111 protein-coding genes and 1 pseudogene (2 of these 112 only partly in view) are annotated in these 111,090 nt (G+C 70.6%); 66 read left to right on the forward strand and 46 right to left on the reverse strand.

All coding sequences use genetic code 11. The features are described from left to right. The 9 genes from HBH26_RS10075 to HBH26_RS10115 form a co-directional block, all read right to left on the reverse strand. Positions 1 to 2,556, reverse strand: the 5' portion of a protein-coding gene (locus HBH26_RS10075; protein WP_168134465.1) for a M1 family metallopeptidase. Its footprint begins 93 nt before the window's first position; only the first 2,556 of its 2,649 coding nucleotides appear in the window; it begins with the start codon at positions 2,554 to 2,556; its stop codon lies beyond the left edge, outside the window. A gap of 30 nt (positions 2,557 to 2,586) precedes the next feature. Next, positions 2,587 to 3,699: an acyl-CoA dehydrogenase family protein gene (locus HBH26_RS10080; RefSeq protein ID WP_168134466.1), complete on the reverse strand. Its 1,113-nt coding sequence runs from the start codon at positions 3,697 to 3,699 to the stop codon at positions 2,587 to 2,589. 46 nt (positions 3,700 to 3,745) lie between these two features. After that, the gene (locus HBH26_RS10085) at positions 3,746 to 4,471 is read right to left on the reverse strand and encodes a lysophospholipid acyltransferase family protein (RefSeq protein ID WP_168134467.1); all 726 of its coding nucleotides are present in this window, start codon (positions 4,469 to 4,471) and stop codon (positions 3,746 to 3,748) included. Positions 4,472 to 4,565: 94 nt separating this feature from the next. Beyond that, positions 4,566 to 4,988 (reverse strand): Fur family transcriptional regulator, encoded by a 423-nt coding sequence (locus HBH26_RS10090; protein WP_168134468.1) that lies wholly within the window; start codon positions 4,986 to 4,988, stop codon positions 4,566 to 4,568. Positions 4,989 to 5,049: 61 nt separating this feature from the next. Next, positions 5,050 to 5,526, reverse strand: coding sequence for a ribosomal protein S18-alanine N-acetyltransferase (gene rimI, locus HBH26_RS10095; RefSeq protein ID WP_168134469.1), 477 nt, complete (start codon positions 5,524 to 5,526; stop codon positions 5,050 to 5,052). Further along, positions 5,523 to 6,146: a tRNA (adenosine(37)-N6)-threonylcarbamoyltransferase complex dimerization subunit type 1 TsaB gene (tsaB, locus tag HBH26_RS10100; protein ID WP_168134470.1), complete on the reverse strand. Its 624-nt coding sequence runs from the start codon at positions 6,144 to 6,146 to the stop codon at positions 5,523 to 5,525. The genes rimI and tsaB overlap by 4 nt, the downstream gene beginning before the upstream one ends. Before the next feature lie 140 nt (positions 6,147 to 6,286). After that, positions 6,287 to 6,880, reverse strand: a complete 594-nt coding sequence (locus tag HBH26_RS10105) for a malonic semialdehyde reductase (RefSeq protein ID WP_168134471.1) — start codon at positions 6,878 to 6,880, stop codon at positions 6,287 to 6,289. Positions 6,881 to 6,907: 27 nt separating this feature from the next. Further along, positions 6,908 to 7,480 (reverse strand): NifU family protein, encoded by a 573-nt coding sequence (locus HBH26_RS10110; RefSeq protein WP_168134472.1) that lies wholly within the window; start codon positions 7,478 to 7,480, stop codon positions 6,908 to 6,910. Between the two features lie 76 nt (positions 7,481 to 7,556). Beyond that, the gene (locus HBH26_RS10115; RefSeq protein WP_239024701.1) at positions 7,557 to 8,390 is read right to left on the reverse strand and encodes an aspartyl/asparaginyl beta-hydroxylase domain-containing protein; all 834 of its coding nucleotides are present in this window, start codon (positions 8,388 to 8,390) and stop codon (positions 7,557 to 7,559) included. A gap of 153 nt (positions 8,391 to 8,543) precedes the next feature. Between HBH26_RS10115 and HBH26_RS10120 the strand changes: the two genes are divergently transcribed. Continuing rightward, complete coding sequence (locus HBH26_RS10120) at positions 8,544 to 11,465, forward strand: M16 family metallopeptidase (RefSeq protein ID WP_168134473.1); 2,922 nt, start codon at positions 8,544 to 8,546, stop codon at positions 11,463 to 11,465. Between the two features lie 258 nt (positions 11,466 to 11,723). Here the strand turns inward: HBH26_RS10120 and HBH26_RS10125 are convergent. The 4 genes and pseudogenes from HBH26_RS10125 to HBH26_RS10140 all read right to left on the reverse strand — a co-directional run bounded on the left by HBH26_RS10125 (position 11,724) and on the right by HBH26_RS10140 (position 16,617). Then, positions 11,724 to 12,023: pseudogene (locus HBH26_RS10125) on the reverse strand (GIY-YIG nuclease family protein). Next, a complete protein-coding gene (locus tag HBH26_RS10130; protein ID WP_168134474.1) occupies positions 12,016 to 13,797 on the reverse strand; it encodes an AMP-dependent synthetase/ligase in 1,782 nt (593 codons plus the stop codon). Before HBH26_RS10130 ends, HBH26_RS10125 begins: the two are co-directional and overlap by 8 nt. A gap of 28 nt (positions 13,798 to 13,825) precedes the next feature. After that, positions 13,826 to 15,505 (reverse strand): gamma-glutamyltransferase, encoded by a 1,680-nt coding sequence (gene ggt, locus HBH26_RS10135; protein WP_168134475.1) that lies wholly within the window; start codon positions 15,503 to 15,505, stop codon positions 13,826 to 13,828. 80 nt (positions 15,506 to 15,585) lie between these two features. Continuing rightward, positions 15,586 to 16,617 carry a quinone-dependent dihydroorotate dehydrogenase gene (locus tag HBH26_RS10140; protein ID WP_168134476.1) on the reverse strand — a complete coding sequence of 344 codons (1,032 nt, stop codon included), beginning with the start codon at positions 16,615 to 16,617 and terminating at the stop codon, positions 15,586 to 15,588. A 237-nt stretch (positions 16,618 to 16,854) separates the two neighbouring features. Between HBH26_RS10140 and HBH26_RS10145 the strand changes: the two genes are divergently transcribed. From HBH26_RS10145 to HBH26_RS10195, 11 genes are all read left to right on the forward strand, one after another. Continuing rightward, entirely contained in the window at positions 16,855 to 17,712 is an 858-nt protein-coding gene (locus tag HBH26_RS10145; RefSeq protein WP_168134477.1) for a helix-turn-helix domain-containing protein, read from the forward strand. Positions 17,713 to 17,798: 86 nt separating this feature from the next. Beyond that, positions 17,799 to 18,278, forward strand: coding sequence for an SUF system Fe-S cluster assembly regulator (locus HBH26_RS10150; protein WP_168134478.1), 480 nt, complete (start codon positions 17,799 to 17,801; stop codon positions 18,276 to 18,278). A gap of 1 nt (position 18,279) precedes the next feature. Beyond that, complete coding sequence (gene sufB / locus HBH26_RS10155; protein WP_168134479.1) at positions 18,280 to 19,743, forward strand: Fe-S cluster assembly protein SufB; 1,464 nt, start codon at positions 18,280 to 18,282, stop codon at positions 19,741 to 19,743. Between the two features lie 52 nt (positions 19,744 to 19,795). After that, positions 19,796 to 20,551 carry a Fe-S cluster assembly ATPase SufC gene (sufC, locus tag HBH26_RS10160; protein WP_168134480.1) on the forward strand — a complete coding sequence of 252 codons (756 nt, stop codon included), beginning with the start codon at positions 19,796 to 19,798 and terminating at the stop codon, positions 20,549 to 20,551. A gap of 160 nt (positions 20,552 to 20,711) precedes the next feature. After that, positions 20,712 to 21,890, forward strand: a complete 1,179-nt coding sequence (locus HBH26_RS10165; RefSeq protein WP_168134481.1) for a SufD family Fe-S cluster assembly protein — start codon at positions 20,712 to 20,714, stop codon at positions 21,888 to 21,890. A 6-nt stretch (positions 21,891 to 21,896) separates the two neighbouring features. Further along, positions 21,897 to 23,165 carry a cysteine desulfurase gene (locus HBH26_RS10170; protein ID WP_168134482.1) on the forward strand — a complete coding sequence of 423 codons (1,269 nt, stop codon included), beginning with the start codon at positions 21,897 to 21,899 and terminating at the stop codon, positions 23,163 to 23,165. Beyond that, on the forward strand, positions 23,162 to 23,626 hold the full coding sequence (locus tag HBH26_RS10175; RefSeq protein ID WP_168134483.1) for an SUF system Fe-S cluster assembly protein: 465 nt from the start codon (positions 23,162 to 23,164) through the stop codon (positions 23,624 to 23,626). Before HBH26_RS10170 ends, HBH26_RS10175 begins: the two co-directional genes overlap by 4 nt. Before the next feature lie 132 nt (positions 23,627 to 23,758). Continuing rightward, on the forward strand, positions 23,759 to 24,112 hold the full coding sequence (locus tag HBH26_RS10180; protein ID WP_168134484.1) for a HesB/IscA family protein: 354 nt from the start codon (positions 23,759 to 23,761) through the stop codon (positions 24,110 to 24,112). Between the two features lie 190 nt (positions 24,113 to 24,302). Beyond that, a complete protein-coding gene (locus HBH26_RS10185) occupies positions 24,303 to 25,811 on the forward strand; it encodes a WS/DGAT/MGAT family O-acyltransferase (RefSeq protein WP_168134485.1) in 1,509 nt (502 codons plus the stop codon). Beyond that, positions 25,808 to 26,224, forward strand: a complete 417-nt coding sequence (locus tag HBH26_RS10190) for a phasin family protein (protein WP_168134486.1) — start codon at positions 25,808 to 25,810, stop codon at positions 26,222 to 26,224. The genes HBH26_RS10185 and HBH26_RS10190 overlap by 4 nt, the downstream gene beginning before the upstream one ends. Next, positions 26,221 to 26,508 (forward strand): hypothetical protein, encoded by a 288-nt coding sequence (locus HBH26_RS10195; protein ID WP_168134487.1) that lies wholly within the window; start codon positions 26,221 to 26,223, stop codon positions 26,506 to 26,508. Before HBH26_RS10190 ends, HBH26_RS10195 begins: the two co-directional genes overlap by 4 nt. Before the next feature lie 80 nt (positions 26,509 to 26,588). Here the strand turns inward: HBH26_RS10195 and HBH26_RS10200 are convergent, their stop codons facing one another. Beyond that, on the reverse strand, positions 26,589 to 27,065 hold the full coding sequence (locus HBH26_RS10200; RefSeq protein ID WP_168134488.1) for an RNA pyrophosphohydrolase: 477 nt from the start codon (positions 27,063 to 27,065) through the stop codon (positions 26,589 to 26,591). A 31-nt stretch (positions 27,066 to 27,096) separates the two neighbouring features. Further along, a complete protein-coding gene (locus HBH26_RS10205; RefSeq protein ID WP_168134489.1) occupies positions 27,097 to 28,071 on the reverse strand; it encodes an alpha/beta hydrolase in 975 nt (324 codons plus the stop codon). A 49-nt stretch (positions 28,072 to 28,120) separates the two neighbouring features. On the opposite strand from HBH26_RS10205, the gene HBH26_RS10210 reads away from it, so the two are divergent. Then, positions 28,121 to 29,008, forward strand: coding sequence for an arginase family protein (locus tag HBH26_RS10210; RefSeq protein ID WP_168134490.1), 888 nt, complete (start codon positions 28,121 to 28,123; stop codon positions 29,006 to 29,008). A gap of 84 nt (positions 29,009 to 29,092) precedes the next feature. Here HBH26_RS10210 and HBH26_RS10215 read toward each other — a convergent pair whose 3' ends face one another. Then, positions 29,093 to 29,863: an SDR family oxidoreductase gene (locus tag HBH26_RS10215; RefSeq protein WP_168134491.1), complete on the reverse strand. Its 771-nt coding sequence runs from the start codon at positions 29,861 to 29,863 to the stop codon at positions 29,093 to 29,095. Positions 29,864 to 29,984: 121 nt separating this feature from the next. Here HBH26_RS10215 and HBH26_RS10220 point away from each other — a divergent pair, with 121 nt between their 5' ends. The 5 genes from HBH26_RS10220 to HBH26_RS10240 all read left to right on the forward strand — a co-directional run bounded on the left by HBH26_RS10220 (position 29,985) and on the right by HBH26_RS10240 (position 36,200). After that, positions 29,985 to 32,033 (forward strand): 2-oxoacid:acceptor oxidoreductase subunit alpha, encoded by a 2,049-nt coding sequence (locus tag HBH26_RS10220; protein ID WP_168134492.1) that lies wholly within the window; start codon positions 29,985 to 29,987, stop codon positions 32,031 to 32,033. Between the two features lie 74 nt (positions 32,034 to 32,107). After that, positions 32,108 to 33,127, forward strand: a complete 1,020-nt coding sequence (locus HBH26_RS10225) for a 2-oxoacid:ferredoxin oxidoreductase subunit beta (RefSeq protein WP_168134493.1) — start codon at positions 32,108 to 32,110, stop codon at positions 33,125 to 33,127. Positions 33,128 to 33,176: 49 nt separating this feature from the next. Further along, positions 33,177 to 33,572, forward strand: a complete 396-nt coding sequence (locus tag HBH26_RS10230; RefSeq protein ID WP_168134494.1) for a GxxExxY protein — start codon at positions 33,177 to 33,179, stop codon at positions 33,570 to 33,572. 89 nt (positions 33,573 to 33,661) lie between these two features. Further along, a complete protein-coding gene (locus HBH26_RS10235) occupies positions 33,662 to 34,996 on the forward strand; it encodes a cryptochrome/photolyase family protein (RefSeq protein WP_168134495.1) in 1,335 nt (444 codons plus the stop codon). Positions 34,997 to 35,006: 10 nt separating this feature from the next. Next, on the forward strand, positions 35,007 to 36,200 hold the full coding sequence (locus HBH26_RS10240; RefSeq protein WP_168134496.1) for an SAM-dependent methyltransferase: 1,194 nt from the start codon (positions 35,007 to 35,009) through the stop codon (positions 36,198 to 36,200). On the opposite strand, the gene HBH26_RS10245 is transcribed toward HBH26_RS10240, so the two are convergent. From HBH26_RS10245 to purM, 3 genes are read right to left on the reverse strand one after another with little or no spacing between them, the layout of a single operon-like run. After that, positions 36,197 to 36,556: an MmcQ/YjbR family DNA-binding protein gene (locus tag HBH26_RS10245; RefSeq protein WP_168134497.1), complete on the reverse strand. Its 360-nt coding sequence runs from the start codon at positions 36,554 to 36,556 to the stop codon at positions 36,197 to 36,199. The two genes, HBH26_RS10240 and HBH26_RS10245, sit on opposite strands and share 4 nt — an antisense overlap. Further along, positions 36,553 to 37,110 carry a phosphoribosylglycinamide formyltransferase gene (gene purN, locus HBH26_RS10250; RefSeq protein WP_168134498.1) on the reverse strand — a complete coding sequence of 186 codons (558 nt, stop codon included), beginning with the start codon at positions 37,108 to 37,110 and terminating at the stop codon, positions 36,553 to 36,555. The genes HBH26_RS10245 and purN overlap by 4 nt, the downstream gene beginning before the upstream one ends. Next, positions 37,107 to 38,210 carry a phosphoribosylformylglycinamidine cyclo-ligase gene (gene purM / locus HBH26_RS10255; RefSeq protein ID WP_168134499.1) on the reverse strand — a complete coding sequence of 368 codons (1,104 nt, stop codon included), beginning with the start codon at positions 38,208 to 38,210 and terminating at the stop codon, positions 37,107 to 37,109. Before purM ends, purN begins: the two co-directional genes overlap by 4 nt. A 65-nt stretch (positions 38,211 to 38,275) precedes the next feature. Here purM and HBH26_RS10260 point away from each other — a divergent pair, with 65 nt between their 5' ends. From HBH26_RS10260 to HBH26_RS10275, 4 genes are read left to right on the forward strand one after another with little or no spacing between them, the layout of a single operon-like run. Further along, positions 38,276 to 39,496 carry a heavy-metal-associated domain-containing protein gene (locus tag HBH26_RS10260; protein WP_168134500.1) on the forward strand — a complete coding sequence of 407 codons (1,221 nt, stop codon included), beginning with the start codon at positions 38,276 to 38,278 and terminating at the stop codon, positions 39,494 to 39,496. 10 nt (positions 39,497 to 39,506) lie between these two features. Next, entirely contained in the window at positions 39,507 to 40,139 is a 633-nt protein-coding gene (locus HBH26_RS10265) for an HdaA/DnaA family protein (protein WP_168134501.1), read from the forward strand. Further along, positions 40,123 to 42,303, forward strand: a complete 2,181-nt coding sequence (locus HBH26_RS10270) for an RNA degradosome polyphosphate kinase (protein ID WP_168134502.1) — start codon at positions 40,123 to 40,125, stop codon at positions 42,301 to 42,303. The genes HBH26_RS10265 and HBH26_RS10270 overlap by 17 nt, the downstream gene beginning before the upstream one ends. Positions 42,304 to 42,305: 2 nt before the next feature. After that, entirely contained in the window at positions 42,306 to 43,790 is a 1,485-nt protein-coding gene (locus HBH26_RS10275; protein WP_239024723.1) for a Ppx/GppA phosphatase family protein, read from the forward strand. A gap of 57 nt (positions 43,791 to 43,847) precedes the next feature. Here HBH26_RS10275 and HBH26_RS10280 read toward each other — a convergent pair whose 3' ends face one another. Together HBH26_RS10280 and rnd are read right to left on the reverse strand one after the other, a co-directional pair. Then, positions 43,848 to 44,156, reverse strand: coding sequence for an I78 family peptidase inhibitor (locus tag HBH26_RS10280; RefSeq protein WP_239024702.1), 309 nt, complete (start codon positions 44,154 to 44,156; stop codon positions 43,848 to 43,850). Further along, positions 44,153 to 45,325 carry a ribonuclease D gene (gene rnd, locus HBH26_RS10285; protein ID WP_168134503.1) on the reverse strand — a complete coding sequence of 391 codons (1,173 nt, stop codon included), beginning with the start codon at positions 45,323 to 45,325 and terminating at the stop codon, positions 44,153 to 44,155. The genes HBH26_RS10280 and rnd overlap by 4 nt, the downstream gene beginning before the upstream one ends. A 175-nt stretch (positions 45,326 to 45,500) precedes the next feature. Here rnd and aspS point away from each other — a divergent pair, with 175 nt between their 5' ends. Further along, positions 45,501 to 47,324 (forward strand): aspartate--tRNA ligase, encoded by a 1,824-nt coding sequence (gene aspS, locus HBH26_RS10290; RefSeq protein WP_168134504.1) that lies wholly within the window; start codon positions 45,501 to 45,503, stop codon positions 47,322 to 47,324. A 40-nt stretch (positions 47,325 to 47,364) separates the two neighbouring features. Continuing rightward, on the forward strand, positions 47,365 to 47,826 hold the full coding sequence (locus tag HBH26_RS10295; RefSeq protein ID WP_168134505.1) for a DUF892 family protein: 462 nt from the start codon (positions 47,365 to 47,367) through the stop codon (positions 47,824 to 47,826). Between the two features lie 73 nt (positions 47,827 to 47,899). On the opposite strand, the gene HBH26_RS10300 is transcribed toward HBH26_RS10295, so the two are convergent. Then, complete coding sequence (locus HBH26_RS10300; protein WP_168134506.1) at positions 47,900 to 49,255, reverse strand: protein adenylyltransferase SelO family protein; 1,356 nt, start codon at positions 49,253 to 49,255, stop codon at positions 47,900 to 47,902. A 37-nt stretch (positions 49,256 to 49,292) separates the two neighbouring features. On the opposite strand from HBH26_RS10300, the gene HBH26_RS10305 reads away from it, so the two are divergent. From HBH26_RS10305 to HBH26_RS10315, 3 genes are all read left to right on the forward strand, one after another. Further along, the gene (locus tag HBH26_RS10305; RefSeq protein WP_168134507.1) at positions 49,293 to 50,213 is read left to right on the forward strand and encodes an alpha/beta fold hydrolase; all 921 of its coding nucleotides are present in this window, start codon (positions 49,293 to 49,295) and stop codon (positions 50,211 to 50,213) included. Positions 50,214 to 50,315: 102 nt separating this feature from the next. Next, a complete protein-coding gene (locus HBH26_RS10310) occupies positions 50,316 to 51,029 on the forward strand; it encodes an SDR family oxidoreductase (protein WP_338057320.1) in 714 nt (237 codons plus the stop codon). Next, positions 51,029 to 52,159 carry a glycoside hydrolase family 130 protein gene (locus HBH26_RS10315; RefSeq protein ID WP_168134509.1) on the forward strand — a complete coding sequence of 377 codons (1,131 nt, stop codon included), beginning with the start codon at positions 51,029 to 51,031 and terminating at the stop codon, positions 52,157 to 52,159. Before HBH26_RS10310 ends, HBH26_RS10315 begins: the two co-directional genes overlap by 1 nt. A gap of 40 nt (positions 52,160 to 52,199) precedes the next feature. Here HBH26_RS10315 and HBH26_RS10320 read toward each other — a convergent pair whose 3' ends face one another. Then, a complete protein-coding gene (locus HBH26_RS10320; RefSeq protein ID WP_209308463.1) occupies positions 52,200 to 52,433 on the reverse strand; it encodes a hypothetical protein in 234 nt (77 codons plus the stop codon). A gap of 143 nt (positions 52,434 to 52,576) precedes the next feature. Here HBH26_RS10320 and HBH26_RS10325 point away from each other — a divergent pair, with 143 nt between their 5' ends. The 3 genes from HBH26_RS10325 (at position 52,577) to HBH26_RS10335 (ending at position 55,644) form a co-directional block, all read left to right on the forward strand. Then, positions 52,577 to 53,713, forward strand: coding sequence for a glycosyltransferase (locus tag HBH26_RS10325; protein WP_168134510.1), 1,137 nt, complete (start codon positions 52,577 to 52,579; stop codon positions 53,711 to 53,713). A gap of 76 nt (positions 53,714 to 53,789) precedes the next feature. Further along, a complete protein-coding gene (locus HBH26_RS10330) occupies positions 53,790 to 55,193 on the forward strand; it encodes a nitronate monooxygenase (RefSeq protein ID WP_168134511.1) in 1,404 nt (467 codons plus the stop codon). 73 nt (positions 55,194 to 55,266) lie between these two features. Continuing rightward, complete coding sequence (locus HBH26_RS10335; RefSeq protein ID WP_168134512.1) at positions 55,267 to 55,644, forward strand: hypothetical protein; 378 nt, start codon at positions 55,267 to 55,269, stop codon at positions 55,642 to 55,644. Between the two features lie 5 nt (positions 55,645 to 55,649). Here HBH26_RS10335 and HBH26_RS20420 read toward each other — a convergent pair whose 3' ends face one another. Then, positions 55,650 to 55,979, reverse strand: coding sequence for a hypothetical protein (locus tag HBH26_RS20420; RefSeq protein WP_209308464.1), 330 nt, complete (start codon positions 55,977 to 55,979; stop codon positions 55,650 to 55,652). Between HBH26_RS20420 and HBH26_RS10345 the strand changes: the two genes are divergently transcribed. Further along, entirely contained in the window at positions 55,951 to 56,451 is a 501-nt protein-coding gene (locus HBH26_RS10345; RefSeq protein ID WP_168134513.1) for a hypothetical protein, read from the forward strand. The two genes, HBH26_RS20420 and HBH26_RS10345, sit on opposite strands and share 29 nt — an antisense overlap. A 13-nt stretch (positions 56,452 to 56,464) precedes the next feature. Here the strand turns inward: HBH26_RS10345 and HBH26_RS10350 are convergent, their stop codons facing one another. Both HBH26_RS10350 and HBH26_RS10355 read right to left on the reverse strand, forming a co-directional pair. Then, positions 56,465 to 57,592, reverse strand: coding sequence for a M14 family metallopeptidase (locus tag HBH26_RS10350; RefSeq protein WP_168134514.1), 1,128 nt, complete (start codon positions 57,590 to 57,592; stop codon positions 56,465 to 56,467). Continuing rightward, on the reverse strand, positions 57,589 to 58,197 hold the full coding sequence (locus HBH26_RS10355) for a DUF4136 domain-containing protein (RefSeq protein ID WP_168134515.1): 609 nt from the start codon (positions 58,195 to 58,197) through the stop codon (positions 57,589 to 57,591). The genes HBH26_RS10350 and HBH26_RS10355 overlap by 4 nt, the downstream gene beginning before the upstream one ends. Before the next feature lie 140 nt (positions 58,198 to 58,337). Here HBH26_RS10355 and ykgO point away from each other — a divergent pair, with 140 nt between their 5' ends. The 3 genes from ykgO to HBH26_RS10370 all read left to right on the forward strand — a co-directional run bounded on the left by ykgO (position 58,338) and on the right by HBH26_RS10370 (position 59,524). After that, entirely contained in the window at positions 58,338 to 58,463 is a 126-nt protein-coding gene (ykgO, locus tag HBH26_RS10360; RefSeq protein WP_003046794.1) for a type B 50S ribosomal protein L36, read from the forward strand. A gap of 8 nt (positions 58,464 to 58,471) precedes the next feature. Continuing rightward, positions 58,472 to 59,092, forward strand: a complete 621-nt coding sequence (locus tag HBH26_RS10365; protein WP_168134516.1) for an HAD-IA family hydrolase — start codon at positions 58,472 to 58,474, stop codon at positions 59,090 to 59,092. A 69-nt stretch (positions 59,093 to 59,161) separates the two neighbouring features. After that, positions 59,162 to 59,524 carry a DUF4440 domain-containing protein gene (locus HBH26_RS10370; RefSeq protein ID WP_168134517.1) on the forward strand — a complete coding sequence of 121 codons (363 nt, stop codon included), beginning with the start codon at positions 59,162 to 59,164 and terminating at the stop codon, positions 59,522 to 59,524. Between the two features lie 192 nt (positions 59,525 to 59,716). Here HBH26_RS10370 and pyk read toward each other — a convergent pair whose 3' ends face one another. Next, the gene (gene pyk / locus HBH26_RS10375) at positions 59,717 to 61,189 is read right to left on the reverse strand and encodes a pyruvate kinase (protein WP_168134518.1); all 1,473 of its coding nucleotides are present in this window, start codon (positions 61,187 to 61,189) and stop codon (positions 59,717 to 59,719) included. Between the two features lie 70 nt (positions 61,190 to 61,259). Here pyk and HBH26_RS10380 point away from each other — a divergent pair, with 70 nt between their 5' ends. From HBH26_RS10380 to HBH26_RS10395, 4 genes are all read left to right on the forward strand, one after another. Beyond that, a complete protein-coding gene (locus HBH26_RS10380; RefSeq protein WP_168134629.1) occupies positions 61,260 to 61,553 on the forward strand; it encodes a DUF1244 domain-containing protein in 294 nt (97 codons plus the stop codon). Between the two features lie 110 nt (positions 61,554 to 61,663). Further along, complete coding sequence (locus HBH26_RS10385; RefSeq protein WP_168134519.1) at positions 61,664 to 62,974, forward strand: metal-dependent hydrolase family protein; 1,311 nt, start codon at positions 61,664 to 61,666, stop codon at positions 62,972 to 62,974. A 145-nt stretch (positions 62,975 to 63,119) separates the two neighbouring features. Beyond that, positions 63,120 to 63,362: a DUF2312 domain-containing protein gene (locus tag HBH26_RS10390; RefSeq protein ID WP_209308485.1), complete on the forward strand. Its 243-nt coding sequence runs from the start codon at positions 63,120 to 63,122 to the stop codon at positions 63,360 to 63,362. Between the two features lie 146 nt (positions 63,363 to 63,508). Then, positions 63,509 to 63,976 (forward strand): PilZ domain-containing protein, encoded by a 468-nt coding sequence (locus HBH26_RS10395; RefSeq protein ID WP_168134521.1) that lies wholly within the window; start codon positions 63,509 to 63,511, stop codon positions 63,974 to 63,976. A gap of 20 nt (positions 63,977 to 63,996) precedes the next feature. Here HBH26_RS10395 and HBH26_RS10400 read toward each other — a convergent pair whose 3' ends face one another. Further along, a complete protein-coding gene (locus HBH26_RS10400) occupies positions 63,997 to 65,451 on the reverse strand; it encodes an AAA family ATPase (RefSeq protein ID WP_168134522.1) in 1,455 nt (484 codons plus the stop codon). 118 nt (positions 65,452 to 65,569) lie between these two features. Between HBH26_RS10400 and HBH26_RS10405 the strand changes: the two genes are divergently transcribed. The 9 genes from HBH26_RS10405 (at position 65,570) to ruvB (ending at position 70,893) form a co-directional block, all read left to right on the forward strand. Further along, positions 65,570 to 66,109: a DUF1003 domain-containing protein gene (locus HBH26_RS10405; protein WP_168134523.1), complete on the forward strand. Its 540-nt coding sequence runs from the start codon at positions 65,570 to 65,572 to the stop codon at positions 66,107 to 66,109. Positions 66,110 to 66,200: 91 nt separating this feature from the next. Then, positions 66,201 to 66,944 carry a YebC/PmpR family DNA-binding transcriptional regulator gene (locus HBH26_RS10410; protein WP_168134524.1) on the forward strand — a complete coding sequence of 248 codons (744 nt, stop codon included), beginning with the start codon at positions 66,201 to 66,203 and terminating at the stop codon, positions 66,942 to 66,944. 52 nt (positions 66,945 to 66,996) lie between these two features. Beyond that, a complete protein-coding gene (locus HBH26_RS10415) occupies positions 66,997 to 67,392 on the forward strand; it encodes an endonuclease domain-containing protein (protein ID WP_168134525.1) in 396 nt (131 codons plus the stop codon). Continuing rightward, positions 67,389 to 67,895: a crossover junction endodeoxyribonuclease RuvC gene (gene ruvC / locus HBH26_RS10420; protein ID WP_168134526.1), complete on the forward strand. Its 507-nt coding sequence runs from the start codon at positions 67,389 to 67,391 to the stop codon at positions 67,893 to 67,895. The genes HBH26_RS10415 and ruvC overlap by 4 nt, the downstream gene beginning before the upstream one ends. Then, the gene (ruvA, locus tag HBH26_RS10425; protein ID WP_168134527.1) at positions 67,892 to 68,488 is read left to right on the forward strand and encodes a Holliday junction branch migration protein RuvA; all 597 of its coding nucleotides are present in this window, start codon (positions 67,892 to 67,894) and stop codon (positions 68,486 to 68,488) included. The genes ruvC and ruvA overlap by 4 nt, the downstream gene beginning before the upstream one ends. A gap of 72 nt (positions 68,489 to 68,560) precedes the next feature. Further along, on the forward strand, positions 68,561 to 69,310 hold the full coding sequence (locus HBH26_RS10430) for an AAA family ATPase (RefSeq protein WP_168134528.1): 750 nt from the start codon (positions 68,561 to 68,563) through the stop codon (positions 69,308 to 69,310). 17 nt (positions 69,311 to 69,327) lie between these two features. After that, positions 69,328 to 69,579 (forward strand): type II toxin-antitoxin system ParD family antitoxin, encoded by a 252-nt coding sequence (locus tag HBH26_RS10435; protein WP_168134529.1) that lies wholly within the window; start codon positions 69,328 to 69,330, stop codon positions 69,577 to 69,579. Then, positions 69,572 to 69,874 (forward strand): type II toxin-antitoxin system RelE/ParE family toxin, encoded by a 303-nt coding sequence (locus HBH26_RS10440; RefSeq protein ID WP_168134530.1) that lies wholly within the window; start codon positions 69,572 to 69,574, stop codon positions 69,872 to 69,874. The genes HBH26_RS10435 and HBH26_RS10440 overlap by 8 nt, the downstream gene beginning before the upstream one ends. Then, positions 69,871 to 70,893 (forward strand): Holliday junction branch migration DNA helicase RuvB, encoded by a 1,023-nt coding sequence (gene ruvB, locus HBH26_RS10445; protein WP_168134531.1) that lies wholly within the window; start codon positions 69,871 to 69,873, stop codon positions 70,891 to 70,893. Before HBH26_RS10440 ends, ruvB begins: the two co-directional genes overlap by 4 nt. Here ruvB and HBH26_RS10450 read toward each other — a convergent pair. Next, on the reverse strand, positions 70,890 to 71,342 hold the full coding sequence (locus tag HBH26_RS10450; RefSeq protein ID WP_168134532.1) for a TM2 domain-containing protein: 453 nt from the start codon (positions 71,340 to 71,342) through the stop codon (positions 70,890 to 70,892). The two genes, ruvB and HBH26_RS10450, sit on opposite strands and share 4 nt — an antisense overlap. A 121-nt stretch (positions 71,343 to 71,463) precedes the next feature. Between HBH26_RS10450 and HBH26_RS10455 the strand changes: the two genes are divergently transcribed. The 6 genes from HBH26_RS10455 (at position 71,464) to ftsH (ending at position 79,233) form a co-directional block, all read left to right on the forward strand. Next, positions 71,464 to 71,856: a hypothetical protein gene (locus HBH26_RS10455; protein ID WP_168134533.1), complete on the forward strand. Its 393-nt coding sequence runs from the start codon at positions 71,464 to 71,466 to the stop codon at positions 71,854 to 71,856. 67 nt (positions 71,857 to 71,923) lie between these two features. Next, on the forward strand, positions 71,924 to 74,194 hold the full coding sequence (gene ptsP / locus HBH26_RS10460) for a phosphoenolpyruvate--protein phosphotransferase (RefSeq protein ID WP_168134534.1): 2,271 nt from the start codon (positions 71,924 to 71,926) through the stop codon (positions 74,192 to 74,194). An 88-nt stretch (positions 74,195 to 74,282) separates the two neighbouring features. Continuing rightward, positions 74,283 to 75,152 carry a helix-turn-helix domain-containing protein gene (locus tag HBH26_RS10465; protein ID WP_168134535.1) on the forward strand — a complete coding sequence of 290 codons (870 nt, stop codon included), beginning with the start codon at positions 74,283 to 74,285 and terminating at the stop codon, positions 75,150 to 75,152. A gap of 65 nt (positions 75,153 to 75,217) precedes the next feature. Further along, positions 75,218 to 76,117 (forward strand): tetratricopeptide repeat protein, encoded by a 900-nt coding sequence (locus HBH26_RS10470; protein ID WP_168134536.1) that lies wholly within the window; start codon positions 75,218 to 75,220, stop codon positions 76,115 to 76,117. Positions 76,118 to 76,217: 100 nt separating this feature from the next. Beyond that, positions 76,218 to 77,189: a tRNA lysidine(34) synthetase TilS gene (gene tilS, locus HBH26_RS10475; protein WP_168134537.1), complete on the forward strand. Its 972-nt coding sequence runs from the start codon at positions 76,218 to 76,220 to the stop codon at positions 77,187 to 77,189. Between the two features lie 64 nt (positions 77,190 to 77,253). Next, positions 77,254 to 79,233 (forward strand): ATP-dependent zinc metalloprotease FtsH, encoded by a 1,980-nt coding sequence (gene ftsH, locus HBH26_RS10480; protein WP_168134538.1) that lies wholly within the window; start codon positions 77,254 to 77,256, stop codon positions 79,231 to 79,233. 52 nt (positions 79,234 to 79,285) lie between these two features. On the opposite strand, the gene HBH26_RS10485 is transcribed toward ftsH, so the two are convergent. The 7 genes from HBH26_RS10485 to HBH26_RS10515 form a co-directional block, all read right to left on the reverse strand. Next, positions 79,286 to 79,924 (reverse strand): glutathione S-transferase family protein, encoded by a 639-nt coding sequence (locus tag HBH26_RS10485; protein WP_338057322.1) that lies wholly within the window; start codon positions 79,922 to 79,924, stop codon positions 79,286 to 79,288. Then, positions 79,921 to 83,061 carry an acetyl-CoA carboxylase family protein gene (locus HBH26_RS10490; RefSeq protein ID WP_168134539.1) on the reverse strand — a complete coding sequence of 1,047 codons (3,141 nt, stop codon included), beginning with the start codon at positions 83,059 to 83,061 and terminating at the stop codon, positions 79,921 to 79,923. Before HBH26_RS10490 ends, HBH26_RS10485 begins: the two co-directional genes overlap by 4 nt. A 60-nt stretch (positions 83,062 to 83,121) precedes the next feature. Further along, a complete protein-coding gene (locus HBH26_RS10495) occupies positions 83,122 to 83,658 on the reverse strand; it encodes a (2Fe-2S)-binding protein (protein WP_168134540.1) in 537 nt (178 codons plus the stop codon). Positions 83,659 to 83,704: 46 nt separating this feature from the next. Then, complete coding sequence (locus HBH26_RS10500) at positions 83,705 to 84,835, reverse strand: CoA transferase (protein ID WP_168134541.1); 1,131 nt, start codon at positions 84,833 to 84,835, stop codon at positions 83,705 to 83,707. Positions 84,836 to 84,916: 81 nt separating this feature from the next. Then, the gene (locus tag HBH26_RS10505; RefSeq protein WP_168134542.1) at positions 84,917 to 85,264 is read right to left on the reverse strand and encodes a PilZ domain-containing protein; all 348 of its coding nucleotides are present in this window, start codon (positions 85,262 to 85,264) and stop codon (positions 84,917 to 84,919) included. 51 nt (positions 85,265 to 85,315) lie between these two features. Next, on the reverse strand, positions 85,316 to 85,657 hold the full coding sequence (locus tag HBH26_RS10510; protein WP_168134543.1) for a DUF6285 domain-containing protein: 342 nt from the start codon (positions 85,655 to 85,657) through the stop codon (positions 85,316 to 85,318). Then, on the reverse strand, positions 85,651 to 86,637 hold the full coding sequence (locus HBH26_RS10515; protein WP_168134544.1) for a phosphotransferase family protein: 987 nt from the start codon (positions 86,635 to 86,637) through the stop codon (positions 85,651 to 85,653). The genes HBH26_RS10510 and HBH26_RS10515 overlap by 7 nt, the downstream gene beginning before the upstream one ends. A gap of 69 nt (positions 86,638 to 86,706) precedes the next feature. Here HBH26_RS10515 and HBH26_RS10520 point away from each other — a divergent pair, with 69 nt between their 5' ends. The 9 genes from HBH26_RS10520 (at position 86,707) to HBH26_RS10560 (ending at position 96,618) form a co-directional block, all read left to right on the forward strand. Further along, positions 86,707 to 88,068, forward strand: a complete 1,362-nt coding sequence (locus tag HBH26_RS10520) for an acyl-CoA dehydrogenase family protein (protein ID WP_168134545.1) — start codon at positions 86,707 to 86,709, stop codon at positions 88,066 to 88,068. 62 nt (positions 88,069 to 88,130) lie between these two features. After that, positions 88,131 to 89,138 carry an NAD(P)H-dependent flavin oxidoreductase gene (locus HBH26_RS10525; protein WP_168134546.1) on the forward strand — a complete coding sequence of 336 codons (1,008 nt, stop codon included), beginning with the start codon at positions 88,131 to 88,133 and terminating at the stop codon, positions 89,136 to 89,138. A gap of 150 nt (positions 89,139 to 89,288) precedes the next feature. Continuing rightward, entirely contained in the window at positions 89,289 to 89,843 is a 555-nt protein-coding gene (locus tag HBH26_RS10530; protein WP_168134547.1) for a pyridoxamine 5'-phosphate oxidase family protein, read from the forward strand. Then, on the forward strand, positions 89,840 to 90,040 hold the full coding sequence (locus tag HBH26_RS10535) for a putative signal transducing protein (RefSeq protein ID WP_168134548.1): 201 nt from the start codon (positions 89,840 to 89,842) through the stop codon (positions 90,038 to 90,040). Before HBH26_RS10530 ends, HBH26_RS10535 begins: the two co-directional genes overlap by 4 nt. 132 nt (positions 90,041 to 90,172) lie before the next feature. After that, positions 90,173 to 90,511 carry a P-II family nitrogen regulator gene (locus HBH26_RS10540; RefSeq protein WP_168134549.1) on the forward strand — a complete coding sequence of 113 codons (339 nt, stop codon included), beginning with the start codon at positions 90,173 to 90,175 and terminating at the stop codon, positions 90,509 to 90,511. Positions 90,512 to 90,522: 11 nt separating this feature from the next. Then, positions 90,523 to 91,941, forward strand: coding sequence for an ammonium transporter (locus HBH26_RS10545; RefSeq protein ID WP_168134550.1), 1,419 nt, complete (start codon positions 90,523 to 90,525; stop codon positions 91,939 to 91,941). Positions 91,942 to 92,104: 163 nt separating this feature from the next. Further along, the gene (locus HBH26_RS10550; protein ID WP_168134551.1) at positions 92,105 to 93,499 is read left to right on the forward strand and encodes a M20/M25/M40 family metallo-hydrolase; all 1,395 of its coding nucleotides are present in this window, start codon (positions 92,105 to 92,107) and stop codon (positions 93,497 to 93,499) included. Further along, positions 93,486 to 94,202, forward strand: coding sequence for a uracil-DNA glycosylase (gene ung, locus HBH26_RS10555; RefSeq protein ID WP_239024703.1), 717 nt, complete (start codon positions 93,486 to 93,488; stop codon positions 94,200 to 94,202). The genes HBH26_RS10550 and ung overlap by 14 nt, the downstream gene beginning before the upstream one ends. A 298-nt stretch (positions 94,203 to 94,500) precedes the next feature. Further along, positions 94,501 to 96,618, forward strand: coding sequence for a histidine kinase dimerization/phosphoacceptor domain -containing protein (locus tag HBH26_RS10560; protein ID WP_168134552.1), 2,118 nt, complete (start codon positions 94,501 to 94,503; stop codon positions 96,616 to 96,618). A 9-nt stretch (positions 96,619 to 96,627) separates the two neighbouring features. Here the strand turns inward: HBH26_RS10560 and HBH26_RS10565 are convergent, their stop codons facing one another. The 4 genes from HBH26_RS10565 to HBH26_RS10580 all read right to left on the reverse strand — a co-directional run bounded on the left by HBH26_RS10565 (position 96,628) and on the right by HBH26_RS10580 (position 99,595). Next, on the reverse strand, positions 96,628 to 97,092 hold the full coding sequence (locus tag HBH26_RS10565; RefSeq protein ID WP_338057323.1) for a heme oxygenase-like domain-containing protein: 465 nt from the start codon (positions 97,090 to 97,092) through the stop codon (positions 96,628 to 96,630). Positions 97,093 to 97,156: 64 nt separating this feature from the next. Next, entirely contained in the window at positions 97,157 to 98,389 is a 1,233-nt protein-coding gene (locus tag HBH26_RS10570; protein ID WP_168134553.1) for an amidohydrolase, read from the reverse strand. Between the two features lie 82 nt (positions 98,390 to 98,471). Next, positions 98,472 to 99,059 (reverse strand): peptidylprolyl isomerase, encoded by a 588-nt coding sequence (locus HBH26_RS10575; RefSeq protein ID WP_168134554.1) that lies wholly within the window; start codon positions 99,057 to 99,059, stop codon positions 98,472 to 98,474. Continuing rightward, positions 99,059 to 99,595, reverse strand: coding sequence for a homogentisate 1,2-dioxygenase (locus tag HBH26_RS10580; RefSeq protein ID WP_239024704.1), 537 nt, complete (start codon positions 99,593 to 99,595; stop codon positions 99,059 to 99,061). Before HBH26_RS10580 ends, HBH26_RS10575 begins: the two co-directional genes overlap by 1 nt. Positions 99,596 to 99,700: 105 nt before the next feature. Here HBH26_RS10580 and HBH26_RS10585 point away from each other — a divergent pair, with 105 nt between their 5' ends. Further along, entirely contained in the window at positions 99,701 to 102,880 is a 3,180-nt protein-coding gene (locus tag HBH26_RS10585; protein ID WP_168134555.1) for a bifunctional cytochrome P450/NADPH--P450 reductase, read from the forward strand. Between the two features lie 112 nt (positions 102,881 to 102,992). Here the strand turns inward: HBH26_RS10585 and HBH26_RS10590 are convergent, their stop codons facing one another. The 3 genes from HBH26_RS10590 to HBH26_RS10600 are packed head-to-tail and all read right to left on the reverse strand — an operon-like array spanning position 102,993 to position 106,460. Further along, positions 102,993 to 104,228: a cell wall hydrolase gene (locus HBH26_RS10590; protein ID WP_168134556.1), complete on the reverse strand. Its 1,236-nt coding sequence runs from the start codon at positions 104,226 to 104,228 to the stop codon at positions 102,993 to 102,995. 31 nt (positions 104,229 to 104,259) lie between these two features. Next, positions 104,260 to 105,180, reverse strand: coding sequence for a cysteine synthase A (cysK, locus tag HBH26_RS10595; protein ID WP_168134557.1), 921 nt, complete (start codon positions 105,178 to 105,180; stop codon positions 104,260 to 104,262). Next, the gene (locus tag HBH26_RS10600) at positions 105,177 to 106,460 is read right to left on the reverse strand and encodes an MFS transporter (protein ID WP_168134558.1); all 1,284 of its coding nucleotides are present in this window, start codon (positions 106,458 to 106,460) and stop codon (positions 105,177 to 105,179) included. The genes cysK and HBH26_RS10600 overlap by 4 nt, the downstream gene beginning before the upstream one ends. A gap of 121 nt (positions 106,461 to 106,581) precedes the next feature. Here HBH26_RS10600 and HBH26_RS10605 point away from each other — a divergent pair, with 121 nt between their 5' ends. The 3 genes from HBH26_RS10605 (at position 106,582) to HBH26_RS10615 (ending at position 109,504) form a co-directional block, all read left to right on the forward strand. Then, on the forward strand, positions 106,582 to 106,893 hold the full coding sequence (locus HBH26_RS10605; protein WP_168134559.1) for a hypothetical protein: 312 nt from the start codon (positions 106,582 to 106,584) through the stop codon (positions 106,891 to 106,893). 120 nt (positions 106,894 to 107,013) lie between these two features. After that, complete coding sequence (gene pdhA / locus HBH26_RS10610) at positions 107,014 to 108,069, forward strand: pyruvate dehydrogenase (acetyl-transferring) E1 component subunit alpha (protein ID WP_168134560.1); 1,056 nt, start codon at positions 107,014 to 107,016, stop codon at positions 108,067 to 108,069. 1 nt (position 108,070) lies between these two features. Continuing rightward, entirely contained in the window at positions 108,071 to 109,504 is a 1,434-nt protein-coding gene (locus HBH26_RS10615) for a pyruvate dehydrogenase complex E1 component subunit beta (RefSeq protein ID WP_168134561.1), read from the forward strand. Between the two features lie 19 nt (positions 109,505 to 109,523). On the opposite strand, the gene HBH26_RS10620 is transcribed toward HBH26_RS10615, so the two are convergent. The 3 genes in view from HBH26_RS10620 to HBH26_RS10630 are tightly spaced (each overlapping or abutting the next) and all read right to left on the reverse strand, a layout consistent with a single transcriptional unit that may run on beyond the window. Then, positions 109,524 to 110,171: a TadE/TadG family type IV pilus assembly protein gene (locus HBH26_RS10620; RefSeq protein ID WP_168134562.1), complete on the reverse strand. Its 648-nt coding sequence runs from the start codon at positions 110,169 to 110,171 to the stop codon at positions 109,524 to 109,526. Continuing rightward, positions 110,168 to 110,776 (reverse strand): TadE/TadG family type IV pilus assembly protein, encoded by a 609-nt coding sequence (locus tag HBH26_RS10625; protein WP_168134563.1) that lies wholly within the window; start codon positions 110,774 to 110,776, stop codon positions 110,168 to 110,170. Before HBH26_RS10625 ends, HBH26_RS10620 begins: the two co-directional genes overlap by 4 nt. Further along, positions 110,773 to 111,090, reverse strand: partial view of a pilus assembly protein gene (locus HBH26_RS10630; RefSeq protein WP_168134564.1) — the final stretch only. It continues 1,701 nt past the right edge of the window; 318 of the gene's 2,019 nt are visible here — the last part of the coding sequence; its start codon lies beyond the right edge, outside the window; its stop codon occupies positions 110,773 to 110,775. Before HBH26_RS10630 ends, HBH26_RS10625 begins: the two co-directional genes overlap by 4 nt.

Raw genomic sequence — 111,090 nt, forward strand, 5'->3', positions numbered from 1 at the left:
GTTGGCGCCCAGCGTCTTGAGCCGCGGGCGGAACAGCGCGTCCACCTCCGCCGCCTTCCCCGCGTCGCAGTAGCTGGCGAACAGCAGCGGCAGGCGCGAGCGGCGGAACGAGGGGACGTCCGCCGTCATGCGATCCCAGTCGGTGCGGAACAGGTCGAACAGAATGTCGCGCCCCACCGGACGCGCCGCCAGCCCGTTCATCAGCTGCTGCCGCTCCAGCGTCTGCAAGCCGCCGCCGGCGTCCTGCGCGTAGCCGAGCGCACGGCGCACCTTCTCCGCCGTGTCCGCTGCCATCAGCCCGGCGAGCGCGTTGCTGCGGAACAAGGGGTCCTCGCTCTTCGCCAGCTGGGTCTTCAGCCGCTCCATGAACGCGGCATCGCGATCCTGCACCGCCACGGCGAAGGCGAGCGAGCGATAGGTCGGATCGAGCGCGTCGGCGTCGCCCGCCACCGCCCGCTCCGCCGCTTTGGCCAACGTGGCGCGCGTCCCCGCGTCGCGCGCGGTGGTCGCCATCAGCCCCGCGAACGCCCGGCGCGACTGCGCGCGATCCGTCTCCTCGCCTGCATAGGCGCCGCGCCGGGGGTCAAGCCCCAGCTGCGCCAGCCGCGGGGCGTAGAGCCCGCCGACCAGCCGCTCCACGCCCGCACCCGCCTCGGGCGACAGCGTGGTGACGGCCAGCGTGTCGAGCCACTCCGGCAGCTTCGTCGCCGCCTGCCGATCGGGATGCGCCGCCAGCGCGCGGGTGGCCTCGACCACCAGCGCGAAGGGCGCGTTGCCCGCGGCGAAATCGGCGTAGAGGCTGTCGGCGAACGCCAGCGCCTCGCGCGCCGGCAACCCGGCGCTCGCCGCGGTCAGCGCCGACCATTGCGCCGCGGGCAGGCTGTAGCGGTAATAGCCCGCGCCGCCCGCGTTGGGCACCGCCACGCCCGCACCGGACAGGCGCATGGTCGCGCCCGGCCCGCGCATCAGCGTGCATCGCGTGTCCGCGTCCTGCCGCACGCAGAAGGGCAGGGTCCAGCGCTGCGGCTTGCCCGCCGCGACCCCGATCGGCCGGTAGCGCGCCTGCGTCAACCGCCACCCGCCGCCGCTGCCCGGGCGCACCGTCACCACCGGAACGCCGGTCTGGTTGACGAAGCTCTGGAAGAGCGGGACGACGCCCGGGTCGCCCGATCCCTTCGCCATGGAGGCGAAGAAATCCTCCGCCGTCGCATTGCCGTAGGCGAAGCGCGTCAGGTGATGGCGAACCCCGTCGCGGAACTTGTCCTCGCCCAGGTAGCGCTCGACCATGGTCAGCACCTGGCCGCCCTTTTGATAGGTGATCGCGTCGAACGCGCTGGCGATCTGCGCATTGCGCTCGATCGGCTGGCGGATCGGGCGGCCGATGGAGCGGCTGTCCGTCTCCATCGCGTCCAGCGCCTCCGCCATCTGCGCCACGCCGGTGCCGAGCTTAGGATCCCAGATCTCGCCTACCCGGTTGCCCGCCCACTCGGCGAAGCTCTCGTTCAGCCACAGGTCGTTCCACCACATCGGCGTGACGAGGTCGCCGAACCATTGGTGCGCCATCTCGTGCGCGACGACCATGCCGAACGACCGCCGCTGCGACGCCGGCGCGTCGGGCGACAGCAGCAGCAGCGTGTCGCCGTAGGTGATGAGCCCGGCGTTCTCCATCGCGCCCTGCATCACCGGCCCGGCGATCTGGTCCAGCTTCTCGAAGGGATAGCGGCTGCCGAAATAATCCTCGTGCAGCGCCAGGATCTTCGGCCCTTCCGCCGCGGCGGTGGCGAGGCGCGCCTTCTGCCCCTTCGTCGCGATCACGCGATACGGAAGCGTCTTCGGCCGCACGGCGTTGCCGGGCGCGTCGTTCTCCACCACGTCGAAATCGCCGACCGCGATCGCGACGAGGTACGTCGGCAGCGGGCGGGACGCGGCGAACTCGTGCCGGACCGTGCCGTCCGCGGCAGGGGTCGTGCGCACCTCGGGCGTGTTCGCGAAGACCTTCAGCGACTTGCGCGTCGTCACGCCCAGCGTGAACGGCGTTTTGAAGCGCGGTTCGTCGAAGCCGGGGAACATCCGCCGCGCGTCGATCGGCTCCATCTGCGTCCAGGCGTACCAGTCGTCGCCGACCTTGGCGTGATACAGCCCCTCGCTGCCGGTCATGAAGGGCGCGGTGTACTCGAACGTCAGCGTGGTGCGCCCGGCGGGCAGCGCGCGCCCGAAGTCCAGTCGCGCGACGCCGCTGGGATCCACCTCGGCATAGGTGCCCGCCACCTCGGCGCCGTCCACCAGCGCGACCACGCGCGAGACGGTGAGGCCGAGGCCGTGCAGGAAGAACGATCGCTGCGCCTTCGCCAGCGTCACGTCGATCTCCGCCCGGCCCGAGAATGCCTTGGCGTCGGGAAGGACGGTCAGCTCCAGCCGATAGGCGGTCGGCCGCACCCCTTCGGGCAGGCGCCCCTGCGGTACCGCCGCCGCGGGTGTGGCGCGCGGCGCCTGCGCGGCCACCGGCACGCCGAACGCCATCGCCGCGGTCGCGGCGAGCCACCAATGCGTCTTCATCGTCTTACCCCTGTTCCTGTCGTGACGGTCTCACGCCGCCGCCAATGCCCCGTAACGTGCGAGATGATGATCCGCGCCGCCGAACTGCTGCTCGATCGCGGTCGCGCGCTTGAAATAGAGGCCGACCGGCAGTTCGTCCGTCATCCCCATCGCGCCGTGCAGCTGGACCGCATTCTGCGCGACGAAGCGCAGGCCGTCGGCCACCACCGCCTTCGCGGCGGAGACCGCGCGGGCGCGGATCGCGGCGTCGGCGTCGAGGTTCAGCGTGGCGAGATAGGCGGCGGACTGGATCTGCTCGGCCGCCATGTACATGTCGACCATGCGGTGCTGGAGCACCTGGAAGCTGGCGAGCGGCTGGCCGAACTGGCGCCGCTGCTTCGTCCACTCGACCGTGTCGGCCAGCATCCGCCGTGCGACTCCCGCCGCCTCGCCGCAGATCGCGGCGATCGCGGCATCGCCCGCCGCCTCCAGCCACGCCACCGCCGCGCCCTCTTGGCCGACCAGGGCCGCGGGGGCGGCGTCGAGGACGATATCGGCCGCGACGCTGCCGTCGATCAGGCGATAGTCGTGGCGCCTGACCGCGTCGGCACAGACGAGGAACATCGACACGCCGTCGCGGTCGCGCGCGGCGCCCGCCGTCCGCGCGCTGACGAGCAGCCGGTCGGCGTCGGGCGCGCCCAGCACCACGGCCTTCTCGCCGGTCACGCGCCAGCCGTCGCTCTCGCGAACCGCGCGGGCGGACACCGCGTGCCACGCGTGGCGCGATCCCGCCTCCAGCGCGGCGAGCGCGACCTGCACCGTCCCGTCGGCGATGCCGGGCAGCAGCGCGACGTCGCCCGCCTGGCGCAGCACGCCCGCCGACAGGACGACGTTCGAGAGATAGGGCGCGTCGGCCAGTGCCTCGCCCAGGGCCTCCATCACGATCATCGTCTCCACGGGCCCGCCGCCCAGTCCGCCGGCCTCCTCCGGCAGCGCGGCGCCGACCACGCCCAGCTCCGCCGCCAGCGCGCGCCACAGCGTCGCGTCGCCGGCCACCGTCCGCGTCCGCCGCTTCAGCCTTGCGTGCAGCGGATCGGCCTCCGCCAGGTAGCGGGTCAGCGTGTCGCGCAGCATCGCCTGCTCGTCGCTCAGCCGGAAATCCATCGCCCTCTCCCTCGCCGTGCGGACAGGGGTGCCACAGCCGGCGTGGCTACGCCAGCGAGCCGTCGCGCGCGATCGCCTCCCGCGCGGTCGCGGCGATCGCCTTGCGCTCCATTCCCGCGGGATCGAACGGTGGCAGGAACGACAGGTGCGCGACGAAGGTGCCGCGCCGCCGCAGCACGCGCAACGCGTGTCGCTGCCCCGGCTCGTCGCCCACCCATGCGAGGTCCCGCGTCGCCGCGCCATAGTCGATCCGCACCGGCTGCACGCGCATTCCCCCCGGCGAAGGGTCGAGCGCCGCGAGCAGCGACGCCTTGAACGGCAGCAGCGTCGCCCCGTCACCGGTCGTGCCCTCGGGAAAGATCGCGACGCTGCGTGCCGCTTTCAGGGCGGTGCGCAGCTCCGCCACCTGCGCCGCCACGCCCATCCGCTCGCCGCGGCTGACGAAGATGGTGCGGTTGAGCGTGCACAGCCATCCGATCAGCGGCACCGCGCGCAGCTCCGCCTTGGCGACGAAGGCGGTGCCCGTCGCCCCGGCGAGCAGCAGGATGTCGAGCCAGCTGAGATGGTTGGCGAGGAACACCACGTCCCCTTGCAGCGGCGTGCCGGTCGCCCGCGCCCGCGCGCCGAAGATGCGCGCCGCCCCGCCCAGGAACATTCGCGGCCACGGCGACCGCGCCCGCACCAGCCGCCATGCGCCGTGCAGCACCAGCATGACGAGCAGCCAGAGCAGCACGACCGACAACCGGGCGGCGATGCGCAGCGCGCCCGTCATGCAGGCGCCACGCCGGAGATGATCGAGGCGGTTGCGCCCACCCGCTTCGTCAGCCCGCACCGCTTCGTCACAGGGCCGCGCGCGACGATCCGTCTCAATCCTTGCGCGCGAGCGAGACGCCGTACAGCTCCATCCGGTGATCGACCAGGCGGAAGCCCAGCCGCTCGGCGATCGCCTTTTGCAGCTGCTCCACCTCGGGATCGACGAACTCGATGACGCGCCCGGTCTCCACGTCGATCAGGTGGTCGTGGTGTGCCTCGGGCGAGGGTTCGTAGCGGGCGCGCCCGTCGCCGAAATCGTGGCGGTCGAGGATCCCCGCCTCCTCGAACAGCCGCACCGTGCGATAGACGGTGGCGATCGAGATGCCCGGGTCGATCGCCGACGCGCGCTCGTACACCTTCTCGACGTCGGGATGGTCCTCCGCCTCGGACAGCACGCGCGCGATGACGCGGCGCTGCTCGGTGATGCGCAGGCCCTTCTCGTGGCAGAGGGCTTCCAGATCGATCTTGCGGGCCATGCGCCCCATGTAGTGCGCGTTGCTTGTTGCGAAAAGCGCTACTGACTCGCAACAAGCGCGATCACAGCGCGCGGGCGTAGGTGTGCGCGTCGAACGTCTCGCCGGTGCGCGCGCGATAATAGCCGCGGCGCACGCCGACCGCCGCGAAACCGTGCGCGGCGTACAGCGCGATGGCCGGGTTGTTCGCCCGTACCTCCAGGTGCAACTGGCGCACGCCGCGTCCCTGCGCCTCGGCGATCACCCCGCGCAGCAGCGCCGCGCCGATCCCGCCGCGGCGCTGGCCAGGTGCCACCGCGATCAGCAGCAGCTCCGCCTCGTCCATGATCGCCCGGGTCAGCGCGAAGCCCACGGTGGCGCCGTCCACCTTCGCCAGCGTCAGCCACACGCCCGGCATGGCGAGGATGCCGATGCACTGGTTTCGCGTCCACGCCTCGCCGTAGCGCGGGTCGAACGCGGCGGCCATCACCGCATCCACCGCGTCCGCGTCGCGCGCGTCGCCCCGCACCAGCTCCACCGTCCGTGCCGCGGTTGTCGTCATGCCGGCAGCTTGGCGTCCGGCGCGCGGCCGTACAAGGGCCGTGCCGGCAGGTCGCGATACGATGCGGGCAGGGCAAGCGCGAACATGGCCGACGGCAACAGCGACGGTCCCCGTTGCCGCGCGGGAAGGTCAGCCAGGCGACCGACGCCGGTACCCACGGCCTGCATCGCGCCCAGCCGGTTCAGCGCATCCGACGGGGTGAGCGACTCGAAGTCGTCCATCGCGCGGAATTCGGGTCGGCCGGCATATCGCTGCACGAACACTTCGCCATGACCTCCTTCCATCACGACCGCGAACGGCGACGAGCGCCCGGCATTGGTGAATTCGTCCATCGCCACCAGCGCCAGCGACGAATAGCCGGCGACGCTGGCCCCCCAGCCGAGCGCGAGTCCCCGTGCCGCGGCGATGCCGACGCGGATGCCGGTGAAGCTGCCCGGACCCACGTCGACGAGGATGCGGCCGGCGCGCCCGCCGTCCGGCAGCTCCGCGATCATCGGCACCAGCCGCTCGGCATGGCCGCGCCCCACCACCTCGTCCCGCCACGCGAGCAGATCCTCGCCCTCGAACAGGGCGATGGAACAGGCGGCGGTCGCGGTGTCGATGACGAGGGTACGGGTCATGCGATGGAACTCCCCTTCCTCGCGGGGAGGGGGCGGGGGTGGGTAGCGTCCTGGCGATACGGATAGGTCACGGTGCCGCGCGCCGTAGCATCAGGCCCGACCCACCCCCAACCCCCCCCTTGCGAGGGAGGGGAACGAAATCACACGATCCGGTTGAACTTCTCGAAGTCCGGCCGCGGACTGCGATCGAAGATGCTGGCGGGGTCGCCGTGGCCCAGCGTGGAGATGAAGTTGGTCCGCACCGACGGCCGGTCGGCGAAGAACGCCTTGTCCACCGCCCCCGCGTCGAACCCGCTCATCGGCCCGGTGTCGAGCCCCAGCGCGCGCGCGGCGAGGATGAAATAGCCACCCTGGAGCGAGGAGTTGCGGAACGCCGATGCCTCGCGCAGCTCGCGGTTGCCGACGAACCAGCTCTTCGCGTCGGTATGCGGGAACAGCTCGGGCAGATATTCGTGAAATTCGGTGTCCATGCCGATGACGACACTGACCGGCGCCTTGCGCACCTTGTCCGCGTTGCTGTCCGAGCAGCACGCGGCCAGCGTCTCCTTCGCCTCCTGCGACGTGCACCAGACGAAGCGCGCGGGCAGCTGGTTGGCGCTGGTCGGCCCCATCTTCACGAGGTCCCACAGCGCGTGCAGCTCCTGCTCGCTCACCGGCTGGTCGGTAAAACCGTTGTAGGTGCGCGCGGTGCGGAACAGCTGGTCCAGCGCGGCGTCGTCGAGCGGCTGCGTCAAGCGAAACTCCTGTCGTGAAGGGGCGGATCAGACCGCGCGGACCTCGGTCACCTCGGGCACGTAGTGGCGCAGCAGCTGCTCGATGCCGTTCTTCAGCGTCGCCGTGGACGACGGGCAGCCGGCGCACGCGCCCTGCATCCGCAGGAACACCTTGCCCTTGTCGAACCCGCGATAGACGATGTCGCCGCCGTCGTTGGCGACGGCGGGGCGAACGCGCGTGTCGATCAGGTCGCGGATCTGCGCGACGATGTCGGCGTCGGCGGGATCGTCCTCGAACGCCTCCTCCTCGGCCGGCACGGAGAAGCCCGCGCTGGGTCCGCGAAACAGCGGCATCTGCGCGGCGAAGTGATCGGAAAGCAGGCCGAGGACATCGGGCTTCAGCGTCGCCCACGCGACGCCCGGTGCGGCGGTGACGGACACGAAGTCGCGGCCGAAGAAGACCCCCGTCACGTCGCCCAGGTCGAACAGCGCGGTCGCCAGCGGGCTCGCCTCCGCCTCTTCCGGCGTCGCGAAGTCGCGCGTGCCCGCGTCCATCACGATGCGGCCGGGCAGGAACTTCAACGTCGCCGGATTGGGCGTGGCTTCGGTTTCGATCAGCATGCGCGCGATGTGGCGCGTGCGCGGACGGGGATCAAGCCGGGGAGGGGAAAGGAATTGTTTCCGCCCGCCAGCCGGCTCACACGTCCAGCTGCTTCACCGCCGCGTTCCACTTCGCCACGTTGTCGCGCGCCTCCTGCACGAAGGCGGAGCGCTTGACGAAGCCCAGGAACAGGTCGGCGAACCATTTGCCCGGCTGGCGCAGCGGTCGCTCGAACTGGATCAGCAGGACGACGCGGGTCCCGTCCGTGTCGTTCCACACCTCGTGACGGTAGGTGTCGTCGAACACCAGCGTCTCGCCCTCCGCCCAGCGCACGATGCGGTCGCCCACGCGCATCCTGACATCGCCGTCGCGCGGCACGATCAGGCCCAGGTGGCACGTGATGAGCCCCTTGGTCACGCCGCGGTGGTCGGGGATGTGCGTGCCGGGCGCCAGGATGGAGAAGAAGGCGGAGTTGAGTCCGGGGATCGCCTCGATCGCCGCCTTCGTGCGCGGGCAGCGCGAGAGGTTGTCGTCGATCGGATAGCCGTATCCCCACAGGAAGTACGACCGCCACTTGTCCACCTCGGCGATGGCGCGGTGGTCGGGCGAGATGGTGGCTAGGCTGGGCGCGGCGTGGCCGACCAGCGCGACCGCGCGCGCCTCGTCGCGGATCGCCTCCCAGTCGGCGCGCAGCGCCTGCGTCCAGGCGAAGTCGCGCACGTCCAGCACCGGATCGTTCGACACCAGCGAGGATCCTGCGATCAGCCGGTCGAACACGCCGCGCAGGTGCTTGCCGATGCGGATGACGAGCGGGCGGTTCGGATCGGCCTGCATCGCCGCCCCGGCACGCGGCGCGCCGGAGACGACGTTCAGGTCGGGCACCATCCCGCCCGCGGTGGCGGGACGTGTCGCGGTGCGGACGTCACTCATCGAACAGCCTTTCCTCTTTCCCCCGCACGTCAGATGGGCACACGCTGCGCCGGGTTCACGTCCAAATCGTGGCGGAGTTCGGGCAAGGAACCCGAACCGGCGCACGATCCGCGCGGTTGCGGCGGACCGTCGCGACCGGTAGAGGCAGGGGCGATGATCCTCTTCTCGCGTACGTTCGCGAGGCCGCTCGCGGCCGCTTCCCTCCTCCTGCTCGCCGCCGGCCCCGCGATCGGCCAGCGCAAGCGTGCCGCGCCCGCGGCGCAGCCGCCCGCCGCCCCGCCGGGCAAGGTGGCGGTCGACACCTCCCCCTGGCTGTTCAAGGGATCGGACATCACGCCCGATCCGGAATGGCAGTTCGGCCGCCTTCCCAACGGGCTGCGCTACGCCGTGCGGCGCAACGGCGTGCCGCCGGGGCAGGTGGCGGTGCGCGTCAGGATCGACGCCGGCTCGCTGTACGAGGGCGATGCCGAGCAGGGCTACGCCCACCTCATCGAGCATCTGTCGTTCCGCGGATCGAAATACGTGCCCGATGGCGAGACGCGGCGGGTGTGGCAGCGCTTCGGCGCGACCTTCGGTTCGGATTCGAATGCGTCCACCACGCCGACGCAGACGGTCTACAAGCTCGACCTGCCCGGCGCGACCGACACGAAGCTGGACGAGAGCCTGAAGATCTTCGCCGGCATGATGGCGGAGCCGACGATCTCGCAGGCGAACCTCGATGGCGAGCGCCCGGCCGTGCTGGCCGAGCAGCGCGAGGCGCCGGGCGCGCAGGTGCGCTACGGCGACGCGCTGCGGCAGACCTTCTTCGCCGGCCAGCCGCTGGCGGATCGCTCGCCGATCGGCACCATCAAGACGCTGGAGGCGGCCACCCCCGCCAGCGTGCTCGCCTTCCACCAGCGCTGGTACCGCCCGGAGCGGACCGTCGTCATCATCTCCGGCGACATCGACGCGCAGGTCGCCGCCGACCTCGTCGTCAAGAACTTCGCCGGCTGGCGCGGCACCGGCCCGAACCCCGCCGATCCCGATTTCGGCAAGCCCGACCCGGCCCAGCCCGCGACGCGCGCGATCGCCGAACCCTCGCTGCCGCCGCTGGTGGCGACGGGCGTGCTGCGGCCGTGGATCTACCGTGACGATACGATCATCTTCAACCAGAAGCGGCTGGTCGATTTCCTCGCGCTGCGCCTCATCAACCGCCGGCTGGAAACGCGCGCGCGGGCGGGGGGCAGCTTCCTCCAGGCATCGGTCAATCTCGACGACGTCTCGCGCTCGGCGAACGGCACGTTCACGAACATCGTGCCCGTCGGCGACGATTGGGAAGCCGCGCTGAAGGACGTGCGCGCCGTGATCGCCGACGCGCAGGCCACCCCGCCCAGCCAGGTCGAGGTGGACCGCGAATTGGCCGAGTTCGACGCGGCGATGAAGAACGACGTCGACACCGCGCGGGTGGAGGCGGGCGCGAAGCAGGCCGACGACATGGTCAACGCGCTCGACATCCGCGAGACCGTCGCCGGCCCGCAGACCAGCTACGACATCCTGCAACAGGCCAAGCGGCAGGGGTTCTTCACCCCCGCCGCGATGGTCGAATCGACCCGCCGGCTGTTCCAGGGCGACGCCACCCGCGCGCTGCTGAACACGCGCACCGCCGATGCAGGCGCCGCGGCGAAGCTGGCGACCGCGCTGACCGCCGACGTGTCCGGCCTCGCCGCACCGCGGTCGGAGCAGGCCGCGGTCGATTTCTCGCGCGTGCCCGCGCTCGGCAAGCCGGGGAAGGTGGTCGCGCGCGTCACCGTCGGCGATCCGCCGATGGAGCAGGTGACGTTCGCCAACGGCGTGCGCGCGCTGATCCACGCCAGCAGCGCGGAGACGGGGCGCGTCTACGTCCGCGTGCGCTTCGGCCGCGGCTATCGCGCGCTGCCCTCGGACCGGCCGACGGTGGCTTGGGCGGGCGACAACGCGCTGGTCGCCAGCGGCATCGGCTCGCTGAACCAGGGCGATCTCGACCAGCTGACCTCGGGCCGCCGCATCGGGCTGGACTTCGACATCGGCGACGACGCCTTCGTGATGAACGCGCAGACGACGCCGGGCGACTATGCCGACAATCTGACGCTGATGGCGGCAAAGCTGGCCGCGCCGCGCTGGGATGCGGCGCCGGTGCTGCGCGCGCGCGCGGCGATGCTGGCCGCCTATCCCGGCTTCCGCGCTTCGCCCGACGCGGTGCTGGGCCGCGAGGTGGAGGGCCGGCTGCGCGACGGCGACCCGCGCTGGACGCCGCCGACGCTGGAGCAGGTGCAGAAGCTGGACGCCAAGGCGTTCCGCAAGCTGTTCGAACCGCTGCTGAAGACCGGGCCGATCGAGGTGCAGGTGTTCGGCGACGTGAAGGCGGACGAGGCGATCGCGGCCATCGCGAAGAGCTTCGGCGCGCTGAAGGGGCGCAAGCCGGCGAAGGACGCGAGCCCGACGGTGCGCTTCCCCGCGCACGTCGTGCAGCCGGTGACGCTGACGCATGACGGCGACGACACCCAGGCCGCGGCGCTGATCGCCTGGCCGACCGGCGGCGGCTCGGCCGACCATGCCGAGGCGCGGCGGCTCGACGTGTTGGCCTCGATCTTCGCCGACCGGCTGTTCGACCGGCTCCGCTCGGTCGCGGGGGCGAGCTACTCGCCGACCGCGCAGAGCCAGTGGCCGATGGGCCAGCCCGGCGGCGGCCGCCTGCTGGCGCTCGGCCAGGTGGCGCCCGACAAGGTCGACCTGTTCTTCAAGCTGTCGCGCGAGATCGCGGCGGAACTGGTCGCGACCCCGGTGCCGGAGGAGGAGATGCGCCGCACGATCGTGACGATGCTCCAGTACATGGCGCGCGCGTCGAGCGGGAACCAGTTCTGGCTGATGCAGACGCAGGGCGGCACCTTCGACCCCGCGCGGATCGAGGCCAGCCAGAGCCTGGTCAGCGACATGACCGGCATCACCCCCCAGTCGTTGCAGCAGACCGCGGCAAAGTACCTGACACCGGATAAGGACTGGACGATGGCCGTGGTGCCGCGGGCGAAGGCGGGGCCGGCCGGTACGGCTACCCGCTGACACCCGTCCTCCCTGCGAAGGCAGGGCCCATAGCTCCCTCGACGGAATGCAAGGGGCCGGTTGACGACGGGCTGCCCGGACGCCGTCGTTACGGGGAACGGCGCCGGCGATAGGCCCCTGCCTGCGCAGGGGCGACGGATCACATGTCGTTGCACGAGGCGAAGCGAGCCGGATCAGCGATTGGCCGTCACCCCTGCGAAGGCAGGGGTCCATGGCTCTATCGAAGGAAACCAAGGCCATCCGCGCAGGGGCGACGGTTCACATGTTGATGCGTTCGAACAGGTCGTCCCACCCGGGACTCATCCGGCCGATCAGGTTGAGCTTCCAGCCGCGCTTCCACTTCTTCAGCGCCTTCTCACGCGCGATGGCGTCGACGATCCGGTCGTGCTGCTCGACGTGGACCAGTCGCGTCAGCCCGTGCTCGCGGCAGAAGTCCGAGCCTCACCCCTCGCGATGCTGCTGCACGCGAGCGGCAAGGTGCGCCGTCACGCCGATGTAGAGCGTCCCGCTGGGTCCGTTGGTCATGATATAGACCCAGGCCACGCCCCGCTCAGCGATACAGCGCGTCCAGCCGCTCGCCGTAGACGCCCTTCAGCACGTGCCGCCGGATCTTCAGGCTCGGCGTCAGCTGTTCGTTCTCGATCGTGAACGGCTCGTCCGCCAGGATGAAGCGGCGCACCCGCTCGATCACCGACAGGTCGCGGTTCGTCCGCTCCACCGCCGCCTGCAACGCCGCGCGATAGGCCGGGTTCTCCGCCAGCGCCGCGTCGTCGGCGACGCCCTGCGCCTTCGCCCAGTCGGCGCGCCATTCCGGATCGGGCACCAGCACCGCCACCATGTGCGGCTTGCGGTCGCCCGCGATCATCGCCTGCACGATCTCGGGCTGGAGCGTCAGCATCCCCTCCACCTTCTGCGGCGCGACATTGTCGCCCTTGTCGTTGATGATGAGGTCCTTCTTGCGGTCGGTGATGCGGATCCGGCCGCCCGCGTCGATCTCGCCGATGTCGCCGGTGTGCAGCCAGCCGTCCTTCAGGACGCGCGCGGTCTCCGCCTCGTTGCGCCAGTAGCCGTGCATCACCAGTTCGCCGCGGATCAGGATCTCGCCGTCCCCGGCGATGCGCACCTCGGTGTTCTTCAGCGGCGGGCCGACGCTGTCCATCGTCACCCCCGCGCTGGGGCGGTTGCACGAGATGACGGGCGCGGCCTCGGTCTGTCCGTAGCCTTGCAGGAAGGTGACGCCGAGCGACTGGAAGAACACGCCGACCTCGGGCGTCAGTGGCGCGCCGCCGGAGATCATCGCCTTCATCCGCCCGCCGAACTTCTTCGTGATGCGCGGCTTGAACAGGGCGTCGACCAGCAGTGCCTTGGGCCGGTCGGCGAGGCGCAGGCGACCCGCGTCGCGCTTCGTGCCCACGTCCACCGCCGCGGCCAGCAGCTTCTGCGACAACCCGCCCTGCTTCTCGATCGTCTTCGAGATGCGCGTGCGCAGCACCTCGAACAGCCGCGGCACCACGAACATGATCGTCGGGCGCACCTCCTCAATGTTGGCGGCCAGCCGGTCCAGCCCCTCGGCATAGTAGATCTGCCCGCCCAGCCCGATCGGCAGGTGCTGCCCGCCGGTATGCTCATAGGCGTGGCTCAGCGGCAGGAAGGAGAGGAACACCTCCTCGCCCCAGCCGAAATCCTCGTCGATCACGGTCGCGCAGCCGTCGACGTTGTGCAGGATCGCGCCGTGGTGCTGCATCACGCCGCGCGGCGCGCCGCCGGTGCCGCTGGTGTAGATGATGCAGGCCAGGTCCTCGCGCGCGAAGTCCGCCGCGACGGCGACCGCGTCCGGATCGGCCGGGTGCGCGGTTGCCAGCGTTTTCCAGTCGTAGACGTCGAACGGCACCTGGCCCAGCCGCACGGGATCGATGCCGATCAGGATCTGCGGCTGGATCGAGCGCAGGATGGCGGGCATCAGCGCCCTGGCCAGCTTGTCCGTGGAGACGATGACCGCCTTCGCGCCCGAATTCTCGATGATGTGCGCGTGGTCGCGCGCGGTGTTCGTCGTGTAGGTGGGCACCGTCACGCAGCCCGCGGCCATGATGGCGAGGTCGGACAGGCACCATTCCGGCCGGTTCTCGCTCACCAGCATCACCCGGTCGCCGCGCGATAGGCCGATCGCCGTCAAGGCGGTGGCCAGCCGCGCCACCGTCTCCGCCGCCTCGCGCCACGACGTCGCGGTCCACGCGCCGTCCTGCTTGCGCCACAGGAACGGCGCGTCGCCCTTCTCCCGCGCGCGCGCGAAGAACATCGCGACCAGATTGGGGAAATGTTCGAGCGTGCGCATATCCTCTCCCGCGCCGGTGCGCCGGCGCCTATTGCTGCAACGACGTGCCCGGGCTGCGCGGGTCCGCGGCGCCGACCCAGCGGCCGTCCGCCAGCCGCTCCGCCGCATTCGCCTTCAGCCCCAGCGTGGTGACGGTGACGTGCTGCCCCATCGCCTTCAGCGGGGCGGCGAAGCGTGCGGTGGCGGTCCCGTCCTCCAGCACCAGGCCCTGCCGGTCGAAGAAGATCTGCCCCAGCGCGATCGCTTCCTGCGCGGACAGCTTCCAGTCGAAATGCGCGATCAGCGCCTTGGCGACCTGCATGATGATGGTCCGCCCGCCCGCCGCGCCCACGGCGAACACGGGCTTGCCCGCAGCGTCGTAGACGATCGTCGGCGCCATCGACGACAGCGGCCGCTTGCCCGCTTCCACGCGGTTGGCGACGGGCGCGCCGTCCTGCTCGGGCGCCAGGCTGAAGTCGGTCAGCTCGTTGTTGAGGACGTAGCCGTTCACCGCCAGCTGGCTGCCGAACGCGCTCTCCACCGTGTTGGTCCAGCTGACGACGTCGCCCGCATCGTCCACCGCGACGAAGTGCGTCGTCCCCGCGACCTCGCGCGAGGGCGCGGGGCTGCGCGGCTGGGCGCCCGGCGGGGTGCCGTGCTCATATGTCCCTCGCGCCTTGTCGGGCGCGATCAGCCGCGAGCGCGCGCGGACGTAGCCGGGATCGATCAGCCCCTGCACCGGCACCTGGACGAAATCGGGATCGGCCTGGAAGAAGTCGCGATCGGCATAGGCGAGCCGCATCGCCTCGCCGATGACGTTCCAGGATCGCGGATCGTCCTTGCCCCAGCGCGCCAGCGGGAAGCGCTCCACCATGCCCAGCACCTGCAACACCGTCAGCGCGCCGGAGGAGGGCGGCCCCATGCCGCACACCGTCCACTGCCGGTACGGTCCGCACACGGCGTTGCGCGGCTTGGCGCGATAGCCGGCGAGGTCCGCCTCGGTCAGCGGTACCGGGTTCTTCGGCGCCGCGGTCACCGCCTCGGACAGCTTCCTGGCATTGTCGCCGGCGTAGAAGGCCTCGGGCCCTTCCGCGGCGATGCGGCGCAGCGTGGCGGCCATGGCCGGGTTGCGGAACGTCTCTCCCTCCGCCACCGGCGTGCCGCCCTTCGCGTAGAGCGCGCGGATCGCCGGAAAGTCCTTCCACAAGGGCGCGTTGCGCGCCGCCGCCCCGGCCAGCCGCGCGTTCACGACGAAGCCCTTGTCGGCCAGCCGCACCGCCGGTTCGAACAGCCGCGCCCAGGGGAGCCGGCCCCACTGGCGATGCGCCGCCTCGGCGAGGCGCAACGTCCCCGGCACGCCGACGGAGAAGCCGCCCGGCCACGCCTGAAGGAACGGCAGCGGCTTTCCGTCGGCGCCGAGGAAGCGGTCGGGCCGGGCGGCGGCGGGCGCGGTCTCGCGCCCGTCGATCGTCTCCAGCAGCCCGGTCTTTCCGCCGTGGTGGACGATGAAGCCGCCCCCGCCGATCCCGCTCGACTGCGGCTCGACGACGTTCAGCGCCAACACCATCGCGATCGCCGCGTCGGTGGCGGTGCCCCCGGCGCGCAGCATCTCCTGCCCCGCTTCCGCCGCGCGCGGATCGGCGGCGGAGACCACCCCCTGCGCGGTGGCGGGTGACGGGGCGAAGAGCGGAGTGGCGGCGAGCAGCGCGAGCGCGAACGGGGCTTTCATCGTGCGCGACCCTATCGCGGCGCGCCGTAGGGGCAAGCGGGCAAAGTGATGCATGGAAGCGGGAGGACGATAGCCGCGCGCTATCGCTGCGTCCCGACCGCCGCCGCGACGTCGGCGAAGCCGTCCCGCGCCAGCAGCGCGGCGAGCTGTGCGACGGTGCGCCGCGCGAGGCCGGGACCCTCGTAGATCAGGGCGGAATAGATCTGTACCAGCGAGGCGCCCGCGCGGATCCGCGCATACGCTTCGGCGCCGCCGTCGATCCCGCCCACCGCCACCAGCGGCAGCGCGCCACCCGTCGCCACGCGAAAGTCGCGCAGCCGCTCGCTCGCCAGCGTGCGCAGGGGGGCGCCCGACAGTCCGCCCGCCTCGCCCGCGTCGCGCGCGCGCAGCGGCGGGCGCGACACGGTGGTGTTGCCGACGATCAGTGCGTCGGTCCGCGCTTCGATGACAGCGCGGGCGATGCCGTCAACCTGCGCGGGGGTCAGGTCCGGCGCCACCTTCAGGAACAGCGGCGTCGCCCCCCGCGCCGCGGCGCAGCGGGCGAGCAGGTCGGCCAGCGCCGGCCCTTCCTGCAGGTCGCGCAGCCCCGGCGTGTTGGGCGAGGAGACGTTGATCGTCACGTAATCGGCCACCGGCGCCGCGGCGGCGACCCCGGCGACATAGTCGGCGACGCGATCCGCCGCGTCCTTGTTCGCGCCGACGTTGATGCCCAGCATCCCGCCGCGTCGCCGCGCCGCCGCCGCGCGCGCCACGCCGGCGCGCAGCCCGCCGTTGTTGAAGCCCATGCGGTTGACGATCGCGCGATCCTCCACCAGCCGGAACAGCCGGGGGCGCGGGTTGCCTGCCTGGGGCAGGGGGGTCAGCGTGCCCACTTCCACCGCGCCGAAGCCGAGGGCGAAGAGCCCGCCGGCGGCGCGCGCATCCTTGTCCAGCCCGGCGGCGAGCCCCACCGGGTTGGGAAAGCGCAGCCCCGCCACCCGCGTCTCCAGCCGCGGCATCGCTCCCGCCAGCGGCGCGCCCAGCGCATCCCACCGCGCCAGCGCGGCCAGCGCCGTGCCATGGGCGCGTTCGGGATCGAGGGCGAAGAGCGCGCGGTGCGGATGGAGGGCCATGGCCGGAGCCATCGCGCGGCCGGCCGGCTCGATCAAGGGGCGCGGGTTGTAAAAAAAGGAAGGTCGTGTGGTCGAATCCATCCAAGACTTGCCCGCCGGTTTCGACTTATAACGAGAACGCGACCCGAGGGGCATTCGCAAGAACGCCCTTTCCTTTCAGACCCGGTGCCTCGGCATCGGGTCTTTTGTTTGCACCCGTCTTCGGCTAGATTTGCTCACCAGCGCGCAGGGGGGCCGATGTCGCCGATATCGCTCGAATATCGCGTGCCGCCGGAGGATCTTCGGCCGTACGTCACCTTGTTCTACCATTTCCACGCCGACGTGCCGGCGCTGGACGAGATCGAGCGCGCCGACCACGCCCAGCTCCGCTTCCGGCTGGACGGCGGCGACGCGGTCTATCGCGTCGGCGGCGACGCGGACCAGAGCGTCGGGCCGTGCCACGTCATCGGCCCCACCGGCGGGGCGATCCGCGTGCGCGCGGCAGGGCCGATCGAGCTGATCGGCATGGGGTTGCAGCCCGCGGGCTGGGCCGCGCTGCTGCGCGTGGACGCCTCCGTCATGCTGGACCGCGTGTTCGACGCGGCGCAGCTGTTCGGCGAGCCATGGTGCGCGTCCTCGTTCGCGCGGCTGCGCGCGGCGGACGGCACCGATGCCAAGGTGGCGGAGGCGATCGCGATCATCCGCGCGATGCTGGACCGGCATGACATCGTCGCGCTGGACTTCGCGCGCGCGATCGACGGCTGGCTGGCCGGCAGCGCCTCCGCCGCCGTCGACGATCTGGTGGCGGCCAGCGGTCTGTCGCGCCGTCAGGTGGAGCGCCGGACAAAGGCGCTCTACGGCGTCCCGCCCAAGACGCTGGCGCGCAAGTATCGCGCGCTGCGTGCCGCGGTCACGCTGGCCTCGGGCAGCGCGATCGGCGAGGCGCTGGTCGCCGGCGGCTTCTACGACCAGTCGCATCTCAACCGCGAGATCAAGCAGTTCGCGGGGCTCACCCCGCACCAGATGCGCGCCGCGCCCGGCCTGCTGGCGCAGCTGACCATCGCGCAGCGCCGCGCGCTGGAAGGCAGGGTGCATCCCATCATTTCCGACACCTGAGCGCATCCCGGCGGTTGATTTTCCGCGACGCAGCGACCATCTGCCCAATCGGAACGATTTGCTCCGATTTGAGAACCGCTCGCAACATGCGCCTTTCCTCCCTCGCGGACTATGCCGTGGTCCTGCTGACCGCCGCCGCGCGCCATTGCGGCGGTACGGGACGCATGAGCGCGACCACGCTGGCGGAAGAAACGGGCGTGCCGCTGCCCACCGCGCAGAAGCTGGTCAGCCGCCTCGCCGCCGCGGGGCTGATCGACAGCACGCGCGGCACCGGGGGCGGCATCCGCCTGTCGCGGCCGCCTGCCACCATCACGCTGGCCGACATCGTCGAGGCGGTGGAGGGGCCGATCGCGATGACGGCGTGCGTCGAGCACGGCGCCCAGGATTGCGGGCTGGATCACCAATGCTCGGTCAAGCCGCACTGGCCCGTCGTCAACGCCGCGGTCCGGGGGGCGCTGGCGGGTGTGTCGCTCGCGCAACTTGCCGGGCGGCCCGATTTTCCTTCCGTTCGCGCTTCGACCGGCTCGGCGCGAATGGACCCACTCCTTTCCGAGGTTTCGCTGTAACATGGCAACGAAGAACGCCGAAGCCTACGAGGCCGTATCCAAGAAGTACGAGTGGGGCTTCGCCACCGACATCGAACAGGACTTCGCGCCCAAGGGGCTGAGCGAGGACACCGTCCGCTACATCAGCGCGAAGAAGGGCGAGCCCGAGTGGATGCTCGAGTGGCGGCTGAAGGCGTATCGCCGCTGGCTGACGATGGACTCGCCCGACTGGGCGAAGCTGTCGATCCCGCCGATCGACTATCAGGACGCGTATTACTACGCCGAGCCGAGGCAGAAGAAGACGATCGCCTCGCTGGACGAGCTCGATCCGGAGATCCGGCGCACCTACGAGAAGCTGGGCATTCCGATCGCCGAGCAGGAAGTGCTCGCCGGCGTCGAGGGCGCGCGCAAGGTGGCGGTCGATGCGGTGTTCGACAGCGTCAGCGTGGCGACCACCTTCCGCGCCGAGCTGAAGGCGGCGGGCGTCATCTTCCTGTCGATCAGCGAGGCGATCCGGGAATATCCCGACCTCGTCCGCAAGTGGCTGGGCAAGGTGGTGCCGCAGCACGACAATTACTTCGCGACGCTGAACAGCGCGGTCTTCTCCGACGGCACTTTCGTCTACGTGCCCAAGGGCGTGCGCTGCCCGATGGAGCTGTCGACCTACTTCCGCATCAACGCCGAGAACACCGGCCAGTTCGAGCGCACGCTGATCGTCGCGGACGAGGGGGCGTACGTCTCCTATCTCGAAGGCTGCACCGCGCCGATGCGCGACGAGAACCAGCTGCACGCCGCGGTGGTGGAACTGGTCGCGCTGGACGATGCGGAGATCAAATATTCGACGGTGCAGAACTGGTATCCCGGCGACGAGAACGGCGTCGGCGGCATCTACAATTTCGTCACCAAGCGCGCGCTCTGCCAGGGCAGGAACAGCAAGGTCAGCTGGACCCAGGTCGAGACCGGCAGCGCGGTGACGTGGAAATACCCGTCCTGCGTCCTGGCCGGCGAGAACAGCGTCGGCGAGTTCTACTCGGTCGCCGTCACGAACAACCGCCAGCAGGCCGACACCGGCACGAAGATGATCCACCTCGGCAAGGGATCGCGCTCGACCATCGTGTCGAAGGGAATCAGCGCGGGGCGCAGCGACAACACCTACCGCGGTCTCGTCCGCGTCGCGCCGACGGCGGAGGGGGTGCGCAACTTCACCCAGTGCGACTCGCTGCTGCTGGGCGACCAGTGCGGCGCGCATACGGTGCCTTATATCGAGGTGAAGAACCCCAGCGCGCAGATCGAGCACGAGGCGACCACGTCGAAGATCAGCGAGGACCAGCTGTTCTACGCCATGTCCCGCGGGCTCGATCAGGAAGCGGCGGTGGCGCTGATCGTCAACGGCTTCGCGCGCGAGGTGCTGCAGCAGCTGCCGATGGAGTTCGCGGTCGAGGCGCAGAAGCTGCTCGGGATCAGCCTGGAGGGAAGCGTGGGTTGATCCTTCCGCCCGTTCGTCCCCGGCTGCCAGAATACAACGGATAAAGAAGACGATGCTCAGAATCGAGAACCTCCACGCCGAGATCGACGGCAAGGAAATCCTGAAGGGCCTGACGCTCGAGGTGAACGCCGGCGAGGTGCACGCGATCATGGGCCCGAACGGCGCGGGCAAGTCGACGCTCGGCTATGTCCTTGGTGGCCGCCCCGGTTACGAGGTGACGGCGGGCAGCGTGACCTTCAACGGCCCAGAAGGACCTTGCGACCTGCTGGAGAAGGAGCCGCACGAGCGCGCCGCGGCGGGGCTGTTCCTCGGCTTCCAATATCCGGTCGAGATCCCCGGCGTGTCGAACGTCCAGTTCCTGCGCGAGTCGCTCAACGCCCAGCGTGCGGGGCGCGACGAGAAGCCGCTCTCCGGCGCCGAGTTCCTGAAGCTCGCCCGCGCGCAGGCGGATGCGCTCGGCCTCGCGCAGGACATGCTGAAGCGCCCGGTCAACGTCGGCTTCTCCGGCGGCGAGAAGAAGCGCAACGAGATGGTGCAGATGGGCATCATCGACCCCGCCTTCGCAATCCTGGACGAGACCGACAGCGGCCTCGACATCGACGCGCTGCGCATCGTCGGCGACGGCATCAACCGCATCATGCGCCGGCCTGACAAAGCGGTGCTGCTCATCACCCACTATCAGCGCCTGCTCGATTACGTGAAGCCGGACCGCGTCCATGTGCTGGCGGACGGTCGCATCACCCGCTCCGGGGGCGCAGAACTCGCTCACCAGCTGGAGCGCGAAGGCTACGCAGAGGTCGTCGCATGAAGATGCTCACGCGGAGGCGCGGAGGCGCGGATCATGCTGGCGCCGCAGGCACGATAGATTTCACGCGAAGCCGCGAAGACGCGAAGACGTTCCGCGCGCCGCCTCGTCGCGTCTCCGCGCCTCCGCGCGAACACATTTCTTCGTCTCAGAGCGCCGCCGCATGACCGCCGTCCTCGATCTTCCCTCCACCCGCGAGGAGGCGTGGCGCTGGGCCGATCTCGGCGCGCTGTCCGCCGCCGCGGCGCTCGCCCCGGTCGCCGCGCCGGCGCACGAGTTCCTCGACCTTCCCGGCGCGCGGCTGCTGTTCGTCGACGGCGTGCTGGACGAGGCGCGATCGCAGCTTCACCGCGTCGAGCTCACCGATCTTCCCACGTCGGATCACGCCCTCGGCCGCCGCGCCGCCGGCAAGGGCTGGCGCCTGTCGCTCGACGCGCGCGCCGCCGCCGATCCGGTGCAGGTCGTCCACGTCGCCACCGGGCGGGAGAACCATCTGCCCGCGCATATCCACCTCGGCGACGACGCCGTCGCGCAGGTGGTGGAGACCTTCGTCGGCGCCGGCTGGCAGAACCGCCACCTCTCCGTGACGCTCGGCAAGGGCGCGCGGCTGATGCGATCGGTGCGGCTGCTCCAGCCCGCCGGCTTCGTCTCGCTGCGCGAGGAGGCGGACGTCGGCGCGGCGGCCAGCCTCGTCGCCGTCTTCCTCGGCGCGGGCGGGCAGGGCAGCCGCATCGACGCGCGGCTGACGCTCGGCGACGGCGCGTTCGGCGACTATGGCGGCGCGCTGCTGACGGCGGGCGAGCAACGCCAGGAATGCGCCGTCCGCGTGAACCACGCGCAGCCCGACGGCAGCTCGCGCCAGCTGTGGCGCGCGGTCGCCGCCGACCGCAGCCAGGCGAGCCTCGCCGCCGCGGTGGAGGTCGCTCGTCACGCGCAGAAGACCGACGGCGAGCAGTCGCTGCGCGGCCTGCTGCTCCACCGCACCGCCACGGTGAACCTGAAGCCCGAGCTGGAGATCTTCGCGGACGACGTGAAGTGTGCACACGGCGCGACCGTGGGCGAGCTGGACGCGCGCGCTCTGTTCTACATGGAATCGCGCGGCATCCCCCGCGCCCGCGCGCAGGCGCTGCTGACCCGTGCCTTCGTCAACGACGCGCTGGAACGGATCGGCGACGAGACGACGCGCGCCGCCTTCGAGGCCGACGCCGATGCGTGGCTGGAGGCCTCCCTCTCCCGGCGGGAGAGGAGTGTTGGGTCAACAGCGCCCCGCGCTGTTGAGATTCTGCCGGGGGCAGAACCGACCCAACTGGGCCCGCTCGGCGCAGCCGAGGGGGAAGGGTGAGGGCGCATGAGCGACGTCGACCTTCACCCTCACCCTTCCGCGGCTGCGCCGCTCCCTCCCTCTCCCGCTGGAAGAGGGAAAGCAGCGCCCCTCGACCTCGTCTCCGATTTTCCCGCCATCCCCGCCGGCTGGGCCTATCTCGACACCGCCGCCACCGCGCAGAAGCCGCAGCCCGTCGTCGACGCCATCGCGCGCGGCTATGACCGCACCTACGCCACCGTGCACCGCGGCGTGTACCAGCGCTCGGCGGACATGACCCTCGCCTATGAGGCGGCGCGCGCGCGCGTCGCCGCCTTCATCGGCGCGCAGGCCGGGGAATGCGTGTTCGTCCGCGGCGCGACCGAGGCGATCAACCTCGTTGCCCACTCCTTCGCCGCGCCGCGGCTGAAGCCCGGCGACCGCATCCTGCTGTCGATGCTGGAGCATCACAGCAACATCGTGCCGTGGCAGATGGTGGCCGAGCGCACCGGCGCCGCGATCGACGTGGTGCCGCTGACCGATGACCATCGCATCGACCTCGACGCGATGCAGGCGATGATCCGTGCGGAGCACAAGGTCGTCGCGCTGGCGCATGTCTCCAACGTCCTCGGCTCCGTCCTCGACGCGAAGCGCGCGACGCGGATCGCGCACTCGGTGGGCGCGACGATCCTGCTCGACGGCTGCCAGGCGGTGCCTCGGGTGCCCGTCGACGTCGCCGACATCGGCTGCGACTTCTACGTCTTCTCCGGGCACAAGCTCTACGGGCCGACCGGGATCGGGATCCTCTACGGTCGCGCCGAGCTGCTGGGCGCCATGCCGCCCTACCAGGGCGGCGGCTCGATGATCGACCGCGTCACCTTCGCGAAGACCAGCTACGCCCCCGCGCCGACGCGGTTCGAGGCGGGGACGCCGCACATCGTCGGCGCGCTCGGGCTCCACGCCGCGATCGATTACGTCGACGCGATCGGCCTCGATCGCATCCACGCGCACGAGACCGCGCTGGTGGCGCGCACCCGAGAGGCGCTCTCGCGGCTCAACTCGGTCCGGCTGCTCGGGCCGGACGACAGCGCCGGGATCGTCTCCTTCGTGATGGAGGGGGTGCATCCGCACGACATCGGCACCATCTTGGACGAGAGCCGAGTCGCGATCCGCGCCGGGCATCATTGCGCGCAGCCGCTGATGGAGGCGCTGGGCGTGGAGGCGACCGCGCGCGCCAGCTTCGGCGTCTACAACGGGCCGGCCGACGTGGACGCGCTGGTCGCCGGACTGGAACGAGTAGGAAAGATCTTCGGATGAGCGGTTTCGAGACCGAGGAAGTGGACAGCGTCGCCCCCCCGCCCAAGGCGCGGGTGGAGGATGCGGCGACGCCCGCGCAGAGCTTCGAGCGCAAGCGCGACTATCTCGCCGGGTTCCTGGCGCAGAAGCCCGCCGGCGACAGTCCGAACGAGCCGGGCGGCGCGATCTACGAAGGCGTGATCGACGCGCTGAAGGACATCTTCGATCCGGAAATCCCGGTGAACATCTACGACCTGGGCCTCATCTACGGCGTGGAGGTGACCGCGGAGGGCCAGGCGATCGTCACCATGACGCTGACGACGCCGCACTGCCCGGTGGCCGAGTCCATGCCCGGCGAGGTCGAGATGCGCGTCGCCGCGGTGCCGGGCATCGCCTTCGCCGACGTGAACCTGGTATGGGATCCGCCATGGGATCCGCAGAAGATGTCCGATGATGCCAAGCTCGAACTGGGAATGCTGTGATCGCGGCCGTCCGTTCGTCCTGAGGGGCCGCTGAGCGAAGTCGAAGCGGTGTCTCGAAGGATCGCCCACGTGGTTCGAGAGGAGGCTTCGACAGGCCCAGCCTCTCCTCACCACGAACGGCAAGGAGTTGAAATGACCACCACCACCCGCCCACGCCCCGCCGCGCTGAACCTCACCACCACCGCAGAGGCGCGCGTCGCCGCGCTGATGGCGCGCGCGCCTGCCGGCGCGATCGGCGTGAAGCTGTCCACGCCGCGCCGCGGCTGCTCGGGCCTTGCCTATTCGGTCGATTACGTCACCGAGGCCAAGGCGTTCGACGAGAAGATCGAGACTCCCGGCGGCACGCTCTACGTCGACGGCGCGTCGATCCTGTACCTGATCGGATCGACGATGGACTGGGTGGAGGACGATTTCACCGCCGGCTTCGTCTTCGCCAATCCCAACGCGAAGGGCGCGTGCGGCTGCGGCGAGAGCTTCACGGTGTAACTTTTCCGTCATCCCGGGCTGGTCCCGGGATCCAGGGCCACGAGGACCATCGATCTCGGCTCTGGATGCCGGGGGGAGCCCGGCATGACGCTCCCGTCCCAACCTGGATCAAAACCCCGCTTGCCCTCCGGCCCGGGCCGGTCCAGCATCGCCGCCAAAGCGCGGGCAAACGCGCCGCAGGAGAGGTGCGATGCAGCAATTGTCCGCGATGGACGCGTCCTTCGTCTATCTCGAAACGCCGCACACGCCGATGCACATCGGCTCGGTCGCGATCTACGATCCCTCGACCGCACCCGGCGGATTCGTCCGCTTCAAGGATATCCTGCGCTTCATCCAGGCGCGCCTGTCCGGCGCCCGCAGCTTCCGCCAGCGGCTGGTCCGCGTCCCCTTCGATCTCGACCATCCGTACTGGGTCGAGGATCCCGAGTTCGACATCGAATATCACGTCCGCCACATCGCATTGCCCAGGCCCGGCGACTGGCGGCAGCTGTGCATCCAGGCGGCGCGGCTCCACTCCCGCCCGATGGACCTGACGAAGCCGCTGTGGGAATTCACGATCGTGGAGGGGCTCGACAATATCGAGGGCCTGCCGCCGGGCTGCTTCGCGCTGGTCAGCAAGGTGCACCACGCCGCGATCGACGGGATGAGCGGGGTGGAGATGTCCGCCGCGGTCCACTCCACCGACGCCGACGTCGCCGATCCCGACACCGCCGACACCTGGCGTCCCGACAACATGCCCCAGGTCGCCGACCTCCTCGTGCGCAGCTACGTCAACAATCTCGTTCAGCCGATGCGCGCGCTGGAGACGATCGGCCGCTCGCTGCCCGGCGTGGGGCGCCTCGCCAACGAGGTGCGCAAGGGCGACGTCAGCGTCCGCAACACCCGGCCAGCGCCGCGCACCCGATTCAACGGAAAGGTCGGCGCGCACCGGGTGTGGGATGCGGTGCCGTTCCCCCTGAAAGAGGTCCGCGCGATCAAGGATGCGGTGCCGGGCGCCACGGTCAACGACGTGATCCTCTCCATCGTCGGCGGCGGACTGCGCAGCTACCTGCAGGGCAAGGACGGGCTGCCCAGGGACACGCTGACCGCCATGGCGCCCATCTCCGTGCGGGGGGAGGGGGAGAAGGCGGCGATGGGCAACCTCGTCTCGGCCATGGTCGTCGGTCTCGGCACGCAGATCGAGGATCCGCTGGAACGGCTCCGCTTCGTCCACGCGGAAGCGACCAACAGCAAGGCGATGACCAACGCCATCGGGGCGAAGACGCTCAGCGACTATAGCCAGCTGATCCCCTCGGGCCTCGCCGGCCTGGCGGCGCGGCTCTACACGCGTGTCGGCGCCGCCAACGCCCATGCGCCCGCCTACAATTGCGTGGTCACCAACGTGCCGGGCGCCCGCGTGCCGCTCTATTTCTGCGGCGCGCGCATGGTCGCGATGTACGGCACGGGGCCGGTGTTCGACGGCATGGGGCTCATCAATCCGGTCTACAGCTACGGCGACACGATCGCGGTGTCCTTCACCGCGGACCGCGACATGATGCCCGATCCCGACGCCTATGCCGCCGGGCTGCGCGCCGCATTCGAGGCGCTGAAGGCGGCGGCGGTGAAACCAACGCCCGCGCCGACGATTGACCGGGATCAGGAATGGCCGCTGCCGTCGAAGAAGAAGGCGGCGGCGCGCAAGGCGACGGGAGCAGCATGATGGCCGACGACCCCACCAGCACCGCCACCGATCAGGCCGCGAACGCGGCGGGCGATGCCGCCGACCGCCTGCGCGCCGGCGCGGAGAAGGCGCGCGAGGGCTTCCAGGATCACGTCGTCGAACCCGCCCGCCGCGCCGGCGAGGCGATGCGCGAATCGGGCAAGCGGATCGCCGACAATTCGTCGACGATCGGCGTGAAGATGATCGACCAAGCGGAAACGAACACGCACGAGGCCTTCGCCGCCATGCGCGCCGCCGCGCAGGCCAAGGACCTGTCCGAGGTGATGAAGATCCAGGGCGACTATCTGCGCGAGCAGGGACGCCGCAGCATGGACCAGGCCCGCGAGATCGGCGAGCTCATCATGCAGTTCGGCCGCGACGCGGTGCAGCCGTTGAAGGGGAAGGCGGAGTGAGGCGCGCCTTCATGGTGCCGGCCGCGCATGCCGCGTTGACGATCGCCGCGGTGCTCGCGCTCGCGCCGGCCCCGGCCGTCGCGCAGGCGCCCGATCCCGTGGCCGTCAGCCAGGCGTTGGTGATCCGCGGGACGATGGAGGGTCACGCCGAACGCGACCGGGCCCGCCTGGAGGGTCGCGCGGCCACGCCGGCCTTGTCGAAGAAGTGCGCGGCGGCGTGGAAGCGGAGAGACCAGATGAACCGGGCGGAACGGCGGCGCCTCTACGAACTCTGTCCTCGCTAGGGCAGTCCGGACGGACCGCGCGCCGCAGTCCGATCCCCGCCCCGCTGACCGCGCGCTGATCTTGTCGCGTCCCGACGCGACTACAGATGCCCGGCGAACGCCGCCAGTACGTCCTCGTACAGCTTGCGCTTGAACGGCACGATCACGTGCGGCAGGTCGGCCGGCTCCACCCAGCGCCATGCGCGGAATTCCGGATGCGCGGTGTCGATGCGGATGTCGGCGTCCTCGCCGTCGAAGCGCAGCAGGAACCAGCGCTGCCGCTGCCCGCGATACTTGCCCTTCCACACCTTGCCGATCAGCTCGGGCGGCAGGTCGTAGAACAGCTCGTCCGCCGCCTCCGCCACCAGCGTGACCAGTTCCGGCCCGACGCCCACTTCCTCGCCCAGCTCGCGGATCGCCGCGGTGCGCGCGTCCTCGCCGGGGTCAATCCCGCCCTGCGGCATCTGCCACGCCTCCAGCGTGGTATCGATCCGCTGCCCGACGAACACGCGCCCGTCGCGGTTCATCAGCATGACGCCCGCGCACGGGCGATAGGGGAGGGAGGCGGGATCGGTCATCGCCGCCTCCTCGCGCCCGTCGCGCGCCCGGTCAACCCGCCGCCTGCGCCATCACCCGCGCGCCCTCGGCCTCGACGATCACGTCCTTCACCGCGGCAAGATAGCCCGCCACGTCGCCCTGGCTGGACGGCACCGCCTGGCGCAGCGTGACGAAGCCGTGGATGTTGCCCACCGCCTCGCGGTACGTCACCGGCACGCCGGCGAGCACCAGCGCGGCGGCATAGGCGCGGCCCTGGTCGCGGATCGGGTCCAGGCTGGCGGTCACGATCACCGCAGGCGGCAGGCCGACCAGCTCCCCCACCATCGGCGACCCGCGGAAATCGGCGAAGTCCGCCTGATAATGGTCGGCGAACCAGATCATCGTGTCGCGCGTCAGCAGGTAGCCGTCGGCGAAGTCGTTGAACGAGGGATATTCCCTGCTCATGTCCGCTGCGGGATAGATCGGGGCCTGCACGATCACGGGCACCGCCGCCGGCCGGTCGCGCAGCGCCATGGCGCTGGTGATGGTCAGCGTGCCGCCCGCGCTGTCGCCCGACAGCACCAGCGCGGTCGCCGTCCGCCCCAGTTCCGCGGGGCTGGACGCGACCCAGCGCGCCGCCGCCTCGCAATCCTCCGGCGCGGCGGGCCATTTCGCCTCGGGCGCCAGACGATAGTCGACGCTGACGACGGGCAGGTCCAGCCGCCGCGCCATCTCCGCGGTGAAGCTGGCGTGCGTGTCGACGTTGCCGATCACGAAGCCGCCGCCGTGGAAGAACACGACCACCGGCCCGGGCTCGCGCGTTTCGCGCGGGTCGAACAGCCGTGCCGGAATGTCGCCCGCCGGCCCGGGAATGGCGAGGTCGCGGATCGTGCCCAGCTCGCCCACGGGCGGGTCGGCCACATCCTTCATCGCAAGATACATCGCCCGCGCCGCCTCCGCCGTGCCCTCGTGCGTCTTCGGCCCCGGTATGCTGTTCAGATAGTCGAGGAAGCCGCGCACGTCGGGGCGGACATAGGGGGCGGTCATGCGGGTCGATCCTCTCGTATCGTTGTCGTTCGCAACCTATCTTAGCCGCGTGATCCCCGTCGTCCACCACCCATCGTACGTCACCGAGGCGCCCGCGCGGTCCACCTATCGCTGGGGCAAGAACGGCGCGATCCGCGACCTGCTGCTGGCGCAAGGCGCGGGCGTCGCCTGGCACGAGCCCGAGCCGATGCCCCCCGCCTGGTTGGAGGCGGCGCACGATCCGGGCTACGTGGCGGAGGTGCTCGCCGCCGCGGTCCCGCGCGAGAAGGAGCGCCGCATCGGCTTTCCCGTTACCCCGGCCGTGGCGCGCCGCGCGCAGACGGTGCCCGGCGGCACCTGGCTCGCCGCCCGCCTGGCGCTGGAGCACGGCTTCGCCGCCAACACCGCCGGCGGCAGCCACCACGCGCTCGGCGACACGGGCGCGGGCTATTGCGTGTTCAACGACCTCGCGGTCGCCGCGCACCGGCTGGCCGCGGAAGGGCGGCGCGTGCTGATCGTCGACGTCGACGTCCACCAGGGCGACGGCACCGCGGCGCTCACCGCCGGTCATCCGCAGATCGCCACCTACTCGATCCACGCGGAGAAGAACTTCCCTGTCCGCAAGGCGCGCTCCACACTGGACGTGCCGCTCGCCGACCATACCGGCGACGCGGCGTACCTCGCCACGCTGGAGGCGACGCTGGCTCCGCTGATCGCGGAGGTGGCGCCGGACGTGATCCTCTACCAGGCCGGCGTCGATCCCTTCGCCGACGACCGCCTCGGCCGCCTCTCGCTCAGCGACGACGGCCTCGTGGCGCGCGAGCGGCTGGTGGCGCGGCTGGCGCAGGGCGTGCCGGTCGCCAGCACGGTGGGCGGCGGCTACGGCGACGACGTGATGGCGATCGCCCGCCGCCACGTCCGCGCGATCCTGACGCTGGGCGAGGCGCTGGGGCGCTGATCCTTCACCCTCCGCTCGGCCCCAGGAGCCGTTGAGCTTGTCGGCGCCTCTCCCCGGCACGAACGGAGAGCCTCGAAGGAGGGATTACCCCTGCGCCGCCCGTGCCGCCCGCGCGCTCTCGTTCAGCCCCTGGAACGTCTGCTCGAACCGCCCTTCCGCCTCGGCGCTCCGCAGCATCTTCGCGCGCTCCACCGCAATCTCCGGCGGCGTCGGCTGCGTCGCGAAGCCGGCCAGCGTCTCCTCGACGAAGGCGTCGAGCGGCATGTAGCCCGGCCGGTTCTCCTGCCCCGGCGTCAGCGTCGTCTGGACGCCCGGCGGCGCCAGTTCGATCACCTCCACCTTGCCCTTCAGCGCATCGCGCAAGCTGACGGTGTACGAGTGCAGCGCCGCCTTGGTCGCGCAATAGACCGCCGCATCGACCAGCGGCACGAAGGCGAGGCCCGACGTCACGTTGACGATCGCCGCGTCGCCTTGTGCCGACAGATGCTCCACCAGCGCGTCGATCAGCCGGATCGGGCCGAGCAGGTTGGTCGTCACCGTCGCCTCCGCGTCGGCCAAGTCGCGCTTGCGGTCGATCGGCTCCAGCCGCATGATCCCGGCATTGTTGACCAGGACGTTCAGCGCCGGGAAGTCGCGCAGCACCCGCGTGGCGAAATCGGCCACGCCGTCCGCACTCTCCACGTCCAGTTCCACGCCGTGCATCCGTTCCCGCCCGGCGATCGTCTCGTCCAGCGCCGCGCGTCGTCGCCCCGCGACGATCACGACGTTTCCCGCATCGTGCCAATGCTGCGCCAGCGCCGCGCCGATGCCCGATCCGCCGCCCGTCACCAGGATCGTGTTGCCGCTCGTCTTCATGCGTGCCTCCTCCAGTCGGCACGCGTAACGCGCATAGTGCAGGTTGGACCCGCACCTCGCGAATCTTCACTGGACGTGCGGTTCGACCGGCGTAGAGACCGTGGCGAGAAGAGGAATGTCTATGGCCACCGCCATCCATGAAGTCTCGCCGGCCGACGCGTCGGCACACCCTGCCGCGGAGTCGATCGTCGTCCGCTTCGCCGGGGATTCCGGCGACGGCATGCAGCTGACCGGCGGGCAGTTCACCCTGTCGACCGCGCTGGCGGGCAACGATCTCGCCACCTTTCCCGATTTTCCGGCGGAGATCCGCGCGCCGCTCGGCACGCTCTTCGGCGTCAGTGCCTTTCAGATCAACTTCGGCTCCACCGCGATCGAGACCGCGGGGGACATGCTCGACGTGCTGGTCGCGATGAACCCTGCCGCGCTGAAGACCAACGTGGACGCGCTGAAGCCCGGCGGCCTCATCATCGCGGACGAGGGCGAGTTCAACCAGCGCAACCTCGACAAGGCGAAATACGCCGCCAATCCGCTGGATGACGACAGCCTTGCGCGCTGGCAGGTGCTGCGGCTCAACATCTCGCAGCTGACGGTCGATGCGGTGAAGCCGTTCGGCCTCGGCAACAAGGACGCGCTGCGCTGCAAGAACATGTGGACGCTCGGCCTCGCGCTGTGGATGTTCGATCGCGATCGGCAGCCGCTGGTCGACTGGCTGAAGGCGAAGTTCGCGAAGGCGCCGACGCTGGCGGAGGCGAACATCGCCGCCCTGAACGCCGGTCACGCCTATGGCGAGACCGCGGAGCTGGGCGGCGGCGTGCGCCAGCATGCGGTGCCCGCGGCCCCGGCCGAGCCGGGCCTCTACCGCACCGTCACGGGCGCGGAGGCGATCAGCCTCGGCCTCGTCGCCGGCGCGCAGCTGGCCAGCCTGCCGATGTTCTTCGGCGGCTATCCGATCACGCCGGCGTCGGCGATCCTGCACCACCTGTCGCGGCTGAAGGAATTCGGCGTCACCACCTTCCAGGCGGAGGACGAGATCGCCGCCATCGCCAGCGCGATCGGCGCCAGCTACGCCGGCCAGCTGGGCGTCACCTCCTCCTCCGGTCCCGGCATCGCGCTGAAGGGGGAGGCGATCGGCCTCGCCATCATGACCGAGCTGCCGCTCGTCATCGTCAACTCGCAGCGCGGCGGGCCGTCGACCGGCCTGCCGACGAAGACCGAGCAGTCGGATCTCTACCAGGCGGTCTACGGCCGCAACGGCGACGCCCCGATGCCGGTCATCGCCAGCCGCTCCGCCGCGGACTGTTTCGAGGTGGCGATCGAGGCGGTGCGGATCGCCACGCAATACATGACGCCCGTCATGCTGCTGACCGACGGCTATATCGCGAACGCCGCCGAACCGTGGAAGGTGCCCGACACGTCGGCGCTGGAGCCGTTTCCCGTCGCCTTCCTCGAACAGGCGCCGGCCGACGGCTTCCTGCCCTATGCCCGCGACGAGAAGCTGGCGCGCCCGTGGGTGAAGCCGGGCACGCCGGGCCTCCTCCACCGCATCGGCGGCATCGAGAAGAAGCAGGGCACCGGCAACATCGACTATTCGCCCGCGAACCATCAGGAGATGACGGACACGCGCAAGGCGAAGGTGGATGGCATCGCCGTGCCCGACCAGCAGGTCGAACTGGGCGAGGCGAGCGGCAAGCTGGTCGTCGTCGGCTGGGGCAGCACCTTCGGCCCGATCCACCAGGCGGTCCGCCGCGCGCGTCGCAAGGGGCTGGACGTGGCTCACGTCCACATCCGCCACATCTGGCCGATGCCGGCGAATCTGGGTGTCCTACTCAAGGGCTATGAGCATATCCTCGTGCCCGAGATGAACACCGGCCAGCTCAAGACCGTCCTGCGCGACCAGTTTCTCGTCGATGCCAAGCCGCTCAACAAGGTGTCGGGCCAGCCCTTCCGCATCGCCGAGATCGAGGAGGCGATCGCCGCCTATTTCGACGGTGTGCCGGGCAACGAGGGCGGAGAGGTGCCGGTGAACGCGCAGCAGCTGCCCACGCCCCAGTCGGGCCACGACGACGGGACGCTGCGCGGCACCTCGTCGCCGCAGAGCGACCCGTCCGCCACGACGCGCGACGGCGACGCGACACGACGCGACGCCGACGCGCCGCAATCCGCGGGCTGACGCACGGAAATGCGCCAGCGCCTCAACAGTCTCAACATTCGCGCGCCGCAGCCCGCGGCGATCGAGGTGTCCCGATGAACGACATGACCCCAATCGCGACGAAGCCCAAGGACTGGGAGACCGATCAGGAGGTCCGCTGGTGCCCCGGCTGCGGCGACTATGCGATCCTGAAGGCGGTGCAGCGCACCATGCCGGAGATCGGCGCGCGGCCGGAGAATACCGTGTTCGTGTCCGGCATCGGCTGTTCCAGCCGCTTCCCTTACTACATGGAAACCTACGGCTTCCACACCATCCACGGTCGCGCGCCGGCGGTGGCGACGGGGGTGAAGCTGGCCAATCCCGACCTCGACGTGTGGATCATCACCGGCGACGGCGATGCCTTGAGCATCGGCGGCAACCACACGATGCATCTGATCCGCCGCAACCTCGATTGCCAGGTGCTGCTGTTCAACAACGAGATCTATGGCCTCACGAAGGGGCAATATTCTCCCACCAGCCGCGTCGGCACGCAGTCGCCATCGACGCCGTTCGGCTCGGTCGATCGCCCGGCGAATCCGTGCGCGTTCGCGCTCGGCTCGGGCGCGCGGTTCGTGGCGCGCGGGATCGACGTGCACAAGAACCTGGTCGGCGTGCTGAAGGCCGCCTACGCGCACAAGGGCACCAGCTTCGTCGAGATCTTCCAGAACTGCATCGTCTACAACGACGACGTCTTCGCGCCCTTCACCGACAAGAAGCAGGGTGCCGACCAGAACCAGCTGTGGGTGGAGGACGGCAAGCCGCTCGTCTTCGCGGGCGCTACGAAGGGACTGGCGCTCGACCGCGACCGGCTCGCGCTGAAGGTCGTGGCGGCGGACGACCCGGACGTGATCGTCCACGACAAGACGAACCGCACGGTTGCGCACCTGCTGGTCGAAATGCCCTTCGGCGAGTTCCCGATGGCGCTGGGCGTGATCTACGAGGACCCGGCACCGACGTTCGAGAGCGCGGTGGTGGCGCAGAACGAACAGGCGAGCGCGGGCAAGAAGCCCGACCTCGCCAAGCTCCTCGCCAAGGGGCAGACGTGGATGGTGGAGAAGGAACCGCACGCGGTTTGAAGGTAGGATCTCACACAAAGACACAAAGCCACGAAGGAAGAAGAGAAAGGTGCGCGACGACGGGTTGGAGGAACTGGCTCGGATCGCGGTCGATTGCGGATTCCGGCTCCATGAGGGCCTCGGCCCCGGTTTGCTCGAGTCGGTCTACGAGGCCTGCCTCTGCCAAAGCCTCGCGAAGCGAGGCTTGAAAGTGGATCGGCAGGTGCCGATCCCGATCCGCTACGACGGTTTGATCCTGGAAGAGGGGTTTCGCGCCGACCTGCTGGTGGAGGGGCGCCTGCTGATCGAGCTAAAATCGACGCAGTCCTTCAACCCCGTTCACGCGAAGCAGGTGCTTACCTATCTGCGCTTGATGGACCTGCCGCTTGGCCTGCTGATGAATTTCGGCGGGTACACCTATCGTGAAGGTGTCCGCAGGGTGGCGAACGACTATTTCCGCACCTGACCTTTCTTTCTTCGTGTCTTCGTGCCTTTGTGTGAGGCCCCTTCTTCGTTCCGCCGGAACAAGCCGAGCGGATCTAACGTAAGGCAGGAATGACCAGCCTCCTCTGGCTCCGCCAGGACCTTCGCCTCCACGATCAGCCCGCGCTCGTCGCCGCCGCGCACGAGGGAGCGGTGATCCCGGTCTACGTGCTGGACGACGAGGGGCCGGGCCAGTGGCGGATCGGCGGGGCGCAACGCTGGTGGCTGCACCACAGCCTCGCCGCGCTGGCGAAGGCGCTGGAGGCGAAGGGCAGCCGCCTGATCCTGCGGCGCGGCAAGGCGGCGGACGTGCTGGCGAAGCTGGCGGAAGAGACCGGCGCCGACCGCATCCACGCGCTGCGCCACTACGAACCGTGGTGGCGCGCGGCGGAGGAGGCGCTGGGCGACCGCCTCTGCCTGTACGGCGGCAACCACCTCGCCCGGCTGGAGGAGGTGACGACGGGCTCGGGCGGCCAATTCCGCATCTATTCCTCTTTCTGGAAGGCGTTGCAGGCCCATCTGCCTCCCGAGGAACCGCTGCCGATGCCGCGCAGCATACCGGCGCCGGACACGTGGCCGCGATCGGACACGCTGGCGTCATGGGCATTGTTGCCGGCGAAGCCCGACTGGTCCGGCGGCTTCGCGTGGGAGCCGGGCGAGGCGGCGGCACTGGCGAAGGTGAGGGCGCTCGACATCGATGGCTACGACCACCGCCGCAACCTGCCCGCGGACGAGGAGGGGACGTCGCAACTCTCGCCGCACCTCCACTTCGGCGAGGTGTCCGCCCGCACCGTTTGGCACGCCACCGAGCGCGGCGACGCGACCTTCCGCAAGGAGCTGGCCTGGCGCGATTTCACCAGCGGCGTGGTGCTGGCGATGCCCCGCTACGCCGACGAGAACGGTCGGCCGAAATACGACAGTCTGCCTTGGCGCCGCGCGCCGAAGGACCTGAAGGCATGGCAGCGTGGCCGCACCGGATATCCGATCGTCGACGCCGGAATGCGCCAGCTGTGGACGCTCGGCTGGATGCACAACCGCGTGCGGATGATTGCCGCCAGCTTCCTCGTGAAGCACCTGCTGATCGACTGGCGCGAGGGCGAGACGTGGTTCTGGGACTGCCTGGTCGACGCGGACTACGGCAACAATGCGGTCAACTGGCAATGGGTCGCCGGCACCGGCGTCGACGCCAATATGTTCGGCCGCATCATGGCGCCGCTGACCCAGTCGGAGAAGTTCGACGCCGGCGACTACATCCGCCGCTGGGTGCCCGAGCTCGCCGCCCTGCCCGACGCGGCGATCCACGATCCCGATGCGGCGGGGTGCCGGCCGGAGAACTACCCGGCAAAGATCATCGGCCATCGCGAGGCGCGCGAGCGGGCGCTGGCGGCGAACGCGAAGGTGCGATAACCGCGCGCGGATGGACGCGCGGACGGGCACTCGGATCGGCAGCAAGGGGCGGGTGGCGCGTGCCGTGGCGGCGCCGTTCCACCGCATCCTCGACCGCATCGACCGCGGGCTGGAGTCAGGCGCGATCGAGGCGGCGCTGCCCGACGGCACGCGCCGGCTGGTCGGCGGCCACGCTCCCGGCCCCGTGGCGCAGATCACGCTGCACCGCTGGCGCGCGCTGTGGCGGCTCGTCAGCGGCGGCTCGATCGGCTGGTACGAGGCGTGGGAGGCGGGCGACTGGTCCAGCCCCGATCCGGTGCCGATCTTCGACCTGTTCATGCGCAACCGCGCCGCGCTGGGCGACGTCGCCCGTGCGCGCCCCGCCGCGCGGCTGGCGATGCGCGCGTGGCACCGCTTGCGCCGCAACGACCGCCGCGGCTCGCGCCGCAACATCGCCGCGCACTACGATCTCGGCAACGATTTCTACCGCGCGTGGCTCGACCCCTCGCTCACCTATTCCAGCGGACTGGGCGAGGGCACGCTGGAGGCGCGGCAGGCGCGCAAGCTCGCGCGCGTGCTGGAGCGGACCGGGGCGCGGCCGGGCGATCGCGTGCTGGAGATCGGCTGCGGCTGGGGCTCGTTCGCCGCCGCCGCGTCCGCGGCGGGGGTCGGCGTCCACGCGCTGACGCTATCCACCGAACAGCGAGACCAGGTGGCGGCACGCAACCTGCCCGGCGTGACGGTGGCGCTGACGGACTATCGCGACGTGACCGGCACCTTCGACGCGATCGCCAGCATCGAGATGGTGGAGGCGGTGGGGCCGGAATATTGGGGCACCTATCTCGACGCGATCGCCCGCCTGCTGCGGCCGGGGGGACGCGCGGCGATCCAGTTCATCACGATCGCCGACGACGTGTGGCCCGCCTATGCGCGCGGCGTGGACTTCATCCAGCGCTACGTCTTCCCGGGCGGCGCGCTGATCCACGAGCCGACCTTCCGCGCGCTGGCCGAACGCGCCGGGCTGGCGTGGCAGGACCGCGAGGCGTTCGGCCTCGACTATGCGGAGACGCTGCTTCTGTGGCGCGAGCGCTTCGATGCGGCGACGCTGCCGCCGCGCTTCGACCCGCGGTTCCGGCGGCTGTGGCGCTACTATCTGATGTATTGCGAGGGGGGGTTCCGCGGCGGCGGGATCGACGTGGTGCAGGTGACGCTGGCCAGGCGCTAGCGCCCGCCCGCCTCCAGCAGCCGACGCGGCGCGGCGAGTTCCCAGCTGCGCGCGACGCGATCGTCGACCAGCGCCCAGTCGACCTCCCCCGCCAGGTTCACGCCGACCCAGCCGGATGGGCCGAGATAGGCGGGACGCGAGTAGGTCTCCGGTGCCGCCTCGATCAGCATCGCCTGCTCGTCGCTGCCGCCGGTCCGCACGCAGACGACAGTCAGGCCGTCGCCGTGGTGATCGTTGCGGAACTGCGCGAACTGCTTGCCCGCGACGAAGAAGGTGGGCTGGCCGTGGCTGGCGCGCTCCTCGGTCTCGGGCAGCGCCAGGGCGGTCTCGCGCAGGCGGGTCAGCGGGTCGGTCATCGGCGGACGAACTCCTTCAACGCCTGGGGATAGAGGCGGTGCTCCGCTTCCAGCACCCGGGCGGCCAGCGTGGCGGCGTCGTCGTCCGGCAGGACCGGCACCTCCGCCTGCGCGATCACCTCGCCCCCGTCCAGCTCCTCGGTCACGACATGGACCGAGGCGCCGGCGATCGCGTCGCCCGCGGCGATGGCGCGGGCGTGGGTATCCAACCCCTTGTACCGGGGCAGCAGCGAGGGATGGATGTTGACGATCCGCCCGCGCCAGCGCGCCACGAAATCATCGGAGAGCAGGCGCATGTAGCCGGCCAGCGCGATCCACTCCGCCCCTGCCTCGCGCAGCGCACCGTCCAGCGCGGCCTCGTAGGCGGGCTTTCCCACCGTCTTCGGCGACAGCGCGAACACGGGGATGCCGCGCTCCAGCGCCCAGGCGAGGCCGGGCGCCTCCGGCCGGTCCGAGGCGACGACCACGACCTCGTAGGCGCCGTCCGCCGCGGCGACGAGCGACTGCATGTTCGATCCCCGGCCGGAGATCAGGATGGCGACCTTCGCCGTCATGCGTGGTGGGTCGCGGTCCAGTCGGCACGCGCGCTCCACGTCTCCGCCGACCCGCGGACGGTGCAGCCGCGGTCGCCGGCCTCCACCATGCCGATGCGCGCCACGGTCTCGCCCGCCTCCGCCAGTGCCGCGGCGACGGCGTCGGCGTCGTCGGCGGCGACCACCACCGCCATGCCGATGCCGCAGTTGAAGGTGCGCGCCATCTCCTCGGGCTCGATCGCACCCTGTGCCTGGAGGAAGGCCATCAGGCGCGGCTGCGCCCAGGCGTCGGCGTCGATCGTCGCGTGGGTGCCCGCGGGCAGGACGCGCGGCACGTTCTCCAGCAATCCGCCGCCGGTGATGTGCGCCAGCCCCTTGATCCGCCCCTCGCGCAGCAAGGGCAGCAGGCTGGCGACGTAGATGCGCGTCGGCGCCATCAGGTGATCGATCAGCAGCCGGTCCTGGTCGAACATCGCCGGTCGGTTCAGCTTCCACGCCTTGTCCGCGGCGAGCCGGCGGACCAGGCTGAAGCCGTTCGAATGGACGCCGGAGGAGGCGAGCCCGAGGATCACGTCGCCGGCCGCGATCGTGGCGCCGGTCAGCACCCGGTCGCGCTCCACCGCGCCGACGCAGAAGCCGGCGAGATCGTAGTCGCCATCGGTGTACATCCCCGGCATCTCCGCCGTCTCGCCGCCGATCAGCGCGCAGCCCGCCTGTCGGCACCCTTCCGCGATGGAGGCGACCACGCGCTCCGCCACCGCGGCGTCCAGCTTCGCGCTGGCGTAATAGTCGAGGAAGAACAGCGGCTCGGCGCCCTGGACGATCAGGTCGTTGACGCACATGGCGACCAGGTCGACGCCGACGCCCTCGTGCCGGTCATGCTCGATCGCCAGCTTCAGCTTGGTGCCGACGCCGTCATTGGCGGCGACCAGCAGCGGATCGGTGAAGCCGGCCGCCTTCAGATCGAAGAAGCCGCCGAAGCCGCCCAGCTCCGCGTCCGCGCCGGGGCGGCGCGTGGCCTTCGCGAGCGGCGCGATGGCGCGGACCAGCGCGTTGCCCGCCGCGATGGAAACGCCCGCGTCGGCGTAGGTGTAGGGGGAATTGCGACGATCGTTGCTCATGGGGCCGACCGCCTAGCCACATCGCGCTTGGATTTCCACGCCCGCTTCGCCAAAAGGCGCGCAGGATGCGTCGCGCCGTCATCGCCCTTCTCTGCACGGCCTTCGCCGGTGCCGCCGTGATGGCGCAGATCGAGGGCGGGGACCGCGGCGTGGCGGCGGTGGACAGCAGCCGCGATTTCGAGGTGTCGGGCATCCGCGTCGACACGTCGGGGAAGGACGCCGATGCGGCGCGGCTCGCCGGCTGGCGCGAGGCGCAGCGGCGCGGGTGGACGCAATTGTCGCAGCGGCTGGGCGCGGGAGGGGGCACGTTGCCGGACGGCGTGCTGGACCAGCTGGTCTCCGCCATCGTCGTCGACGAGGAGCAGATCGGGCCGACGCGCTACATCGCGCGGCTCGGCGTCCTCTTCGATCGCCAGCGCGCCGCCAGCCTGCTGGGCGTCAGCGCGGACGTGCGCCGGTCGCCGCCGATGGTGGTCGTGCCGGTGGTGTGGTCCACCGGCGTCGGCACGGCGTTCGAGCAGCGCACCGCCTGGCAGGAGGCCTGGGCACGCTATCGCACCGGGCAGAGCGAGGTGGATTACATCCGCCCCGCGGGCAACGGCCCCGACCCGCTGCTGCTGAACGTGGGGCAGACGCAGCGGCCGGACCGCGCCTGGTGGCGCATGATCCTCGACCAGTACGGCGGGCTGGATGTGGTGATGCCGACCGTTCGATTGTACCGGCAATGGCCGGGCGGGCCGGTGATCGGCGTGTTCCAGGCGCGGCACGGGCCGGACAACCGCCTGCTGTCGCAATTCACGCTGCGCGTCGGCGCGGCGCGCGGGCTGCCGCAGATGCTGGACGCGGGCGTCGCGCGACTGGACCGCCTGTACCAGGATGCGCTGCGCGGCGGCTACCTGGGCGTCGACCCCGGCCTGACCGCGCCGGAGGCGGTGCCGACCCCGGTGGCCACGCCGACACCCGGCGTCGACCCCTTCGCCACGGACGGCGTGGCGGCGAGCAGCACAATCACCGTCCAGTTCGATTCGCCCGATGCCGCCGCGGTCTTCGCGACGGAGAGCGCCATGCGCGGCGTGCCCGGCGTGGCGCGCGCGGCGACGACCAGCCTGGCGCTCGGCGGCATCTCGCTGATGCAGGTCGGCTTTGCCGGCTCGCCCGAGGCGTTCCGCGCCGCGCTGGAGGCTCGCGGATGGCAGGTGTTCGGCACCGGCACCACCATCCGCGTGCGCCGCGCGCCGCAGCTGCCGCCGCCCAGCGTCCAGCCCGACGCGCAGACGACCGGTTGACGCGGGCGCGATGAACCAGATCGCGCTTCCCCTGGCCTGGCCGGCCGACGACCGCGACGCCGCCTTCCTCGTCTCTCCGTCCAACGCGCAGGCGGCGCGGACGATGGAGCATTGGGCGAGCTGGCCGGTGATGGCGGCCTTGCTGGTGGGGCCGCCCGGCTCCGGCCGGTCGACGCTGGCGCGCGTCTTCGCGGCGCGGAGCGGCGGGAGCGTGATCGACGATGCGGAGCGGCACGAGGAAGCCGCGATCTTCCACGCGTGGAACCGCGCCCAGGCGGAGCGGCGACCGCTGGTCATCGTCGCGGGCGCTGCGCCGCCGGCGTGGGACGTGCGCCTGCCGGACCTGCGCACGCGGCTGGCGGCCAGTCCGCTTGCCACCATTGGTCCGCCCGACGATCCGCTGGTCGCGGCGCTGATCGAGCGCGGGTTCGAGCGCGCGCGGCTGGACGCGCGGCCGGAGCTGATCGCGTGGCTGGCGGCGCGGGTGGAACGCAGTCACGCCACCGTCACACAGGTGATCGATACGCTGAGCGAGGCCGCGCTGTCGGGGCACCGCCGCCTGTCCATCCCGATGGCGCGCGAAACCCTGGCGGCGGTCGCGACGTTTGCCGAAGGTACGATCCCGCATGACCCGCCCCGCTAACCTCGCCAGGCTCGACGCCGACGACGACGATCCCTTCGAGGAGGTCGGACACGAGCGCTATTTCAATCGCGAACTGTCGTGGCTCGCCTTCAACCGCCGCGTGATGGAGGAGGCGTGCAACGAAGCGCATCCGCTGCTGGAGCGGCTGCGTTTCCTGTCCATCTCCGGCTCCAACCTGGACGAGTTCTTCATGGTCCGCGTCGCCGGGCTGAAGGGGCAGCAGACGAAGGACGTGGAGCGCCGCTCCGCCGACGGGCTGACGCCCTCGCAGCAGCTCGCCGCGATCACCGCGGAGGCGGACGCGCTGATGGCGGGGCAGCAGGCGGTGTGGCGCGACGTGCGGGCCGCGCTGGCGCGCGAGAAGATCGAGGTGCTGGGCCACCGCCGCGTCGACGAGGCGCTCGACGCCGAGGAGCGCGCCTGGCTGGAGACGCATTTCCGCGAGCAGATCTTCCCGATCATCACGCCCCAGGCGCTCGATCCCGCCCATCCGTTCCCGTTCCTGCCGAACAAGGGCATGGCGGTGATGTTCGACCTGGTCCGCCGGTCCGACAAGGAACCGATCCGCGAGCTGGTGATGCTTCCCGCCGGCATGGCGCGCTTCATCCGGCTACCGGGCGGGACGGCGCGCTACATCGCGGTCGAATCGATCCTGAAGCGCTACGTCGGGCTGATCTTTCCCGGTTACGACGTGCTGGGCGCGGCGGAGTTTCGCGTGCTGCGCGACAGCGACATCGAGATCGAGGAGGAGGCGGAGGACCTGGTCCGCTACTTCGCCAACGCCATCAAGCGGCGCCGCCGCGGGCGCGTGATCCGGCTCGAGCTGGAGACGAACATGCCCGAGGGCCTCGCCGCGGTGCTGCGCGACGAACTGGGCGGCGCCGATGCGATCGTGACGGAGACGGGAACGTTCCTGGGCATCGGCGACCTCGCCGCGCTGGCGGACGAGGACCGGCCGGAGCTGAAGTTCCCCAGCTTCACCCCGCGCTTTCCGGAGCGGATCAGGGAATTCGGCGGCGATTGCTTCGCCGCGATCCGCGCCAAGGACATCGTCGTCCACCATCCCTACGAGACGTTCGACGTGGTCCTCGCCTTCCTGAAGCAGGCGGCGAACGATCCCGACGTGGTCGCGATCAAGCAGACGCTGTACCGCGCGGGCAAGCAGTCCGCCGTCATCAACGCGCTGATCGCGGCGGCCGAGGCGGGGAAGTCCGTCACCGCGGTGGTCGAACTGAAGGCGCGCTTCGACGAGGAGCAGAACCTGTACTGGGCCAGCGCGCTGGAGCGGGCGGGCGTGCAGGTGGTCTACGGCTTCATCGACTGGAAGACCCATGCCAAGGTCAGCATGGTGGTGCGGCGGGAGGCGGGGGTGTTCCGCACCTACTGCCATTTCGGCACCGGCAACTACCATCCGGTGACGGCGCGGATCTACACCGACCTCAGCTTCTTCACCGCCGACCCACGCGTCGGGCGCGATGCGGCTCGGATGTTCAACTACATCACCGGCTACGTCGAGCCGGAGGACATGGAGCAGGTGGTGCTCTCGCCGCGCTCTCTGCGCACCCGGCTGATCGAGAAGGTGGACGCGGAGATCGCGCACGCGCGCGCCGGGCGTCCTGCGGCGATCTGGGCGAAGATGAACAGCCTGGTCGACCCGGCGCTGATCGAGAAGCTGTACGAGGCGAGCGGGGCCGGGGTGGAGATCGACCTCGTCATTCGCGGCATCTGCTGCCTGCGCCCGCGCGTGCCCGGCCTGTCCGACCGGATCCGCGTGAAGTCGGTCGTCGGCCGCTTTCTCGAGCACAGCCGCATCGCCGCCTTCGGCAACGGCGACGCGCTGCCCAACGACGGGGCGATCGTCTACATCTCGTCGGCCGACTGGATGCCGCGCAACTTCGACCGCCGGGTCGAATATATGCTGCCGATCGAGAACGAGACGGTGCACGACCAGATCCTCGACCAGGTGATGGTCGCGAACCTGATCGACAACGAGCAGAGCTGGGAACTGGAGCCCGACGGCAGCTACGTCCGCGTCACGCCGGGCGATGCCAAGGGCTTCAATCTGCATCGCTACTTCATGACCAATCCGTCGCTGTCGGGGCGCGGTGCGGCGCTGGAGGACGGCAGCGAGGTGCCGGTCCTGTCGCTGAGACGCCGGGCGTGAGCTTGATCCCGTTGCGGCGCGGCGCGGAGAAGCCGGCGCGCCACGGCGGCGAGCCGCGCTCGGCCATCGTCGACATCGGGTCCAACTCGATTCGCCTCGTCGTCTATCAGGGCCCCGCGCGCGTGCCCGCGGTGCTCTTCAACGAAAAGGTGCTGGCGGGCCTGGGCCGCAGCCTGGCGGCATCGGGCCGGATCGACCCGGCCGCGATGGCGATGGCGACCACGGCCCTCCGCCGGTTCGCGGCGCTGGTGCGCGAGATGGACGTGGCGAGCGTCCGCACGGTCGCCACCGCCGCCGTGCGCGACGCGGCGAACGGCGCGGAGCTGATCGCGATCGCCGAGCACGCCGGGCTGTCGGTGGAGATCCTGTCAGGCGAGGAGGAGGCGGCGGCGGCCGGGCACGGCGTCCTCTCCGGCATTCCCGGCGCCAACGGCATCGTCGGCGACCTGGGCGGGGGCAGCCTGGAACTGGTGCGCGTGAAGGACGGGGCGCTGCACCGCCGCGTCTCCTTCCCCCTGGGCGTGCTGCGGCTGGCGGGGCTGCGCGCGAAGGGGCGGCTCGACCGGAGGGTGGCGCACCTGCTGGAGGAGACCGGCTGGAGCGGGGCGGGGAAGGGACTGCCCTTCTACCTGGTGGGCGGATCGTGGCGCGGGCTGGCGCGACTCGACATGGTGGCGACGCGTTACCCGCTGCCGATCATCCACCAATATGCCATGCCCGCCGCCACAATCGCGCGGCTGCGGCGCACCCTGTCGCACACCGACAAGGCGCGGCTGAAGGAGGTGCCGGGCCTGTCGAGCGGACGCATCCCCACGCTGTCCGACGCCGCGGCGCTGCTGGGGGTTCTGCTGAAGCACCTGAAGTCGAGCGGGACGATCGTGTCCGCCTACGGCCTGCGCGAGGGGCTGCTCCACCAGGCGCTGACGGTGCAGGACCGCGCGCTCGACCCGCTGATCGTCGCGACGCGGGACGAGGGGCGGCGGAGTGGCCGCTTTCCCGAGCATGGCGAGCTGCTCGACCGCTGGATCGCGCCGCTGTTCGGCGCCGACCGGCCGGAGGACGCACGGCTGCGCCACGCCGCCTGCCAGCTGGCTGACGTGGGCTGGCGCGCCAATCCGGAGTTCCGCGCCGAGCGGGGGATGGAAGTGGCGCTGCACGGCAATTGGGTCGGCATCGACGGGCGCGGGCGCGCGATGCTGGCGCAGGCGCTGTGGACCGCGCTGGGCGGCGAGCTGACCCGGCCCGATCCGCTGCCCCGGCTGGCCGGAGAGGCGGCGCTGGCGCAGGCGGCGCGCTGGGGTTTGGCGATGCGGCTCGGCCATCGGCTGAGCGGCGGCATGGCCGGGCCGCTGGAACGATCCTGCCTATCGCTGGATCGCGGCGCGCTGCGGCTGGCGCTCGATGCCGGCGACGCGGGCCTGCTGGGCGAGGCGGTGGAGAAGAGGGTGAAGGCGCTGGCGGCGGCGATGGGCGTCGCGGTCGGCTGATTCCGCCTCACCTTCCGCCGCTGCGCCGCCCCTTGCCAGTTCCGGTGGGAAGCGGGATCAGCCGCAGCTGAGCTTCACGATCGTCCCGGCCGCGTCGGTCTCGACGTTCAGGCGGTCGGCGCGGAAGTCCATGGTGACGGCGTCCCCGGTGCGATACCGGCGGACGATCCGCGCACCGCTCAGCCGCTGCGCCTCCGGGGCCGCCTGATCCGCAGGACGCCCGATCAGCCCCTGCGCGGCGTTCGCGTTGCACTGCGTGCCGGGCGCCGGCATGTCTGTCGAGGGCGGCGTGGTCTCAGCGGCGCACGCGGCGAGCAGGGGCAGCGCGGCGAGAGGCAAAGCGGCGAGGGGCAGGGGGCGCATCATTCGGTCTCCGTCCGTGTCATCTTCAGCTTGCCGCCGACCACGGCGAAGCCGAGCCGCCCCTCGACCAGGTCCAGCGCATCGCGGCCGAACTGGTCGAAGCGCCAGCCGGAGAGGATCGCCAGCCCGTCGCGCTGCCCGGCGGCGAGCAGCTCCAGCTCCTCGCCGCGCGCGAGAAGCCGGGGCGCGACGTCGATGTCGCGCGATCGGATCTTCAGCAGCAGCTTCAGCAGGTCGGCCACCAGCGACCCGTCACGACCGAGGCCGGGTTTGCGATCGTCGCGGGCCGGCATCTCGTCGGCGGGCAGCGGCTGCGCGTCGGCGATGGCCGTCATCAGCCGCGCACCGATGTCGTTCGACGCCCAAGTGGCGGAAAGGCCGCGTACCTTCGACAGGTCGGCCTGCTTCCTCGGCGGATGCCCGGCGAGGTCGGCGATCGTCTCGTCCTTCACGATGCGGCCGCGCGGCAGGTCCTTGGCCTGCGCTTCCAGCTCGCGCCAGCGCGCGATCGCCTTCAGCCGGCCGAGCACGTCGGGCTTGCGGCTGGACACGCGCACGCGCTTCCACGCGACGTCGGGATCGTTGGCGTAATTGGCGGGATCGCCCAGCCGCTCCATCTCCTGGTCGAGCCACGCGCCGCGCCCGGTCTTCTTCAGCCGCTCCAGCATCTTCGGGAAGATCTTGGACAGGTGGGTCACGTCGCCGATCGCGTAATCGACCTGCCGCTGGTCGAGCGGGCGGCGCGACCAGTCGGTGAAGCGCGCGCCCTTGTCGACCTGGATGCCGAGCCAGCTGTCGACCAGGTTGGAATAGCCGATCTGCTCGCCCTGGCCGAGCGCCATGGCCGCCACCTGCGTGTCGAACAGCGGGTGGGGCGTCTTGCCCGTCAAATTGTAGACGATCTCCAGATCCTGACCGCCGGCGTGGAAGACCTTCAGCACGTCCTCGTTGTCGACAAGGAGGTCGAGCAGGGGCGCCAGGTCGATGCCCGGCGCCATCGGATCGATCGCCGCCGCCTCCTGCGTGTCGGCAATCTGTATCAGGCAGAGCTCCGGATAGTAGGTGCTCTCGCGCATGAACTCCGTGTCGACGGTGACGAAGGGCGCGTCGGACAGGCGGGCACAGAGATTGGCGAGCGTTGCGCTGTCGGTGATAAGGGGGTGAACATGCATAAGCGCGCGGCCATAGCCGCTTGTGCGCGGGTTGACAAAGCGGGTTCGAAAAGGGGAGGGCCGCTGCCGTCCATTTCCCGTCACCCCAGCGCACGCCGGGGTCTCGTGCTGCGAGCGCCCTCTTGCCGCCTGAGACCCCAGCTTTCGCTGGGGTGACGTAATCAGAGATCACGTCATGCACGCCTACCGCACTCACACCTGCGCCGCGCTAACCGGGGCGAACGCCGGCGAGACTGTCCGCCTGTCGGGCTGGGTGCATCGCAAGCGCGACCACGGCGGCGTGCTGTTCGTCGACCTGCGCGACCATTACGGCATCACGCAGATCGTGGCGGACAGCGACAGCCCGGCGCTGGCGCTGCTGGACGGCCTGCGCGTCGAATCGGTCGTGACGATCGATGGCGAGGTGAAGCAGCGCTCCGAGGCGACGGTGAACCCGAACCTGCCGACCGGCGAGGTCGAGGTCTACGCCCGCGCCGCCACGGTGCAGAGCCACGCGCAGGAGCTGCCGATGCCGGTGTTCGGCGATGCCGAATATCCGGAGGAGATCCGCCTCAAATACCGCTTCCTCGACCTGCGGCGCGAGAAGCTGCACGCCAATATCATGCTGCGATCGAGCGTGATCGCGTCGATCCGGCGGCGAATGGTGGAGCAGGGCTTCACCGAGTTCCAGACGCCGATCCTGACCGCGTCCTCGCCGGAGGGCGCGCGCGACTATCTCGTTCCGAGCCGCGTCCACCCCGGCAAGTTCTACGCGCTGCCGCAGGCGCCGCAGATGTTCAAGCAGCTGCTGATGGTCGCCGGCTTCGACCGCTATTTCCAGATCGCGCCCTGCTTCCGCGACGAGGACGCGCGCGCCGACCGGTCGCCGGGCGAGTTCTACCAGCTCGACTTCGAGATGAGCTACGTCACGCAGGAGGACGTGTTTCAGGCGATCGAGCCGGTGCTGCACGGCGTGTTCGAGGAGTTCGCCGACTGGCAGGGGAAGGGGCGGTCGGTGTCGCCGTTGCCGTTCAAGCGCATCCCCTATCGCGAGTCGATGCTGAAGTACGGCAACGACAAGCCGGACCTGCGCAACCCGATCATCATCAGCGACGTCGGCGAGCATTTCGCCGGGTCGGGCTTCGGCCGCTTCGCCTCCATCGTCGAGGCGGGCGACGTGGTCCGCGCGATCCCGGCGCCGGGCACGGCGGAGAAGAGCCGCAAGTTCTTCGACGACATGAACGCCTGGGCGCAATCCGAGGGGTTCGCGGGCCTCGGCTACGCCACGCGCAAGGGCGGTGAGTGGGGCGGTCCGATCGCGAAGAACCATGGCGAGGAGAAGATGAGCGCGATGGCCGACGCGCTGGGCCTCGGTCCCGACGACGGCCTGTTCTTCGCGGCGGGCAAGGAGGCTCAGGCCGCGAAGCTCGCCGGCCTGGCGCGCACCCGCGTGGCCGAGCAGCTCGGCCTGATCGACCAGAGCCGCTTCGAGTTCTGCTGGATCGTCGACTTCCCGATGTTCGAGTACGACGAGGACGCGAAGAAGGTCGACTTCAGCCACAATCCCTTCTCGATGCCGCAGGGCGAGATGGAGGCGCTGGAGACGAAGGACCCGCTCGATATCCTCGCCTATCAGTACGACATCGTCTGCAACGGCGTGGAGCTGTCGTCGGGCGCGATCCGAAACCATCGGCCGGAGATCATGTACAAGGCGTTCGAGATCGCGGGCTACACGCAGGCGGACGTCGACACGAATTTCGCCGGCATGATCAACGCCTTCAAGTTCGGCGCCCCGCCGCACGGCGGCTCGGCGCCGGGGATCGACCGCATCGTGATGCTGCTGGCGGACCAGCCGAACATCCGCGAGGTGATCGTCTTCCCGATGACGCAGAAGGCGGAGGACCTGATGATGGGCGCGCCCAACTTCGCCACGGCGAAGCAGCTGAAGGAGCTGAACCTGCGGTCCACGGTCGAGGCGCCGAAAGACGTGGCGAGGGCGGTGGCGCCCGACGCGGGCTGACGCGGCGGAACCCGCGCTGGCGTCCGGGCGTCGGCGCGCCATGGCGAAGACGGCGAGCATGGCCGCGCTGCTCCACGTGGCGCTTCAGGACCTTCACGCGGGCAAGGCGCTGCTGGTCGGGCGGCTGCCCGCGCTGGCGGAAGCGGCGAGCGACGCGGGTCTGCGCGCCGCCATCGCTGCGATGCGCGAACATGCCGCGGCGGCGCGCGACCGGCTGGCGGCGCTGAACGCGCAGGGCGGGCCGCCCAGTCTGTGGATGGCGGGCATCGCCGACGATGCCGACCGCGACGCCGGCTCGCACTTGCCGGGACGGATCCTCGACACCGCCCTGGTCGGTGCGCTGCGCAAGGCGTGCGCGGCGGAGATCGTGTCGCTCGACACCGCGCTGGCGCTGGCCGTAGCGCAGGCGCCGGGCATGGTGGCGCCGCTGGACGCGATCAGAACGGACACGGTCGCGGACGACCGGGCGCTGCACGACCTGCTGGGCAGATTGACGCTTTAGTGCGTCGACCGAGGGTCCCCTTCGTGCTCGACGTCCCGACAAACTGCGCGCGAACGGCGGACCGGGGATGCGCCTACCGCAGCGCCTCGCCGAGTGCGCGCACGCGCGCCACCTTGGCGTGCAGCGGCGCCCAATCGTCGTCGCGGTCGATGGCGGACCAGATCGCCTCCACCTCGTCGATCAGCATCGCGCACGGCTCGCCTTCGAAGAACCCGGGCCGCGGCTTGCGCACCGGATGGGCCGACAGTGCCGCCCGGACCTCGGCCCAGTCCGCGCCATAGCCGGGCGGCAGGTCCTGCGCGAACGCGTCGTGGAAGAAGCGGTCGATACCGGCGCCGGTGGATCGCAGCGCCATCTCCACCGCCTGCACCAGCGCGCGGTCCTCCGCCTCGCCAAGCGGCGCGCGGCCCAGCCGCCACAGGATCGCGCGCGCCACGGCGGGCTGATAGGCCGCGCCGAAGCCGTCGAGCGCGGCGATCAGCGGATCGGCATCGACCAGCGGGCGCAGCGCCACCGCCAGCTGCATCGTATCCCAGTGGATCGCCTCCGGCTGGCGACCGAAGGCGTAGAGGCCGGCGTGGTCGAAATAGGCCGCGGTGAACGCCGGGTCCCACGTCGTCGCGAACCGCCACGGCCCGTAGTCGAAGCTCTCGCCCGTCACGTTGATGTTGTCCGAATTGAGCACGCCGTGGACGAATCCCGCTGCCATGTACGCCGCCGCCAGCCGCGCGGTGCGCTCCACCACCAGCGTCAGCAGCCGCACCGGATCGCCGCCGGGCTCGCCGTAGAGCCGGTCGAGGACGTAGCGCACCAGCGTCCGCAGCCCCTCCTCGTCGCGTTGGTAGGCGAGCCGCTGGAACGTGCCGATGCGGATGTGCGAGTGCGACAGCCGCACCAGCACCGCGGAGCGGGTGGGCGAGGGTTCATCGCCCCGCTCCAGCGCCTCGCCGGTTTCGATCAGCGACAGCGTGCGGCTGGTGGGCACGCCCAGCGCCTCCAGCATCTCCGTCGCCAGGATCTCGCGCACCCCGCCTTTCAGCGTCAGCCGGCCGTCGCCGAAGCGGCTGTACGGCGTCTGTCCCGACCCCTTCGTCCCAAGGTCCATCAGCCGGTCGTCCCGGTCGCGCAGCTGCGCGAAGGTGAAGCCGCGGCCGTCGCCGATGTCGGGATTGTACTGGCGGAACTGATGCCCGTGGTAGCGCAGCGCCAGCGGCTGCGGCATCGTGCCGGGCAGGGGAAGGAAGCGGCCGAAGTGCGCGACCCATTCCTCGTCGGTCAGCGGCTCCAGCCCCACCTCCGCCGCGGCGCGATCGTTGCGGAAGCGCAGCCGTTTCTCGGGAAAGTCCGCCGCTGCGACAGCATCGTAGAAGCCGTCGCCCAGCGTCGTGAGGTCGGTGGCGGGGCGATATGCTTGCGGGTCGAACGGCATGGGGCGATATGGGGGGCGGGACACGCGGGGTGCAAGGATGGCCGGAGAGAGTAACGCCCATCGCGCGAAGGCGTGGGACGACCTGTTCTGGTGGTCGACGGACGGGGTGCGGCTCCACGCGCGCGACTATCCCGGCGATGCGGCCATGCTGCCGGTCCTCTGCTTTCCCGGCCTGACGCGCAACGCGCGCGACTATGCCGCGCTCGCCCAGCGCCTGTCGCCGCGGCGCCGCGTGCTGGCGGTGGAGTTCCGCGGGCGCGGCGACAGCGGCTATGCCAAGGACCCGATGAGCTACGTCCCGCTCACCTACGCGCAGGACGTGATGGCCTTGCTGGACCATGCCGGGATCGACCGCTTCGTCGCGATCGGCACCTCGCTGGGCGGCATCGTCACCATGCTGCTCGCGGGGCTGGCGCCCGGGCGGGTGGCGGGCGCGCTGCTGAACGACGTGGGTCCGGAGATCGAGCACGCCGGGCTGGCGCGAATCCGCGGCTACGTCGGGAAGTCGAGCAGCCATCCTACCTGGATGCACGCCGCGCGCGCGCTGAAGGAGGGGAATGCCGACGTCTATCCCGACTGGCGCACCGACGACTGGCTGGCGATGGCCAAGCGGCTGTACCGGCTGAACAACGCCGGGCGCATTGTCCTCGACTACGACCTGAAGATCGCGGAGCCGTTCCGCCTGCCGGGGCAGGAGGCGGGGCCGGACATGTGGGGGGCGCTGGCCCAGCTCGCCGGCGTGCCGGTGCTGGTGGTACGGGGCGCGCGCTCGGACATCCTGTCCGCCGCCACGGCCGAGCGGATGGCGGCGGCGCTCCCGCGCGGCGAGGTGGTGACCGTGGCCGGCGTGGGGCATGCGCCGACGTTGGACGAACCCGCGGTGCACGCCGCGGTCGAGCGGCTGCTCGCGCGGGCGGAAACGGGCGCGCGGACCGGTCCGGGGGAACCCGCGGCGTAGCTGGTTCGTCTCCGCAAACTGCTGCCGCCGGAGAAGCTCGTGACCGATATTTCCGAAAAAGACGCCCATACTCAGACACTTGCCCTTACTGGGCGCCGCGCGGTGGTGACCGGTGGGTCGACCGGCATCGGGCGCGCCATCGCCGTGCTGCTGGCCAGCGAGGGCGCCACCGTCTTCATCGGCGGGTCGGACCAGGGCCATGTCGACGATGCGCTCGCCCGCATCCGCGAAGTCGGCACGGGTGAGGGCATCGCGCTGGACCTGTCCCAGGAGAACAATGTCTCGCGCTTCCTGGCCGCCGCAACGGACGCGATCGGCGGCTATGACATCGTCGTTGCCAATGCGGCGGAGGCCGCGGAAGGGCTGTCGGACATGGACGAGGCAGCGGTGCGCCACGCCGTGTCGCTCAACTTCACGCAATACCTGCTGCTCGCCCGCGCCGGCGCGGAGGCGATGGGCGCAGATGGTGACGCAGGGGGCGACATCGTGCTGATCGGATCGATGAGCGCCTATGCGCTGGGACCGAAATCGACCGTATACGCCGGGATCAAGCACGGGCTGCAGGGCTTCTCCATCGCGCTGCGCCGAGAGCTCGGGCCCAAGGGCATTCGCGTCGCCCTGGTCGAGCCGGGTCTGACCGGATCGGACATGCAATATCCCGACATCCCGGCGGACAAGCAGCGCGAGATGATCGGCAAGGACGAGATGCTGCGCGCCGAGGACATCGCGGTGGGCGTCCACTATCTGCTGACGCAGCCGCGCCGCGCGGTGATCCAGCGTCTGACCATCGCCCCGCGGATGCAGGACGGCGAGTGATGCAGGCGACCGCGCCCGACTGGCCGTACGACGCCCTGGTCTTCACACCCGACGACGTCGATCTCTCGCGCTCGCCGCTGGCCGGGCAGATCGACGCGGAGACCTATGTGCTCGGCGCGTTCAACCCGGGCATGACTCGGCTGGCGAACGGCAACCTGCTGCTGATGGTCCGCGTGGCGGAGGCGCTGCGGACGCCGATCACCGGGGGCACGATCCGCGCGATCCGCTGGGACGCGGGTCGCTACGTTCTCGATGCGTGGCCCCTGGCGCTGGTCGACACATCCGATCCGCGCAAGTTCATGATGCGCAGCGCGGGGTGGAAGGTGATGGCACTGACCAGCCTGTCCTGGCTGCTGCCGGTGGAGCTGGACGCGGACGGGCGCGAGGTGGTGTCGGTGCACTACGACCGCGCCATCGCGCCTGCCACGTCCTACCAATGCTACGGTGTGGAGGATGCGCGGATCAGCCGGGTCGACGGGCGCTACCTGATGACGACCTGCTCGGTCAGTCCGGAGCGGCACTCTACCACGCTCTACACCAGCGACGATGCGCTCGACTGGACGCTGGAGGGCATCGTCCTCGACCATCAGAACAAGGACATGCTGATCTTCGAGGGGAAGCCGCAGGGGCGGTATTGGGCGCAGACCCGGCCGCTCGGCGACCTGTACTTCGCCTACCCGCCGGACAGCGAGTGGCGCGCGGGTCCCTCGATCAACCTCGCCACGTCGCCCGACGTGCTGCACTGGAAACCATACGACAGCCCCGGCATCCGTCCGCATGCGGCGACGGTGGCGACGGCGCGCATGGGCGGGGGCGCGCCGCCGGTGCTGACCGATCGCGGCTGGCTGACGCTGTGGCATGGCGTGGAGCCATCGGGCGTGGTGGGCGTCTACCGCACCTACTGGACACTGCTCGATGCCGACGACCCCAGCGTGACGGTGGCGACCAGCGATACGCCGCTGCTCGAGCCGGCGCCGGCCCTCACCGAGCCGTTGAAGGAGCAGATGTACCTGGACAACGTCGTGTTCACGACGGGCATTGCCGACGGCGGCGAACACTGGGTGGTGGCGAGCGGGGAAGCGGACCTCGCGTGCCGCATCACGCACGTGCCGAAATCGGCGATCCGGTAGAAGCCGTCACCCCGGCGCGGCCGGGGTGACGGGAATCTCGTCAGTTGCTGTCCGAATCGTCGTCGTCGTCCAGCGCGATGATGACGCCGCCGGCGACCACCGCGGCGGCGAGGACGAGGCCAACGATCGAGCCGGGGGCGGCCAATTCGCTCGACTTGCCCTTCGTGGCGGTGGCGGCGCGCGACACCGACAGCGACGACGCGGGGTTGGCGAGGGCCGGCGGGGCCGCGAGAGCGACCGCGCAGCCCGCCGCGATCAGGGTCTTCAGCTTCATCTCGTCGATCCTTTTTCCGTCTGTTCCAGCTTGGCCGTCCCCGCTCCTGCCGAGGGCTGCCGGTCGCGCCGTCCCTCCCGGGTCGCCGCGGCGAACGGCGAACGCCTTGCGCGCTTCTCGCCGGGGTTTAGGACGCGGGGGCCATGGCTTCGGTTCCCACCATCCTCCATCTCCATTCCACCTTCGACCTGGGCGGGAAGGAAGCGCGGGCCACGCGGCTGATGAACGCCTTCGGCGACCGGGCGCGGCACGTCATCGTCTCCGCCGTTCCCGACCGCTACGGAGCGCGCGAGCGGATCGACCGCGGCATCCGCTACGAGATCGCGCAGGACGCGCCCCCGCTGACGGGAACGCCCTCGGTCGCGCGCTACGACGCCATCGCCCGCTACATGCGCGGCTTCGACCTGGTGCTGACGTACAATTGGGGGGCGATCGACGGCGTGATGGCGCGGCGCGTGTTCCGCCGCGGGGCACCGCCGCTGGTCCATCACGAGGACGGCTTCAACGAGGACGAGGCCGGCGGGCTGAAGCGAGAGCGCAACCTCTACCGCCGGCTGGCGCTCGGCGCGGCGCACGCGCTGGTGGTGCCCTCGCGCAGCCTGGAGCGGATCGCGCTGGACACGTGGAAGCAGCCCGCCGCCAGGGTCCACCGGATCGCGAACGGCATCGCCACCGCGCTGTACGCCGAAGACCCGGCGGCGGGCGCGATCCCCGGCTTCGTTCGCAAGCCGAGGGAGGTGGTGATCGGCAGCGTCGCCGGCCTGCGCGCGGTGAAGGACCTGCCGCAGTTGGTCCGCGCCGCGGGCGGCCTGTCCGCGCGCTTCCGGCTGGTGATCGTGGGGGAGGGGCCGGAACGCGCTGCGATCGAGCAGGCGGCGCTGGCGATGGGGATCGACGATCGCGTGCTGCTGCCCGGGTTCGTCGATCGGCCCTACCGTTTCATGCGCCACTTCGACCTGCTGGCGCTCTCGTCGAAGTCGGAGCAGATGCCGATCAGCGTGGTGGAGGCGATGGCGGCCGGCCTTCCCGTGGTGGCGCCCCCGGTGGGCGACGTGCGCGCGATGGTGGCTCCGGAGAACCTGCCCTTCATCACCGATCATCACGGCGAGGTGCGCCTTCGGGACGCGATGCAGGCCTTGGCCGCCGACGCCGACCTGCGCGCGCGCGTGGGTGCCGCCAATCGCGAAAAGGCTCGCGCCGACTACGACGAAGGCGCGATGATCGCGCGCTACGCCGCCCTGTACGAGGCGGCGATGGCGCGCCCCGGCGTCCTGTCCTAGGTCGCATTTTCCGTCGCCACTCGCGCGCTTTGCTCTATAGGGTGACGGCTGGTCAGTAACGGAAGTGGGAAGCAGCGTGTTCAAGGGCCTGAAGCCGATCGTCTATGCCGGCCGCGAAGTGTGGCCGCTGGTGGAGGGCGGCAAGGGCGTCGCGGCGACCAACCATGCCTCCGCCGGTGCCTGGGCCGCCGCGGGCGGCATCGGCACGGTGAGCGCGGTGAACGCCGACAGCTACGATCCCGACGGCAAGATCATTCCGCAGGTCTATCGCGCGCTGACCCGGCGCGAGCGGCACGAGGAGCTGATCGCCTATGCCATCGAGGGCGCGGTGCAGCAGGTGCAGCGCGCCTGGGAGATCGCGGGCGGCAAGGGCGCGATCAACATCAACGTACTGTGGGAGATGGGCGGCGCGCAGCGCGTGCTGCAAGGCGTGCTGGAGCGCACGCGCGGCCTCGTCTCCGGCGTCACCTGCGGGGCGGGGATGCCGTACAAGCTGAGCGAGATCGCGGCCTCGTACAACGTCAACTACCTTCCCATCGTCAGTTCCGGGCGCGCCTTCCGGGCACTGTGGAAACGCGCCTATTCCAAGGTGGCCGACCTGCTGGGCGCGGTGGTCTACGAGGATCCGTGGCTGGCGGGCGGGCACAACGGCCTGTCCAATGCGGAGGACCCGCTGAAGCCGGAGGATCCCTATCCCCGCGTCAAGGCGCTGCGCGAAACCATGCGCGAGGGCGGCATTCCCGACACCACGCCGATCGTGATGGCCGGCGGCGTGTGGTATCTGCGCGACTGGGAGAGCTGGATCGACAATCCGGAACTGGGGCAGATCGCCTTCCAGTACGGCACGCGACCGCTGCTGACGCGCGAGAGCCCGATTCCCGCCGACTGGAAGGAGCGGCTGCTGACGATCGAGGAGGGCGACGTCCTCCTCCACCGCTTCTCGCCGACCGGCTTCTACTCGTCGGCCGTGCGCAACCCCTTCCTGCGCAGCCTAGAGGCGCGCAGCGAGCGCCAGATCGCCTTTTCGACGCAGGAGGCGGGGGACCATGTCTTCCAGCTGGATGTCGGCGTGAAGGGCAAGAACTTCTGGGTCACGCGCGGCGACCTGCTGCGCGCGCGCGAATGGTTCGGCGCCGGCTTCACCGACGCGCTGAAGACGCCGGACAATACATTGGTCTTCGTCTCGCCGCTCGAGAAGGCGGAGATCCGCAAGGATCAGGCGGACTGCATGGGCTGCCTCAGCCAGTGCCTGTTCTCCAGCTGGGCGGACACCGAGACGAACTCGACAGGCCGCCTGGCCGACCCGCGCAGCTTCTGCATCCAAAAGACGCTTCAGGACATCGCCCACGGCGGCGACACGGAAGCGAACCTGATGTTCGCCGGCCACGCGGCGTACAATTTCAAGCGCGATCCGTTCTACTCGAACGGCTTCGTGCCGACGGTGAAGCAGCTGGTCGACCGCATCCTGACGGGGGATTGATCTGCCGCCCTCGCTGCACCGCTCGCTGCGCCTGCTGGCCGAGGCGATGATCCCGGCGTGCGACCCGTGGTGGGTGATCGGCAGCACGGCCGCGATGCTTCACGGTGCCGCGACCGAGGTGGCTGACGTGGACGTCCTGTTGAGCGTCGGCGACGGGGACATGCTCGACAACGAACTCTCGCTCGGCCTGCAACCGGGCTCAGGCGATCCCGTCTTCCGCTCGGCACGGTATGGGCGCTGGATGGAACCGCCCGTGCCGGTCGAGTTCATGGCGGCTCTGCGCGTTCGTGGCGGAGACATGCTCGCGCCGAGGACGCGGGTGCCGATGGCCTTGTTCGACGGCACCATTATCTACGTACCCGATCGCGCCGAATTGATCGCGATCTTCGAGCTGTTCGGGCGCGACAAGGATTGGGCGCGCGCGGAACTGCTGCGCGCGCCCGGTGGGTAGACGGATCAGTCGTCGACGACGGTGCCGACCACCGCGCCGCCCACGCCGCCGACCGCCGCACCCTTCTCGACACTGCCGCCGGTCGCCGCCGCGACGCCGGCGCCACCCGCGGCACCGATCGCACCGCCGCGCAGGGTCGAGCAGGCCGACATGCTGACGGCGGAAGCGAGCAGGAGGGTGGAAAGCGCGATCTTCTTCATGTTCGATGACTCCGTCTTCTTGTCTGGTTGTGCGCGGTTAATGCAGCGCAACATCGCATGTTCCGGCGGAAACGCTTCGTTACCCGCGCTGGCGCGTTGAGGCGTGATGCCGCGCAAACTGAAGGTCTTCCGCACGCCCATCGGCTTTCACGACGCCTATGTCGCCGCGCCCAGCCGCAAAGCCGCGCTGGCGGCATGGGGCAGCGATGCCGACCTGTTCGCTCGCGGCGTGGCGGAGGAGGTGACCGACCCGGAACTGATGGCCGACGCGCTCGCGAGTCCCGGCGAGGTCGTCCGCCGCTCGCGTGGTACCGCCGCCGAGCAGCTGGCGATGACTCCGGCAAAGCGGCGCGCGTCCAGGCGAGCACCCGCCAAGGCAACGCCGCGGCCGAGCCCCGCCGAGGTCGACGCCGCCGAGGAGGCCCTGGAAACGATGGAGCGGCGGCATCGCGCCGCGCAAGCGGAGATCGCAAAACGTAAGGCCGCGCTCGACCTGGAGGAGCGGAGCCTCGCCAGAAAACAGGCGGCGGAACGAGACGCGCTCGAATCGGCGCGGGAACGGGCGAGGGCGGACTATGACGCCGCGCTGCGGAAGTGGCGCGGGTAAGCCGGATCGACCGCTACAGCGCGCCGTCCGCGATCATCTCCGCGACCACCTCCAGGCACGAGACCGCCAGCCGCTGCGACCGCGCCGGGCTCCACGCCTCGATCGGGTCGGGGTTCGGATCGTGATCCTTGAACGGCATTTCCAGCGTGATCGACACCGCGCCGAACCGCTCGGCCAACTGATTCGTCGACATCGACAGGTTCGCCTTGCCGGGCGCGCTCCGGGCGTAACCGAGCTCGGTCTGGAAGTCGGGCGTGTGCGCGGCCAGCCGGCGACCGAAGGCGAGGAAGCGCTCGCCGTGCGCATCGGTGAACGAGGGAATGCCCTCGAACCCTGCGATGAAGTTCGCCGCGATCGCCTCGTCGCCATGCACGTCCAGCGCCACGTCCACGCCGGTCTCGTCCATCCGGCGCAGCACCGCCAGCACTTCCGGACTGCGCTCGACGGTGGGGGCGTGCCACTCGCGGTTGAGGTTCACGCCTGCCGCGTTCGTGCGCAGGTGCCCGCGTCGCGTGCCGTCCGGATTCATGTTCGGCACGACGTGCACCGTCGCGGCGGCCAGCAGCGGAGCCGCCGCTTCGCCGGTGAGCCAGGCAAGCGCGCCGTCCATCCACCATTCGGCCATCGATTCGCCGGGATGCTGGCGCGCATAGAGCCACACCTGCTTCGCGCCGGCGCCGATCCGGAAATAGTCGATCGCCTGTCCGTCGAGGGAGTGACCCAGCACGCGATGCTCCACGCCCGGCGCCTGCGCGGTCCGGGCGACCAGCCGCGCGTGCTGCTCCATCGTGTAGGGCGCGAAATAGGCGAACCAGGCGAGCGACGTGTCGCCCGTCCAGTCGAACTCCAGCACGCCGCCCTCGTAGCGGGTGTCGATCGTTCGCCACGTGTCGAGGTCGGTGGAGGCGCGGGTGCGGTATCCCGGCCAACCCATCGGATAGGCGCTCTCGCCCGCGTTCAGGATGCGGAACGTCGCCGGTTTGCCGCCGAGGCCGGCGGCGCGGAAGTAGAACCATTGGAAGAAGTCGGACTGATGATCCCGGACAATCTCCAGGTCGACGCGGGTGCGATCGCGCTCCTCCGCGATCGCGAGGAGGCGGATGTTGCCGCCGTCGAAGGCGGCGTCGATGGCAATGGTCATTTCACCTCGATCGTGCGTCCGGAATCACCCGGGAAGCCGGAGAAGAGCGCCTGCGCCAGACGCGCGGCGATGGATGGGGTGTCGGCGTCGGGCGCGGTGGTGTCGGTCAGCGACTGCGCCTGCCCCTCCCACACCGCATCGGCGCCGTGGCGCAGGCGGACGGAGAGCTCGGTCACCACGCCCTCGCGCGCGCCGGACCCGCCGACGGGGAAGCTGACGCCTCCGCCCACAGAGCTGCCGCCCCGCCAGCCGCCGGAACCGGCGCCGCCACCCAGCCCGATCTGTATCGGCGACTGGCGCGGGGGCAGGGCCCGGGGCGCGCGGGTGAAGCCGACGGTGGCGATATAGTCCGCCTTCACGCCGGGCCTCGGCGAGGTGAACCCGACACGCAGCAACTCCGCCTCGACGGCGGCGGCGTAGGTCTTGTACTCGATGCTGGCAGGGCCGCCGCCGGGCAGAGGTTCGACCGTCACCGTGCCGCGCTGCGCCACCGCGTCATAGTGGAAGCGCGTCGCCTGCACCGGAAAGCGCTGCGGCCCGGTGGCGCAGGCGGAGAGCGCGCCGGAAAGGGCGAGGGCGGAGAGGAGGACGAGCGGCGCGCGCATCGGTGGGACCCTTTGGCCTGTTGTCGTTGCGCGATAGCAACGCTCGGGCCGCACGCAAGCTCCCACGCGCGGTTGACTTCGCGAGGGTGCCGATATACCCGCCGCGCTTCCGTTTTCCCGCAGAAAAAAGAACGATCGAGATGAAGATCCGCAACAGCCTGAAGTCGCTCAAGGACCGGCATCGCGACAATCGCGTGATCCGCCGCCGCGGCCGCACCTACGTCATCAACAAGACCAACCGCCGGTTCAAGGCCCGCCAGGGCTGAGCGGATCCGTGCCCGTCGCGTCGGTCATCTTCGACGTCGGGCACGTCCTCTACGATTGGGATCCGCGGATCCTGTACGAGCGCCTGTTCGATGACGAACGGGCGCTCGACGCATTCCTACGCGACGTCGCGACTCGCGAGTGGCACTTCCAGCACGATGCCGGCCGCCCGTTCGCGGAGACGTCGGAGGAGCTGGTCGCCCTCCATCCCGACCATGCGGACATGATCCGGCTGTGGGGGCCGCGCTTCGGGGAGCAGATCCCCGGCCCGATCCCGGGCATGACCGAGCTGGTGGAGGAGCTGGACGCCGCGGGCGTGCCGCTGTTCGCGATCACCAATTTCTCCGGCGAGTTCTTCGCGCCCTTCCGCCTGCGCGAGGCGCGGCTGTTCGATCGCTTCCGCGACATCGTCGTGTCCGGCGACGAGCGGCTGGTGAAGCCCGATCCCGCGATCTTCCAGCTCGCGCTGCGCCGCTTCGGCGTGGCGGCGGAAGAGACGATCTTCGTCGACGACAATGCGGCGAACGTGGCCGGTGCCGAGGCGGTGGGCATCCGCGCACACCTGTTCCGGGACGCGGCGACCCTGCGCGGGGAGCTGGAGACGCTGGGGCTGCTCCGCCCCCGACGATAAGTCCCCATCGGCCGGAACGAACGGGGCCATCGCGCACTTGTCCCGCTCCACCACCGAGGGAGCCGGAGCATGGAAGACGATCGCGTTTGGGCGTTCGAGGAGAGCCTGTGGACCGGCGATGCGGCGCATTACCGCGAGTCGATCGACGAGAGCTGCGTGATGGTGGTGCCGACTGAGCCCTTCGTGTTCGAGAGCGCGGCGGCGGTCGCGGCGGTCAGCGACACGCCGCGCTGGACCAAGGTCACCTTCGCCGACGGGCATATCGCGAGGCCGCAGGAGGGGCTGATCGTCATCGGCTATCGTGCCGAGGCCGAGAAGGAGGGCGAGCGCTACGTCGCCTGGTGCACCTCCACCTATCGGCGGCTGGAGCACGAGGTGTGGAAGGTCGTCCAGCACTCGCAGACGTCGCCGCCCGTCGCGGGGGGTGGGTGACCCAGTTCAGCGCACGACGGTTCGTGCTGAGGAGGGGCCGAGCCCTTCGACTGCCTGCCAGGGCAGTCGCTCAGGACAGGCTCCGGCACAAAGTGCCGTAGTCCGAGCCTCGTCTCGAAGCACATGCTCTTCGAGGTGCCGCTTCGACAAGCTCGGCGGCCCCTCGGAGCGAACGGATGTGGCGCAAAGCCCTCAGCCTTCCGCCTGGCCCTTGTACCCCTTCAGCTCGTCGCCGACGATCCGCACGACGTGAAGGACGTTGGTGGAACCGGGGGTGCGGAACGGCACGCCCGCCATGACGACGACCACATCGCCGGCCTTCGCCACGTTCTGCCGCAGTGCCATGCGCTTGGCCTTCGCCACCATCTCCTCGAACGCGTCCACGTCGCGCGTGTGGACGTTGTGGGTCCCCCAAAGGAGGCCAAGCCGCCGCGCCGTTTCCAGCTTCGGCGTAAGGACAAGGATCGGCACCGCTGGCCGCTCGCGCGCGATGCGGCGCGCGGTGGAGCCCGACGAGGTGTAGCAGATGATCGCCGAGGCGCTGACCGTGGCGGCGATATTCTTCGCCGCCTCCGCCAAAGCGTCGGCGGTGGTGGGGTCGGGCCGGGTGACGGTGAAGTGGATGCGGTCGCCGTGCGCGGGGTCGCGCTCCACCGCGTCGCCGATGGCGTTCATCATCGCGACCGATTCGACCGGCCACGCGCCCGCCGCGCTCTCCGCCGACAGCATGATCGCGTCGGCGCCGTCGTAGATCGCGGTGGCGACGTCGGACACCTCCGCGCGGGTGGGCGAGGGCGACTGGATCATCGATTCCAGCATCTGCGTCGCGACCACCACGGGGCGGCCCATCCGGCGCGCGGTCTCGACGATACGCTTCTGCAGCGGCGGTACCGATTGTGGCGGCAGCTCCACGCCCAGGTCGCCGCGCGCCACCATCACGCCGTCGCACGCCTCCACGATCTCCTCCAGCCGCTCGATCGCGGCGGGCTTCTCGATCTTCGCCAGCAGCGCGGCCTTGCCGCCGATCAGCTTGCGCGCCTCCCACAGATCCTCGGGCCGCTGCACGAAGGACAGCGCGATCCAGTCCACCCCCGCGTCGATCGCGAAGGCGAGGTCGGAGCGGTCCTTCTGCGTCAGCGCCGCCATCGGCACGACCACGTCGGGCACGTTCAGCCCCTTGTTGTCGGACAGCGGCCCGCCGACCTCCACCAGCGTCTCGATCCGGTCGGCATCGTGTTCGGTCACGCGCAGCACCAGCTTGCCGTCGTCCAGCAGCAGCCGCGCGCCCGGCTCGATCGCCTCGAAGATCTCGCGATGGGGCAGGCGGACGCGGGTGGCGTCGCCGGGCGTCTCGTCCTGGTCGAGAACGAAGGTGCTGCCATGCGTCAGCTCCACCCGCCCGCCGGCGAAGCGCCCGACGCGCAGCTTGGGGCCCTGCAGGTCGGCCAGGATGGTCGTCGGGCGGCCGAACTCCCTCTCCATTCCGCGGATCGCCTGCACGATCTCGCCCTTCGATGCCTGATCGCCGTGGCTCATGTTGATGCGGAAGGCATCCGCGCCTGCCTGGAACAGCGTGCGGATCATCTCCGGCGTGTTGCTGGCCGGGCCGAGCGTGGCGAGGACGCGCACCTTGCGCGAGCGGGGTGCGATTGTGTTGTCGGTCATCGGGCTTCCTGCTTTGCGCGGCCTGCCCTTAACCCCTAACGACCGCGGATCAACCGTGAGGATCACGCAAATGGACCCGCTCGACCGGATCGATGACGCCGCGGCCGCCGCCGCTTTCCGCCGCCTGGTGCGGCACCTGCGCCACCGCAGCGACGCGCAGAACGTGGACCTGATGGGGCTGGCCGGTTTCTGCCGCAATTGCCTGTCCGACTGGATCGGCGAGGCTGCGGGCATGGAGAAGGACGCCGCGCGGGAGGCGATCTACGGCATGACCTACGCCGAATGGAAGGACCGCCACCAGCAGGTGGCGACCGCGGAGCAACTCGCGCGGATGAAGGACAGCGTGGCGAGGAACGCCGCCTGAAGCGTCATGCCGGGCTTGTCCCGGCATCGACGGCGCCGCATCCTCGATGCGGGAAGGCTCGCGGCACGGTGGATGCCGGACGAGCGCGGCATGACGAAGAGGGGCAACGAATGAAGACGAAGATGGCGATGCTGGCCTTGGCATTCGCGACACCCGCCGGGGCGCAGGCGCCGGCCACCACCTTCATCCACGCCGGCCAGCTGCTCGACCGGCCCGGTCAGCCGCCGCGCGGGCCCAGCACGATCGTGGTGCGCGACGGCAAGGTGGCCGAGGTGCGCGACGGCTTCGCCGCGCCGGAGGCGGGCGCGACGGTGGTCGACCTGAAGGACCGGTTCGTGCTGCCGGGCCTCACCGACCTGCACGTCCACCTGTGGGGGATCGGCGGCGATCCGATGCGCGCCCGGCTGCTGGCGCTGACCCGCGACGACGCGGACGAGCAAATGCAGGCGATCGTCAACGCGCGCACCACGCTCCTCGCCGGCTTCACCACGGTGCGCGATCTGGGCGGCAACCCGCGCGGCATCCGCGCGCTGCGCGACGCGGTGGATCGCGGGGACGTGGAGGGGCCGACGATCGTCAACGCGGGCGAGATGATCTCGATCACCGGCGGCCACGGCGACGACGGCAACGGCCTGGCGGAGCGCTGGGCCGACGCGGTCCACGCGCACGAGGTCAACACGTGCGACGGTCCGGACGATTGCCGTCGCGCGGTGCGCGCGCAGATCGGGCTGGGGGCGCAGGTCATCAAGTTCGCCGCGACGGGGGGCGTCCTTTCCAACGTCGCCGGCGGGCTCGGCCGCGCGATGACGCCCGAGGAGATGCGCGCCATCGTCGAGACCGCGCATGGCTTCGGTCGCAAGGTGGCGGCGCACAGTCACGCGACCGAGGGGACGCGCGCGGCGCTGGAGGCGGGCGTGGACACGGTGGAACACGCCACCTTCCTCGACGACGAGACGATCCGGCTGTTCAAGGCGAAAGGTGCCTATCTGGTGCCGACGGAGATCGCGCCGCTCGCCGCGCTGGCGCAGGCGCGGGGCGGCGCGCTGCCGCCCGCGACCATCCCCAAGGCGGAAGCCGCCGCCGCGTCGATGCGCGAGAGCCATCGCAAGGCGTATCGCGCGGGCGTGAAGTTCGCCTTCGGCACCGACACCGGCGTGTCGAAGCACGGCGACAATGCGACCGAGTTCGCCGAGTTGCTGAAGGACGGCATGACGCCGGCGCAGGCGATCGCGTCCGCCACGGTCGCCGCCGCCGACGCGCTGGGCCGCGACGACATCGGCTCCATCGCACCTGGCAAGAAGGCGGACATCATCGCCGTCGCCGGATCGCCGCTGGAGGACGTGACGCGCCTCACCCGCGTCGACTTCGTGATGCATGGCGGCGCGATCGCGAAACGGCCCGGCGACGCCGGCGGCCGGTGAGGGTTGAGCGGCGGCGCCGGCTCGACTAGACGCGCCGCCGCACCCACCAGGGTCAACCTTGCGCCGCCCCCGCGCCTCGTCGCGCGGGGACGCGGCGCTTTTCGTTTCGGGGGAATGTGAGATGGCGGACGATCGCGAAGAGGGTATGGGCGGCGGGCGCGTCGCGGCGGACGAGCTGCGGCTGCTGATCGAGCGCGCTGAGCGGCTGGAGGAAGAGAAGAAGGGCATCCAGGACGACATCAAGGACGTGATGGGCGAGGCGAAGAGCCGCGGCTACGATCCCAAGGCGATCCGCAAGATCCTGGCCATCCGCAAGAAGAAGAAGGACGAATATCAGGAGGAAGAAGCCATCCTGACGACGTACATGGAAGCGCTGGGCATGATCTGACGCCCGGCGCGGACAGGCTTAACGGCTTGTTCGCTAAACCGCGGCTAGGTGACAGGCCAACGACGCGGGAAGGCCGGATGCGGGCATTGCTACAGGCGGGCTTCCGGGCTCGCGAGGAACGGATCACGGTGCTCATCCCGTCGCGCATGCGCGTCGGCGGGGCCTGGTCCGACGTCGTCATCCACAACGTGTCGTCGCGCGGGCTGATGGCCGGCTGCGACGACCCGCCCGCGCTGGGCAGCTACGTGGAGATCCGGCGCGGGGGGGTCGTCATCATCGGCCGCGTGCAGTGGATGAAGCACCGCTTCTTCGGCATTCGCACGCAGGACCGGATCAGCGTGCAGGCGCTGATCCGCGAACCCCGCCAGGCCACCCGCCCGCGCCCCGCGAACGACGCCGCCCCGCCGGAGCGGCGCAGCGACAGCCGGCTCGAGCACGAGGCGAGCATGGCGCGGCGCGTGGAGCGCAGCCGCGCCTTCGCCTCCGCCTTCCAATATCTGACCGCCGCGGTCGTCGTGCTGACGATGGCCGGCATCGGCGGCTCGCTTGTATACGACGCGCTTTCCCGGCCCGCCGCCGCCATCGAACAGAGCATGCGTCAGGCGACGCGGTGAGCGCCGGCTGACGCGCCGGGCTACGCCGCCTCCGCCGGCGCGGTGGTCCAGCCCAGGTGCGGGATGGTGATGGAGCGCCGCCCGCCCAGGTCCACCCGCGTCACGAACAGCTCGCGGCTCTCGATATAGCCGATCAGACGCCGCGCGCGTCCCAGCGAACTGGTGCCGTAGGTCTGCGCGATCGCCGCGTCGGACGGGCAGGGCGCGCCGTCCCGCGCCGCGCGGGCGACGAGCAGGAACGGCCCGAGCATGTCGTCGGGCAGCGTGCCGCCGATCGCCAGCGCCTGCTGCCACTCCGCCTCGGTGACGTCGTCGATCCCGGCGCGCGCACATGCCAGCCGGCGGGTGAAGCCGGGCAGGTCCAGCGGGGGCCGCGGCACGCCGGCCATGCGACAGCGGACGCCGAAATCCTGGTAGAGTACCGGCGCCTGCCGCTGTAGATTGTCCGGATCGGCGACGATGTCCGCCAGCACGCGGCCGACGATCGCGTCCAGCTCCGCCGCATCCTTCTCCGGTAGCGCGATCGTGGGCGCCGGGGCGGGGCGGGCGATCGTCGCCTCCAGCTCGTCGGCGGGCACCGCGCGCCGCTCCGGCGGGGCGAGCGGCAGCATCGGCGCCAGCGGTTCGGGCGCGAAGATCAGGTCGGCCAGGTCCTCTGGCGGGGCGCTGGGCAGCGGCACCAGCTTGGGGCTGCCGGATCGCGCGGAGGTCTCCACCGAGCCGATCGCCACCGTCAGCGGCCGGCGCGACACCGCGGGGCCGAGCGCCAGGAAGCGCCCGCGTGGCAGGTCCCGTATCACGTCCGCCTGGCGCCGCTCCATGCCGAGCAGGTCCGCGGCGCGCGCCATGTCGATGTCGAGGAAGGTTCGCCCCATCAGGAAGTTCGACGCCTCCGCGGCGACGTTCTTCGCCAGCTTCGCCAGCCGCTGCGTCGCGATGACGCCGGCAAGACCGCGCTTGCGCCCGCGGCACATCAGGTTGGTCATCGCGGACAGCGACGCGCGCCGCACCTCCTCGGCCACCTCGCCACCGGTGGTCGGCGCGAACAGCTGCGCCTCGTCGACGACGACCAGCGCGGGGTACCAATGCTCCCGCGGGGCGTCGAACAGCGCGGACAGGAACGCCGCAGCGCAGCGCATCTGCCCCTCCGCCTCCAGTCCCTCCAGGCTCAGCACCACGCTGGCGCGATGCTCGCGCAGCCGCGCGGCGATGCGCGCGATCTCCGCGACCGCATAATCGCCCGCCTCGACGATGACGTGGCCGTAGGCGGGGCCGAGCGTGACGAAGTCGCCCTCGGGATCGATCACCACCTGCTGAACCTTCCCCGCGGAGCGCTCGAGCAGGCGGCGCAGCAGGTGCGACTTGCCCGAGCCCGAATTGCCCTGGACGAGCAGGCGCGTCGCCAGCAGCTCCTCCAGGTCCATTGTGACGGAGGAGCCCGACGTATCGGTGCCGAGGTTTACGCTGACGGTCATCGTGAAGCCGCGCATGTGGCCGAAGCGCGGGTGGCGCGGCAAGCGATTCGCGGCGATCCGCTGTCCCGTCGCGCGGCGACGCGCTAGGTCGGCCGGAACACTGGCGGGGGGGGGCGGGATGGGCGGGACGACGGACGAGTGGGCGCAGCGGCTGCTGGGCAAGCCCGAGGCGATGCTGGACGAGGAGGAGCGGCGCGTCATCTCCGGCATCGAGATGGGCCGCCCGCTCGCCCGCGATGCCGCCGACGTGGCGGACGAGCGAGCGGAGTTCGGCGACCGGCTGGCGGACCGGGTGGCCGCGATCGGCGGATCGTGGGGTTTCATCATCGCCTTTTCCGCGGTGCTGGTCGGCTGGATGCTGCTCAATTCCGACGTGCTCCAGCACTTCGGCCTGGCGTTCGACCCCTATCCGTACATCTTCCTCAACCTGATGCTGTCCACGCTGGCGGCAATCCAGGCGCCGGTCATCATGATGTCGCAGAACCGGCAGTCGGCGAAGGACCGGCTCGCCGCCGGCCTCGACTATGAGACGAACCTGCGCGCCGAGCTGGACATCCTTCGGCTCCACCACAAGCTCGACACGATGGTGCTGGAGCGGCTGGACGCGCTCGACGCGAAACTCGATGCGCTGGCGAACCCCGCTTCCCGGTCGCCCTGAGCTTGTCGAACGGCCGTACTTTCTTCTATCCGCCGGTGCAGGAAGGGCTGGGCTTCGACAGGCCCAACCCGAACGAAAGCGCGAGAGACCGATGGCAGGCCATTCCAAGTTCAAGAACATCATGCATCGCAAGGGCGCGCAGGACAAGAAGCGCTCCGGCATGTTCTCCAAGCTCTCGCGCGAGATCACGGTGGCGGCGAAGATGGGCCTGCCCGATCCCGACATGAACCCGCGCCTGCGCGCCGCGGTGAATGCCGCCAAGGCGCAGTCGATGCCCAAGGACAATATCCAGCGCGCGATCGACAAGGCGTCGAGGGGCGACACGGAAAATTACGAGGAGATCCGCTACGAGGGCTTCGGCCCGGGCGGCGTGTCGCTCATCATCGAGGCGCTGACCGACAACCGCAATCGCACCGCGACCAACGTGCGCACCGCCGTCAGCAAGAACGGCGGCAACCTGGGCGCGAGCGGATCGGTGAGCCATGGCTTCGACCGCATGGGCCTCATCACCTATCCCGCCACCGCGGGCGACGCGGAAAAGGTGTTCGAGGCGGCGCTGGAAGCCGGGGCGGAGGATGTGAGCTCCACCGAGGAGGGGCACGAGGTGTGGACCGCCCAGGGCGACCTGCACGAGGTCGCGAAGGCGCTCGAGCCGGTGCTGGGCGAGGCGGAAGGCGCCAAGCTCGCCTGGCGCCCGCAGACGATGGTCGACGTGGCGGAAGAGGACGCGGCGACGCTGTTCAAGCTGATCGACGCGCTGGACGACGACGACGACGTGCAGACGGTGTGGGGGAATTACGAGGTCAGCGACGCCGTGATGGAGAAGCTGTCGTAAAATCGAAGTCCCTCCCCTTCAGGGGAGGGGTTGGGGTGGGGAAGATCGGTTGATGACGAGCAAGGCCGCCAAGAATCGTCGCAACCCGACCGAGCCTGAGCTGCGACTTTGGCGGCATCTGTCGAACTCGCAGCTGGGAGGCTTCAAGTTTCGTCGTCAGCACGCGGTCGAGGGGCGCGTCCTGGACTTCTTCTGCCCCGCGATTGCAATCTGTATCGAGATCGACGGCCATACCCACGATGCCGATGACGATCGTTTGGCAGACGATTATCTGCTTCAACGAACTGGTATCGTCACGCTTCGGTTCAATAACGTGGATGTGATGACGAATTTGGACGGCGTCCTTCAAATGATCCTGACGTGCGCGCAAAAGCTGCCGTTGCGTTGGCCATCGCGCGGCGTGCTCCACCCCAACCCCTCCTCTGAAGAGGAGGGGCTTTCCTCGTGATTATCCTGGGCCTCGACCCCGGCCTCGGCACGACCGGCTGGGGCGTGATTCGCGCGGACGGCAACCGCCTCAGCCACGTCGCGAACGGGCAGATCCGTACCGATCCCTCCACCCCGTTGCCGCGCCGCCTGTCGAACCTGAGCGCCGCGCTGGCCCAGGTGATCCATACCGAGCGGCCGGACAGCGCGGCGGTGGAGGAGGTGCTGGGCAACACCAACGCGCAATCGACGCTGAAGCTGGGGCAGGCGCGCGGTGTCGTGCTGCTCGCCGCGGCGGACGCGGGGTTGGCGGTGGGCGAGTATCATCCCTCCACCGTCAAGAAGGCGGTGGTCGGCACCGGCGGCGCGGAGAAGCGGCAGATCCAGGCGATGATGGCAGTCCTGCTGCCCGGCGCGAAGCTGGCAGGGCCTGACGCGGCCGACGCGCTGGCGGTGGCGATCACCCACGCGCACCATCTCGCGAGTGCCGCGGGCATGGCGCGGCGGGCGAGGGTGACGGCATGATCGCGCACCTGAAGGGCGTGCTGGCGGAGACCGGCGCGGACCACGCGATCGTCGAGGTGGGCGGCGTCGGCTATCTCGTCGGCGCCTCGTCGCGCACGCTGGCGGGGCTGGGCGCGATCGGCGAGGCGTGCCTGCTGCACACGGAGATGCTGGTGGGCGAGGACTTCATCCGCCTCGTCGGCTTCGCCAGCCTGGCCGAGAGGGATTGGTTCCGGCTGCTCACCGGCGTGCAGGGGGTCGGCGCGCGGGTGGCGCTGGCGATCCTGTCGGTGCTGGAGCCCGCGGAACTGTCTCGCGCGGTGTCGGCGCAGGACAAGGCGATGGTGGCGCGGGCGAACGGCGTCGGACCGAAGCTGGCCGAGCGGATCGTGCGCGAGCTGAAGGACAAGGTCGGCGGCATGGCGCTAGGCCCTGCCGCCGCCGTACAGGCCGTGCCGACGGGCGCGGGTGCCGACGCCGCCTCGGCACTGCTCAACCTGGGGTTCCGTCCGGCGGAGGCGGCGGCCGCGGTGCAGGCGGCGGAGGACGAACTGGGTCCGGGCGCGACGCTGGACGCGCTGGTTCGGCTCGCGCTGCGCAAGGCGGCGAAATGAGCCGCGGCGGTGGTGCGGATCGTAAGCTTCGCCGGTTAGGACCGGCCAGACAAAGGCGGGGGTAACGGCCGGGTGAGCGCGCGGACGATCGCGGTGTACAGCCTGAAGGGCGGGGTGGGGAAGACGACGCTGGCCGTCAACCTCGCCTGGGCCGGGGCGACGCTGTCCGCGCGACGGACGCTGATCTGGGATCTCGACGCGCAGGCCGCCGCCACCTGGATCCTCGGCCACGACGGCGACGGGCGCGAGGCTGAAGCGGCGATCCGGCGCGAGGTGGACCCGCGCCGGCTGATCCGCGCGACCGCGGTGGAGCGGCTCGACCTGCTGCCCGCCGACACGTCGCTTCGCGGACTGGACCTCGCCTTCCACGAACTCGACAAGAAGCGGCGGCTCGCACGCCTCGCGCAGGAGCTCGGCCGCGATTACGACCGCCTCGTCATCGATTGCCCGCCCGGGCTGACCGACACCTCGGACCAGATCATGCGCGCGGCGGACCTGGTGGTCGTGCCGGTAATCCCCAGCGCGCTCTCGCGCCGCGCGCTGGACGCGATCAGCGCGCACGTGGCGCGCCGCAAGGGACCCAAGGTGATGCTGGCGCCCGTCTTCTCCATGGTCGACCGCCGCCGCGCGATCCACCGCGAGGCGCTGGCGCAGCACGCCGGCTGGCCGGCCATCCCGATGGCGAGCGCGTTCGAGGCGATGACCGAGCGCCGCGCCCCGCTCGGCACCTTCGCCCCACGCGGCTCGGCGGGGGTGGAGGCGGTGGCCGCATTGTGGCAGCGGCTTGAACAGGCGCTGGCCAAGGTGACGGAACGCGCGTGAGCGACTATGTTGCGGGCATGAGCGAGCTGACCATCTCGATTCCGCCCGTCCTTCGGCAATGGGTCGATCGCCGCGTCGCAGAAGGACCGCATGCCGACGCCGCCGACTATCTGCGCGATCTCGTGCGACGCGATCGGGACGATGCGGCCGTCGGTCATGCCTGGTCGAAGGGAATGATCGAGCAGGGTCGTCGCTCCGGCTTTGTGGAAGCGGAGCCGGAGGCTGTTCTCGCCGCCATCATCGCCGAGGATCCTGACCTTCGTGACTGAGTTGCGGATCAGCCGCGACGCGCAACACGATCTTCGTGACATCATGAGCTTCAGCAAGGCTCGTTTCGGCGTCGCCGTTGCGCGCGCTTACCTCCGGGGTCTGCACGATGTCTTCGTCACGCTTCGCGAAAGACCGCTGATCGGCGTCGCACGTGGGGATCTCGGGCGGGAGGTGCGCGCGCTCAGCTACCGATCGCATCGCATCTACGACGAAACGGAGGGCGGCTCCGTGGACATTCTGCGCGTGCTGCACCATGCGCGTGACGTGCCCACCGCTGTTGCGCCGTTTCCATGACCGACACCGACCGCCTCCTCACCGCCTCCCGCCGCGCGGACGATGTCGACGCCGCGCTCCGGCCGAAGTCGCTCGACGACTTCGTCGGGCAGCAGGCCGCGCGCGAGAATCTGCGCGTCTTCATCCAGGCGGCGAAGGCGCGCGGCGACGCGCTGGACCATGTGCTGTTCTTCGGCCCCCCGGGCCTCGGCAAGACCACGCTGGCGCAGATCGTCGCGCGGGAGATGGGCGTCGGTTTCCGCGCCACGTCCGGCCCGGTGATCGCCAAGTCGGGCGATCTCGCCGCGCTGCTGACCAATCTGGAGGACGGCGACGTCCTGTTCGTCGACGAGATCCACCGGCTCCAGCCCGCGGTGGAGGAGGTGCTGTACCCGGCGATGGAGGACCGCGCGCTCGACCTGATGATCGGCGAGGGGCCGTCGGCGCGCTCGGTCCGGATCGACCTGCCGCGCTTCACGCTGGTCGGCGCGACGACGCGGCAGGGACTGCTGACGACGCCGCTGCGCGACCGCTTCGGCATTCCGGTGCGGCTGCAATTCTACACGGTCGAGGAACTGGAGCGCGTCGTCACCCGTGCCGCGGGGCTGCTCGACCTTCACGTCGCGCCCGATGGCGCGCGGGAGATCGCGCGCCGCTCGCGCGGGACGCCGCGCATTGCCGGGCGGCTGCTCCGCCGCGTCCGCGACTTCGCCAACGTGGCGGGGGTGCTGGAGGTGGACGCAACCGCCGCCGACCGAGCGCTCAACCGGCTGGAGGTGGACGCGCTCGGCCTCGACGCGATGGACCGCCGATACCTCACGATGATCGCCGACATCTACCGTGGCGGGCCGGTTGGCGTGGAAACCCTGGCGGCGGGGCTCAGCGAGCCGCGCGACACGATCGAGGAGGTGATCGAGCCGTTCCTGATCCAGCTCGGCCTAGTCGCTCGCACCGCGCGCGGGCGCGTGCTGAACGCGGGCGGATGGAAGCACCTGGGCCTCAACCCGCCGGCGGGCAGCCAGGACGGGCTGTTCGACTAGCGCGAATAACGCCGCGCGAACTCGTCGTCGGACATCATCAGGTAGCGGACCGCGTCGATCAAGGCCCATGGCGCGGAGATCACCAGTCCGATCAGGGTCACGCTGAGGATCAGCATCAGCACGGCCGAGCCGTTGCGCCCGAGGTAGAAGCGGTGGATGCCGAGCGTGCCGATGAAGAAGGCGAGCAGCGCGGCGACGTACTTGTTCCGGTCGTTCGTCGCGGCGGGACCGGCCACCGGCGCGGCCGGGATGGCGGACGGAGCGGCGACCGGCAGCGGGAAAATGTTCAGCGCGCGACGGTCGGCGATCTCGAAGTCGACCGTCTGCCCGATCGTCGGCTCGCCGCGCTGCGCCCAATCCTCCTGCCCGAACGTGTAGCGCACGCCGTCGTCGCCGGCCACCAGCCCCGCGCCCGTCCGCACGTCCACGCCCAACACCTGACCCCGCATAGCCACTCCGTTCAGATCGCTCGAAATGTCTCGCCATCCCGGCAACGAATTGCAAGGGCGCGGGGAGGCGCAACGTCGGCGGTGCCAAGGCGTTGTGCGCTCCACCCGACGAGGATGATCGATGAGCCACGAACCCCCCGTACCTTCCGGAAACCAGTCGCCCTATCCGCTGCAGGAGGCTCCGCACGCGCCCCAGCCGCCCGCCGCGCCGCCGCTGCCGGGCGCCATGCCGGATGCGGTGCCGCCCGCGATCGTCGCCGCGACCACGCCGCTCGCGCCCGCCCCGGTGACGATCGCGCCGGCGCCTCCGCAGGTGCCGGCCCCGTCGCCGTCGCGATCGCCGTCGGGATCGCGGCTGGGATCGCCGCTGGGATCGCCGTCGTCGCGCGCGCTGCCGGTCGGGCGCATCGTCGGTGCCGCCGCGGGAGCGGGCGCGGTCGTGTTCGGCATGGCCGCGCTGTTGTTCCCGCGCGCGCCGGCCAAGCCGCGCAAGGGCAAGCGCGGCCGCAAATAGTCTTGCCTCCGCCCGTTGCGGAAATTGCGACGTGGCACCGCGCGCCCGCGTCTGTTAGCCCGGTGCCATGCCCCTGTCCGCCGTCGCCTCCGCCCGCGAGATCCTGGTCAACCTGCACGACGTGATGGCCGCGCGCCGTCCGGCGCAGGCGAAGCTGAACGCGGTGGTCGAGATCATCGGCGAGGCGCTGGATAGCGAAGTCTGCTCGATCTACCTGCTGCGGGAGGGTGTGCTGGAGCTGTTCGCCACCCGCGGCCTGGCGCCGGAGGCGGTGCACGTCACCAAGCTGGCAATGGGCGAAGGGCTGGTCGGCACCATCGCGGAGCACGGCGAGATCCTGAACCTGGACGAGGCGGCGAGTCATCCCGACTTCGCCTACAAGCCGGAAACGGGCGAGGACCGCTACCACAGCTTCGCCGGGGTGCCGATCATCCGGCGAGAACGCTCGGTCGGCGTCCTCGCCGTCCAGCACGCCGATCCGCGCAAATACGCCGATGTCGAGATCGAAGCACTGCAGACCGTCGCGATGGTGCTGTCCGAACTGATCGCCAATGCCGGGCTGATCGACACCGCAGGCCCCAAGGACCGCCCGCAATCCACGGGCACGATCCGCATTCCCGGGCAGAAGCTGGTCGACGGCATGGCCGCGGGCTGCGCCGTGTTCCACCAGCCGCGCATCGTCATCGAGCATACCGTGGCGGAGGACATCGAGGCGGAGCGGCACCGCGTCTACGCCGCCTTCGACAAGATGCGCGAGCAGATCGACCGGATCGCGCGCGAGGCCGAGTTCGGCGTCGGCGACGAGCATCAGGAGGTCATCCAGACCTACAAGATGTTCGCCTATGACGAGGGATGGTCGCGCCGCATCAACGAGGCGATCGACAGCGGGCTGACGGCGGAAGCCGCGATCGAGCGGGTGCAGCAGCGCACGCGCCAGCGGATGCGCCAGATCGACGACCCGCTGCTGGCAGACCGGATGCACGACCTGGAGGATCTGGCCAACCGCCTCCTGCGCATCGTCAGCGGGCAGATGGGTACCGCGGCGCAGATGGGCCTCCGGCAGGACACGATCCTGGTCGCGCGCAACCTGGGGCCGGCGGAGCTGCTGGAATACGATCGCCGCCGGCTGAAGGGCGTGATCCTCGAGGAAGGGTCGCTGACCGCGCACGTCACCATCGTCGCGCGCGCGATGGGCGTGCCCGTGCTGGGGCGCGTGCGCGACGTGCGGCGGCTGATCGGCGAGGGCGACCTGCTGCTGCTCGACGTGACCGAAGGGTCGGTGCTCGTCCGCCCCTCCACCGCGCTGGAGGAGGCCTTCGACGCCAAGCTGATCGCACGGCAGAAACGCAAGGCGGCCTATGCCGCATTGCGCGACGTGGCGCCGGAAACGAAGGACGGCCACCGCGTGACCGTCATGGTGAACGCCGGGCTGCGCGACGATGTGGCGGCGCTGGACCTGACCGGCGCCGACGGGATCGGCCTGTTCCGCACCGAGTTCCAGTTCCTGGTCTCCGCCACGCTGCCGCAGCGCGAGCGCCAGCAGCGGCTGTACCGGGAGGTGCTGGACGCCGCCGGCGAGCGCCCCGTCGTGTTCCGGACGGTCGATATCGGTGGCGACAAGGCCTTGCCGTACCTCGACCACAGCGATGCGGAGGAAGAGAACCCGGCGATGGGGTGGCGTGCGCTTCGGCTGGCGCTGGAACGCGACGGGCTGATGAAGGCGCAGGCGCGCGCGCTGCTGGAGGCGGCGGCGGGACGCACGCTGAACGTGATGTTCCCCATGGTCAGCGAGGCGTGGGAGTTCGACGAGGCGAAGGCGCTGTTCGAGGCGCAGCGCGCGTGGCTGGCGGGACGCGGCAAGCGGCTGCCGAACGAGATCCGCTACGGCGCGATGCTGGAGGTGCCGAGCCTCGCCTATCAGCTCGACCTGCTGCTGCCCAAGGTGCAGTTCCTGTCGGTCGGCACCAACGACCTGACGCAGTTCCTGTTCGCCGCCGATCGCGCCAATCCGAAGCTGGCGGAGCGCTACGACTGGCTCTCCTCGTCCATCCTGCGCTTCCTGATGCAGGTGGCCGGGCCGGCGCGGGCGGCCGACGTTCCCGTCGCGGTGTGCGGCGAGATGGGCGGACGTCCCCTGGAGGCGATGGCGCTGATCGGTATCGGCATCGACCGGCTGTCGATCACGCCCGCAGCCGTGGGGCCGATCAAGGCGATGGTGCGCACGCTGAATCGCGGGCGGCTGACCGCCTTCATCGAACGGCTGCTCGCCGATCCGCCGCGCGACATGCGCGGGGCGCTGGCGGCGTGGGCGGCGAGCGAGGGCGTCGAATTGGCATGACGCTGCGTCCGGCGGCGCGCCGGTTCGGTTGACACGAACCCGGCGCTTTGAAAGACCGAGCCCCGAACCGGGGCGCGCGGAGAAGAGAATGGACGACGGTGAGCATGGCGGCGGCGGTCCCGCGAGCGGCGCGGGCGCGCCGCAGACGGTGGGCCAGCGCCTGCGCGCCGCGCGCGAGGCGCAGGGGCTGTCGATGGCGGACCTGGCGCAGCGCACCCGCGTGACGCAGCGCTTTCTCGAGGCGATCGAGAACGACCGGCTCGACCTGCTGCCTTCGTCCACCTACGCGTCGGGCTTCGCGCGCGCCTATGCCCGCGCGGTGGGGTTGGACCAGGCCGAGATCGGCAACGGCATCCGTGCCGCGGTCGCCGCCGGCAGCGGCCCCGTGCGTCAGCACCGGATCGAGGAGATCGCCGATCCCGCGCGCGCGCCGTCCCGCGGGCTGGTGGTGGTGACTCTGGGCCTGGCGCTGGCCGTGCTGGTACTCGCCGGCCTCTACTTCGCGACGGGCCTGTTCCGCGGTACCGCGGAGCGGCCCGCGCAGGCGACGCAGGAGGTGGCCGCCGCGGCCCCTGCCGCACGTCCCGCCGCCGCGCCGTCGCCCACGCCGAGTGCGGGGCAGGTGGTGCTGACCGCGACGGACGAGGTGTGGATGCGCATCTACGACGGCGCCGACCAGACGCTGTACCTGGGCACGATGAAGCCGGGCGAGCGGTTCGCGATCCCCGCGGGCGCCCAATCGCCGCAGATCAACGTCGGCCGGCCGGACAAGCTGGCGATCACCGTCGACGGACAGGCGGTCGCCGCGCTGGGTGACGGGCGCCGCGCGATCAAAGACGTCAGCCTGACGCCGGAGGCGCTGCGCGCGCGCGGCCCGGCGCGGGCACAACCGCTGGTCGCGCCCTCAACATCTCCGACTGCCGCGGCTTCCGGCGCAGCGACCGGGGCAACGCGCTGACCGGTACATCGTGGGGTCAGGCGGAAGCGACTAATTGCGCACGATCGTGCGGGGTGGAAGAGACGATGACCAAGTGGATGCTGGCCGCGGGCGCGGCGATGGTGCTGGCGCTGCCGGCCGCGGCGCAATCGGGCCTGGAGGGGCGCGTGGGCAAGCTGGAGAGCGAGATGCGCGCAGTGCAGCGCAAGGTGTTCCCCGGCGGCGCAGGGGCGACCGTCGCGCCCGAGATCGCGCCCGTCGTGACGCCCGCCACGCCCGACGGCACGCCCGCGACGACGCCGATCGCGGACCTGACCGGACGCGTCGCCTCGCTGGAGCAGCAGATCGCCGGCATGACCGGGCAGATCGAGCAGGCGCAATACCGCCTCCGCCAGCTGGAGGAGCAGTTCACCGCCTATCGCACCGCCACCGACGCGAAGCTGGCCTCCGGGGCCGCGCCCGTGGCGGCGGCGGAGCCTTCGGTCACCGTCCCCGTCGCGCCGCGCCCGGCGGGAGCGAGCGAGCCGGCCGCCGCGCCGGAGACCGCGTCCGGGCTGACGGCGGGAGGCGAGGGAATCGTCAAGCCGTCGACCGGCGATGCCGCCGAGGACGAATATACCTACGGCTACCGGCTGTGGGCGGCCAAGCGCTACGCCGACGCGGCGACGCAGCTGAAGAAGGTGGCGACCACCTATCCCAAACACCGCCGCGCCACCTTCGCGCAGAACTTGCTCGGGCGCACCTATCTCGACGATAACAAGCCGAGCCTGGCGTCGATCGCCTTCTACGAGAACTACAAGAAGTATCCGGACGGCGAGCGGGCGCCGGAGAGCCTCTACTATCTCGGCAGTGCGCTGCTGAAGCTCGACAAGCCGGCGGACGCCTGCAAGGTCTACGGCGAGCTGCTCGACGTTTACGGCGACAAGATCACGCCGGCGATGAAGACCAGCGTCGGACGCGCGCGCACGTCGGCGAAATGTTCGTGAGCTGAGGATCTGGTCATGCCGGGCAGTCCCGGCATCCACGGTGCCGAAGGAGCCTCGGATCGTGAGTGTGCGGGACGGTGGACGCCGGGACGAGCCCGCCATGACGGATCGCTTCCGCAGCGACGTCGCGAACACGTTCGCGCGCGCCTTCGACGGCGTTGCCCCGACAGCAGCGAGGACCTTTGCGCTCGCGGTCTCCGGAGGGCCGGACAGCATGGCGATGCTGGCGCTGGCGCACGCCGCCTTTCCCGGCCGGATCGCGGCGGCGACGTTCGACCATCAGCTGCGTGAAGCGTCGGCGGCGGAAGCGTCGATGGTGGCGGACGCCTGTGCCCGGCTCGCCGTGCCGCACGCGACGCTGCGTCCTGCCGCGCCGATCGCAGGCGCCAGTCTCCAGCGACACGCGCGCGAGGCGCGCTACACCGCCCTGACCGCCTGGGCGGGACCGGACCGCCCTCTGCTGACCGCGCATCATGCCGACGACCAGGCGGAGACGCTGCTGATGCGGCTAAACCGCGCGTCGGGCCTGGCCGGCCTGTCGGCGATCCGCGCCGCGCGCTTCGAGATGGGCGTCGCGCTGCTCCGTCCGTTGCTCGGCTGGCGCCGGGCAGAGCTGCGCGCGGTGGTGGAAGTGGCCGGGCTGCCCTTCGTCGACGACCCGGCGAATGTGGATCCACGGCACGATCGCACCGCCGCCCGCGCGCTGCTCGCGCAGGTGCCCGCGCTCGATCCGGCCGCGCTCGCCGCCTCCGCGGCGTGGCTCGCCGAGGCGGAGGACGTGGTCGCGCGCGCGTCGGACATAGCGTGGGAAGAGCGCTGGCACGGCGGCGATCGTCCGTTCGACGTGGATCACCTGCCGCGCGAGCTGCGCCGCCGCCTGTTGCGCCGCGCCATTGCCGACGTGCGCCAGCGCCTTCGCATCGTACTGCCCCCGTTCGGCAGTGCGTCGAACGTGGAGGCGACGCTGGAGGCACTGGAAGCGGGGCGGAGCGCGGTACAGGGCGGGGTGCTGGCCCGTGCGGCTGGCGACGGCTGGCATTTCCGCGCCGCACCGCCGCGGCGATCAGACTGATCGCACCGCGTTGGATTGCCTTTAACCTAACCGCGCCTACATTGTCCGGCAGGAAAGGACCTTCATGAACGACAACGAGCGGCCCGGCGGCCCGAATCGCGGCGGCGGCGACAACAATGGCGGCAATCCCTGGCTGAAGAGCCTGCTGATCTGGGTCGGCATCCTCTTCGCGCTGGCGCTGGTCGTCACCGTCTTCGACGGAAAGTCGACGACGCAGACGGGCAATACGATCGCCTATTCCGCCTTCCTCGACAAGGTGGACGAGGGCACGGTCAAGGACGTCAACGTCAGTCGCGACCTGATCTCGGGCACCTTCTCCAGCGGGGACAAGTTCCGCACCTATCCGGTGCAGGACAGCGGCCTGATGGATCGCCTGCGCAAGGCGGGCGTCGAGGTGGCGGGCAAGCCGGAGGAAGGGCCGTCGATCTGGGCCGCGATGCTGTACCAGATGCTGCCGTTCCTGCTGTTCCTGGGCATCGCCTTCTTCGTGCTGCGCCAGATGCAGAAGGGCGGCGGCGCGGGCGGGGCGATGGGCTTCGGCAAGAGCCGCGCGCGGATGCTGACGCAGAAGGAGGGCAAGGTCACCTTCGACGACGTCGCCGGCATCGACGAGGCGCGCGCCGAGCTGACCGAGATCGTGGAGTTCCTGAAGGATCCGTCGAAGTTCGCGCGGCTGGGCGGCAAGATCCCCAAGGGCGCGCTGCTGGTCGGCTCGCCGGGTACCGGCAAGACGCTGCTCGCCCGCGCGATCGCGGGTGAGGCGGGCGTGCCGTTCTTCACCATCTCCGGTTCGGACTTCGTCGAGATGTTCGTCGGCGTGGGCGCCAGCCGCGTGCGCGACATGTTCGAGCAGGCGAAGAAGAGCGCGCCGTGCATCGTCTTCATCGACGAGATCGACGCGGTCGGCCGCCATCGCGGCGCGGGCCTGGGCAACGGCAACGACGAGCGCGAGCAGACGCTGAACCAGCTGCTGGTCGAGATGGACGGGTTCGAGGCGAACGAGGGAATCATCATCGTCGCGGCCACCAACCGTCCCGACGTGCTGGACCCGGCCCTGCTGCGGCCCGGCCGCTTCGACCGCCAGGTCGTCGTGCCGCGTCCGGACATCGACGGTCGCGTGAAGATCCTCGAAGTCCACATGAAGAAGGTGCCGCTGGCTCCCGACGTCGATGCGCGCGTCATCGCGCGCGGCACGCCCGGGTTCTCGGGCGCGGACCTCGCCAACCTGGTGAACGAGGCGGCGCTGATGGCGGCGCGCAAGGGCAAGCGGCTGGTCGCCAACGCCGAGTTCGAGGAAGCCAAGGACAAGGTCATGATGGGCGCCGAGCGGCGTTCGATGGTGATGACCGAGGACGAGAAGCGCATGACCGCCTATCACGAGGCGGGCCACGCGATCGTGGCACTGCACGAGCCCGCGTCCGACCCGATCCACAAGGCGACGATCATCCCGCGCGGCCGTGCGCTGGGCATGGTCATGCGGCTGCCGGAGCGCGACAGCTATAGCTACCATCGCGACAAGATGTACGCGAACCTGGCCGTGGCCATGGGCGGGCGCATCGCCGAGGAGATCATCTTCGGCTATGACAAGGTGTCGTCGGGCGCGAGCGGCGACATCCAGTACGCCACCGGCCTGGCCCGCGACATGGTGACGAAATGGGGCATGTCGGACAAGGTCGGCCCCGTCGACTATGCGCAGCCGGAGGGCGAGAGCTTCCTCGGCTATTCCTCCTCGCAGCCGACGCACATGTCGAACGAGACCGCGCAGCTGATCGACGCGGAGATCAAGTCCATCGTCGAGGGCGGGCTGCACCGCGCCAAGCACGTGCTGACCGAGCACATCGATCAGCTCCACTCGCTGGCCGGCGCGCTGCTGGAATATGAGACGCTGTCGGGCGAGGAGATCAAGAAGCTGATCGCCGGCGAGGAGATCGGCCGGATCGACCAGGGACCGAAGTCCCCGGCGGTGCCGACCGCGGGAACCTCCATTCCGAAGACGAAGCGTCCGAGCGGCCCCTTCGGCAATCCGTCGCCCGCGGGCGCCTGATCGCGCAGGCAGAGCGAAGAGGGGCCCCGGCAGCGATGCCGGGGCCCTTTCTTTACGCCGCCTCCCCTTGGGCGGCCTTGGCGCGGAGGAACCCGGGCCTGGTCGACACGCGATCCCAGTAGCGGCGGATCTCGTCGCTCCAGCGCTCGTCGAGGTGCAGCGTCCGCGCCAGCAGGAGGGCGTAGCCGACGGAGATGTCGGCCCCGGTGAACCGCCCCGCGCAAAGCCACGCGCGCCCGTCCGCCAGCGCACGATCCACCGCCTTCAGCCGCGATCCGAACCATTGCGCGTAATCGTCCGCCGCCTGCGGCAGGCGCCGCTCGGGCGGCTCCAGCCGGCGGTAGCGCAGCACCAGCGTCTGCGGAAAGGTGAGCGTCGCCTCGCCGCGATGGAGCCAGTCGAGCCACGCGCCGTAATCCGCCTCGTCCGGCGCGACGGCGAGCGGCGAAGGTCCATGGCGGGTGGCGAGATACTCGACGATGGCCGCCGACTCGGTCATTCGCGTGGCGCCGTCGACCAGCAGCGGGATCGTGCCGATCGGGTTCTCCTCCAGATACTCGGGCGCGCGAAGCCGGGGTGGGAAGGGGAGGAGGTGGAGACGGTAGGGGAGCGCCATCTCCTCCAGCGTCCACAAGGCGCGGAAGGAGCGCGCGTCCGGGCAGTGCCACAATTCGATCATCGTTCCCCTCACCAGCTGTCGACGAAGCGGCCCGACGCGCGCGGCGTGGCGGAGGCCAGACCGCGCCGCAGCCAGGTGCGGGTTTCCGCCGGGTCGATCACCGCGTCGATCTCCAGCACGCGCGCGACACCGACCGCCTTGCCGCGGTCGTAGCTGGCCGCCACCAGCTCGCGATAGCGCGCCTCCCGGGCGACCGGATCGACGATCGCGTCCAGCTCGCGGCGGTAGCCGAGCCGCACCGCGCCTTCCAGCCCCATGCCGCCGAACTCGCCCGTGGGCCAGGCAACGGTGAAGGCGCTGGTCTGCAGCGATCCGCCCGCCATCGCCTGCGCGCCCAGGCCGTAGGCCTTGCGGATAACGACGGCGAAGATCGGGACCGACAATTGCGCCGCCACCAGGAACATGCGCGATCCGTGGCGCACCGGGGCGGTCCGCTCCGCGTCCGGGCCGACCATGAACCCCGGGGTGTCGATCAGCGACACGACGGGCACGCCGAACGCGTCGCACAATTGCAGAAAGCGTGCCGCCTTGTCCGCGCCGTCGCTGTCGATCGCGCCTGACAGATGGCGGCAATCGTTGGCGAGGAGGCCGATCGCGCGACCGTCCACGCGCGCGAGACCGGTGACCATGCCCGGCGCGAAGCCGCCGCGCAGCTCGACGAAGCTGTCCGCATCGACCAGCCCGGCGACGACCGCGCGGATGTCGAAGACGCGCAGACGGTCTTCGGGCACTACGTGGCGCAGCCGCCGCTGGTCGGGTGCCTCGCCGGCGCGCAGCCGGCCCTGGAAGAAGCCGAGCAATTCCTTCGCCGCGGCGGTCGCCGCCGCCTCGTCCGCCACGCGCAGGTCGACGACGCCGTTGCCCCACTGCACGTCCAGCGGCCCGATCGCGGTGGGGGCGTGCACGCCCAGCCCGCCGCCCTCGATCATCGCCGGTCCGCCCATGCCGATGTGCGAGCCCTCGGTCGCGATCGTGATGTCCGCGCAGCCGAACAGCACGGCATTGCCGGCGAAGCAGAAACCCGTCGTGACGGCGATCCGCGGCGCCTTGCCGGACAGGGCGGCGAAGCTGCGGAAGGTGGGCGTGTCGAGGCCGGAGACGCCGAGCGCGTCGACGTCCCCCGGCCGACCACCGCCGCCCTCCGTGTAGAAGACGACGGGCAATCGCTGCGCCTCCGCCACCGCCAGCAGCCGGTCGGTCTTGCGATGGTTCCAAAGCCCCTGCGTGCCCGCGAGGACGGTATAGTCGTAGGCGAGCCCAAGGCAGCGGCCCGCCTCCTCGCCGACGCGTTCCGCGTTGACGGTGCCGACCCCGCCGACCAGGCCGTCGTGCGGCGTCTGCGCGATCAGATCGGCGAGATCGCGGCGGCGACGCTGCGCGGCGACGGCGAGCGCGCCATATTCGACGAAGCTCCCGTCATCGAACAGATCGGCGATGTTCTCGCGCGCGGTGCGCCGGCCGCCGGCGTGCCGGCGCGCGACCGCGTCCGCGCGGTGCTCGTCGCGGCCGTGGGCATGGGCGGCGATCACCTCGGCCAAATCGGCGCGGATGAGCGCGGGATCGGGGGGCAGGGTCGAGGGTTCGTCGCCAGAGTCCTCCTCGGCCGGGTCGAGCAGGACGATCGGTTCGCCCTCCGCGACGACCCCGCCGACCGTCGCGGCGACGGCGCGCACCACACCGGCGCGGGGCGCGACCACGGCGTGGCGCATCTTCAGCGCCTCGATCGTGGCCAGCTCGGCGCCGCGCGCGACACGTTGCCCCACCGCCGCGTCGATGGCGACCACGACGCCGGACAAGGGGGCGAGCGCTCCCGATGCCTCCGCTTCGCCCGCCTGCGCAGGGGTGGCGAACTCCTCCGCGATCGCGTCGAACCATCCCGTCGTCACCGTGCCGCCCACCACGTCCGCGCGCGCCAGCACGGCGGCGAGGACGGGAAGGTTGGTCGCGACCCCCGTTACCTCGCACTCCGCCACCGCGGTCTGGGCGCGCGCCAGCGCCTCCTCCGCGTCCGCGCCGCGCGCGACGATCTTCAGCAGCAGCGGGTCGAAGCGCGGGTTCACTGCCATCCCGGTCGCGACGGCGGCATCGACGCGGATGCCAGGGCCGCCGGGCGCGCGCCAGCCGCGGATCGTGCCGGTCGACGGCCGCACCGTACCCCCCGCACCCGGCGTCTCCGTGCCGACGCGCAGCTCGATCGCGACGCCTCGCGTCACCGGCGGCGCGGGCACCCGCCCACCCGCGGCCAGGCGCAGCTGGAGCCCGACGAGGTCGAGCCCCGTCACCTCCTCCGTCACCGTATGCTCCACCTGCAACCGCGGATTGACCTCCAGAAAGGCGAAGTCGCCGCGGTCGAGATCGACGAGGAACTCGGCGGTGGCGAGGCCGACATAGGGCCGCGCGGCGAGTAGGCGTATCGCGGCGGCGACGATCGCCTCCTCGAGCACCGGCGATAGCCCGGGCGCGGGCGCGACCTCGACGAACTTCTGGTAGCGTCGCTGGATCGAGCAGTCGCGCGTGCCCAGCGCGACCACGCCGCCGTGCGCGTCGCCCGCCAGCTGCACCTCGATATGGCGCCCCCGCGGCACGTAGCGCTCGACGATCACCTCGCCCGCGCCGAAGGCGGCTGCCGCCTCCGCGCGGGCGGCGGAGACCGCGGCGGGGAGGTCGGCGGCGGCGTCGACGATGCGGATGCCGCGCCCCCCGCCACCCGCGGTCGCCTTCACCAGAACCGCGCCCTCCGCCAGCGCCGCCGTGCCTTCGGCCAGGACCGGAACGCCCGCCTCGCGCGCCAGCGCCTTGGCCGCGGCCTTGTCGCCGAACAAGGCCAGCGCGGCCGCGTCGGGACCGACGAAGCGCAAGCCGGCATCGGCGCAGGCGCGGGCGAAGGCCGGGCTCTCGCTCAGGAAGCCGTAACCGGGGTGGACACCGTCGCACCCGCCCGCCCGTGCTGCCGCGATCAGCGCCTCGATCGAAAGATAGGCCGCCGGACCCTCGCCGGGCAACGGATGTGCCGCATCGGCCGCGGCGACGTGCGGCGCGGCGGCATCGTCCCCGGCGTAGACGGCGGCGGTCGCGATCCCCATGGCGCGCGCGGTGCGCGCGATGCGGATCGCGATCTCGCCGCGGTTGGCGATCAGCAGGCCCGGCATCCTCTTCCCCTTTGCCCGAGTGTCGGCGGACGGAAGAGGCGCGGCAAGCCCCTTCCTCGCCTATCGCGGTGACAGCGCGGGGACGCGCGCGGCGGCGTCGGCGGGATCGATGCCGGGCCGCGCGCCTGCCGGGATCGTCTCGTCGCCGCGCATCGCCCGGCCGGCGCGTGCGATCGATTCGGCCAGCCGCGGATAGATGCCGCACCGGCACAGGTTCGTGATCCCCTGTCGGATCGCCTCCTCGCTCGGGCTCGCGTCGCGCTTCAGCAGCGCGGCCGCGGCCATGACGATGCCGGGAACGCAGAAGCCGCATTGCGGCACGTTGTCGGCGATCAGCGCCAGTTGCACCGGGTGCGCCCGCTCGCGCGACAGGCCCTCGATCGTGGTGACGAAGGCGCCCTCCGCCTGCGCGAGCGTCAACTGGCACGATCGCACCGCACGTCCGTCGACATCAATGGTGCACGCGCCGCAGCTGCCGGTGCCGCAGCCGTATTTCGCGCCGGTCAGGTTGGAGGCGTCGCGCAGCGCGAAGAGCAGCGGGGTGGCGGGATCGAGCAGATACTCGACCGCTTCGTTGTTGACGGTCAGCCGGGTCATGCGCGCGCAGCCTAGGCCGCGCCGCCGATGCTGGCCAGCCGCCGCGTCACGTGGACGGGAATCCCAACGCCGCGATCTCCTCCTCGCCGAAGCCCAGGTCGCGCAGCACCGCCGCGTCCTGCCGCTCGCCCGCCATCGCCGGGGCCACGGTGGGGCTGGCGGAGTAGCGCGGAGCGGGGGCGGGCTGCGTCACGCCGCCCGCCGTGACGAACGTGCCGCGCGCCGCGTTGTGGGGATCGGCCACCGCCTCGTCGAAGCCGAGCACGGGCGCGAAGCAGACGTCGTGGCCCTTGAAGCGGGCGACCCACTCGTCGCGGGTGCCGGTGGCGAACAGGCGCGCCACTTCCTCCTTCAGCGCCGGCCATTGCCGCGCGTCCATCTGCGCGTCCCACCGCGCGTCGGACAGGCCCATGACGGCGCGGAACTCGGCGTAGAATTGCGGCTCGATCGCGCCGAGCGAGACGTACTTGCCGTCTGCGGTCTCGTACGTGTCGTAGAAATGCGCGGCGGTATCGAGCAAGTTCGTGCCCCGCTCGTCCCGCCACCGCCCCATCGCGCGGAACCCCCACATCATCGTCATCAGCAGCGCCGACCCGTCGGTCATCGCCGCGTCCACCACCTGTCCCTCGCCGGTGCGCTGCGCGTGGAGGAGCGCGGCCAGCATGCCGAAGGCGAGCACCATGCCGCCGCCGCCGAAGTCGCCGACCAGATTGATCGGCGGGGTGGGCTTCTCGCCCGCGCGACCCAGCGCGTGGAGCGCGCCGGAGATGGCGATATAGTTGATGTCGTGCCCCGGCTCAGGCGCCATCGGCCCGGTCTGGCCCCAGCCGGTCATGCGGCCGTAGACCAGCCGCGGATTGTCGGCGAGCAGGACGTCCGGTCCCAGGCCCAGCCGCTCCATCACGCCGGGCCGGAACCCCTCGATGATCGCGTCCGCGCCGGCGACGATGAGGCGCACGGCGGCGATCGATTCGGGCTTCTTCAGGTCGAGCGACACCGACCGGCGGTTGCGCAGCAGCGGGTCCTTGTTGGCGACGCCGATGCCGTCGCCGCGCACCCCGCGGTCGATGCGGATCACCTGCGCACCGTGATCGGCCAGCATCATCCCCGCGAACGGGCCGGGACCGATGCCGGCGAACTCCACGACGCGAAGGCCGCTGAGGGGTGGGGTGGTCACGCGCGCTCTCTCCCGATGTCCTGTCGCCCGGGGTGGTAGAACGCGGCGCTGGCCGGCACAACAAAAGTTACGGCCCTTGGCTCACACCCGGCGGCGGTAGGGATCGTCGAGCCCGCCGATCCAGCCGGCCGACACGGCATGCCCGGCCCGCCGCGGCGTGCGGGCCGCGGCGAGGTCTACCTCGCCGTCGAAGCGCAGCCCGGCGAGGTGCGGCTTGGACCAGATCACCTGCGCAGCGACGGGTGCCAACACGCCCATGGTGACCCGGACGCGCTCGCCCACGTGCAGGTCGGCGACGTTGTCGATACAGGCCCCGGTGACGGACAGGTTGCGCACGCGGCAACTCGTCTCCGGGCCTCGCCCCGTATGGATGTCGGCATAGAGGATGACGCTGGCACGGCCGGGGCGGGGCAGGGACGCGGTGGACATGCCGCCCCGGTAGGCGCCAACCGCAAACGCTTGGTAAAGTGCGACGAAAGTCTACAATTCGTGCGCGTAGCGGGGCTGGTCGATGGCCAGGCTGTCGAGCGCGCAGGCACGCAGGTGCGCGATCAGCGCGGGATCGTCGGGCGCGATCCTTCCGGCACGCAGCGCATCCACGAGCGCGCGGTCCAGCGTTTCCCGATCCCCCTCGCGGTGCAGCAGGGCGGCCAGGCGTCCCGCGGCACGCACGTCCGCCCCGGGGCCGAGCGCCAGGTCGCGCGCCGCGATCTCCAGCGCGTTGCGGGCGACGCGCAGAGTGAAGGGGGAGGCGCTGCCGTCGACGGGCAGCCAGCGCGCGACGCCGTCGATCAGGGCCTGCGCGGTCGGGTGGGTCAGCATCGCACGCTCCGTTCGATGATCGCGACGATATCTGCCTCCGCCTCGCTCAGCCGCCGGCCGATCACACCCCGTTCCGGTCCGGCGGCGGGATCGGCGGCGAAGCGGGCGTGCATCATCGTCGTCATGACGCCCCATTTCAGGCTGCCCATCATCTGCCAGAAATCGACCCGCACGGGGTCGATCGGCTCGCCGCCCGCCGCCTCGTATCCGGCCAGAAGGTCGGCGAGGTCGCCGAACCCGCCGACGCGCCGGCGCGGGCAGCCGAAGCGCCAGCTGTTGGTGCAGATCCAGCCGAGGTCCTCCGCCGGATCGCCGAGATGCGCGAGTTCCCAGTCGAGCACGGCGGCGAGCCCGCGGTCGGCATCGACCATCAGGTTGCCGTTGCGGAAATCGCCGTGGACCAGCCGCGCTTCCCCGCCCGCGGGCGGCAGTCGGCGCTCCAGCCAGCGGAACGCCGCATCGATCGTGGGGCGTGCCGCTCCCGATGCGCGCCAGCTCTCCTCGTAATTCGCGAGCGTGGTCCCCGCATCCAGCGTCTCCAGTCCCACCGGGGGCGGCACAGCATGGATGCGGGCCAGTGCCTCGCCGCACTGGCGCGCCAGCCGCGCACGGGCGGGCGCGAACGCAGCGTCGTGCGCGATGCGGCGGCCCAGCGTCTCGCCGGCGACGCGGCGCATCACATAGGCCTCGCCCAGTCCCTCGGCAGGCGTGCAGACGTGGACGACGTGCGGAGCGGGCACGCCTCCGGCGACCGCCGCCGCGATGACCGCGGCCTCGCGCTCCAGCGGCGGCTTGCGGCCGGGATGATCGTCCGCCGACGCGCCGCGCCGACGCAGGATCAGCGCATCGTCGCCGGCGCGGAACGCCCAGGTCTCCATGCTCGCCCCACCTGTCAGCAGGGAAACGTCCTCGATCGCGCCGCCCAGCGGCAGCGCCGCCAGCCGCGCCGCGATCCCGTCCCTCGACAGCCTCTCCGTCATTGGCAGTGGTACATCACAGCCGGGCGCGCTACGCCAGTTAAAAGACTCGACTTAATTGGGAGAGGGCAGATGGACTTCGCCTTGCCGCAGGACCTGCTGGACTATCTGTCCGAGCTGGACCGCTTCATCGACGCGGAAATCCGGCCGCTGGAGCAGGCGGACGACAACGTCCGCTTTTTCGACCACCGCCGCGAATATGCGCGCACCGACTTCGAGAACGGCGGGCTTCCCCGCCACGAGTGGGAGGAGCTGATGCGCGAGGCGAAGCGGCGCGCCGACAAGGCGGGTCACCTGCGCTTCGCGATGGATCCCAAGTTCGGCGGGCGCGGCGGATCGAACCTGTGGATGTGCGTGATCCGCGAGTATCTCGCCGCCAAGGGCCTGGGCCTGCACAACGATCTGCAGACCGAGCATTCCATCGTGGCCAACAATCCCTTCGCCAAGATGTTCGACGATTTCGGCACGGAGGCGCAAAGGACCGAGTTCATCGCCGGCACGCTGGACGGCACCCGCCGCGTCACCTTCGGCCTGACCGAGCCGCGCCACGGGTCGGACGCGACGCACATGGAGACGCGCGGCGTGCCGGAGGAGCGCGACGGCGTTGCCGGCTATCGCCTGACCGGCGAGAAGATGTGGACGACGGGAATGCACGTCGCGACGCACTGCGCCCTGTTCGCGCGGACCAGCGGGGAGGACGGCGCGGCGAAGGGCATCACCTGCTTCCTCGTCCCCTGCGACGATCCCGGCGTGAAGGTGGAGGAATATCTCTGGACCTTCAACATGCCGAGCGACCACCCGCGCGTCAGCTTCACCGACGTGTGGGTGCCGGAAGCTGCGATCTTCGGCGAGAAGGAGAACGGCCTGCCTGTCGCGCAGGCCTTCGTGCACGAGAACCGGATCCGGCAGGCCGCGTCGAGCCTGGGCGCGGCGAGCTACTGCATCGAGGAATCGGTCCGCTATGCCCGCCAGCGACAGCCCTTCGGCGAGGACCTGGCGCGTAACCAGGCGATCCAGTTCCCGCTGGTGGAGTTGGCCACGCAGGCGGAAATGCTGCGGCTGCTGATCCGCAAGACCGCCTGGCAGATGGACCAGATGCCGCACCACCAGGTGGAAAAGGCGCTCTCCGACAAGGTGAGCATGTGCAATTACTGGGCAAACCGACTGTGTTGCGAGGCGGCGGACCGGGCAATGCAGGTGCACGGCGGCATCGGCTATTCGCGGCACAAGCCGTTCGAGCACATCTACCGCCACCATCGCCGCTATCGCATCACCGAGGGAGCGGAGGAAATACAGATGCGCAAGGTGGCCGCCTTCCTGTTCGGCTATCTGGGTCCGCGCCGGCAGGAGTTCGCCGCGCTCGACTGGAGCGACGTCGACTATCGCGAGCAGCCTCAGGTGCGCCCGCGCTCGGGCGGACAGGTGCTGCGCTAGGCGGTGCTTGCGCGCAGCGACGAGGCGGCATAACAAGAGTTACGGAATGAGGGAGAGGGCGAATGCTGAAGACGCGGTTCACCGAGGCGTTCGGCGTGGAGCATCCGATCGCGCAGGGCGGGATGCAGTGGGTCGGCAAGGCGCCGCTGGTCGCCGCGGTCGCCAACGCGGGCGCGCTCGGCTTCGTCACCGCGCTGACGCAGCCCACGCCCGAGGAACTGGCGCGCGAGATCCGGCGCACCCGCGACCTGACCGACAAGCCGTTCGGCGTGAACCTGACGATCCTGCCGACGATCAACCCGCCACCCTACGCCGAGTACCGTCGCGCCATCATCGAAGGGGGCGTGAAGATCGTCGAGACCGCGGGCTACAAGCCCAAGGAACACGTGGACGACTTCAAGGCGCACGGCGTGAAGGTGATCCATAAGTGCACCGCGGTCCGCCACGCGCTGTCCGCGGAGCGGATGGGCGTCGACGCGATCAGCATCGACGGCTTCGAGTGCGCCGGCCACCCGGGAGAGGACGATATCCCCGGCCTGATTCTGATCCCGGCCGCCGCCGACAAGGTGACGGTGCCGATGCTGGCATCGGGCGGGTTCGCCGACGGCCGCGGGCTGGTCGCCGCGCTGGCGCTGGGTGCGGACGGCATCAACATGGGTACGCGCTTCTGCGTGACGCAGGAGGCGCAGATCGCGGACAGCTTCAAGGAACGGATGGTCGCCAACGACGAGCGGCAGACCGACCTCATCTTCCGCACGCTGCACAACAGCGCGCGAGTGATGAAGAACCGGGTCAGCGAGGAGGTGGTCGCGATCGAGCGGGCCGGCGCCATGAAGGGCGGCGCGAAGTTCGAGGATGTGCAGCATCTCGTCGCCGGAAAGCGCGGCGTCGCGGCGATGGAGCGCGGCGACACCGACGACGGCATCTGGTCCGCCGGCATGGTGCAGGGTCTGATCCACGACGTGCCGACGGTAAAGGACCTGGTCGACCGGATCGTCGCGGAGGCGGAGGCGATCATCGACGAACGGCTCGGCGGCCTGCTCGCCCGCCACGCGCGACAGGCGGCCTAGGTTCGATACCCGTCCGCTTGCCGAACCGGGGGGACGGGCGCGGATCGCGGTCGCTGCCGGGGGTTGGCGAGGGCTTGCGCTTGCCCGAAGCCACGGGATCGTGTCTCATGCCCCGAACCCGCTCATGCGCGTCAACGCGAGGCATGTTCCATGGCCGAATTCTTTCCCGCGCTCACGCCCGAGCACCGCGCCTTCGTGGCGAGGCAGCCGGTGTTCTTCGTCGCCACCGCTGCGGAAGGAACGCGGATCAACCTCAGCCCGAAGGGCATGGACAGCTTCCGCATCCTCGACGATCGCACCGTCGCGTATCTCGATGTCGCCGGGTCGGGGAACGAGACCAATGCGCACCTCCTCGCCGACGGGCGCATCACGATCATGTTCTGCGCCTTCGACAATCCGGCGCTGATCTTCCGCATCTATGGCCGCGGACGGCCCGTGCTGCCGCAGGACGACGACTGGGGGGCGCTGGCCGGGCACTTCGCGCTCCTGCCGGGCACGCGGCAGATCTTCGTCGTCACGATCGACCAGGTGCAGACTTCGTGCGGCTGGGGTGTGCCGTTGATGGCGTTCGAGCGCGAGCGCGAGACGCTGAGCAAGTATCACGAGAAGCATGGCGATCCCGTGCGTTTCGCCAAATACGCGGTGCGCACGACCAGCATCGACGGGCTGCCGGTGCGCAACCCGACCGTGCCGGTCGCCCGATGAGCCTCGTCGAGCTCGGCCGCTACGACCGCAATCTCGCCAATATCCTCGTCGGCCGGCTGGAGAGCGAGGGGATCGACGCGGTCGCGTTCGACGGCAGTGCCAGCATCGCCGACGGATCGTGGCTGCTGATCCCCGTGCGCGTGATGGTGGACGAGGACGACGAGGCAGCCGCTCGAGCGATCCTCGACGCTGCCTGATTTTCGGGCACGCCGCCGTCGTCCTGCCCAACAATTAACGCAAGTGTAACGAACGCGCAGCCTCCCCGCCTCTGCGCAGCATTTGGCACGCCTGTTGCGAAGACGCTCACGGGACAAGCGAAAGGGGGCGCAATGAAGCTCGTCATTGCCATCATCAAACCGTTCAAGCTGGACGAGGTGCGCGAGGCGCTCACCACGGTCGGTATCGCCGGAATGACCGTGTCCGAAGTGAAGGGCTTCGGCCGGCAGAAGGGCCAGACCGAGATCTATCGCGGCGCCGAGTACAGCACGAACATGGTGCCGAAGATCAAGATCGAGATCGTCTGCCCCAGCGACGTGGCCGACCGTGTGGTCGAGGCGATCCAGTCCTCGGCCAACACCGGCGCGATCGGCGACGGCAAGATCTTCGTCCTCGACGTCGGCCAGGCGGTGCGCATCCGCACGGGCGAAACCGACGACACGGCGCTTTGAAGGGGGTGGTGATGAAGCAGATGACGAACATCGCCGGCGCGATCGGCGCCGGCATCGCGGCGACGGTGGCCCTGCCGGCGCTGGCGCAGACGGGTGGTCCCGTGCGCGCACCGGCCGCGGAGGCGATGGGCGCGATGGTGAACAAGGGCGACACGACCTGGATGCTCATCAGCGCCGCACTGGTGCTGATGATGTCGGTGCCGGGGCTCGCGCTATTCTACGGCGGTCTCGTCCGCACCAAGAACATGCTGTCGGTGCTGATGCAGGTGCTGACGATCGTCTGCGTCGCCAGCCTCGTCTGGGTCAGCTGGGGCTATTCCATGGCCTTCACCAGCGGCAACAGCTTCGTCGGCGGGCTCAGCAAGATGTTTCTGGCCGGCGTCAGCGCATCGACCTACGCCGCGACCTTCTCGAACAACGTCTACATTCCTGAATACGCCTTCGTCGCCTTTCAGATGACCTTCGCCTGCATCACGCCCGCGCTGATCGTCGGCGCGTTCGCGGAGCGGGTGAAGTTCACCCCGCTCATCATCTTCACCGTCCTGTGGCTGACCATCGTCTATTTTCCGATGGCGCACATGGTCTGGTATTGGGCGGGTCCGGACTTCCTCGCCGATGCGCCCACCGACACGGGGCTGCTGTACGGCTGGGGCGCGCTCGACTTCGCGGGCGGCACCGTGGTCCACATCAATGCCGGCATCGCCGGGCTGGTGGGCTGCCTCGTGATCGGCAAGCGCACCGGCTACAAGCAGGAGCCGATGCCGCCGCACTCGCTGACGATGACGATGATCGGCGCCTCGCTGCTGTGGATCGGCTGGTTCGGCTTCAATGCCGGCTCCAACCTGGAGGCGAACGGCGTCGCCGCGCTCGCCTTCATCAACACCTTCGTCGCCACCGCGGCGGCGGCGGTCGCCTGGGCCGTGATTGAGCAAGTGGTGCACAAGAAGCCGTCGCTGCTGGGCGGGGTCTCCGGCGCGGTCGCCGGACTCGTTGCGATCACGCCGGCGGCCGGGTTCGCCGCGCCGATGACGTCGATCCTGCTCGGCTTCGCCGCCTCCGCCGTCTGCTTCTTCTTCGTGACGGCGGTGAAGAACAAGCTGGGCTACGACGACACGCTGGACGTCTTCGGCATCCACTGCGTCGGCGGCATCATCGGCGCGATCGGGACCGGTATCGTCGCCGATCCGGCGCTCGGCGGCCAGGGATGGTTCGACTACACGCAATTCCCCTCCGTCACCGGCACCTACGACATGGCCGGCCAGGTGTGGACGCAGATCAAGGCCGTCGTGCTGACGCTGGTGCTGTCGGGCGGCGTCTCCGCGCTGCTGTTCCTCGGCCTGAAGGCCACGGTCGGCCTGCGCCCGTCGAAGGAAGTCGAGGCCGAGGGCCTGGACATCAACGAGCACGGCGAACGCGCCTACAATTACTGACCCGTTCGGCGGCGGGCACCCGGCCCGCCGCCCACCGACGTTCCTCCTGCGGACGACACTTGACGCCCGGTGCGGCAACGCACCGGGCTCTTTTTCGTCCGCCGCTTGCCGTAGCGCCGTCGCTGTGGAACATCCGCGGCGACGCGGAAAAAAGGGGATCGCGATGAAGAGGATGATCGCGCTGGCCGCGCTCCTGGCGGCGGGAACGGCACAGGCGCAGCAGCGGCCAGACCAGACTGCCTTCCGCGCGCTCTACAAGGAGCTGGTCGAGACCAACACCGCGCTGTCGAACGGCAGCTGCACCGACGCCGCGGCGAAGATGGCCGTGCGGCTGAAGGCGGCGGGGTTCAGGGACGAGGAGCTCACCGCCTTCGCCGATCCCGCGCATCCCAAGGACGGCGGCCTGGTGGCGGTGCTGCCCGGTACCGATTCCAAGGCGAAGGCGATCCTGCTGCTGGCGCACATCGACGTGGTCGAGGCCAAGCGCGAGGACTGGACCCGCGATCCGTTCACGCTGATCGAGGAGGGGGGATATTTCTACGGGCGCGGCACCTACGACGACAAGGCGCAGGCGGCGATCTTCACCGACATGCTGGCCCGTTTCCGCAAGGACGGCACGAAGCTGAAGCGGACGGTGAAGCTGGCGCTGACCTGTGGCGAGGAGACCACCTACGCCTTCAACGGCGCGGAGTGGCTGGCGAAGAACCGACCCGAGCTGATCGCCGCCGAGTTCGCGCTGAACGAGGGTGGCGGCGGGCGGCTGAACGCGGAGGGCAAGCCCGAACTGGTCGCGATCCAGGCGGGCGAGAAGGCGGTGCAGAACTTCCGCATCGAGGCGACGAACCCCGGCGGCCATTCCTCGCGCCCGCGGCCGGACAATGCGATCTACGAGCTGGCCGACGCGCTGGAGAAGGTGCGCGCCTATCGCTTTCCGGTCCGCCTGAACGACGCGACGCGCGCGTTCCTGACCAATGCGGCCAGGCAGCGCGGCGGAGAGGCCGGGGCGGCGATGACGCGGCTGCTGGCGAACCCGCAGGACGCGGCGGCGGATGCGTTGCTGTCGCGTGATCCCGACCTGTTCACCATGCTGCGCACCACCTGCGTCGCGACGCTGCTGGACGGCGGGCACGCCAACAACGCGCTGCCCCAGCGCGCCGGCGCCAACATCAACTGCCGCGTGATCCCGGGCGAGAGCTACGACAGCACCGAGCAGGCGCTGGCGCAGGCGATCGGCGATCCGAAGATCAAGCTGACCCGCGTGCCGCCCGACCGACCCGTCGCTCCGCCGGTCACGCTGACGCAGGCGGTGGTCGGCCCGGCGCAGACCCTGGCGCGCAAGTATTTCCCGGGCGTTCCCTTCACGCCGACGATGCTGCCCGGCGGCACCGACGCGGTCCACGTCGCGCCCGCGGGCATTCCGGTCTATGGCGTGCCGGGGCTGATGATCGATCCCGACGGCAACGGCATCCACGGCCTGAACGAGCGCATCCGCGTCGACGTCCTGTACAAGGGGCGCGACTACCTGACCGACCTGGTGAAGGCCTATGCCGCCCGCTGAGGCGGCGATGGACGACGCGTGGGGCCGGATCGACCCGTCGTGGCACGACGCGCTCGACGAGGTGTACCACGGCGCGGCGGTCACCGCCGCCCGGCATCACGCCGCGGCGGCGGAGGCGGCGGGTCGCGCGATCTATCCACCCGCGGCGGAGCGGTTCCGCGCGCTGGCGCTGACCCCGCTGCCCGATGTGCGTGTGGTGATCCTGGGGCAGGACCCGTACCATGGCGCGGGACAGGCGCACGGGCTCAGCTTCTCCGTCCAGCCGGGGGTGAAGGTGCCGCCCAGCCTGCGCAACATCCACCGCGAATTGGCCGCGGACCTGGGCCACGCCCCGCCGGCGCACGGGCATCTCGACCATTGGGCGCGTCAGGGCGTGCTGCTGCTGAACGACGTGTTGACGGTGGAGGCGGGCCGCCCCGCCTCGCACCGCGGACGCGGGTGGGAGGCGTTGACCGATGCCGCCATCCGTGCGGTGGCGGCGCGGGCGGCGCCGAGCGTGTTCCTGCTGTGGGGGGCGCCGGCGCAGAAGAAGGCGGCGTTCGTGCCGGGCGTGGCGGCGGGCGGGCGGCACCTGGTGCTCGCCGCCCCGCATCCCTCTCCCCTCGCAGCCTATCGGGGCTGGTTCGGCAGCCGGCCGTTCTCGCAGGCGAACGCCTTTCTCGCCGCGCACGGCCGGGGCACGATCGATTGGGCGCTGGCATAGGCGCGGCACTCCCTTGCGACCGCACGAGCAAGCTCCACGGCGGATCGGCGGCGCGGGTTCGCCTCGTCTCCTGCTGATCTTGCGGCGACCTCGTCGAACACCTTTGGTGCAGGCTCGGCGAACGGCGCCGCGCTACCCATACGACAAGCTCGTCGCCGGCTTCCTTTCCCGTGCACGTATCGCCGCATCGCTCCGCTACCGGGTGCAGTGGAGCCCGGTGCCCGGTCCACAAAATATAACATGGATGAAGCGCCCGAGGTGATTGTGATGGGCCATCGATACTGCCATAGCCTCGTCGATGGCCACGCATCCCGACGTCGATCCGACGCTCGATCTTACCGCCTGCGATCGCGAGCCGATCCACATCCCCGGCGCGATCCAGCCGCATGGCCTGCTGCTGGTCGCGGACGCGGCGTCGCTGACGGTGGTGGCGGGCGCCGGTGAGCTGGAGGCGCGGTTGGGGGACGACTGGCTCGGCCGGTCGCTGGCCGACCTGCTGGGACAGGACGTGGGCGCGCTGCTCGACGCCATGCCGGTGGGGCCGGGCGGCACCGTCGTGGGTGCGCCGGTGGCGGGGTACGAGGTGGCGATCCACCGGTCGGGCCAGCACGTCCTGGCCGAACTGGAGCCGGCGGACGACGGCACCCGCCATGCCGGGCGGACGCTCGCCTGGCTCGACGCGGTGGGGGCCGGTTTCGACCGGTCCGGCACGCTGGCCGCGCTGTGCGAGCGCGCGGCGGTGGCGTTCCGCGAGCTGACCGGCTTCGACCGGGTGATGATCTACCGCTTTCGCGACGACGATGCCGGCTGCGTGGTGGCGGAGGATCGCGATCCGGCACTCGGCAGCTTCCTGCACCATCACTTCCCCGCATCGGACATCCCGCGGCAGGCGCGCGCGCTCTATGTCCGCAATCGCACCCGCGTGATCCCGGACGCGAGCTATACGCCCGCGGTCCTTCGGCCCGCCGGGTTCGAGCTGACCGACCTGTCCGACGTCGCGATCCGCAGCGTCTCGCCGATCCACCTCCAATACCTCGCCAACATGGGCGTGGCGGCGTCCGCGTCCATCTCGATCGTGACCGAGGGGGTGCTGTGGGGCCTGATCGCCTGCCATAACCATAGCCCGCGTGCGATCCCGCGCGAGGCGCGCAGCATCGCCGCGGCCCTGGCGGGGGACCTGGCGCGGCAGATCCGCGCCAAGGAGGAGGCGGCGACCTATCGCGAACGGCTGTCGCTGCGCGCGGAGGAGGATGCGCTGCGCCCGCTGCTGCTTGCCGCTCCGGGGATCGAGCAGGTGGTGGACACTCGCGGCGAGGAATTGCGCCGCATGTTCGACGCGGACGGCTTTGCTCTGATCCGCGGCGGGGAGGCAACCGCCATCGGCCACGTTCCGCCCGCGGCGGCGATGGTGGCCTTCGCGCGCTGGATCGAGCGCCGCGACGAAAGCACGGTGCTCGCCAGCCGCGAGCTGAGGCGCGACTGGCCCGACGCGGCGGCATTCGGCACGGTGGCAGGCGTGCTCGCCTTCCGCGTGGGCGACGCGACGCTGCTGTGGCTGCGTGCCGAGCAGGTCGAGGAAGTGGAATGGGCCGGCAACCCGCACAAGGCGGTGCCGCACGATCCCGCCGAGCAGCTGCGACCGCGCGCCTCCTTCGAGAGCTGGCGGGAGCTCGTGCGTGGCCGCTCGCGCCGCTGGACGCTGGAGCAGGTGGAGGCGGCGCATCGCCTGCGCCGCCTGCTGCGCGAGACGCGCGACGCCGGCGAACTGCGGCGACTGAACGCCGAACTCTCCGCCACCGTGGCGGAGAAGGACGCGGCGCTGGCGCAGAAGGACCTGCTGATGCGCGAGGTGGATCACCGCGTGCAGAACAGCCTCCAGCTCGTCTCCTCCTTCTTGTCGATCCAGGCGCGCGACGCGGGACCGGGCACCGTCGCCGATCAGCTGACCGAGGCGCGGTCGCGGCTGTCCGCGGTGGCGCTGGTGCATCGCCGGCTGTATCGCGACGACCAGATCGAGACGATCGACCTCAGCCGCTACCTGGCCGAACTGCTGGACGACCTGAAGACGTCGCTCGGCGACGGTTGGGCGCGGGCGATGACGACGGATCTCGCGCCCGTGCTGATCCCCACCGACCGGGCCGTGAACATCGGGCTGATCGCGGCGGAACTGGTCATCAACGCCACCAAATACGCCTATCCCGGCTCTACCGGGCCGATCGCCGTGTCGCTGGACCAGCATCTGAACCGCCTGCGCCTCGTCGTCGCCGACCAGGGCGTCGGCAAGGCGACGACCACGGAGGGCTTCGGCAGCCGCATGATGCGCGCGGTGGTCCAGCGGATCGACGGTACGGTCGACTATCGCGACAACGAACCCGGCCTGCGCGCGGTGCTGACCGCGCCGATCGAGGAAGGCTGAAGCGCCGCCTCAGCCGCTCCGGCTGGCGGCGGCGTAGAGCGCGAAGGTCTGCAGCGCTCCGGCGACCATCCGGTCCTCGAAGTCCGCGTCCTGCCCGACGCCGGCGCGGTCGATCGCGGCGCGGATCGCGCGCCACTGACCGGGGGGATGCACCGCGCCGAGATAGGCGGCCGGCAGCGCCGCCGGAACCGCGCGCGCCAGCATGGCGCCGCCCAGCCGCGACCCTTCCACGACGTAGAGCGTGCCCCATGCCGCCGCGTCATCGCCCGCGGGGAGCGGCAACCGCCGCGGCATCACCCCGCCCAGCGCCGCGAGGTCCGCCGCCAGCAACGGCGTGCGGGGCGGCAGCATGCCCGCGAAGGAAAGCCGCCGCATCCGCTCCTCCGCTCCCGGCAGCGCGCGCGCGTGGGCGGTCAGGAACGCGCGATAGGCGAACACGTCGCGAAGATCGAAGCCGCCGAATGCGGCGTCCACCGCGTCGTGCGCGTCGCGCGTCGCCGCCCGCAGCCGCGCGGTCGCCGACGTTCCGGTCGCGGTGTCAGTCGAGGCCGTTCTCCAAAAACCGTTCCGCCACAGCGCAGTGCATCGCGACGCCGGTGGCCATCACCTCCTCGTCGATCATCATCCGCGTATTGTGGAGCGGCGGGTTGGTGCGCGGGTCGCTGCCAGGGGGCGCGACGCCGATGAAGGCCATGGCGCCCGGCACCTCGCGCAGCACGTAGCTGAAATCCTCTCCGCCCATCATCGGCGAGGGCATGACGGACCAGCCCCGCTCGCCCGACAGCTCGCCCGCGATGCCGCGCATCAGCGCGGTGGCGCGCGGATCATTCATCGTGACCGGATAGCCTTCCTCCAGCCCGCATTCCGCGGTGCAGCCGTGCGCGGCGGCGATGCCCTCCGCGATGCGGACGAAGGCGGCGCGCATCTCGCCCCGCGTCGTCTCCGACAGCGTGCGCAGCGTGCCCATGATCTGCACCGTGTCGGGGATGATGTTGTGCGAGGAGCCGGCGTGGATCTGCGTGATCGTCAGCACCGCCGGGTCGGCAACCGGCACGCGCCGCGCGACGTGCTGCTGCAGCGCGGTGACGATGGAGCACGCCACCGGGACCGGATCGACCGCGTCGTGCGGCATCGCGGCGTGGCCGCCCTTGCCGCGGATGGTCGCCAGCACCGTGTCCGTGGAGGCGAGCAGCGCGCCCTCGCGGCTGACGAAGACGCCCGCCGGGGCGTTGGGCGAGATGTGCAGCGCGAACGCCGCCTCGGGCCGCGCGATGTCGAGCAGGCCGTCGGCGATCATGTGGCGCGCGCCGTGGTGGCCTTCCTCGCCCGGCTGGAACATGAAGACGATCGTGCCCGACAGCTCCTCGCGCCGCGCGCACAGTGCCTTGGCGGCGCCGAACAGCATGGCCGTATGCGCGTCGTGGCCGCAGGCATGCATCGCACCGGGGATGGTGGAGGCGAAGGGCAGGCCGGTCTCCTCCGTCATCGGCAGCGCATCCATGTCGCCGCGCAGCAGCACCGTGCGCCCGTTCGATCCCGCGCCGCCGCTGCGCCCGCCGCGCAGGATCGCGACGAAGCCGGTGGTGGAGGTCGAATCGTGGATCTCCAGCGGCAATCCGGCCAGCGCCGCCTTCGCCTTCTGCGTGGTGCGGGGGCAGTGCAGCCCCACTTCCGGCTCGGCATGGATCGCGCGGCGCAGCGCGACGACGTCCGCCAGCTGCTCGGCACCGATAGCGGTCCAGTCGGTGCGGCCGGAGAGGGGGGTGGTCACGGACTTCTCCTTCCGGCCGGAGTGTAGGCGCTCGCCGCTCGAGCCGCCAGAGCCTCAGACGGCCGGACGCGCGGTTCGCAAATCACGGCACCCGCCGTGCCGTCGCGACCTTCACGACGGGGGCGAGCATCTGACCCTTCATCACGCCTTCGCCCAGCGTCGGCGACGTCGGGCTGGCCATGATGCGCCGGATCACATCCATGCCCTCCAGGACGCGACCGAAGACGGCGAAGCCCGGGTCGGCAGCGCTCGCATCCATCGTCTTGATGTCGCCGACCACGACGAAGAAGTCCCCCGCCGCCGTGCCGGGCTTCGCCATCGCCATGGAGATCGCGCCGTCGACGTGGCTGAGGCCGGTCTTCGCCGTCGGCTCGTGCGCGATCGGCGGCAGCGTGCGCCTGGGATCGTTGCGGGTGCCGAATTGTACCAGGCCGTAGCCGGGAGCCAGGTTCATCGCCCGGTAGAAAGCGACGCCGTCCAGCTTCTTCTGGTCGACGTAGCGCAGGAAATTGGCCGCGGTGACGGGCGCGCGCTCGATCTCTACCGCGATGGTGATCGGTCCCGCCTCGGTGGCGAGCGTCACCTTCTGCACCGCCGCGGTCGGCGAAGGCGAGGGAACCGGGGCGGGAGGGGCGACCTGGGCGGCCGCGAGCGCCAGCGCCAGCAGCATCACGCCTCCGACCGCGCGATCAGCACCGGCAGCGCGGCGGCGGCGCTGCCCGACAGTTGCAGGACGTAGCGGCCGGGCGTCAGGCGGAAGTCGACGATCTTGCGGATGCCGGTGCAGGCAGGACCGTGGCCGTGCGCGCTCGACGGCAGCGACCGGCCGGCACGCACCACGTCGATCCAGGCAGCATTGCCCAGCGCGACGCGATAGGTGCCGGCGCGGGCGACCTGGAACATGGCCAGCCCGGCGCTGCTGTCCGCCGCCGCCTCCCGGCCCCAGGCGGCGACCGGCTGCACCTGCGCCAGCGGATGCAGCGACAGGTCGACGCCGCGCCCGACCGCCAGTACCGGCGCGTTACGCGGCGCGCGCCCGGCGGCCAGCGGCGCGCGCGTGCTCCACCCGCCGAAGCCGGCGGGAAAGGCGGGACGCACGGTCGCGCACTTCGGATCGGTCGCGGCATCCTGCACCGGTGCGGGCGACGCCATCGTTGGGGCGGCGATCGACAGGACGACAAGCGGGAAGAGGCGACGAAGCATCATCCCGGCTGTTTACGCCGCCAGGGCGCGCGCCGCCAGCCTTCCGTCGCGGCAACTTGCGTCCGCGGCGGCCGTGTGTTGCAACGACGCGCGAAGAGGAGAGGCCCCATGGCGACCCGCTACACCGTTCCCGCCCCGCCGGGCCTGCCCGTCGTCGGGCACCTGCACCAGATCGCGCGATCGGGCCTGGTCGGCCACCTGCTGAACGTCAGCCGCGATATGCCGGAAGGCATCTTCAAGCTGCGCTTCGGCAGTCGCGTGTCGCTGTTCGTCACCGATCCCGACCTCGTCGCCGAGCTGAGCGACGAGACCCGCTTTCGCAAGATGCCGGGGCCGGGGCTGCGCGTGGTGCGCAAGTTCGCCGGCGACGGGCTGTTCACCGCGTTCAGCGAGGAGCCGAACTGGGGCAAGGCGCACCGCATCCTGCTGCCCGCCTTCTCCAACCGGGCGATGCGCGGATATTTCGACATGATCGTCGAGGTGTGCGACCAATTGGTCGCCAAGTGGGAGCGCGCCGCGGGCACCGACGTCCACGTCGCCGACGACATGACGCGGCTGACGCTGGATTCGATCGCGATCGCCGGCTTTGGCCACCGCTTCAACTCATTCGAGCGCGAGGAGCTGGACAGCTTCCTGCTGGCGCTCGGGCGTGCGCTGTCGGAGGCGCTGAGCACGATCACGCGGCTGCCGATACAGCAGCGGTTCGCGCGCAAGGCGGTGGCGCAGTACGAGGCGGACATCGCGGAGATGAACGCGCTGGTCGACGGCATCATCGCGGAGCGGCGCGCCGCGCCCGGCGAGGGCCGCGACCTCCTGAACCTCATGCTCACCGCGGTCGATCCGGAGACGGGCGAGGGGCTGGACGACCTCAACATCCGCTACCAGGTGCTCACCTTCCTGATCGCCGGGCACGAGACGACGTCGGGCATGCTGACGTTCGCCTTCGCCTATCTGCTGCGCAATCCCGCCGTGCTGGCGCAGGCCTATGCCGAGGTCGATCGCGTGCTGCCCGGCGACACGCGGCCCGACTATGCGCAGGTCGCGAAGCTGGAGGTGATCGAGCGCATCCTGAAGGAGGCGCTGCGGCTGTGGCCGACCGCGCCGTCGTTCAGCGTCGCGCCGTTCGAGGACCAGGTGATCGGCGGCCGGTACGTGATGCGCAGGGACCGGCCGATCAACGTCTTCACGCCGGGCGTCCACCGCTTCCCCTCGGTGTGGAGCGACCCGGACGAATTCGACATCGACCGCTGGCTGCCGCACGCGGAGGCGGAGCGGCATCCGCATGCCTACAAGCCGTTCGGCAATGGCGAGCGCGCCTGCATCGGCCGCCAGTTCGCGATGGTGGAGGCGAAGATCGCGATGGCGATGCTGCTGCGCCGTTTCGCGATCAGCGACCCGCACAGCTACAAGCTGCGCATCAAGGAGACGCTGTCGATCAAGCCCGACGATTTCTCCATGCGCATCCGCCTGCGCCAGCCGCACGAGCGGCTGTCGGTCAGGCAGGAGGACCATGCGACCGAGCAGGCAGTGGTGGCCGCCGTCGCCGGGTCGGGCCAGCAGTTCGCTGTCCTCTACGGCTCGTCGCTGGGCACGGCGCGCGACATCGCCGAGGAGATCGCCGACCGGGCGCGCGCGGACGGCTTCGACGTGGTGGTCCGGTCGATGGACGAGAGCTTCAAGGGCGGGGCGGCCCCGCAGGACAAGGTGATCGTCCTCGTCACCGCCACGTACAACGGTCGCGCGCCCGACAGCGCCACCGCAGTGGAACGCGCGCTGGACGCCGGTGCCTTCGACGACGCGGACTGGTCGGGCGCGCGGGTCGCCGTACTCGGCATCGGCAATTCGCAATGGCCCAATTACCAGAGCTTCCCCAAGCGCGTCGCCGCCGCGGTGGAGCGGGCAGGCGCCACCCTGCTGGTGCCGCGGGCCGAGGCGGACGGGCAGGGCGATTTCGACGGCGCCGTGGCCGCGTTCGTGCGGGCGCTGTGGACGGCGCTCGGCGCGGCGGCGGAACCGGCCGCCAAGGCCGCACTGACGCTGACGCCGATCGACGCCGCGGCGACCCGCGCGCTGGCATTGCCGGAGCATGCGCAGCGGCTGGAGATCGTCGCCAACGACGAGCTCGTCCGGCCTGCCGACGGCCTGTGGAACTTCGAGAAGGAGCCGCCGCGCCCGTCGACCCGGCTGATCCGCGTGCGGTTGCCCGAGGGGCAGGCGTATCACACCGGCGATCACGTCGCCGTGTACGCGCGCAATCGGCCCGATCTGGTCGATCGCGCGGTCGAGCGGCTGGGAGTGGATGCCGCGGCGCAGGTCCGCGTCGAGGCGCAGGGTGGCCGCTTCCGCCACCTGCCGGTGGGGCAGACGGTGACGGTGCGGCAGTTGCTGACCGACTTCGTCGAGCTGTCCGACGCCGCACCGCGCCGCGCGGTGGCGCACCTCGCCGCGCATACCCGCTGCCCGCACACCCGCGAAGGGCTGGCGGTGATCGAGGCGGATTACGACGCACGGGTGGCGGCGAAGCGGACCAGCCTGCTCGACCTGCTCGACGCGCATCCGGCGGCGGAGCTGTCGCTCGACGCCTTCGTCGACCTGTCGCCCGCGATCGCACCGCGCTTCTACTCGATCGCCTCCTCGCCGCTGGTGTCGGCGGACGTCGCCGACCTGATCGTCGGCACGATGGCGGCGCCCGCCTGGTCGGGCCTGGGCGAGCATCGCGGCTTCGCGTCGGGATACATGCAGGGCGTGGCTTCGGGGGATCACGTATTCGGCTATGTCCGCCGGCCCAACCCGCCCTTCGCGCCGCCCGCCGACGCGTCGGTGCCGATGATCCTGATCGGCCCCGGAACCGGCTTCGCCCCGCTGCGCGGCTTCCTCCAGGAGCGCAGCGCGCAGGCGGCGGCGGGGCAGGAGGTGGCGCGCAACCTCCTGTTCTTCGGCTGCCGCCATCCCGACCACGATTGGTTCTGCCGCGAGGAGATGGAGCGGTGGCAGGCGGACGGGATCGTCGACCTGCACCTGGCCTTCTCCGCGGTCGAGACCCACCCGTGGCGCTTCGTGCAGGACGCGCTGTTCGCGCAGCAGGAAGCGGTATGGCGCGCGCTGCAGGCGGGCGCGTCGATCTATCTGTGCGGCGACGGCAAGTTCATGGCGCCGGCGGTGCGCGACACGCTGATCCGCACACAGATGCAGCAGGTCGGCGACGAGCACGCCCAGGGATCGGCGTGGCTGGAGCGCATGATCGCCGACGGACGCTTCCACCAGGACGTCTTCGGCTTCGGCAAGTAAGCCGCATTCTCGTCATGCCGGGCTCGTCCCGGTATCCATTCTCCCGCGAGAACGCCGGAGGGCGAGAAAGCGGCCCAGCGGACTTCCGGACAAGCCTGGGGGTGACGGAACTTCAGTTCGTCTTCACCAGCGCCGGCGGCGCCACGGCAGGCGCGTCGGGCTTGCGACGCACGCCGTCCAGCGTCTCGGGACCGCGCGGGGTGGCGACCGGGGAAGGAGTGGCGGCGGGCACCGGCGTCGTCGTGGGCACCGCCTGCCGCTTCATGCACTGCCTGGCATCCGGTCGCGGATATTGCTGGCAGTTCCACAGCGCGCGCTCGAACCCCATTGCCTTGTCGCGCAGGTAGCTGAACGACATCGCCGCCATCTGCGGCGGCGTCACCGCCAGCCCCGCGGGCAGCTGGCGCCTGTCGGTCCAGCCCAGGAACTTGCATCGCTCGCGTGGGCCGCAGGCGGTGTCGGCGAGGCTGCGGAACGTCTCCGGCGCGATGCCCGTCAGCGCGACGTGATAGGTGTCGGGCGCTTCGGCCAGCGGCTCCGGCACGGTGCCGACATAGGGGATCGCGGCAGCGACCGCGGTCTCCGCCTCTTCCAGCGCGCCGGCGAGCCGGTGGACCGGCGACACCGCGGCCAGCTGCGGGATCACCGGCTCCGCCGCGGACACGGTGCGGCGGAAGGCGGGGGGTGTGCCCCACCACCCGGTCCAACGGAAGAACAGGTGGGTGTGCACCTCGGCGATCTTGTCCAGGCTGGCGCTCCAATAGGGCACCACCCAGTCGGTGTGATAGTGCGTGGCGTAGCCGACCTTGCGGAACACCGCGCCGGACAGCGCCGCCGCCGCGACCTTGCGCGCGCGGTCCCACGCCGGCTCGGACGGCGTGCGCGCCAGCGCGCCGTCGCAGGTGAAGGTGAACTGGCAGCCGGTGCTGCGCTCCTGCCCCTGGAACACGACGCCGCACACCGTCTTCGGAAAGGCGGGATGGCGCAGCCGGTTGAGCACGACCTGCACCACCGCCTTCTGTCCGGTGGCGTCGTCCCCCGCCTCGTACCAGGCGGCGGCAGCGAGGCAGTCGGTGGCGCGGTCGCGCGCGGCGGGATCGCCTGAGAAACGGAACGGGCGCGCCGCGGGATTGGGTCCCCGCACGAACGGCACGGTCGCGTTGTAGGCACGCGCGTCCTGCGGCGTCAGGTCCTGCAGCTCGACGGGCTCCACCTGCGGCAGCTCGGTCGGCGCGACCACGCGCTCGGGCCGCCGCACCTCGGCGAAGGCGGGCGGGGCGGGCACGGGGGCATGACGCACGACGATCGCGGGCGCGACCACCGCCAGCGCCGCGATGCCGGCCAGCATCGCGCGCAGGCGGAACGACGGGGGTTTCAGCTCAACTCTCCGGCAGGAAATCCGGTACGGAGAGATAGCGCTCCCCGGTATCGTAGTTGAAGCCGAGCACGCGCGCGTCGTCGGGCAGGTCCGGCAGCTTCTGCAGGATCGCCGCCAGCGTCGCGCCGGACGAGATGCCGACCAGCATTCCCTCCTCTCGCGCGGCGCGGCGCGCCATGTCCTTCGCCACCGCGGCGTCCACCTCGATCACGCCGTCCAGCGCCTGGGTATGCAGGTTCGCCGGGATGAAGCCCGCGCCGATGCCCTGGATCGGGTGCGGGCCGGGCTGCCCACCCGCGATCACCGGGGACGCCTGCGGCTCGACCGCGAAGACCTTCAGGTCGGGCCATTCCTTCTTCAGCGTCTCCGCCACGCCGGTGATGTGCCCGCCGGTGCCCACGCCGGTGATGATGACGTCGATCGGCGTGTCCCGGAAGTCGGCCAGGATCTCCTGCGCGGTGGTGCGGACGTGGACGTCGATGTTGGCGCCGTTCTCGAACTGCTGCGGCATCCAGGCGCCCGGCGTCTGTTCCACCAGCTCCAGCGCGCGCTCGATCGCGCCCTTCATCCCCCTCTCGCGCGGGGTGAGGTCGAACGAGGCGCCATAGGCGAGCATCAGCCGCCGCCGCTCCAGGCTCATGCTCTCCGGCATGACGAGGATCAGCTTGTAGCCCTTCACCGCCGCGACCATGGCGAGGCCGATGCCGGTGTTGCCGCTGGTCGGCTCCACGATCGTGCCGCCGGGTTCGAGATCGCCCGACGCCTCCGCCGCCTCGATCATCGCCAGCGCGATGCGGTCCTTGATCGACCCGCCGGGGTTCGACCGCTCGGACTTGATCCACACCTCGCTGCCGGGAAACAGCTTCTTCACGCGGACGTGGGGCGTATTGCCGATCGTCTGCAGGATGTTGTCGGCCTTCATGGCTGCGCTGCTCCATGCTGTTGCGGTAGGGTTTCGAGGATCTCGGGCGGGTCAAAGGTCCGCGCGCGCTTCAGTTCCGGAAACAGGCGCGACCACAGCAGCGTGACGGCGATCGCGCCGATTCCCCCGAAGACGACCGCGCCCACCGGGCCGAGCAGGCCCGCGAGGAAGCCGCTCTCCGCCTCGCCCAGTTCGTTGGAGGCGGAAATGGTCAGTTGCGACACCGCGCTCACCCGCCCACGCATCGCGTCGGGCGTGTGCAGCTGGATCAGCGAGGAGCGGACGTAGACGGAGACCATGTCCGCCCCTCCTGCCACTGCCAGCGCGACGAGGCTCAACCAGAAATTCTTGCTTACGCCGAACGTCAGGATGGCGAGGCCGAAGATCACCACCGCGGCCAGCATCTTCACGCCCACATCGGTGCGCAGCGGGCGGAAGGAGAACCATACCGCCGTCAGCGCCGCGCCGCTGCCGAAGGCGGCGGCGAGAAAACCCAACCCGCTGGCACCCACGTGAAGGATATCGCGCGCGTAGATCGGCAGCAGCGCGGTCGCCCCCGCCAGCAGCACCGCGAACAGGTCCAGCGTGATCGCGGCCAGCACCAGGCGGTTGCGGCGCACGTAGGAGAAGCCGTCCATGATCCGCTGGATCGGATGACGGTCCTTCTGCGCCGGCGGCTGCGGCACCGGGCCGATCAGGAACATCAGCGCCAGCGCCAGCGACAGCATGGCGGCAATGGTCGCATAGGCGATGTCGGGGTGGATGGCGTACAGGATGCCGCCCACGCTGGGCCCTGCGATCGTGCCGACCTGCCAGGCGATGGAGGACACGGCGATGGCCGTGGGCAGACTCTCCTTGGGGACCAGATTGGGCGCCAGCGCGGAATAGGCCGGGCCGGAGAAGGCGCGGACCACGCCGATCACCACCGCCGCGCCGAACAGGAAGGGGAGCGACAGGGCGCCCGCCCAGGTGAGCAGGCCCAGTGCGGCCGCGTTCACGACGAGCACCGCGGTGGTGCAGCGCACGATCCAGCGCCGGTCGACGCTGTCCGCCACCAGTCCGACCACCGGGGTCAGCAGGAACAGCGGCACGAACTGCGCGAGACCGATCAGCCCCAGCATCACCGCCGCCTGCTTCACGTCCATGCTCTGCCGCGCGAGGTCGTAGACCTGCCAGCCGATGATGATCGCCTGCGCGCTGACCGCGACGGTGCCCGACAGGCGCGAGGCCCAATAGGCGCGGAAGTTGGCGATGCGCAGGGGGTGAAGAGCGGCGGCCATGACGCCGGCTTTGGACGAGCGACGACGATGCCGCAACCGGACGACGCGATCATCGATAACGCGCGATTAACCCTCGCCAGCGTAACGAACGCGCAGGCGTGGCAACGACGAGGGGACCGGAATGTCGAGCGCGAACGATCACGAGGCGGAAGTCGTCAGCGCCGCGCGCCAGGAGGCGCAACGCATGATCGCCAGCGTCGAGACGGCGGGGGAGGACCGCACGGTGACGATGCGCGTCGACCAGTTCCGCCGGCTCGCGCACCTGCTGGGCGGCGTCGCCGCGGCGGCCGACCGCGACGGGCGGTTCGACGCGCCGATCGACGGCGTGCGCTTTTGGGTGCCGTTGCAGCATCTCGCGACCGAGCGCGCGCGCTTCGCGCAGATGCTGGCGTCTCGCCCTGCGATGAACGGTGCCGACCGCTTCGCCTTCTGACATTCCGTAGCGGCATCCCGGCCCCGCGCCGCACCGCCGCACCCGGTTGCGCGTCGCCGCGCGCCCGGCCTATAGGCTGCCTCCAGTTCCCTCCCCGGAAACGACGAGGCATCCCTACCCGTGGCCAAAGCCCCCGCAAGCAGCAGCAAGGCGCCCAGCGCGCCGCCCCCCGCCTCCAACCGCGAACGGCCGGACGAGCCGCGGCCCTACGAGGCCTCGAAGGAAGAGCTGCTTCAGTTCTATCACGACATGCTGCTAATCCGCCGCTTCGAGGAGAAAGCGGGGCAGCTGTACGGCCTGGGGCTGATCGGCGGCTTCTGCCATCTGTACATCGGGCAGGAGGCGGTCGCGGTCGGCCTGCAATCGGCGCTGACCGACAAGGATTCGGTCATCACCGGTTATCGCGACCACGGCCACATGCTGCTGTGCGGCATCCCGCCCAAGGACGTGATGGCGGAGCTGACCGGGCGTCAGGCCGGCATCTCCAAGGGCAAGGGCGGCTCGATGCACATGTTCAGCGTCGAGCATAAGTTCTACGGCGGCCACGGCATCGTCGGCGCGCAAGTGTCACTGGGCACCGGGCTCGGCTTCGCGCACAAGTATCGCGGCGACGGCGGCGTGGCGCTCGCTTATTTCGGCGACGGCGCGGCGAACCAGGGCCAGGTCTACGAGAGCTTCAACATGGCGGAGCTGTGGAAGCTGCCCGTCATCTTCGTGATCGAGAACAATCAGTACGCGATGGGCACCTCGGTGAACCGCGCCAGTTCCGAGGACCAGCTGTATCGCCGCGGCGAGAGCTTCCGCATCCCCGGCATCCAGGTCGACGGCATGGACGTGCTGGCGGCGCGCGGCGCGGCGGAGACGGCGCTCGAGTGGGTGCGCGCGGGCAAGGGGCCGATCATCCTGGAAATGAAGACCTATCGCTACCGCGGCCATTCCATGTCCGACCCCGCCAAGTACCGCAGCCGCGAGGAGGTGCAGGCGGTGCGCGACAAGTCCGACCCGATCGAGCACGTCAAGAAGCTGCTGGAGGAGCAGGGCGTGGCCGAGGCCGATCTGAAGAAGACCGAGCAGGACATCCGCAAGATCGTCGCCGAGGCGGCGGACTTCAGCGAGAGTACGCCCGAACCCGACCCCAAGGAGCTGTATACCGACGTGCTGGTGGAGACCTATTGAGATGGCGATCGACATCAAGATGCCGGCGCTGTCGCCCACGATGGAAGAGGGCACGCTCGCCAAGTGGCTGGTCAAGGAAGGCGACCAGGTGAAGTCCGGCGACATCATGGCCGAGATCGAGACCGACAAGGCGACGATGGAGTTCGAGGCGGTGGACGAAGGCACCGTCGCCAAGATCCTGGTGGCCGAGGGCACCGACGGCGTGAAGGTCGGCGAGGTCATCATGCAGCTGACGGCGGAAGGCGAGGACGCGGGCAGCGTCGACGCCCCCGCGCAGACCAAGGACGACACGGCCAAGCCGGACGCCAAGGCCGATGCGAAGAAGGACGACGGCGTCGAGGATTCCGCGCACCCGGCGCAGGAAAAGGTCGAGACCGGCGCGCGGCAGATGTTCGACGCGGCGAAGAACGACGCCCAGGTTCGCGATCCAGAGGTTCCGGAAGGCACCGAGATGGTGAAGCAGACCGTCCGCGAGGCGCTGCGCGACGCCATGGCGGAGGAGATGCGCGCCGACGACCGTGTCTTCGTGATGGGCGAGGAAGTCGCGCAATATCAGGGCGCGTACAAGGTGACGCAGGGCCTGCTCGACGAGTTCGGCGACAAGCGCGTCATCGACACGCCGATCACCGAATACGGCTTCGCCGGCGTCGGCACGGGCGCGGCGATGGGCGGGCTGCGCCCGATCGTCGAGTTCATGACCTTCAACTTCGCGATGCAGGCGATCGACCACATCGTGAACTCCGCGGCGAAGACGAACTACATGTCGGGCGGGCAGATGCGCTGCCCGATGGTCTTCCGCGGTCCCAATGGCGCGGCCAGCCGCGTCGGCGCGCAGCATTCGCAGAACTATGCGCCCTGGTACGCCAGCGTCCCGGGCCTGATCGTCATCGCGCCCTATGACGCGGCCGATGCCAAGGGACTGATGAAGGCAGCGATCCGCAGCGAGGATCCGGTCGTCTTCCTCGAGAACGAGCTGCTCTACGGCCGCTCGTTCGAGGTGCCAAAGCTGGACGACTGGGTCCTGCCGATCGGCAAGGCGCGGACGATGCGCGAGGGCAAGGACGTGACCATCGTCAGCTACTCGATCGGCGTCGGCCTGGCGCTGGAGGCGGCGGAGACGCTGGCGGGCGAGGGGATCGACGCGGAGGTGATCGACCTGCGCACGCTGCGCCCGCTCGACAAGGCGGCGGTGCTGACTTCGCTGGCGAAGACCAACCGCCTCGTCATCGTCGAGGAAGGCTGGCCGACCTGCTCGATCGCGTCGGAAATCGCCGCGCTGGTGATGGAAGAGGGCTTCGACGACCTCGACGCCCCGGTCCTGCGCGTCTGCAACGAGGACGTGCCGCTGCCCTACGCGGCCAATCTCGAGAAGCTGGCGCTCGTGTCCGCCGACAAGGTGGTGAGCGCGGTGAAGAAGGTGTGCTACCGCGCTTGAGCGGGTTTGCGCGTCGCGGTCAGCAGGTGGCGGCCGCGACGCGCTCGTTGTTGTAGACGCGGGTCAGGTCGCGGCGGTCGCGCACCGCCATCGACGCGATTTCGCGCAGGTCGAACACCGGGGTCCAGCTGGTCGAGATGATCGGCGCGTAGCGGTAGCGCACTTCGACGAACATCGTCGCATTGTCGTCCTGGGCCGTCGCCTGGCGCCCCGTGGGACCGATGCCGGTCAGGTTCTGGTCGCCCTGGCGGCCATAGCTCGACGCATAGGCGGTGCGGGTGCCGAAGCAGCGCTGCCATACGATCTTGTAGCGGCCGGCCGTGTTCGGATTGGCCTGCGGCTCCAGATCGGAGAGGATCACGCGCCCGTTCTTCAGCAGGTCGAGCTGCGTCGAGGCGAGCTGTGCGCCGGTGAACAGGTCGTTGATGTCCGCCTCGCTGATCTGCTTGGCCGCCAGCGGCGATCCCGCGCCGATGCGCGCCGCATTGTCGGCGATCTGCAACGCCAGCTGACTGACACGCAGCTTGACCGTGATGAAGTTGGTCAGCTCCACCGCGCCCAGCATGAACAGCAGGAACAGCGGAAAGACGAGCGCGAACTCGATCATGGCGATGCCGCCGCGGTCCCGCGCCAGCCTGCGCGCGCTGCGTCGCGTGAGGGCGATCATGCGCAATTCCCCACGGTGGTGCTGGGCCCGGCCTGATCCGAATAGGGCTGGTTCTGCAGCACGGTGCGCGCCATCATCGTGACGTTGGGCGACACGTTGATGAAGTTGGCGATCGGGAAGAGCCGGCGATAGGTGACGACCGCGGTGTACAGCGTCTTGTCCTTCGCCCCGCCTTGATCCTTCCGGCTGCCGTCCGAATCCCACGATCCGTTGGCATTGGCATCGACGAACGGTTCGTTGGCGTCGCAGCGGCCATTGCCGTTGGTGTCGGTCCACTCCTCCGGCCGCGCGCGCGCGGCATCGCCGAAGGTGCGGTAGGAGCGGCGGGTGAGATCAATCTTCGCGCCCGGCCCGGTCAGCATGATGATCGCCGAGCGCACGTGCTTGTCGAGCCGCGCCTGCTGCTGCTCCGACGCCGTCTCCAGCGCGGAATCGCGTCCCGCCTTCTGCATCACGCCTTGCAGCGACGCCTGCAGATAGAGGCCCTGTCCCAGGTCGAACGCGCCGACCAGCGCGAGGCACAGCACCGGCGCCACCAGCGCGAACTCCACCGCGGCGACGCCGCGCCGGTGGCTGGCAACGGCGTGGATCGGCAGCCGCCTCACTGCGTGATCCTCAACTGCGAGATCTGGTCGGCGATCTGCCGGAACGTGTTCTGCAGATCCGCCGAATTGCGCGCGGCGAAGAAGCGGCCCTGCGTGGCGCAACTCGTCATCAGCCCTTCGATGGAGCGATTGTTCTGCCCGAACCAGATGACCCACAGCGTGATATTCTCGTTGCGAATGCGCTTGCAGAGCGCCTGGGTGCGCAGATTGACCTGCTGCGTCAGCGCACTGTCGGAGGGTGCGACGCTCGGATCCGTCTGGCGCCGGTCGAGCGGGCTGAACCCGTAAGCCTGATAATTGTTGTCGTCGGCAAA

Source organism: Sphingomonas corticis (assembly GCF_012035195.1).
Classification (GTDB): domain Bacteria; phylum Pseudomonadota; class Alphaproteobacteria; order Sphingomonadales; family Sphingomonadaceae; genus Sphingomonas; species Sphingomonas corticis.

Bases quoted from the DNA above. Each gene is read 5' to 3' on its own strand.
- HBH26_RS10080 (WP_168134466.1), bottom strand. From the start codon at position 3,699: ATGGATTTCCGGCTGAGCGACGAGCAGGCGATGCTGCGCGACACGCTG.
- HBH26_RS10085 (WP_168134467.1), bottom strand. From the start codon at position 4,471: ATGACGGGCGCGCTGCGCATCGCCGCCCGGTTGTCGGTCGTGCTGCTC.
- HBH26_RS10090 (WP_168134468.1), bottom strand. From the start codon at position 4,988: ATGGCCCGCAAGATCGATCTGGAAGCCCTCTGCCACGAGAAGGGCCTG.
- rimI (WP_168134469.1), bottom strand. From the start codon at position 5,526: ATGACGACAACCGCGGCACGGACGGTGGAGCTGGTGCGGGGCGACGCG.
- tsaB (WP_168134470.1), bottom strand. From the start codon at position 6,146: ATGACCCGTACCCTCGTCATCGACACCGCGACCGCCGCCTGTTCCATC.
- HBH26_RS10110 (WP_168134472.1), bottom strand. From the start codon at position 7,480: ATGCTGATCGAAACCGAAGCCACGCCCAATCCGGCGACGTTGAAGTTC.
- HBH26_RS10115 (WP_239024701.1), bottom strand. From the start codon at position 8,390: ATGAGTGACGTCCGCACCGCGACACGTCCCGCCACCGCGGGCGGGATG.
- HBH26_RS10120 (WP_168134473.1), top strand. From the start codon at position 8,544: ATGATCCTCTTCTCGCGTACGTTCGCGAGGCCGCTCGCGGCCGCTTCC.
- HBH26_RS10130 (WP_168134474.1), bottom strand. From the start codon at position 13,797: ATGCGCACGCTCGAACATTTCCCCAATCTGGTCGCGATGTTCTTCGCG.
- ggt (WP_168134475.1), bottom strand. From the start codon at position 15,505: ATGAAAGCCCCGTTCGCGCTCGCGCTGCTCGCCGCCACTCCGCTCTTC.
- HBH26_RS10140 (WP_168134476.1), bottom strand. From the start codon at position 16,617: ATGGCCCTCCATCCGCACCGCGCGCTCTTCGCCCTCGATCCCGAACGC.
- HBH26_RS10145 (WP_168134477.1), top strand. From the start codon at position 16,855: ATGTCGCCGATATCGCTCGAATATCGCGTGCCGCCGGAGGATCTTCGG.
- HBH26_RS10150 (WP_168134478.1), top strand. From the start codon at position 17,799: ATGCGCCTTTCCTCCCTCGCGGACTATGCCGTGGTCCTGCTGACCGCC.
- sufB (WP_168134479.1), top strand. From the start codon at position 18,280: ATGGCAACGAAGAACGCCGAAGCCTACGAGGCCGTATCCAAGAAGTAC.
- sufC (WP_168134480.1), top strand. From the start codon at position 19,796: ATGCTCAGAATCGAGAACCTCCACGCCGAGATCGACGGCAAGGAAATC.
- HBH26_RS10165 (WP_168134481.1), top strand. From the start codon at position 20,712: ATGACCGCCGTCCTCGATCTTCCCTCCACCCGCGAGGAGGCGTGGCGC.
- HBH26_RS10170 (WP_168134482.1), top strand. From the start codon at position 21,897: ATGAGCGACGTCGACCTTCACCCTCACCCTTCCGCGGCTGCGCCGCTC.
- HBH26_RS10175 (WP_168134483.1), top strand. From the start codon at position 23,162: ATGAGCGGTTTCGAGACCGAGGAAGTGGACAGCGTCGCCCCCCCGCCC.
- HBH26_RS10180 (WP_168134484.1), top strand. From the start codon at position 23,759: ATGACCACCACCACCCGCCCACGCCCCGCCGCGCTGAACCTCACCACC.
- HBH26_RS10185 (WP_168134485.1), top strand. From the start codon at position 24,303: ATGCAGCAATTGTCCGCGATGGACGCGTCCTTCGTCTATCTCGAAACG.
- HBH26_RS10190 (WP_168134486.1), top strand. From the start codon at position 25,808: ATGATGGCCGACGACCCCACCAGCACCGCCACCGATCAGGCCGCGAAC.
- HBH26_RS10200 (WP_168134488.1), bottom strand. From the start codon at position 27,065: ATGACCGATCCCGCCTCCCTCCCCTATCGCCCGTGCGCGGGCGTCATG.
- HBH26_RS10205 (WP_168134489.1), bottom strand. From the start codon at position 28,071: ATGACCGCCCCCTATGTCCGCCCCGACGTGCGCGGCTTCCTCGACTAT.
- HBH26_RS10215 (WP_168134491.1), bottom strand. From the start codon at position 29,863: ATGAAGACGAGCGGCAACACGATCCTGGTGACGGGCGGCGGATCGGGC.
- HBH26_RS10220 (WP_168134492.1), top strand. From the start codon at position 29,985: ATGGCCACCGCCATCCATGAAGTCTCGCCGGCCGACGCGTCGGCACAC.
- HBH26_RS10225 (WP_168134493.1), top strand. From the start codon at position 32,108: ATGAACGACATGACCCCAATCGCGACGAAGCCCAAGGACTGGGAGACC.
- HBH26_RS10235 (WP_168134495.1), top strand. From the start codon at position 33,662: ATGACCAGCCTCCTCTGGCTCCGCCAGGACCTTCGCCTCCACGATCAG.
- HBH26_RS10240 (WP_168134496.1), top strand. From the start codon at position 35,007: ATGGACGCGCGGACGGGCACTCGGATCGGCAGCAAGGGGCGGGTGGCG.
- HBH26_RS10245 (WP_168134497.1), bottom strand. From the start codon at position 36,556: ATGACCGACCCGCTGACCCGCCTGCGCGAGACCGCCCTGGCGCTGCCC.
- purN (WP_168134498.1), bottom strand. From the start codon at position 37,110: ATGACGGCGAAGGTCGCCATCCTGATCTCCGGCCGGGGATCGAACATG.
- purM (WP_168134499.1), bottom strand. From the start codon at position 38,210: ATGAGCAACGATCGTCGCAATTCCCCCTACACCTACGCCGACGCGGGC.
- HBH26_RS10260 (WP_168134500.1), top strand. From the start codon at position 38,276: ATGCGTCGCGCCGTCATCGCCCTTCTCTGCACGGCCTTCGCCGGTGCC.
- HBH26_RS10265 (WP_168134501.1), top strand. From the start codon at position 39,507: ATGAACCAGATCGCGCTTCCCCTGGCCTGGCCGGCCGACGACCGCGAC.
- HBH26_RS10270 (WP_168134502.1), top strand. From the start codon at position 40,123: ATGACCCGCCCCGCTAACCTCGCCAGGCTCGACGCCGACGACGACGAT.
- HBH26_RS10280 (WP_239024702.1), bottom strand. From the start codon at position 44,156: ATGATGCGCCCCCTGCCCCTCGCCGCTTTGCCTCTCGCCGCGCTGCCC.
- rnd (WP_168134503.1), bottom strand. From the start codon at position 45,325: ATGCATGTTCACCCCCTTATCACCGACAGCGCAACGCTCGCCAATCTC.
- aspS (WP_168134504.1), top strand. From the start codon at position 45,501: ATGCACGCCTACCGCACTCACACCTGCGCCGCGCTAACCGGGGCGAAC.
- HBH26_RS10295 (WP_168134505.1), top strand. From the start codon at position 47,365: ATGGCGAAGACGGCGAGCATGGCCGCGCTGCTCCACGTGGCGCTTCAG.
- HBH26_RS10300 (WP_168134506.1), bottom strand. From the start codon at position 49,255: ATGCCGTTCGACCCGCAAGCATATCGCCCCGCCACCGACCTCACGACG.
- HBH26_RS10305 (WP_168134507.1), top strand. From the start codon at position 49,293: ATGGCCGGAGAGAGTAACGCCCATCGCGCGAAGGCGTGGGACGACCTG.
- HBH26_RS10315 (WP_168134509.1), top strand. From the start codon at position 51,029: ATGCAGGCGACCGCGCCCGACTGGCCGTACGACGCCCTGGTCTTCACA.
- HBH26_RS10320 (WP_209308463.1), bottom strand. From the start codon at position 52,433: ATGAAGCTGAAGACCCTGATCGCGGCGGGCTGCGCGGTCGCTCTCGCG.
- HBH26_RS10325 (WP_168134510.1), top strand. From the start codon at position 52,577: ATGGCTTCGGTTCCCACCATCCTCCATCTCCATTCCACCTTCGACCTG.
- HBH26_RS10345 (WP_168134513.1), top strand. From the start codon at position 55,951: ATGCCGCGCAAACTGAAGGTCTTCCGCACGCCCATCGGCTTTCACGAC.
- HBH26_RS10350 (WP_168134514.1), bottom strand. From the start codon at position 57,592: ATGACCATTGCCATCGACGCCGCCTTCGACGGCGGCAACATCCGCCTC.
- HBH26_RS10355 (WP_168134515.1), bottom strand. From the start codon at position 58,197: ATGCGCGCGCCGCTCGTCCTCCTCTCCGCCCTCGCCCTTTCCGGCGCG.
- ykgO (WP_003046794.1), top strand. From the start codon at position 58,338: ATGAAGATCCGCAACAGCCTGAAGTCGCTCAAGGACCGGCATCGCGAC.
- HBH26_RS10370 (WP_168134517.1), top strand. From the start codon at position 59,162: ATGGAAGACGATCGCGTTTGGGCGTTCGAGGAGAGCCTGTGGACCGGC.
- pyk (WP_168134518.1), bottom strand. From the start codon at position 61,189: ATGACCGACAACACAATCGCACCCCGCTCGCGCAAGGTGCGCGTCCTC.
- HBH26_RS10380 (WP_168134629.1), top strand. From the start codon at position 61,260: ATGGACCCGCTCGACCGGATCGATGACGCCGCGGCCGCCGCCGCTTTC.
- HBH26_RS10385 (WP_168134519.1), top strand. From the start codon at position 61,664: ATGAAGACGAAGATGGCGATGCTGGCCTTGGCATTCGCGACACCCGCC.
- HBH26_RS10390 (WP_209308485.1), top strand. From the start codon at position 63,120: ATGGGCGGCGGGCGCGTCGCGGCGGACGAGCTGCGGCTGCTGATCGAG.
- HBH26_RS10395 (WP_168134521.1), top strand. From the start codon at position 63,509: ATGCGCGTCGGCGGGGCCTGGTCCGACGTCGTCATCCACAACGTGTCG.
- HBH26_RS10400 (WP_168134522.1), bottom strand. From the start codon at position 65,451: ATGACCGTCAGCGTAAACCTCGGCACCGATACGTCGGGCTCCTCCGTC.
- HBH26_RS10405 (WP_168134523.1), top strand. From the start codon at position 65,570: ATGGGCGGGACGACGGACGAGTGGGCGCAGCGGCTGCTGGGCAAGCCC.
- HBH26_RS10410 (WP_168134524.1), top strand. From the start codon at position 66,201: ATGGCAGGCCATTCCAAGTTCAAGAACATCATGCATCGCAAGGGCGCG.
- HBH26_RS10415 (WP_168134525.1), top strand. From the start codon at position 66,997: ATGACGAGCAAGGCCGCCAAGAATCGTCGCAACCCGACCGAGCCTGAG.
- ruvA (WP_168134527.1), top strand. From the start codon at position 67,892: ATGATCGCGCACCTGAAGGGCGTGCTGGCGGAGACCGGCGCGGACCAC.
- HBH26_RS10435 (WP_168134529.1), top strand. From the start codon at position 69,328: ATGAGCGAGCTGACCATCTCGATTCCGCCCGTCCTTCGGCAATGGGTC.
- ruvB (WP_168134531.1), top strand. From the start codon at position 69,871: ATGACCGACACCGACCGCCTCCTCACCGCCTCCCGCCGCGCGGACGAT.
- HBH26_RS10450 (WP_168134532.1), bottom strand. From the start codon at position 71,342: ATGCGGGGTCAGGTGTTGGGCGTGGACGTGCGGACGGGCGCGGGGCTG.
- HBH26_RS10455 (WP_168134533.1), top strand. From the start codon at position 71,464: ATGAGCCACGAACCCCCCGTACCTTCCGGAAACCAGTCGCCCTATCCG.
- ptsP (WP_168134534.1), top strand. From the start codon at position 71,924: ATGCCCCTGTCCGCCGTCGCCTCCGCCCGCGAGATCCTGGTCAACCTG.
- HBH26_RS10465 (WP_168134535.1), top strand. From the start codon at position 74,283: ATGGACGACGGTGAGCATGGCGGCGGCGGTCCCGCGAGCGGCGCGGGC.
- HBH26_RS10470 (WP_168134536.1), top strand. From the start codon at position 75,218: ATGACCAAGTGGATGCTGGCCGCGGGCGCGGCGATGGTGCTGGCGCTG.
- tilS (WP_168134537.1), top strand. From the start codon at position 76,218: ATGACGGATCGCTTCCGCAGCGACGTCGCGAACACGTTCGCGCGCGCC.
- ftsH (WP_168134538.1), top strand. From the start codon at position 77,254: ATGAACGACAACGAGCGGCCCGGCGGCCCGAATCGCGGCGGCGGCGAC.
- HBH26_RS10490 (WP_168134539.1), bottom strand. From the start codon at position 83,061: ATGCCGGGCCTGCTGATCGCCAACCGCGGCGAGATCGCGATCCGCATC.
- HBH26_RS10495 (WP_168134540.1), bottom strand. From the start codon at position 83,658: ATGACCCGGCTGACCGTCAACAACGAAGCGGTCGAGTATCTGCTCGAT.
- HBH26_RS10505 (WP_168134542.1), bottom strand. From the start codon at position 85,264: ATGTCCACCGCGTCCCTGCCCCGCCCCGGCCGTGCCAGCGTCATCCTC.
- HBH26_RS10510 (WP_168134543.1), bottom strand. From the start codon at position 85,657: ATGCTGACCCACCCGACCGCGCAGGCCCTGATCGACGGCGTCGCGCGC.
- HBH26_RS10515 (WP_168134544.1), bottom strand. From the start codon at position 86,637: ATGACGGAGAGGCTGTCGAGGGACGGGATCGCGGCGCGGCTGGCGGCG.
- HBH26_RS10520 (WP_168134545.1), top strand. From the start codon at position 86,707: ATGGACTTCGCCTTGCCGCAGGACCTGCTGGACTATCTGTCCGAGCTG.
- HBH26_RS10525 (WP_168134546.1), top strand. From the start codon at position 88,131: ATGCTGAAGACGCGGTTCACCGAGGCGTTCGGCGTGGAGCATCCGATC.
- HBH26_RS10530 (WP_168134547.1), top strand. From the start codon at position 89,289: ATGGCCGAATTCTTTCCCGCGCTCACGCCCGAGCACCGCGCCTTCGTG.
- HBH26_RS10535 (WP_168134548.1), top strand. From the start codon at position 89,840: ATGAGCCTCGTCGAGCTCGGCCGCTACGACCGCAATCTCGCCAATATC.
- HBH26_RS10540 (WP_168134549.1), top strand. From the start codon at position 90,173: ATGAAGCTCGTCATTGCCATCATCAAACCGTTCAAGCTGGACGAGGTG.
- HBH26_RS10545 (WP_168134550.1), top strand. From the start codon at position 90,523: ATGAAGCAGATGACGAACATCGCCGGCGCGATCGGCGCCGGCATCGCG.
- HBH26_RS10550 (WP_168134551.1), top strand. From the start codon at position 92,105: ATGAAGAGGATGATCGCGCTGGCCGCGCTCCTGGCGGCGGGAACGGCA.
- ung (WP_239024703.1), top strand. From the start codon at position 93,486: ATGCCGCCCGCTGAGGCGGCGATGGACGACGCGTGGGGCCGGATCGAC.
- HBH26_RS10560 (WP_168134552.1), top strand. From the start codon at position 94,501: ATGGCCACGCATCCCGACGTCGATCCGACGCTCGATCTTACCGCCTGC.
- HBH26_RS10575 (WP_168134554.1), bottom strand. From the start codon at position 99,059: ATGCTGCTGGCGCTGGCGCTCGCGGCCGCCCAGGTCGCCCCTCCCGCC.
- HBH26_RS10580 (WP_239024704.1), bottom strand. From the start codon at position 99,595: ATGATGCTTCGTCGCCTCTTCCCGCTTGTCGTCCTGTCGATCGCCGCC.
- HBH26_RS10585 (WP_168134555.1), top strand. From the start codon at position 99,701: ATGGCGACCCGCTACACCGTTCCCGCCCCGCCGGGCCTGCCCGTCGTC.
- HBH26_RS10590 (WP_168134556.1), bottom strand. From the start codon at position 104,228: ATGCTGGCCGGCATCGCGGCGCTGGCGGTGGTCGCGCCCGCGATCGTC.
- cysK (WP_168134557.1), bottom strand. From the start codon at position 105,180: ATGAAGGCCGACAACATCCTGCAGACGATCGGCAATACGCCCCACGTC.
- HBH26_RS10600 (WP_168134558.1), bottom strand. From the start codon at position 106,460: ATGGCCGCCGCTCTTCACCCCCTGCGCATCGCCAACTTCCGCGCCTAT.
- HBH26_RS10605 (WP_168134559.1), top strand. From the start codon at position 106,582: ATGTCGAGCGCGAACGATCACGAGGCGGAAGTCGTCAGCGCCGCGCGC.
- HBH26_RS10615 (WP_168134561.1), top strand. From the start codon at position 108,071: ATGGCGATCGACATCAAGATGCCGGCGCTGTCGCCCACGATGGAAGAG.
- HBH26_RS10620 (WP_168134562.1), bottom strand. From the start codon at position 110,171: ATGATCGCCCTCACGCGACGCAGCGCGCGCAGGCTGGCGCGGGACCGC.